Below are 115,343 nucleotides of genomic sequence, written 5' to 3'. Positions count from 1 at the left end.
CTTGCCGCCACCGGTGGGCATGAGCACAAGACAGTCGCGCCCGGCCATGACCTCATCCACGGCCTGCTGTTGCAGACCGCGGAAATCAGGAAAACCAAAGACATCGGCAAGCACGTCGCGCGGGTTGCGCGACGGCCCTGCAGGCGTTGTCATGTCATGAAGCTGGGAGTCTTCGCTCAGTGTCCACCCACTTCGATCTCGACGCGGCGGGATGCCAGCGCTCCGCTCTCGTTATTCATCGGGCCACGCGGCTGCTGGTGGATGCGGCTGGTATCCACACCATCCACCACCAGCTGACGGGCCACGACCTTGGCGCGGTCAATGGCCAGCAACTCATCGGACGACAGGTCATGGCTCGCGGATGCGTAGCCTTCAACCCGCACGTTGGCATGGCTGGACACCGCACGCTGGGCGGCCTGCGTGATAACGGTCTGGGCTGGCGTGTCGAGCTGGGTCGAGTTCTCGGTAAAGAACACGACATACTTGCCCGGATGGCCACTAGCACACCCTGTCAGCAGACCAAGACCAAGAAGAAGGGACAGGCGACGCATGATGAACTTACTCCTGTTTCAGAGATTCAAAGACGGACCGCTTGCGCTCTTCTGGTGTGTCCGACCCGATTTTCCGCTACTTCGTGCCCTGCGGGGCAGGGCACGTCAATCCTCCAGACGGACATGCCCGCCTTCTTATGCACCAATTACGGCCATCTTGCCGCCAGAAATCCGCCACGCATGATCCAGTTTTTCAACTCCGGCAAGCCGGTGGGCAATCAGGATGACAGTGCGCCCGCGTGTCACCTCGTTCAGGGTCAGCAGGAATTCCTGCTCGGTCCGTGCATCAAGCCCCGTGCCCGGTTCATCCAGAATCAGGATCGGCGCGCGCGAAAGCAGCACACGGGCCAGCGCCAGCCGCCTGCCCTGCCCGCCAGACAGGCTTGCCCCGCCTTCCCCCAGCCAGCAATCCAGCCCTTCGGGCAGATCGCGCACCACGTCGGCCACCTGCGCCTGCTCCAGTGCTGCCCACAGTTCCGCCTCATCCGCATCGGGGCGGCCAAGCAGCAGGTTGGCGCGAATCGTATCGGCAAACAGGTGCGTCGCCTGGGAAAGCCACGCCATGCGCCCACGCAGGTCATCATCACGGATGGTGGCGATATCCTGCCCCCCCAGCGTGATGCGGCCTGACTCAGGCGCCACCACCTTGAGCAGGAGCGCCGCTAGCGTGGACTTGCCCGCCCCAGAAGCCCCAAGCACCGCAATACGCTCGCCCGCCGCGATGTTCAGGCTCAGGTCATTGATGACCGGTGAGCGGTTGGCATCCCAACGAAAGGTAACATGCTCGAAACAGATATCCGTGCCCTGCGGGGCTGGCTGCGTGCCTTCCGGCGGGGCATGTTCGGGCACGCTCCCCACCGCCACCACGCGCGCGGCGGCACGGGTAATGCTGCCCGCCAGCGCCCCCGCACGGGTCAGGCCGCCCACGCTTTCAAACGCGGCAATGGTCAGGAACAGTACCGCCGCTGCGGGCAGCGGGGCAATATGGGGCAACCCCAGCCCCAGCGCTGCCGCCAGCACGGTCAGTACCGCCGCCTGCCCGCACAGGTAGGACGCAGCCCCAGCCATGGCCAGCATGCGCGCCTGCTTCATCTGCGCGCGGTACAGGGCGCCGTCACGCGCCTGGACATGATCGCGCATGCGCGCTTCCGCGCCAAACGTCGCGATCTCGCGCAGGCCGCCCACCATATCCAGCACGCCAATACGCAACTGGGCGCTGGCGTGGTTGACCGCTCCGCCCTCACGCCGCCCCAGCATGGCGGCAATAAACGGCAGGCCAAAGGCACCACAGGCAAACAGGCCACTGACGACAAACGCCAGTTCGGTATTGACCATGTTGATGGCAATGAACAGGAACGGCAGCACCAGCAGCGCGCCCGCCAGCGGGATGATGATGCGCAGGTAAAGCCCGTCCAGCGCCTCGACATCGGATACAAGGCGCGAAAGCAGGTCCCCCGCACGGCGGAAGCCGAGCCCCGCCGCAGCACCACGCGCCAGATGGCGGAAGAACCACACCCGCACATCAGCCAGCGCGCGGAACATGGCATCATGCGTGACCAGTCGCTCGGTATAGCGCAGGATAACGCGTGAGACGCCAAAGATACGCAGCGCCCCGGTGGTGACAACCAGCATGCCCACCGTCATGGCCGCCACACGCAGCCCCGCCGCGCGCATGAGCAGCAGGCCGATCAGCAGCGCCAACAGCGACAGGAGTGCTCCCGCCGTGAGCAGGGGCGCGCGACGCTGCCATATCTGCAAGATCTGCAGCACCGGTGCCAGCACGCCTTCACGCTGTGCCTGGCGCGAGAATTCCCGGTTTTCCGTGGATTTCACGATGCATGCTCCCCGCTGGTGACAATACGCCCGTGATCAAGGTCGATCCGCTGTCCGCCAAAACCGGAAGCCGCAGGCGAATGGCTGGCAAGAATGACAGTACGGTGCACGGCCAGCCGACGCAGGCTGGCGAACACGTCCGCCTCCGTTTCCGGGTCAAGGTGGGAGGTCGGTTCATCAAGCAGCAGCAGTGGTGCGTCCTTGAGAAAGGCGCGCGCAATCGCCACCCGCTGCGCCTGTCCGCCTGACAGGCCAAACCCGCCCTCGCCAATCACGGTATCAAGCCCATGGGGTAGCAGGGCCACGAAACTGTCCGCCGCCGCCGCCGTAACCGCGGCCTGCAGTTCGGCCTGCGTTGCATCGGGGCGGGCAAAGAGAATGTTTTCGCGCAGCGTTCCCGCAAACAATACCGGCTTCTGACCGATCCAAGATGTCATGGCCACGAGGGCGGCGGGATCAATCGCCGTCATGTCGGTGCCATTGAACGTGATCAGTCCACTGGCGGGCTGGATAAAGCCCAGCAGCATTTCAAGAAGAGTGGACTTGCCCGAACCCGACGGCCCCCACAACACCACTGCCTGACCTGCGGGCACACTGAAGGACACATCATCAAGCGTCGGCCCGCGGGCCGCATCCCATGCAAAGCCCACATTCTTGAACGCGATGCTGATGCCATGACCCGCATCACACAGCGCTTGGCCTTCGGCGCGGGCGGTGTCCGTATCGGGCAGTATCCGCATGGCGGCAGCCGCCCCCGATGCGTGGGCGCGATCCTGATAGGCAAGGGCGAGACTACGGAAAGGCGCAAAGAATTCCGGCACCAGCAGCACGACAAACAGCCCACGCGCCACATGCGCCGCCATGACCGTCGCGGGCACACCCTGCTCATGCATTGCCATGACCTGCGCCCCGTTGCGCACCGCCACCAGCACCAGCGCCACCACCAGCGCACAGTCGATAGAGGCGGAGGACAGGAACGCCACCCGCAGCACCTTCATGGTGCGCAGGCGCAGTTCCTCCGCACTCGCGGCAAGACGGCGGGTCTCATCCTCGGTCCGGCCGGACAGCACGATGGTGGCAATACCGCGCACCCGGTCCAGAAAGCGGGCCTGCAGTCGGGTCATGGCCAGGAACTGGTTGCGCGATGCCACCGCCGCGCCAATGCCGAACAGCGCCTGACCAAACGGCACGGCAATGCCGCATACGGCCATGATCAGCGCCGAGCCGGGCTGGACCAGAGCTGCGAGGATACCAATGACAAGCGGTGCCGCGATCCACAGCACGGAAGCTGGCAGCCAGCGGGCGAAAAAACCATCCAGCGCCTCGATCCGGTCAACGGCAAGGGCGGCGAGTTCCCCGCTATGGTGGTTACGCAGCAACCCCGGCCCGCCGCGCAGGATCGCATCGACCACGCCACCGCGCAGGCGGGCGCGTGCCTTTACCCCCGCACGGGCAGCCAGAACGTCCACACCCATCTGCAGCACAGCACGCAGCAAGGCCAGACCTGCAAGGCCGACAAGCGCCCATATCGCCACCGGCATGCCGCCGGGCACTAAAACGCAGGCCAGTACGTTGGCCACGCACCAGACCTGCGCTACCCCCACCCCGGCCACCGCCAGTCCCAGCAACACAACAGGCATGGCCAGCCTGCGCCCAAGACGCGACTGTGCCTTTGTCCACGCCTTCATCACTGTCTTGTCATCGCTCATGATCGCTCCCTATACCGAATGACACGGCACAGGGACAGCCATCATGTATCGCCCCAAACTGCCCGGATCATGACTCTGCCATGCATTTTTGCATGCAATCAGAGGACCAGTTCGTCCTCTTCGGGCTGCTTGAGTGGAAAAACAACGACATAACGTGTCCCGTTTTCCTCAAATATCTGCAGGTCACCCCCAAGCTGGCGCGCGAAACCGCGGATAAGCTGCATGCCGATCCCGCTGCGGGCTTCCTGTCCTTCCCCATGGCTGCGTGCGGCGGCCATGCCTATACCGTTATCGGCAATCCACAAGCAGGCACGCGCCCCATCGAGCGCGCGCAGCCCCACTTCCAGCGTGCCGCGCTGCTGATCGGGAAAGGCATACTTGATCGTATTGCTGACCGCTTCGGTCACAATCAGGGCCAGTGGCACGGCCTGGTCCGGCACCATGAGCAGGTCATCCACGCGGATATCGAGCGTGATCCGTCCATCGTCGGATTCACCAATGGCGTGCATGATCTGGCCGCATAGTTCGCGCACGAAACTCTGCATGTTCAGGCTGTACAGTTCACCATCGGCATAAAGGTAGCGGTGCAGAGTGGCCAGCGCACGCACCCGGTCGCGCGCTTGGGCGAACTCCTCACGCGCGGCGGGTTGGCGGATGCGGCCAGCCTGAAGGTTGAGCAGGGACGCCACGATCTGCAGGTTGTTCTTGACCCGGTGGTGCATTTCCTTGAGCAGTAGTTCCTGGCGCACCTGTGCGCGTTCCAGCCGCTTTTCATGCCGCGCCAGCCTGCGGGTCGCCTTGCTGAAGGCATGCGCAAGCTGCCTGACCTCCAGCGGCATGGCCCAGTTGGAACGCACTTCATACATGCCACCCAACTGCCACTGGTTGACTGATGCCGTAAGCCTGCGCAACGGTGTGATGACCAGCACGTCCGCGCTCTTGGACGCCCCAAGCAGGCCGACGAGCAGCAGCAGGCCGCTGCTGACCAGTGATATCGCGAACATGACCACCGCATGCCGCTCTCCGGCGTTGCGTCGCGTCATGGTCAGCACATGCACGCCTCCCAGCACACGGCCGATGGAAAACGCGCCATCGGACAGGGTGATATGCGCCTGCTCCTGCCCCTGCGCCATCATGACACGCGCCCATTGCATAATCCGCTCAGGCGGCTGGAGGCCCCAGTTACAATCCGCACAGAGCGGGGTGGCCTGGCGCGCGCCACCATCAATTACCCATATCTCGATCGGGCCATTCTGCTGCACGAGGTCCAGCCTGGGGTCACTGGACTGCAATATACCGCTGCGCCAGGACAGGGGCATGATGGCGGCAAGGTAGCCCGCGCGTACTGGGCGCCCCATATCGTCCCCGATCATGGTAGCGACGGTAATGCGGAAGGCAATGGGAACATGGGTGACGGGATCGGTGATCACCCGTATGCCGACATCACCTTGAAAGCGTGGCATGTCATCCACTGTAAGTGGCATGACATCCTTCATGCGCCCCACGGCGGTCAGGACATTGCCACGGTCATCGGTCAGAGCAATCTGGCTATAATGCTGCCCGGTCAGGGACTGGACCAGTTCAAGCATGCGGTGCTGGCTGCTTTCATCAAGCCGCATGCGCGAGACGGCCTTGAGCAGCGAACTGATATGTTCGGATTCGTGACGCAGTTCCAGGTCGATGTGCGATACCGCCATGTCCGTACGGTAGCCCGGCGATTCCAGCGTGGTATGATAGCTGTGCCATGCCTGCACCGCGCCGATTACGGCGATGGGGGTCGCGGCGAGAAGGATGATGGCCATCATCCGGCCACGCACGGCATCGAACACCCGCCCGATACGCGTGAACAGACTACGGTGGCGGGTCTGCCTGCCTTGGCCGGAAGAGGAAAACACGGACATTTATTTTGTCCGTTTCCGGTTTTCCTCAATCAAGCGCAGGAGTTCCTCGGGGACAGGTTCCTTGGTCACATCATCGAACAACTGATGCAGTCCCCGCTTCAACCATAGCTCAAACGCATCATCCGATCTGTTTGCTGACTTCTTTCCTGGTTGCCTGGGAGGACATTTGTCCTTCAGAGCCATCGCATTATCCCGAAGTAAATTCCCACCCTGCACAGCCTCCGCACATGCGGGACGCACATCCTGCCCTGCTACCCCCGCATTACAGGGAACGAATCCGACGCTACCGTATTCTGACAGAGTGACGCGGGCACATCTGTCAGTGCCATATTAACACCACAATTCAAAGTGGGAATTCATTCGGTCAGAATGGTGCCGCAACCTGTTCCCCCACACGGGCACGCAGACGCCGCACGGCACCACGCAGTTCAACGGTCGACATATCGCGCTCTTCACCATACAGCCACGTGGCAAGCTGACGGCGGGCGCGGAAGACGCGACTCTTGGCCGTGCCCACGGCACAACCCGTGGCGGCTGCCAGTTCGTCGTAGCTCATGCCCTGCATCACTACCAATACCAGCGCCTCGCGCTGGTCGGCGGGCAGGCGGTTCATGGCTTCGGCCAGTTCCTTGACCACCAGGCGTTCTTCATGTGCACCGCTACCCGCCATGGCGGAGGCGGGCACATCCTCGATATTGCCGGTCTCGCGCTTCTTGCGCAGGTCAGAAATGAAGCGGTTGCGCAGGATGCGGTGCATCCAGGCTGAAAAATTGGTACCGGGCGTAAAACTGTGCTGGGCGGCCAGTGCGTTGCATACGGCATCCTGCACCAGATCATCCGCTGCCGCGCGGTTGCGCGTGAGCGACAGGGCCTGAACGCGCAGGCGGGGCAGGATTGCAATCATCTCGTCATGAAAACTGCCGGTCATTTTCTTATCCCCTTTTGTGTCGTTCATGCAGGAGGAATGAACGGAGCGGACAAAAGGTTACATCCGGTCAGGTAACGAAAATGCGAGCATATGAAAAAGCTTGCCCTACCTCCCACCCGGGCCGCCGGGACCCATGTAGTCCACGATCTGTGCACGCGCACGCGAGACGCGAGCCTTGATGGTACCCACCGTCACACCACATACGGCCGCAGCCTCGGCGTAAGTCATTTCCTGCACGCCCACCAGCACCAGCGCCTCACGCAGGAGGGGAGAAAGCTGCCAAATCGCACCATCAAGGTCACGCAGGGCGTCCGCCTCCCCTTCCGCATTACCACTTTCCAGGTCCAGGCGGTCGGGGCATCGGGCATAGTCCGACATCACGTCGCGCTCGCGCCGCCTGTGGCGGGCCTGCTCGTAAAACAGGTTGCGGGCTATGGTGTACAGCCATGCCTTCATGCTGCTGCCCGGCGTAAACTGCTCCAGCGCACCGAGCGCGCGCAGAACCGTTTCCTGCACCAGATCATCCGCTGCCGCGGCCTGCCCGGTCAGGAAACGGGCAAATCCGCGCAGTTGCGGCAGGAGGGAGAGCATCTCTCCATGCAAGTGCGTGACCACCAGCGGATCAAATGGTATTCTGGATTCCAGTTTGTTTACTCTTCAACTCTTGCAGCACAGCCTAACGCTGTCATGATCCGGAGTGTAACAGTTTATCCGGGGAGATGAATGCCTCATGCCGCTATCACGGCGTCAAGACCTGCTTCGCGCCCTGCCCTATGCCCGGCGTTATGCCCGCGCACTGTGTGGCAGCCAGTCCAGTGGAGACCTGCTGGTGGCCGAGAGCCTGCGCGAACTCATGGCGGTGGATGATCCCTCCCTGCCGCCCAGGCTACGCCTGTACCAGTGGATCTCACGCCACCATGCACAGAACAGCGTGGAAAATACGCAAGGGAGAGGCATGCCGCCTGTGGCGCGCAAGCTGCTCCTGCTCACTGCGCTGGAGGAACTGAGCATGGCCGATGCAGCACGCGTCCTGTCCCTCAACCCCACGCAGGCTACCGCCATGCTGGAAGATGCCCATGCCCGCCTGCGCTCATGCGCGCAGACCAGCGTGCTGATCATCGAAGACGAACCCATCATTGCGATGGATATCGAGGAACTGGTGCGCCAGTGCGGCCACACCATTGCCGGCGTGGCCAGCAGCGAGGCCGAGGCCGTGCGCCTTGCACGCGAAACCCACCCCGGCCTGATTCTGGCCGACATCAACCTTGGCGACGGGGGCGATGGCATGAATGCCGTCTCCGCCATTCTCCGGCACCAGGACATTCCCATCATCTTCGTGACCGCCTACCCCGAACGCCTGCTTACGGGAGACACGATCGAACCGGCTTTCGTCATTACCAAACCGTTCGAGCCACTTACGCTGGCGGTCTCAACTTATCAGGCGGTATCGGGCGGTGTGTCACTGAACTGACACAGCCGCATGCCAGTACTGGCGCCAGCGGCATCCCCTCGCCTGGCCGTTGCATGTATGCTGCCCGCACTGGCCGTGCAGTCAGGCGGAGCGGCGCCACCATAGCGACCGCTTAATTGTATAGAGGGCAGAATGAAACGGCTGGTCATTGTCTCCAATCGCGTTCCCGTTCCCAAGGAAGGGCTGCGTCCAGGCGGTCTGGCCGTTGTGCTCAAGGACCTGCTGGCGCGCAAGGGCGGCATGTGGTTTGGCTGGAACGGCACCTGCCATCCCGACGCGGCTCACCTCCCCCCCGCGATCCAGAACGCCGAAGGCGTGCAGTATGCCACCATCGGCCTGACCCCGGCCGAGCACCGCAACTACTATACCGGTTTTTCCAATTCCACGCTGTGGCCGCTCATGCATTCCCTGCCCGAGCACATCCACTTCGAGCGGCGCGAGCTTGCCAGCTACTGGTCGGTCAACGAACGGTTCTGTGAGAACCTCCTCCCGCTCCTGCGCGCGGATGACATCATCTGGATCCACGACTATCACCTGCTGCCCCTCGCCGCCCTGCTGCGCCGCCATGGGGTGCGCCAGCCCATAGGCTTTTTCCTCCACACCCCCTTCCCCGCGCCGGACATGCTGGCCACGGCGCCTGACGGGGGCACCTTCCTGCGCGACCTGCTACGTGCCGACCTGCTGGGTTTCCAGACGGCGGATGACACGGCCAATTTCATCTTTGCCGCCACCCGCACGGCCGGCGCTATTGCCAGGACGGACGATGCCCTGGAGTTTGAGGGACATACGGTGCGAGTCGGCACCTTCCCCGTCGAAATCGACCCCACGCGCTTTGCCGCCACGGCGCGGGATGCGGCAGGTTCCAATGACCTGCGCAGGCTGTCCAACTCACTTGCGGGGCGCAGGCTGGTCTTTGGAGTGGACCGCATGGACCCCACCAAGGGTCTGGACCACCGGCTGGCTGGCTATGAACGCTTTCTGGAAACCTATCCCCAGCGCGAACGCCAGGTCACGTTCCTGCAGATCGCGGCGGAAAGTCGGACGGATGTGGCGTCTTACAAGGAACTGCGCAACAGGCTGGAGCATCAGATCGGCCAGCTAAACGCCCATCGCGGGCAGGCGGACTGGACGCCACTGCGATTCCTGACACGCGGCAGCCCGCGCCCTACGGTGGCAGGTTACATGCGGCTGGCCGATATCGGCTACATCACGCCCCTGCGCGACGGAATGAACCTCGTAGCCAAGGAGTTCATCGCAGCTCAGGACCCACAAAACCCCGGTGTCCTGATCCTCTCCCGCCTGGCCGGGGCCGCCAAGCAGCTTGAGGCCGCGATACTGGTCAATCCACTCGACCATGATGACATGGCCGATGCACTGGAACGTGCGATGGTCATGTCAGCCGATGAACGGCGTGAACGCTGGCAGGCGTGCTGGGACAGCATCGCCAGCCGCACCGCGCTGGGCTGGGGGCTGTCATTCCTGAACATACTGGAAGGTCCGGCACAGGGCTGACCCACCCCATAGCGGCCTTGCATACGGGGCCATGGAAGGGACATAAGCAGGTATGGCTTCTCCTCCCCTTCTTCTCCTTCAGGACATTACCCTTACCCTTGGGGGCGCGCCGCTGCTCAACGGGGCGGGATTTGGCGTAGGCCCCGGTGAGCGGCTGTGCCTTGTCGGTCGTAACGGCTGTGGAAAATCCACCCTGCTGCGCATTGCGGCGGGTGAGATACAGGCCGATGATGGCACCGTTTTTGTCCAGCCCGGCACCACCGTGCGCTACCTGCCGCAGGAACCCGACCTGTCCGGCTTCGCCACCACACTGGATTACGTGCGCGCGGGCATGGGACCGGGCGACCCGGAATACCGCGCCGAACTACTGCTGGGCGAACTGGGGCTGACCGGCACGGAAGATCCCGCCACGCTGTCTGGCGGTGAAGCACGGCGCTGCGCACTGGCGCGTGCCCTGGCGCCCGAACCCGACCTGCTGTTGCTGGACGAACCCACCAACCATCTGGACATGCCCACCATTGAATGGCTGGAGCGTGAACTGCTTTCGCTGTCCTCGGCCATGGTCATCATCAGCCATGACCGCCGCCTGCTCGAAACGCTGTCGCGTTCGGTCGTGTGGCTGGACCGGGGTGTCACCCGCAGGCTGGACCAGGGATTCGCGCGTTTCGAGACATGGCGCGAAGACGTGCTGGAACAGGAAGAGCGCGACAGCCACAAGCTGGACCGCCAGATCGCGCGCGAAGAAGACTGGATGCGCTACGGCGTGACTGCACGCCGCAAGCGCAACGTCCGCCGCGTGGCTGAATTGGCCGAACTGCGCAATACCCGCCGCACCGCCATAAAGCAGCCCGGTGGCCTGAAGATGGAAGCCCGCGAAAGCGACCTGTCAGGTAAACTGGTCGCGGTGGCAGAAGACATGTCACGCGCCTATGATCCCGCCCACCCGGTGGTCAGCCACCTGGACCTGCGTGTCCTACGCGGGGACCGGCTGGGGATCGTGGGGGCCAATGGCGCGGGCAAGAGTACCCTGCTGCGCCTGCTGACGGGACTGGACAAACCGGATTCCGGCACCATCAAGATCGGCAGCGCGCTCAATGTCGTGACACTGGATCAGCAGCGCCGCTCGCTAGATCCCAACACCACGCTGGCGGATACGCTGACGGGCGGCGGCGGCGACATGGTGCAGGTTGGCGATGAGAAACGTCATGTCATCGGCTACATGAAGGACTTCCTGTTCCGCCCCGAGCAGGCACGTACGCCTGTGGGCGTGCTGTCGGGGGGGGAGCGGGGACGGCTTATGCTGGCCTGCGCGCTGGCGCGGCCCTCCAACCTGCTGGTGCTGGATGAGCCGACAAACGACCTGGACCTTGAAACGCTCGACCTGCTGCAGGACATGCTGGCGGCTTATTCCGGCACGGTGCTGCTGGTCAGCCATGACCGTGACTTCCTTGACCGGGTCGCGTCCTCCATCCTGATGGCGGAAGGTAGTGGGAAATGGGTGGAATACGCTGGTGGCTACAGCGACATGCTGGCCCAGCGCCAGGATGCCACGCTGGCGGCACGCCCCCGGCAGGAACGCGCGGAAACCACACTGGCCAGAACCGACGTCGCGCCTTCTTCCTCCCCCCGCCAGCCCGCGCGCAAAATGTCCTACAAGGACAGGCACGCGCTTGAGCAGTTGCCCAAGCAGATGGCGGCGCTGGAGTCCGAGATCGGGCGGCTACGTGCCGTTCTGTCCGATGCGGGCCTATACGCCCGTGACCCGGCTGCCTTTACCGCCACCACCACCGCACTGGAAAAGGCCGAAGCCGACCTGACGGCGACCGAAGAACGCTGGCTGGAACTGGAAATGCTACGCGAGACGATTCAGTCTTCCTGAACGGGGGGAATGATCAGGCCCGATGCCTCCATCCGTGCACGGGTGGCGGCAATGCCCTGCGTTACCGCAAGGGCAGCGGCCAGCGCGCGGCGTCCCGCCGCTGCATCGACCAACACCCTTGCCCCATCAAGACACGATGCGGCAAAGGCGGCGTGTTCGGCGGCCAGTGTGTCGTGGTCGCGCCATGTCACGGCTTCGCGCCGGAAGCCGCCGGTGCCGGGCAGTGGCAGGCCCCGTTCGCGCCCGATCATGGTCAGTTCCCGCTTCATGAAATCAGCGGACAGATAGCCTTCCTGCGAAAATACGCGCATCCGCCGCTCGGTCTTGAGGGAAATGCGGCTTGCGGCGATGGTGGCCACGCACCCGTTTTCAAAGCGTACGCGGGCGTTGGCAATATCCTCGAAAGGCGAACTGACAGCCGCCCCCAGCGCGTCCACGCTCTCGATCGGGCTGTCCACGATGGCCAGCACCAGGTCAAGGTCATGGATCATGAGATCAAGGATGACCGAGACATCCGTGCCACGCGGCTTGTAAGGGGCAATACGCGTAGCCTCGATATAGAGCGGGCGGGAAATACGCCCGGTAATAGCGCGGTGCTCGGCCGAGTAGCGCAGCAAATGCCCCACCTGAAGCACCACACCGGCTGCCTGCGCTAGATGCGCCAGTTCGTCCGCCTGTTCCAGCGTTGCGGCCATGGGTTTTTCCACTAGCACATGCCGCCCGGCCGCAAGGGCCTGCCGAGCCAGGTCGAAATGGTATTCGGCGGGAGCCGCAATAATGATCGCATCCGAACATGCCAGCAGGTCGGGATAGGACAGCACCGGCACGCCACCTGTCTCCCGCGCCACCACGCGCGCACGCTCCGTATCGGGATCATGGATGCCCACAAGGGCTTCACGCGGGGAATCCAGCACCTTGAGCGCATGGAAACGGCCAAAATGCCCGGCCCCCACAATGCCGATGCGTAACTGCCGCCCCGCCATGTTGCCGCCTGCCGCCTGCGTCATGCCCCGTTCCTGCCCTGTCATGTTCCGTTCATCCCGATTAGCAGGCGACGGGGCGCGCGCACAGTCCCGCCACGCTCACAGCGGGCATGAATGGTGCGGGACATGCGGCAAAACGGCAACGTCTGCCGGGTGTGTGGCGGATCAGCGGTTGCATCATCGGGCGCGGACCGGCATGTTCCCGCCACTGAATTTCGTGCACACGAGACATTGACCATGCCGGACAAGGGAACCGGCTCAGCCGGGCGTAGGGAGCACACCATCAAGTCATGATGTATTACAGTCGGCTCAGAATGGCCTCGGTCATTGGCATATGTCTGGTCGGGCTGGCGCTGTGCCTGCCCAATGTCATAAGCCAGCCCATGGCATCCCTGCCCTGGCGCCAGATCCACCTCGGGCTTGACCTGCGGGGTGGCTCCTACCTGCTTTTGCAAGTGGACATGAACAGTGTCGCCGCCGACAGGCTGCGCGGCCTGCAGGATGAAACGCGCCAGACACTGCTCAAGAACAGCCTGGGCTACCGCAACCTGGCCACCACCGCACATGGCGTGACGTTTACGCCACGCACACCGGATGAGACGCAGCCCGACCTCAAGGCCCTGCGCGCCATGCCGATGAACGTGCCGGGCGAGTTCACGGTTGAGCCGGGCGATGGCGGTCAGATCAACCTGACCCTTTCGGCCGATGCCGCCCGCCAACGTGCCTATGACGCGGTGACCCAGTCGATCGAGATCGTGCGCCGCCGTATTGACGCCACCGGCGCGATCGACCCCGAGATCACCCGTCAGGGCGAGGACCGGATCATCGTCGAACTACCCGGCATCAGCGACCCCGAGCGGGTAAAAAACCTGCTGGGCACCACGGCGAAGATGACATTCCATCTGGTGGCCGATTCCGCCATCGGTTCCGCCGTACCCCCGCCGGGCGTGGACCTGCTGCCCATGAGCGACGGGCAGAGCAAGCTGCCGGTGTTCTCGCATGTGGATGTGGATGGCGCGGACCTGACCAACGCCAGCGCCTCGATCGACCAGCAGAGTGGCGAATGGGCGGTGAACTTCACCTTCGATTCGACCGGCGCGCAGGAATTTGGCGATGTCACGCGGGCCAATGTGGGCAAGCGCTTCGCCATCGTGCTGGATAACAAGGTGATCGAGGCCCCGGTCATCCGTACCGCCATTACCGGCGGGAGCGGGCAGATTACCGGCGGTTTCAGTGCCCAGCAGGCGACCGACATGGCGCTGCTGCTGCGCGCGGGCGCGCTGCCCGCACCGCTGAACGTGATTGAACAGCGTTCCATTGGTCCGTCGTTGGGTGCGGATTCGATCCGCGCGGGCGGCTACAGCCTTGCTGCCGGCTTTGTGCTGGTGATCGCGTTCATGGCGCTGTTCTATGGCCGCTTTGGCTGGTACGCGAATATCGCCCTGCTGGCCAACCTTGTGCTCATGACCGCCATCCTCTCGCTGTTCGAGGCAACGCTGACCCTGCCAGGTATGGCGGGCATGCTGCTGACTTTGGGCATGGCGGTGGATGCGAATATCCTGATCAACGAACGCATCCGCGAGGAAGTAGCCCGTGGCCGCAGCGCGCTGCAGGCCATGCAGGCGGGCTTCGAGCGGGCGACCGCCACGATCGTGGATAGTAACGCCACCGCATTGCTGGCGCATGTGATGCTGTTCGTTTTTGGAACCGGGCCGGTGCGTGGATTCGCACTCACGATCACGATCGGTATCGTGACGACCCTGTTCACCACCCTTCTCCTGTCCCGGATGCTGATGGTGCGCTGGTATGCCCGCACACGCCCCAGCACCCTACCGGTCTGAGGCGCGCCGCATGATGTTTGACCGTCCCCTTCTCCGGTTCGTGCCGCGTGGCACGAAAATCAACTTCATGCGTGGCCGGTTCATCGGTCTCGCCACATCGGCCGTTCTGTCCATCGCCTCGCTGATCCTGTTTTTCCACCCTGGCCTGACGCTGGGACTGGACTTCCGGGGCGGCATCGTGGTGGAAGCGCGCACGCAGGGGCCGGCGGATTTCAACACCATCCGCGCCGCTCTTGCCGCCCAGCATGTCAGTGCTGCCGGCGTGCAGTCCTTTGGCGGGCCGGATGACGTGCTGATCCGGCTTGATACGCCACCCGACAGCGAACCCGACCATGAGGCCCGCACGCAGGCCATGGTCGACTCCGTGCGCCATGCCATAGCCACCCTGCCCGGCGCGCAGGTGCTGCGCGCGGATGCGGTCGGCGCTTCGGTCTCGAGGGAACTGTTCCGCAACGGCATGCTGGCGCTGGGTATCAGCCTGCTGATGATCCTGGCCTATATTTGGTTCCGCTTTGAATGGGAGTTCGCGGTCAGCGCGGTGGTGACGCTGGTGCTGGACCTGACCAAGGCCATCGGTTTCCTTGTCATCACGCATTTCGAGTTCGATCTGGTGATGGTGGCCGCCATCCTGACCATCCTTGGCTACTCCACCAACGACAAGGTGGTTGTGTATGACCGCGTGCGTGAAAACCTACGCAAATACCGCACCTTGCCGCTGGCGGAACTGATTGACCTGTCGATCAATGAAACACTCAGCCGCACGCTGGGCACGTCGTGCACCGTATTCCTTGCGGCCCTGCCTCTGGCGCTATTTGGCGGCGCGAGCCTGTCGGGCTTTGCGTGGGTTATGCTGTTCGGGATCGTGGTGGGTACGTCTTCCTCCATCTTTATCGCAGCGCCCCTGCTGCTGCTAATGGGCGAAAAACGGCTGCGGCGTGACACCCGCCCGCCTGCCCGCAGCTAGAGCAGATCCAGTTTGAATGGACACATTCGAACTGGTGAAGATGCGCGATAAACAATGAGTTAGAGAAATTTCACTGAGCCAGAGTTCAGTGGAATTGCTCTAGGGGCCGACAGGCATGGCCACCCGCACAAATACTGTGCGGGGGCACGCGCTACTTACGGGCAGGTCCGGCCGGTTGCGGCTGCGCCTGCCCGTTTGCGTGGGGCCTGTCTGCATCGGGTATGCCTGCCGCATGCCCTGCGGCCGAAGGGAATAGCGGCGCACCAGGAAGACAGCGGGCAGGCGTGCGCCCCCCCAGCGTGGCGGGGTCGGGCTGGCTGGTACAGGCCAGCATGATTTCCACCGCCTGCCTGCCCCTGCGGCGTGCGGCAGGTGAGGGTTTTTCAAGCGCTGCCACCAGCATGCGCTTGCCGTATTTGAGCGAGATGGCCATGTCATACACCTGCTGACCCGACAGGCCCCCATCCTGCAGGCGACTGACAAGTGCACCTTCCGCCATGAAGTAGGATGTGATCAGCAGGTAATCCTGTGCCGGAGGCGGCAGGCGGCGCGCCATGTCACGCTCCGGCGCGGCGCGGCAGCCTGCAAGCAGGGCCGCAGCCGTTACCGCGAGCAGGCCCGCACGTACATGTTGTTTGAAATCAGTCATAAAGCAACCGCCCCCACATGGAATGGATATTGGGCAGTTCGGGCAGACTGCACAAGGCCGACGGGACAGCGCACATAAAAAACGGGCACCCTTTCGGGTGCCCGCCATGCAGTAGCAGCATATTCAGGGTACTTACGCCTTGGGCGTGGCGACACCCTTCTGTGCGGCGTCAGCTTTCAGCACATCAAGAATGTCCTGCAGCAGCACCTCGTTGCGCGGCGGCGCAGCGGGGGCGGCGGGCTTCTCGGCCTCTTTTTTCACCGTCAGGCGATTGATAACCTTAACCACCCAGAAGATCACGAAGCCGATGATGATGAACTGGATCACCGCATTGAGAAACAGCCCGACATTGAGCGTGACCGCCCCGGCCTTCTGTGCCTCCGCCAGCGTGGCCAGGTGCGGGCCGCGCAGGGTGACGAACAGGTTGGTGAAGTCGATGCCGCCGATCAGCAGGCCCAGGATGGGAGTAAAAATATCCTTGACCAGGCTGTTCACGATTGCGGTGAACGCAGCACCCACGATCACACCGACCGCCAGGTCCACAACATTGCCGCGCATCAGGAACGAGCGGAATTCCCCCAGCCAGCCAGGGACGTGAAGATCCTTTACGTGCAGGTCGGGCACATGGTCCGGCAGTTTTGCCATGAAGGCCAATCCTTTAATTTGACAGAAGATAACCAACCTCTAGCAACAACCCAACGCCATGACGACAACATATTACCGCCCCCCTGCCTGCTTGCCCGTCCGTGATGCAATGCGGTAACACCCTGCCCGTGGCTGGAGTGGCGGGTTTTATGGTTTGGGGTGTTGATCTTGGCAGTAATTGTCGTCTATACGCCTGCCGATACATCGCCCCCGGTCGGCATCGGTGGGCCCAGCGCGAAAGTTGTTTGAAATGAAATCCGGCATCCACCCCGACTATCACGAAATCAATGTCATCATGACAGATGGCACCGAGTACAAGACACGCTCCTGCTACGGCAAGGCTGGTGACACGCTGCGCCTGGACATCGATCCCAAGTCGCATCCGGCGTGGACCGGCGTGCAGCGCATGATGGACACCGGGGGCCAGGTCGCCAAGTTCAACAAGAAGTTCGGCGCGCTGGGACAGCGCAAAAAGGACTGATCGTCCTCCGCCCACACTTCATGAAGCCTTGACTGCCGGAAATGCCCGGTCCCTTGAACGGGGGGCCGGGCATTCCCATGTCTGGAATGCGCCGGATGCCCAAGCGGGTCCACGCGCATTACCCGGAAATGGCGGCCTGCTCGACCGAGGGGCCGCATCAATACAGACCTTGCTTCATGGAGGTTATAAAATGGCTTATGATTTCGCGCCGCTGTTCCGCAGCGCCATAGGATTCGACCGTCTGGCACAACTCGTCGATACGGCAACCCAGAACCCGGTCAGCCCATCCTACCCCCCTTACAACATAGAAAAACTGTCCGATGCCCAGTATGCCCTGACCATGGCGGTGGCGGGTTTCGGGCCTGATGACATCGAACTTACGGTACAGGACAACACGCTGATCGTATCCGGTCGTGTGGGCGACGCCCCCGCGCAGGGGCGTGAAATGCTTTATCGCGGCATTGCCACCCGCGCATTCGAGCGCCGCTTCGTGCTGGCTGACCATGTGGTGGTGGAAAGCGCGGACCTGACCAACGGCCTGCTGCGCATCGCCGTACGCCAGATCGTGCCCGAAGCCCTCAAGCCCCGGCGCATTCCCGTCTCATCCGGCCGTGCCATGGCAGGCAACGAGGCCGCTGCTACCGATCCGGCGAAAGCTGGCATGACCCACCCCGCGATGGCGGCACAGACCGCAGTACCCACGGCGCAAGTAGCCGGATGTTGTGCTGCGTAAAGGGCATACCCGATGATCTGCAGCAGGGGCGGGCCAGTGGTCCGCCCCTGTTTTTTATTAACGAGAAACATTCCGGACGCATGGATTGAAGTCTTGACCTTTGCCACCCGCAACCTTCATATCACTGCCACGAGTGTTTTCTGTTTCTGGCGCGCCAGCAGGTACGCACGGCTCCCACCAGAATATGGGGTCGTTCCGAACACCCTTTCAGGTGCCTGCGTGTGGCGCCACACGCTGTAGGACCTGATTGATAATGACTGCCCTGCCCCTGATGCCCAAGGCAACCGCCGTGTGGCTTATTGAAAAGACGGCGCTGACCTTTACCCAGATTGCTGAATTCTGTGGCATGCACCCCCTTGAAGTCCAGGCCATTGCCGATGGGGAAGTGGCACAGGGAATCGTGGGTTACGACCCGATTGCCAACCACCAGTTGACCCAGGCGGAAATTACACGCTGCGAGAAGGACCCCGAGGCGCGGCTCAAGATCCTGCCCCCGGCTAACCCGATCAACCGTCGCTCCAAGGGTGCGCGCTACACGCCGGTTGCCAAGCGCAACGACCGCCCGGATGCGATTGCCTTCGTGCTGCGCAATTTCCCGCAACTGTCCGAGCAGCAGACCAGCAAACTGCTGGGCACCACCAAGGACACGATCGAGAAAATACGCACCAAGCAGCACTGGAACAGCGCGAACATCAAGCCGCGTGACCCGGTAACACTGGGCCTATGCAGCCAGACTGACCTCAACGCCATGGTGCTGGCTGCCAATGAACGCCTCGCGCGCGAAGGTCAGGCCGTACCCCAGCCGCTGGAACTTGATGACGAGGACGACCGCGTCATCTGACCCGCGCCCGCCGCCCCGGCAAGGGGCGGCGGGGTTACGGGTTCAGCCCAGTCGGGCCAGGCGTTCGATCTCTTCCTTTACGCGCAGTTTTTCAAGTTTGAGGCGGCGTATGGTCCCCGCATCGGGCAGCGGTCTCCGATCCTCGTCAAAAAGGCGGGCATCAAGCCGGGCATGACGGCTCTTAAGGCTGTTGATACGTGCTTCGTACGACATGGATACCTCCAGCGTTTCGTGTGCAACCCGATCAGGCTAGACCAGACGCGCGAGCAAATTCCATGTTAAAATTGCAGGCCAAGGGCATCATCTCCTGCATTTCGCGTTTTACGGCGGATATGCTTAGGATAGCGACATGCCCACCTAACAGATGAGCCGCCATGCTGACAGATCGCGATACCCTCCTTCGCAAGCTGCACGAACTGCGCAGCGAACACCGTGATCTTGATACGGTCATAAGCCGCATGGCCCAGCAGGTGACGGACCAGTTGCAACTGCAAAGGCTGAAAAAGCGCAAGCTCCTGCTCAAAGATGAGATCACATGGCTGGAAAGCCGCCTGATCCCTGACAGCATTGCCTGAATATCTCACGAGAGTACGCCAGACGTGACCATTCCCTCCCCTTCACCTTCCACCACACTTTCCCCGCGCGTGGGGCTGATCATGGGTAGCCAGTCCGACTGGGAAACCATGCGCCACGCCACTGCCGTGCTGGAAGCGCTGGATATCATGCATGAGGTGCGCATCGTATCGGCCCACCGCACACCAGACCGACTGGCCAGCTATGCCAAATCGGCGCAGGCGCGCGGGCTTTCGGTCATTATTGCAGGGGCTGGGGGGGCTGCGCACCTGCCGGGCATGTGTGCGGCCTGGACCGCGCTGCCGGTGCTGGGGGTGCCTGTCGAATCGCATGCACTCAAGGGCATGGACAGCCTGCTTTCCATCGTGCAGATGCCCGGCGGCATTCCCGTGGGCACGCTGGCCATTGGCAAGGCGGGGGCGACCAATGCGGCCCTGCTGGCTGCTTCCATACTGGCGCTGACGGACCCGGAACTGGGCGACAGGCTGGCGGCATGGCGCGCACGGCAGACGGCATCCGTGGCGGATGAACCGACCCGATGAGCACGCTTTCTCCCGGTAGTGTCCTTGGCATTGTGGGCGGTGGCCAGTTGGGCCGCATGTCCGCCATTGCGGCTGCCCGTCTTGGCTATCGCGCCCATATCCTGACGGCCGAGGCCAACGGACCCGCAGCACAGGTAGCCCACGCCGTGACCCTGGGCCGGTATGACGACCATGACGCCCTGCGCCGCTTTGCCGATGCGGTGGATGTCATTACCTTCGAGTTCGAAAATATCAGCGCCGACGGGCTGGACCTGCTTTCCAGCATCCGGCCTGTGCATCCGGCGGGCGCCATCCTGCGGATCAGCCAGGACCGGATTGCCGAGAAAACCTTCATGGGGGAACACGGCATTCCCGTCGCCCCGTGGCATGCGGTGGAAAGCCGGGCCGATCTGGACCGGGCGGCGGCAGCGTTGGGCTATCCCTTCATCCTCAAGACCACGCGACTGGGCTATGATGGCAAGGGTCAGGCACGCATCCATAATGAAGCGGACCTGGACCATGCATTCGACACGCTGCGCCCCCATCCGCTGGTGGCCGAGGGCATGGTGCGCTTCGCCTGCGAGGTCAGCGTCATGGTGGCGCGCAACGCGCAGGGGGATATCAGCACGTTTGACGTAACCGAAAACCGCCACCGCAACGGCATTCTCGACATAAGTCTGGCCCCGGCCCGCATTGCTCCGGATCTTGCCGCGCAGGCGCGCGACCTTGCCCGTCGCATTGCCACGGCGCTTGGCCTGATCGGGCTGCTAGGGGTCGAGATGTTCGTTGACCATGATGGCAGCCTGCGCGTGAACGAGATCGCGCCCCGACCACACAATTCCGGCCACTGGACCATGAATGCCTGCCCGGTTGACCAGTTCGAGATGCATGTACGCGCCGTGACCGGCCTGCCACTGCCGCCCGCCACCCGCCATAATGACGCGGTGATGAAGAACCTGATCGGCCCGGATGACATGGCGTTGTGGCCCGAAATCATGGCCACACCGGGCCTGCTGGCCCATCATTACGGCAAGACCGAAGCCCGACCGGGGCGCAAGATGGGGCATGTGAACGTGCTTTTCACACATGGCGGCCTACCCGGCACGTTTGGTGTTGAGGCAGCTCTTGGCCCACTGGCAACGCCCGCAGAGGAGAACGGTTAAGGACCCCCATCGCCACCGTTGCGGGGTACGCCAGCCTTTCCCTTTCCGGGTAACCGGCGCATCACATCAGTCACTTCAGCCAAGCAGTCCCATTGCCCGAAAGCTGTGGCTACAGCCGTTGCCGACAATGATATGATCATGCACCGCAACCCCCATGAGCTTGCCGATCTGAACAATACGCATGGTCATTTCGATATCCGCGCCCGATGGTTCGGGGCGGCCGGCAGGGTGGTTATGGGCCAGCACCAGCCTTTCGGCACGCAGGTGCAGGGCACGGCGCATGATCTCACGCGGATAGACGGGGGAATGGTTAACCGTGCCGGTGCCCATCAGTTCATCTGCCAGCAGGCGGAATGTCCCATCAAGGAACAGCACGCGAAACTGCTCGATCACCTCATGGCCCATGCAGGCCTGCAGGTATGCCTCCAGCCCCGCCTGACCGGACAGTACATCCGTATGCCGCACCCTGCTACGATGAAGACGTAGCGCCATCTCCCGCACCACGGCAAGCAGGGGAGAGATGGCCGTTCCCCTGCCCGTCACCTCATCAAGCGCGCCGACAGGGGCCGACAGCATCATTCCCGCTGAACCGAAACGCGCCAGCAGTTCCGCCGCCAGCCGGTCCGGTGCGGGATGGGCCGGATCGAGCGTGCGGACAAGGCGCTGCACAAGGGCGTGGTCATCCGCCCGGCTGACCGTACCCGTAAGGGGAACAGATACCGGAGCCTGCGGCCTGTAATCGGACAAAAGGATGCGTTCCCAACAATTTCAGGACAAAAGCCGTCCTGATGGTACATTATGACAAGCAGGACAAGGAGGTTATAGACCTGCATGCATTTCAACAGATCCCATACCGTACTCTTTGATCTGGACGGAACCATCGTCCGCTCCCGCGATGGCATTGTGGAATCCATCCACGCCGTACTGCGCGACCTTGGGCACGAGCCTGACCTGTCGATAGACCTGACATGGGTGGTCGGCCCCCCGCTTGAGGAACTGATCGCCCATATCCTCGCCCATTATGGCGATGACCGGGTACAGGAGGCCATGGCACTCTACCGCAAGCATTACGAATCGGAGGGCATGCATAAAAGCCCGGTATTCGAACATGTGCGCGAGACGATCGAGACTCTTTCGGCCAAGGGCGTGCGCCTGTTTGTCGCCACATCCAAGCCGCGCCATCTGGCGCGCAAGATCCTGCACCTGCGCAACCTCGTGCAGTATTTCGATGGCCTGTCCGGTGCGCGCGATGATGACAGCGGTGCCGAAAAGCCTGAACTGATTGCCGCCGTGCTGCGTGAGCACGACATCCGGCGCGAGGACGCGCTGATGATTGGCGACCGGCGCTTCGACATCAGCGGCGCGCATGCCAACCATGTCCGCGCGCTAGGCGTGCTATGGGGGTATGGTACGCGTGAGGAACTGACCGAGGCCGGGGCCGATGCGCTGGTCACCCAGCCCTCCGAACTGCTGGGTGCCATCAGCCAGCAGTTTGCCGCAGCCGGGGCGCATCCCCATAGCTGAAAACCGTATCAGGCCCGCAGGACAGGGCGCAGGCTGACCGTCCTGCCCCCGCCACGGACAAGACAATCCTGTACATCCATCCCCATCAGGCGGGCATGGGTGTACAGCATGCGGCTCCAGTGCTGGTCTACAGCACTGCCCTGTGGCGGAGGAAGGTCCGCGCCCATATCGCGCACGGTAATAAGGGAGACGGCATGCAGTTCCAGCGCACGCGTGAGCATGGCGCGGCAGGTCGGAGCAGCTGCCCCAAGCGGTACCACTTCATCGGCCAGAAGCTGGCCCGCTGAATCCAGACAGAACAGCCGCACACCATCGGGTTCATGATTGGGCAGGCGGTCACAATAGGCCAGCAGTGCCGCCATGTCCGTAAACAGCACGCGCCCGCGCAGGTCGGCATGGGCCAGCCTGCGGGCGGCCAGCGCCGGGCAGGCCATGACCGCAACCCCACGCGGCCCCAGCCCTGCGGCCCGCAGGCGGGCGGGGGAGGCATCCAGCACCGCTGCAAGGCTGCCGAAATGGGCCAGTAGTGCCTTCGCCTGCGGCTTGGTGTCACGGCGCGGAATGGCCGCGAACAGCAGTACTTCCAGCAGTTCATAATCCGCTAGCGAGTACGCCCCTGCCATACGGATACGCTGGCGCATGCGCGCCCGGTGCCCCCCTGGCCCCGTTGCGGCTGGCTTCTTCACAGCCTCATTCTTCTCCAACCCCACTCCCCCATACCTGCCGCGTGGCACCCGCCCATGGTACCATTGTAACGGCACATCCGATAGCATTGGTGCCCCCGCGCCGGGATTGCTATAGAAGACAGCGTCATGGACAGCCTTATCCCAACCGGCCAGGTGCCGGACTACCTGAACCGACTCAATCCCGAACAGCGGGACGCGATCGAGACCACGGATGGTCCGCTGCTGGTCCTTGCTGGCGCGGGCACGGGCAAGACGCGGGTGCTGACCACACGGTTCGCACATATCCTGCTATCGGGCCGGGCACGGCCCAACCAGATCCTTGCCGTAACCTTCACCAACAAGGCCGCGCGCGAAATGCGCGAGCGTGTCAGCGCGCTGCTGGGGGAGTCGGCCGAAGGGCTATGGCTGGGCACGTTCCATGCCCTGTGCGCACGCATGCTGCGCCGCCATGCGGAATATGTGGAGCTTACCAGCAGCTTCACCATCCTTGATACCGATGACCAGTTGCGCCTGCTCAAGCAGTTGCTTGAACCCTACCACATCGACACCAAACGCTGGCCACCACAGGCGATCATGGGCGTGATCCAGCGATGGAAGGACCGCGGGCTGATGCCCGATGCCATTACGGCAGCCGAGGATACGGACTTCGCCAATGGCCGCTGCACCGAGATCTATGCCGATTACCAGCAGCGCCTGAAGCAGATCAACGCCTGCGATTTTGGCGACCTGATGCTGCACATGACCGAAATCCTGCGCAAACACCCTGATGTACTGGCGCAGTATCATCGCTTCTTCCGCTATATCCTGGTGGATGAATACCAAGATACCAACACCATCCAATACCTGTGGCTGCGGCTGCTGGCACACCGGGGCACGCAGCGTGCGAACATCTGCTGCGTGGGTGATGATGACCAGTCGATCTATTCCTGGCGCGGGGCGGAAGTGGAAAACATCCTGCGCTTTGAACGCGACTTCCCCGGTGCGAAGGTGGTCCGGCTGGAACGCAATTACCGTTCCACCCGGCAGATCCTGGGCGCTGCATCGGGCCTGATCGCGCATAACGAGGAACGCCTGGGCAAGACGCTGCACCCCGGCCGCGAGGATGCGGAAGGCGAAAAGGTGCGCGTCATTTCCGTGCAGGATTCGGATGACGAGGCCCGCATGGTCGGCACCGAGATCGAACGCCTGCGTGCCGATGGCCACCCGATGAGCGAAATTGCCATCCTTGTCCGCGCAGGGTTCCAGACCCGCGCGTTTGAAGAACGGCTGATCACCCTTGGCTTACCCTACCGTGTGGTCGGCGGCCTGCGCTTTTACGAACGCGCCGAAATCCGCGATGCCATCGCCTACATGCGGGTGGTCAGCCAGCCATCCGATGATCTGGCGTTTGAACGCATCATAAACGTGCCGCGCCGGGGCGTAGGCACCACGGGCCTGCAGAAAATGCACATGCACGCCCGCGAACGCCAGATACCCCTGACCGCTGCCGTGCTGGAAATGCTGGGGGCGGGCGACATCAAGGGCCGGGCAAAGGAACAGCTTGCCGCCCTGATGCAAAGCATCGCCACCACGCGTGAGATGCTGGGCCGCGAGGGGCATGTCGTCGCCATTGACCACCTGCTGGAGGAAAGCGGGTATATCGACATGTGGAAGGCCGACAAATCCCCTGATGCACCGGGTCGGCTTGAGAACCTGAAGGAACTGGTCCGCTCACTGGCGGATTACGAGAACCTTGGCGGGTTCCTTGAGCACGTCGCCCTCGTCATGGATGCCGAGGACCGCTCGGGGGCCGACAGCATGAGCATCATGACGCTGCATGGCGCCAAGGGGCTGGAGTTCGACACCGTGTTCCTACCGGGATGGGAGGAAGGGGTCTTCCCATCCCAGCGCACGCTGGATGAAGGCGGCCTGAAGGGATTGGAGGAAGAACGCCGCCTGGCCTATGTCGGCATTACGCGGGCACGGAAACTGGCGATCATAAGCCATGCCGCCAACCGCCTCATATACGGCAGTTGGCAGTCCGCCATTCCCAGCCGTTTTGTGGAGGAACTGCCCGCCGAGCATGTCGAGACACGCGGTGATACAGCCAACAACAGGCGCACCTTCCTTGGCCGCCCCGCCGTGTTTGGCAGCACGCCATTCCCGCTGGTGGCATCAAAGCGCGTGCATGACGTAACCCCCACCCCGGCCCGGTCGGGCATGAATGTGGGGGTGCGTGTATTCCACCAGAAATTCGGCTACGGCACGATTACCTCGGTCGAGGGAAACCGGCTGGAAGTCGCGTTTGAAAAAGCAGGCCCCAAGCGGGTGATCGATACATTTGTTGAGCAGGTATAAATGAGCCTTTCCCCCCGGCGTCACGCCACAGAACTGGAAACCATATCGGTCACGGTCCCACCTGACGCGGTCGAAGCCTATGAATCCGCCCTGTCCACCGTGTGTGCCACCATTGGTATATTCGAGGTGGATGACAGCCAGACCCTGTGGCGGGTGGAAGGTGTAAAGGACATTGGCAGCGGGGAAGACGAACTGCGCGCGGGCCTGATTATGGCGGCCCTTGCCACCGGCGTGGACGCGGAACTGGAACGCGCCCATACCGAGGCAGAGGGCTGGCTGGCCCGCACCTACGAATCCTTTCCCGAACAGCTTGCGGGGCAGCGCTTCGCCATCCGTGGCACGCACCTGGACGGTCCGCCCAACACGCAGCGCATCACCATCACGCTCGATGCGGGAGTTGCCTTCGGCTCTGGCGAGCACGGCTCCACGCGCGGCTGCCTGCGCGCGCTGGAAATGGTGGCGTATCGCAGGCCGCAGCGTATCCTCGACCTTGGCTGCGGGTCGGGCATCCTCGCCATGGCCGCTGCCGCCCTGCTGCACAAGCCCGTGCTGGCAACCGATATCGACCCGTGGTCCGTGCGCGTGACCCGGCGCAACGCCACCATGAACGGGCTGGGCAACCTTGTGTCGTGCCACCTTGGCAATGGCTGGTCCACGCCCGCCATCCGCCACCATGCCCCCTATGACCTTGTCTTCGCCAATATCCTCGCCCGCCCGCTGTGCAGCATGGCGGCCGATCTTGCGCACAACCTGCTGCCCGGTGGCACGGCCATCCTGGCGGGGCTGCTGAACACACAAGTACGCATGGTGCTGGCCGCCCACCGCCGCCACGGGCTGGTGCTCGAACGCCACTTGCGTGAAGGGGACTGGGGCACGCTGATCCTGCGCAAACCCCATGGCTGATACGCCTGGCATCGTGGTCCGCGAGGCCACGGACAAGGACATTCCGGCTATTGTTGAGATCGTCAATCATGCCATCCGCAATAGTACCTCCATGTGGGAAACGCAGGAAACCACTCTCGCCATCAGACTGGACTGGCTCCATACCAGTCAGGCCAGTGGCTTTCCCGTGCTGGTGGCACAGATGCCCGATGGCAACGTGGCGGGCTACAGCAGTTGGAAGACCTTCCGCCCCTTTTCGGGCTACCGGCATACGGTTGAACACTCGCTCTACATCGCCCCGGCCTACAAGCGCCGCGGCATAGGCAGCCTGCTGCTGCAGGCCCTGTGCGACCGGGCAAAGGCTGCCAATGTGCATGTGATGATCGCGGGCATTACCTCCACCAACATTGCATCCCGCAGGCTGCATGAGCGCTTTGGCTTCCAGCATGGTGGCCTACTACCCGAATGCGGCACGAAATATGGAAGATGGATGGACCTCCTGTTCCTCTACCGCATCATGTCTGCTGACTGATCTGCCCCCTCACAACCAAGGAACATTCCATGCCCCCAGTCCCCAACCGCCCCGATGCGCTGCGTGTGGTCCTGAACCAGATGGGCGTTGACGGTTTCATCCTGCCTCGTGGGGATGAGCACCTGGGCGAATATGTCGCCGCCTGCGCCGAACGTCTGGCATGGCTGACCGGCTTTACCGGCAGCGCGGGAATGGCGGCGGTGCTGCCGGACCGGGCAGCCGTGTTTTCCGATGGCCGCTACATCACCCAGATGGACCAGCAGGTGGACGCCACCGCATGGGAACGGCTGCATATCAGCAAGGTCCCGCCCGCCACATGGCTGGCACGGCATGGCGCAACCTGCCGGATCGGCTATGACCCGCGCCTGATCAGCGAGAGCGCGCTGCGCCCGTTCAGTGATGCGGGGCTGCAGCTTGTCGCCCTACCCGCCAACCCGGTTGACCGGATCTGGACCGATCAACCCCCTGCCCCCTGCACGCCATGCGTGCCGCAACCCGAAGAATGGGCCGGGCAGTCCAGTCAGGACAAGCGCGCGACCATAGCAAGCGCCCTGCGGGATGCGGGGGAAGCCGCACTGGTGCTGAGTGACCCGGCCTCAATCGCATGGCTGCTGAACATCCGTGGCCGCGACGTGCCGTACACACCGCTCAGCCTGTCCTTCGCCATCGTGCATGAAACCGGGCGGGTCACGCTGCTGATCGATCCGGCCAAGGTTTCCGACACGACGCGGCAATGGCTGGGAGATGCCGTGACCATCGCACCACCTGCCGCGCTGGAGGAGACCCTGCGCGCCCTGTCTGGCGCACGCGTGCAGGTCGACCCGGCCAGCAACGCCATATGGTTCATCCAGACGCTGGAGGATGCAGGGGCTACGGTCATCCGCAAGGGCGATCCGTGCCTGCTGCCCAAGGCGATCAAGAATGGAACCGAACAGGAAGGCAGCCGCCGCGCCCACCTGCTGGACGGGATTGCCATCTGCCGTTTCCTGCACTGGCTGGATGAAAATGCCCTGAGCACGGCGGAACTGCAAGCAGCGGAACAACTGGACCGCTTCCGCGCCGCCAGCCCCGATTACCGCGAGGAAAGCTTCCCTGCCATTTCCGGTTCCGGCCCCAACGGCGCGATCATCCACTACCGCGTAACACCCGAAACCGATCGTAAGCTACAGCCCAACGAAGTCTATCTGATCGACAGTGGCGGCCAGTATCCCTTTGGCACAACCGACATCACCCGCACGGTCTGGACCGGACCGGACGCGCCGGGGGCGGATGTGCGTGATGCCTTTACCCGCGTGCTGCGCGGGCATATCGCGCTGGCCCGCGCGCACTTCCCCACAGGTGTAACCGGCCATGCGCTGGATGCCCTCGCCCGGCATGCGCTGTGGGAAGGGGGACTGGATTACGACCATGGCACCGGTCATGGCATTGGCAGCTACCTGTCGGTGCATGAGGGACCGGCCACCATTTCCCCCGTTTTCCGGCCTGTAACGCTACAGGCGGGCATGATCCTGTCGAACGAGCCGGGTTATTACCGTCCCGGTGCCTTCGGCATCCGCCTGGAAAACCTGCATCTGGTCCAGCCATCCTCCACAGCGGAGGCGGGACGCAGTTTCATGCAGTTTGAAGTCCTGACCCTTGCCCCGTTCGACCGGCGCCTGATTGACGTGGCCAGCCTGCGGGAAAATGAAATTGCCTGGCTGGACGCCTATCATGCACGGGTTTTTGAAAGGGTCGCCCCACATCTGGGAAGTCAGGAGCGTACATGGCTTGGCGTTGCATGCGCACCGCTTAACGCCGGATAATGTGACTGCAAAACCACTTCCATGCTGCGGTGGCCCGATTGTCACACGGGGCTGGGGGGCCTAGGACTTTTAACCAGTTCCGACGGGGCACCCGGCAACGAACCGGGTCCGCCAAGCCGGTGCGCATGCTGAAACGCTTTTCAGTAGCAAGCACAAAGGGAGACGTTCGAGAATGTCTACAGAAAAAACAATTCCCGCCACCCTGATTCCGGGTGACGGAATCGGGCCTGAAATCGTCCAGTCCGTGACCGAGATCCTGGATACGGTCGGTGCCCCTTTCAAATGGGAAAAGGCGCTTGGCGGTGTCGCGGCACTTGACGCCACCGGCAGCCCGCTGCCCAAGGAAACGATCGAAAGCATCCGCCGCACCGGCCTTGCGCTGAAAGGCCCGCTGACGACCCCGGTCGGTGGTGGCTTCAAGTCCATCAACGTGACACTGCGTCAGGAGTTCGGCCTGTTCGCGAATGTCCGCCCCACCAAGACCATCGTGCCCGGTGGCCGGTTCGAGAACATCAACCTCGTCATCTTCCGCGAAAACCTTGAAGGGTATTACGCGGCGATGGAAAACTACATTCCCTACGGTGAGGACCCGCACGCCATCGCCACCAGCGCTGGCTACACCACGCGCAAGGAATGCAACCGCATCGTCCGCTACGCCTTTGAATACGCGGTCAAGAACAACCGTAAGCGCGTGACCCTGGTGCACAAGGCCAACATCCTGAAGCTGCTGACGGGCCTGTTCCTTGAAGAAGGCCGCAAGGTCGCCAAGGAATACGAAGGCCGCGTGGAAGTGAACGAGCGCATTGTCGATGCCTGCGCCATGCAGCTCGTAACCGATCCGTGGCAGTATGACTGCATTGTCACCACCAACCTGTTCGGTGACATTCTGTCCGACCTGACCGCCGGCCTGGTGGGTGGGCTTGGCCTGGCGCCGGGTGCGAACATTGGTGAAAAGGCTGCCGTGTTTGAAGCCGTTCATGGTTCGGCACCCGACATCGCGGGCCAGAACAAGGCCAACCCGACCTCGCTGCTGCTGGCTGCCAACATGATGCTGGCGCATGTGGGCCGCCAGGATCTGGCCACCCGCATCGACAAGGCCATCGAGAAGGTCATTACCTCGGGCGCCGTGCGCACGGGCGATCTGGGCGGCAAGGCTAGCACGACCGACCTGACCGCTGCCCTGAAGCAGGCGCTGGTCTGATCCATTTCTCCCATCATGGGGAAATAAATAAAAAAGGGGCCGTGGCGGATCAGACGCCACGGCCCCTTTTTGTCAAAGAAGTTCCAGGTTAAGAGGCTGTTTGAAAAGTCAGGCTCAATAATATCCTGAAATTATAAAAGTTTTTTGGTGAAGCTTTTTCCAAAAAGCTTCGGAAGATGCCGCCGTTTTGAAAAAAGGCGACACCCAAAAACTTTTATTCTTTTTTAATCAGCTACCCCGATAGGTCGAGAACCCATAGGGCGAGACCAGCAGTGGCACATGGTAATGACCGCCCTTTTCCCCCGGTGCCACCTGCGCCATGCCAAAGGCAATCGGTACGATATCAAGAAACGGCGGATCAGACAGTGCGACATCGCGCGCGCGGAAATACGCCGCCACGGCAAATTCCAGCCGGTAAGAACCGGCCTGCATCTCGCCTGTATGCTGGCTCAGTTCAGGGCAACGGCCATCGGCGTTGGTCACGCCACGGAACAGGCACTCCTGCCCCATCCACAGACTGATCGTCATGCCAGCGGCGGGCCTGCCCGATACAAGGTCGAGAACATGGGTGGAAAGGGTGCTCATGGTTCCTGCTCCAGCCGCGCCAGCACATCCGCCAGCCGCAGGGCGGCAATCTTGTTGATTTCACGCAAGGCAGCCTGCTGTTCGGCTTCCGGTGTATTTTCCATCCGGGTGCGCATCCCGTTCAGGATGCCGTCCTTATCCGACCGCCGCACGCAGATGATGAACGGGATACCGAATTTGGCCGCATAGGCGTCATTCAGGGCACGAAAGGTCGTGAATTCATCTGGTGTCAACCGGTCCAGTCCGGCGGAAGCCTGCTCGGTAGCGGAAGCCGATGTCAGTGTCGGGTCCACACCCATGCGTTGCGCCAGTTCGGGATGGGCGCGGATCAGGGCCATCCGTTCCCTATCCGCCGCCTGGCCCAGTTCATGCCGCATGGCCGCCAGCATGGCATCCATATCGGCAAAAGGAGCATGGGCATGCGCGCGCTGGGCAATCCAGGGGGAGTGTTCGTATATCGGGCCAAACAGTTCGACAAACTGCACGGCAGACAATGTATTGACCCGGTCCATCACGCCGCTCATGCCGGGTGCACCTTCTGCCAGTGGCGTGCGATATCAAGCCGGGTTGCCACCCATACTTTCTCGCGCGCGGCAATATAATCAAGGAAGCGCGCCACCGCCCGCGCACGCCCCGGACGGCCCGCAATACGGCAGTGCAGGCCAACCGACATCATGCGCGGCCTGTCGGCCCCTTCCTCATACAGTTCATCAAACGTGTCGCGCAGGTAGGTGAAGAACTGCTCGCCTTCGGTAAAGCCGTTCAGGGCCACAAAGCGCATGTCATTCACATCCAGCGTGTACGGCACAATCAACTGCGCACGACCATGGCTGCGGTCATAATACGGCAGGTCATCGGCATAGGAATCCGCGTCATAGACAAAGCCGCCTTCTTCCGCGATCAGGCGGGCGGTATTGGGACTGGTGCGGCCCTGATACCAGCCCAGCGGGCGCGAACCGGTCAATTTGGCATGCAGCGCAATGCATTCGTGAATATGCGCCCGCTCCACCGCTTCGGGCACATGCTGGTAATCAATCCAGCGCAATCCGTGGGAGGCAATCTCCCACCCCGCTTCCTTCATGGCGGCCACGGCCTGTGGGTTGCGCGCCATGGCGGCCGCTACGCCAAACACCGTAAGCGGCTGCCTGCGCTGGGTAAAGATACGATGCAGCCGCCAGAACCCGGCACGAGATCCGTATTCATACAGACTTTCCATCGCAATGGCGCGTGCACCGGGAATGGACTGGGCCCCCACCATTTCAGACAGGAAAGCCTCCGATCCGCGATCACCATGCAGGACCGAATTCTCGGCTCCCTCCTCGTAATTGATCACGAACTGTACCGCGATGCGCGCGCCACCGGGCCACTGCGCAGCGGGCGGGTTGCCTGCATAGCCGACAAGATCACGCGGATAGGGCGTGGATTCAGACATGAACCTGCCCCCCATCACGCGCAATAAGCCGCAAGGCCTGCATCCACGCCCGCGCCTGCGCCAAACCGGTGACCTTCGGCGCGCAGTACGGCTTCCAGCGCACCCAGCGTAAGCAGCACCTTGTGCTTTTCGGCATTGTAGCCCATGGCGCCGATGCGCCAGATTTTGCCCTGTAGCGGGCCGAAGGCGGAGCCGATCTCGATCTCGAAATCCTCACGCATGCGGGTGCGCACGCGCTCGCCATCAATGCCTTCGGGAATGTACACGCCCGTCACGTTGGTCATGCGGTGCGCATCGCTGCCAAACAGGTCCAGCCCCATGGCGCGCAGGCCCGCGCACATGGCCTTCGAAGCGCTGGCATGCCGGGCGAAGCGGGCTTCCAGCCCTTCTTCCAGCATGATGCGCGCGGCTTCACGCGCGGCGTACAGCATGCTGGTTGCCTCGGTATGGTGGTTGAGCCGCTTTTCGGACCAGTAATCCATGATCATGGCCAGATCGAGATAGTTGGACGGAATGCGCGCGCGCACCCCATCGGTCGTATCACTGCCACGGATACCGGCTTCCACATGCCGACGGGCGAAGATATGCGCCGCCGCCCGGTCGGAAATGGTGATGGGCGCGGAACCCGGCGGCCCACCCATGCATTTCTGTAGGCCACCGCTGACCACATCCACGCCCCAGCGGTCAGTCGCAACCGGCATGCCGCCCAGTGTTGCCGTGGCATCGACATAGGACAGCACATCATACTGTCGGCACAGCGCGCCCACACCATCAAGCGGCTGGGCCATGGTGGTGGAGGTATCGCCATGGATGCAGGCCAGAACCTGCGGACGGTGGGCCTTGATCGCGGCTTCGACCTGTTCCAGCGTGGCCACTTCCCCCCACGGAATGTCCAGCGTTGCGATCTCGGCCCCGATGCGGCTCGCAATTTCGGACAGCAGCAGGCCAAAGCGACCCGCACGCACGATCAACAGCTTCATGCCCGGTTCGACCAGCGAGACGAGTGCCGCCTCAATCCCCGCGCGCGCCGTACCATCGACCAGCAGGGTCCAGCGGTTTTCGGTCATGAATACCTGACGGTAGAGGTCCATCGTCTGGTTCATGTATTGCGTCATCTCGGGATCGAACTGTCCCAGCATGTCGGCTGCCATGGCGCGCAGCACGCGCGGATGGGCGTTGACCGGCCCCGGCCCCATCAGCAGCCGGGCGGGAGGGTTGATCTGGCCGTAGAAAGTCTGGGTCATCCAAAATGTCTTTCAAGAAGTCCGGTAAAGGTCGTCATGGTACGCAGGGCCGCCTCCGTATCCGCCTGCGTCACGGATTCGGCGGGGTTGTGGCTGATCCCTCCCGCGCAACGGATGAACAGCATGGAAACGGGGACCAGGTGCGCCATGATCATCGCATCATGTCCTGCCCCGCTGACCAGCAGGGGTGCGGGCATGCCGGTAACACTGCCTGCGGCCTGTTCCATGAGTGCGGTCAGCCTGGCGTCACATGGCGTGGCATCAAGGTCCTGCTTGAGGGTCATGTCGATTTCCAGCCCGCGCGCGCGGCAGATCTGGCGGGCGATATCCAGTATCTCCGCCACGGCCATATCGCGCGCGGCATTGGTACCGGCACGGACATCAAGGCTCATCACCACCTCGCCCGGCACCACATTGGCCGCCCCCGGCACCACATCGAGAGAACCGACCGTGGCCACCAGCCCGTCCGTACCCGCGCGCCCGACCCGCTCGGCGGCAAGAATGATCTCGGCCGCACCAGCCAGCGCGTCGCGCCGCAGCGCCATGGCCACCGTGCCCGCATGTCCCGCCATACCACGCAGGACAAGGCTGTAACGCTGCTGGGCCGCAATGGCGCTGACCACGCCCAGCGGGCGCTCCTCGGCCTCCAGCGCCGGGCCCTGTTCTATATGGGCTTCAACATAGGCCACGACCGGGTCGCCCTTGCGGGATGCGGCATGCATTCGCCCCACATCCAGCCCGAAGCCTTCCAGCGCGCCCGCCAGCGTTGCGGTCCCGGCCCAGTCAGGCATGGCCGGATCGGGTGCCTTCAGCACGCCTGCCACGGCGTGGGAAGTCAGCATGCCGGTCGGAAAGCGCGACCCTTCCTCATCCCCAAACCCGATGACTTCCAGCGCGAAGGGGAAGCGTTTGCCCGCGCGGGCAAAATACGCCACCGTCTCGATGCTCAGGATCACGCCCAGCATGCCATCGTAGAAGCCGCCATCACGCACGCTGTCGATATGCGAGCCCAGCAGTACCACCGGCGCATTGGGGACCAGTCCTTCATACCGGCCCACAAGGTTGCCAGCCGCATCCATGCGCGTGCTCATGCCCGCCTGCGCCATCCACTGGGATAGTTTTTCGCACGTGGCGCGGTAAGCCGGGCCGAGATAGGGCCGGAACAACCCGCCTTCCATGTCCGAATATGGCGCGCGCCCCAGTTCAGCGCAGCGGGCAATGGCGCGCTCGCCCGAAGGGATATCAAGAGTTTCCATCATGGCTACCATGCTGCCACACTTCCATCACTACGGGGATCACTCGCCCCTTCGAGCAGGCCGGACGGGTGGCGCACCAGCGCACCGGCATGCCCCATGATGGAGGAAAATGCCTCCACCCGTTCCATCTGATGACCAGCCGCCTGCATGCGGGCGATAACTTCGGGGTTGAAGCGGTCCTCGTATTTCAGGCTCACACTGGCCTCGCCCCAGGTCCGGCCCAGCAGCCAGCGCGGCGCGGTAACCGCCTGTTGCAGCGGTACGCCGTAACGGGCATAGCGGGTAAAGAGGGCCGCCTGCGTCTGTGGCTGCCCCTCACCACCCATGGTGCCGTAAACCATGGTGCGCCCGTCATCCAGTCGGGCACCGGCGGGGTTGAGGGTATGGAAGGGCTTGCGTCCTGGTTGCAGGCCGTTCCACCCCTGCGGGTCAAGGCCGAAGCTGGTGCCACGGTTCTGCCAGACCACGCCGGTGCGCGGCAGCACGATGCCCGAGCCGTATTCAAAATACAGGCTCTGGATCATGCTTACGGCCAGCCCGTCAGAATCGATCACGCCCAGCCAGACCGTATCCCCCGCCTGTGATGGCCATGGCCACGGTGCCGCCCTGTTGGGGTCGATGCTGGCTGCCATACGATCCAGCGCCTTGCGGTCATCAAGAATGTCCTGCGCCTGCACGGTCATGTAGGCGGGATCGCCCACATGGGTGTCACGATAGCGGAAGGCCTGCTTGGTTGCTTCCACCAGACCATGCAGGTAATCGAAATCATCCACCTGCCCCGCGCGCAGCCGGTCGAACAGGGCCAGGATCAGCAGTGAGGCCACGCCCTGCGTGGGGGGCGCCATGTTGTAAAGGTCTGCCCCATGAATACGGGCATGCAGTGCGGGCTGGTGGCTGGCGCGATGGGCCTGTAGATCCGCAAGCGTAAGCGGGCTGCCCAGATCGGCCAGGTCAGCGGCCAGTTCGCGCGCCACCTTGCCACGGTAGAAACTGTCCAGCCCCTGATCCGCCAACTGGCGCAGCGTGCCGGCAAGGCGGGGGTTATGCAGGATATCGCCCACCTGTGGCAGGCGGCCACCGGGCATGAACTGTGCAGCAAAACCCGGCACATCGCGCAGTTCGTCGGCTTTCCGGGCTGTCAGTTCGGCAGCACTTGCGGTTACGGGCGCACCCTGTTCGGCATAGTACAGCGCATCACGCAGCACGCGCCCCAGCGGCAGGCCCGGCGCCATGGCGTGGCTCCATGCCAGCGCCATGTTCCAGCCAGATACGGTGCCCGCCACCGTATTGGCCGCAAGCGGGCCACGCCACGGAATGGCGTCCAGCCCGGCTGCACGGTAGAACCCCGCATCGGCCCGCCCCGCCGCCGCCCCGCAGGCATCTATGGTTTCCACGCGGCCATCGGGCCACATGGTGAGCCAGAAGGCATCCCCGCCAATACCGGTCATGTGCGGATAGACCACGGCAAGGGCGGCCGCCGTTGCCACGGCGGCCTCCAGCGCGGTGCCACCGGCCTTGAGCACGTCCAGCCCAGCCTGGCTGGCCAGATGGTGGGGGGATGTGACCATCCCCCGGCATGAGCGTGGGGTATTGAGCATTCAGGCGTCCTTTCGCGCGTAACCTGCATCCAGCGGCCTGCAGGCCGCCAGTCCCGCGCGCTGGAGTTCGGCCGCTACGGCAAAAAGCCGGTCCTCGCCACCGGGGGCACCCACAAGCTGGATGCCAAGCGGCATGCCATCTACTGCAAGCGGCACCGCAAGCACAGGCAGGCCCGTCAGGCTGATCGGCTGGGTAAAAATGCCAAGGTTGGCCCGGGCCGATACGCTTTTGCCATCCAGCATGATGGTGGGCTGGTCAATACGCGGTGCGATCCCCACGGTGGTGGGGGCAATCAGCACATCGGCCTGCGCCAGTGCTTCATGCACCTGTGCGCGGAACCAGCGACGGAAGCGCTGCGCCTGCACGAAAGTGGCGGCAGGCAGAATCGCCCCGGCCATAAGTCGTGAACGGGTTGCCGGATCATACTGCATGGAACGCAAGCGCAGGCGCGGCAGGTGCAGGTTGCCCCCTTCGGCTGCACTGATCAGGAAGGCGGATGCCCGCGCGCGCGCGACTTCAGGCAGTTCGATCACCCTGCCACTGCCAAGATGCGCCATGACCCCATCCAGTCCGGCTGCCATTTCCGCACTGATGTTATGGGCAAACCAGCCGCCAAGGCGCGCAACACGCACATCCCCCACGGCAGGCAGCGTCAGGCTCCGGCCCGCCATGATGGTATAGACAGCCTGAAGATCCTGAACCGTGACCGCCATCGGGCCAACCACATCAAGGCTGGCCACGAACGGATAGACCCCCTGCAGCGGCATCTGCCCATAAGTGGGCTTGATCCCCCACACCCCGCACAGCGCGGACGGGACACGGATCGAGCCATTGGTATCCGATCCCAGCGTGAACGGCAGCATCCCCGCCGCGACCGAAGCCGCCGACCCGCCCGACGAACCGCCGACCAGGCGTGTCGGATCATGCGGGTTGCGCGTGGTGCCGGTATGCGCGTTCTCGGTGGAAAAACCGTAGGCGAACTCATCCATGTTCAGCGTGGCCACCGGCACGGCCCCTGCCGCGCGCAGGCGGGCCACCACGGTGGCATCCTGTGTTGCGGGCAGGTTGTCACGCAGCACGATGGAGCCTGCGGTCGTGACTTCACCGCACACGTCAAACAGGTCTTTCACGCCAAAGGGCACGCCCGCCAGCGGGCCAGGGTCGCGGCCTGCCGCCACGGCCCTGTCCACTTCCTCCGCCTGCGCCACAGCAGCGGGGCCAAGGATCCGGGTTACGCTGTTGAAGCGCGTGTCCCGCGCCTCGATATCCGCGATCACCCCGGTCACGACCGAGACGGCGGTGCGGCGGCCAGCCTTTACGTCGGCCGCAATGGCAAAGGCCGCACCCATGGCCTGGGTATCACCGCTCATGGCGTGTACTCATAGGCTGGTTCACACGTATCGGGCAGTACGAAACCTGCAAGCATGTCGGCATAGCCCTGCAGCAGCACGGCATTCGTTACGACATCGGGCAGGCTTGCCGCTGGAATGGACAGCCCGATCATCCGCGCCATGTCGGATACGGGTGGACCCTTACGGTCATCATGTCCGCCTGCGCCATTACCGGGCGCGGGCGGGGAAAGGCTTGCAGCACTGCTCATCTGTTCATCATCTCCCGAATGGATAAATCTATCCGGGATGCATCATGCAACAGGTGGGTCGAGACTGACCAGTTCCGGCACGTTATAGGCCAGCAAACTTTCCAGGTGCTTCTGGCCATCGGCTACATACAGGTCACGCCCCAGCCCGTGGGCCAGACGCTCCACGCCAAAGCGCATGCCACTGATCGACGCCCCCGAAAGTCCCATGCTGGGTGTGGCCGAGAAGGTAAAATTGTGAATGTTTGCCAGCATCGGCGCCAGCGGATCATCCTTGCTGCGCGGCAGGAACTGGTAATTGGCGCCAAGATAGGGATAGCTTTCCAACACCGCACTTTCAGAGCCTGCGGGTGCGGTATAATGATCTCCCCACAGCGCGACCGAGGCCGCGAACGACCTTGTTTCCGCCCGGCGTGCAAGGTCGGTTGTAAAGCCGGTGCCAACAATCACAAAGTCAAAGCGCATTTCGCCGGTGGGCGACTCCACCACAATCTCGTCACCCTCCATCCGCACCGCCGTCCACGGGCAGCCGGTACGGTAGGAGAAGCTGGCGTGCTTGCGGCAGCGCCAGAACGTATCCTGGGGCGGTGGCTGGTTCAGTTCGAATATCCGGCGCATGAAGCCCCAGCGCAGGTCATCGGACAAAGCGGGATAATAGGCGAGGAAGCCGGTATTCTCCATCCAGCGATACGGGTTGATGGACGGGATTTCCTTGCGCCGCAGGCACAGCGTAACACTGCCCACCCCTTCTTCCAGGGCGGTGGCGGCGTTATCGAAGGCGGATGCCCCGGCCCCCAGCACACCGATGCGCCTGCCCTTCAGCGCCGCAAAATCAATGGCTTCCGATGTATGGGCATAACGCGCACGCGGGAGGCTTTCACGGATGAAATCGGGCACATTCCACGCCCCACAACCTTCAATACCCGTAGCCAGCACCAGCTTGCGGGCATAATGCACATGCGTCGTGCCATCGGGGCGGGCAAAGGTCAGGCGCAGCAGGCCACCCTCCCATGTCACGCCCTGAAAATCATGATCATTGGCAACCGGCAGGTCGAGGATATCGCGATACCAGTCCAGATAGGCCTGCCATTGCCCGCGCGGGATCTTGTCCAGCTTTTCCCATGCGGGGGCACCATACTGCGCTTCGTACCACGAACGCGGCGTGAGCGAGGGCACACCCAGATCGGGGCCGGTCACGTATTTGGGCGTGCGCAGCGTGATCATGCGCGCGAATGTCACCCACGGACCTTCACCACCCCTGGATGCACGGTCAAAGATCCGCACATTGGTAATATTGTTACGCTTGAGGGCAAAGGCGGTGGCAAGCCCGCCCTGCCCCGCGCCGATAATGGCAACATCGAGCACGCGCTGGCCATCACGCTCCATGGCGGGAACCCATTCCTTGCGCGGATAGCGGATGATGTCCAGATCACGGCGCACCGCCGCATCCAATGCTGCAAGCCCGCCCTGCGCCCCGGTATCGGACTGCGTGTTGGTATCCATCTGCGGGTCCCCGTCTTTTTTTCCAGTGTTTGCTGATGCAGCCCGCATGGCGTCCCCCGACGCCATAGCGGTATTGTCCCCAACCGCACCATGTTGGGTAAATCTAATCAAACGACCGGGTGTTTCGTCCAGTATAATGATCTGACTGTTGTGTTGCCAAAAATGAAACACGAAGTCAGACCACCTTCTCGTCCCCTACCCCCTGTACGCGGCGCAATTCCTGGCGCAGTTCCTCGATCACGGTTTCAAGCAATGGCGGCAGCCAGCGGGATTCACGCACATAAGCGCCGAGGTCGGTTACCGCACGGGTATCACGCAGGGGGACATGGCACAGACGTTCCTGCCCGGGCCGGACCTCCAGCGCCAGCGGGGACTGGAAGGCAAGCCCTGCCCCCGCCTGCACCATGCGGTTGGTCAGTTCGATCGACCCGGTATGCAGCACCACCTTCAGCCGGTCCTGCCACGGGCGCAGCATCGGTTCCATCACCCGGTAGAGCGAGAGCGTGCGCGTGGGCAGGATCAGGCGGTAGGACATGCATTCCTCCACCGTGACCGTGCGCAGACCTGCAAGTGGATGGTCGGGCCGCACGATCGCACCGACGGGAAAATGCGCCACCGCCACCCGCCGCAGTTCGGGATAGAGTGCAAGCGAAAAAGCAATGCCCAGATCCACCCGCCCATCCTGCAGGGCGGAGACGATGGTCTTGGGCGCGCCTACCTCCACATGCAGTTCAACAGTGGGAAAGGCACTCAGTATCCGCTCCAGCAGGGCAGGCATCAACTGCCCCGCGATCCCCTCCACCGCCATGATGCGCAGCCGCCCGTCATGGCGACCGGACAGGGCGTTGATCTGCTCCTCCGTCCGGGCGGCATCCTGCATTACGGTCACGATATGACGGGCCATGATGGTGCCCACCTCCGTCAGCACCATGCCCTCGGGCAGGCGGTCGAACAGGGGGGCACCGATCTCGGCCTCCATCTGTGCAAGCTGCCGGGTCAGGGCGGAGGGCGTGACATTGAGCCTGCGCGCCGCCTCGCGGATGGAGCGGCATTCCCGCACGGCATTGAAATACGAAATGCCACGCGCATGCAGGCGCATCATGCGCGGGGTGCGGGAAAGCGGATCATTCATGAGCGTGTGTCATCTCCTTATCCAGTGCCTTCCGCCTGCACCGGGTGCAGGAAACGGGTCACAATTTCCGCCGCCACCAGTGCCGCGATCACGGCGGGACGCTTGTCGCGCACGCCCTGGTCGCCTATCGGGCAGACCATGGTGGCGATACGCGCCTCCGACAGGCCGATGTGGCGAAATCCAGCCTCGAACCGCCGGCGTTTGGTGGCCGAGCCGATCAGCCCGACATAACGGAAATCGCCCCGTTCAAGAATGGACGCCACGATCAGGCTATCGAGCGCATGGCTCTGGGTCAGCACCAGTGCGCCGGAGTTGGGTGGTGCACTGGCTACCAGCTGCTCCCAGTCTCCATCATCATACACCATAACGCCATGGGGAATAACGGCACCGAATTCATGCGGGCGTGAATCAGACCATGCCAGCCGCAGCGGCAGGGGGGCCAGCACATGGGCCAGCGCGCGGCCGACATGCCCCGCACCAAACAGCAAAAGCAGCGGCTGGTGGCGGCGCATGTCTTCAAGCCGGGCCAGTATCCGGTCCAGTTCATCAGCACAAGGCACATCAAGCACAAGCACGACTTCCCCCCCGCAGCACTGGCCCGAATTACCACCAAGGCTGATGCGCTGCTCCACGCGCGCGCCGCCGCCGCGCAGCAGGGCGCGGGCGTGGTGGATCGCGTTCCATTCCAGATCTCCGCCGCCAATCGTGCCCGACTGCTGGGCCTGCGTCAGCAGCATGAACGTCCCGGCCTCACGCGGGGTGGAACCACGCGCGCCGGATACGCTGATCCGTGCCACGGCCTGCCCTTCCAGCCGCCAGCGCACCAGATCCGCCCGCATCTGCATGTCCATGGTTCAGGCGGCAGGTGGCGGGCCGTGGCGCATACGTTCCACCGTGCGCAGGATCATCTCCGGCGTGGCTGGTGCGTCCAGCCGGGGGCAGGTGCGGTAGCCATCAAGGCTGGCCAGCGCATCCGATATGGCCTGCAGCACCGAGACCCCGTGAACGAAAGGCGGCTCTCCCACCGCCTTGGAGCGAAAGATGGTGTGCTCGCGGTTCGGTGCGTTTTCCAGCAGGTTCACATTGAATATGCGTGGACGGTCAGAGCAGGCAGGGATCTTGTAGGTACTGGGGGCGTGGGTGCGCAGGCGGCCGGCACTGTCCCACACCAGTTCCTCACATGTCAGCCAGCCCGCCCCCTGCACGAACCCGCCCTCGATCTGGCCGATATCGAGCACCGGGTTCAACGACTCGCCCGCATCATGCAGGATATCGACACGCTCGATCTTCATCTCGCCCGTCAGCAGGTCCACCACCACTTCCGAACACGCCGCGCCATAGGCAAAATAATAGAACGGACGCCCCTGTCCCGTATCGCCATTCCATGAGATTTTGGGAGTCTTGTAAAACCCGTTGGCGGACATGGACACACGCGCAAAATAGGCCTGCCGCGTCAGGTGGGAGAACGCGACCACCTTATGGCCCACATGCACGCCATCGGGCATGAAGCGGACTTCATCCTCCCCCACATTCCAGTGACCGGCCGCGAATTCCACCAGCCTGCGCTTGATGCGGCGCACCGCGTCCAGCACAGCCATGCCATTGAGGTCCGCCCCGCTGGAGGCGGCGGTGGCCGAGGTATTGGGCACCTTGCCCGTGGTGGTGGCGGTAATGCGCACGCGGTCGGTGCCCAGCCCCAGTTCGCGCATGACCACCTGCACCATCTTGGTATGCAGGCCCTGCCCCATTTCGGTGCCGCCGTGGTTCACCTGCACCGAACCATCGGTATAGACATGCACCAGCGCACCGGCCTGGTTGTAATGGGTGGCGGTGAACGAGATGCCGAACTTGACCGGCGTTATGGCAATGCCGCGCCGCAGGTAACGACTGCCTGCATTGAATACCCGCGTGGCGTCGCGCCGCTGTGCGTACTGGCAGCGATGGGCCAGTTGCGGCAGCAGGTCGTGGGTGATCGAGTCCTCCACCACCATGTTGTAGGGGGTTACGTTACGGTCATGCGTGCCGTACACGTTGCGCAGCCTGACTTCCAGCGGGTCGAGGCCGGTTGCAAACGCCACTTCCTCGATCACGCGTTCGGCAGCTACAATGCCCTGCGGGCCGCCAAAACCGCGATAAGCAGTATTGGACTGGGTATTGGTACGCAGCGGTTCCGAACGCAGCCGCACATCGGGATAGAAATAGGCGTTATCGGCGTGGAACAGCGCACGGTCGATCACCGGACCGGACAGGTCAGCCGACCAGCCACAGCGCGCGGCCAGCACCATGTCCACTGCAATGATCCGGCCCTCATCGGTAAAGCCGACATCGTAATCAATCACGAAGTCATGCCGCTTGCCGGTCATGGTCATGTCATCATCACGGTCAAGGCGCATCTTGGCCGCGCGCCCCGTGCGGTCGGCGACAAGGGCAGCAAGGCAGGCGCAGGCATTGGCCTGCGTTTCCTTGCCACCAAAGCCGCCGCCCATGCGCCGCACCTCGGTGGTGATGAGGTTGGCGGGCCGGTCCAGCACATGGGCGATCATATGCTGGGTCTCGGTCGGGTGCTGGGTGGAGGAGATGACATGCATCTCCCCTTCCTCACCGGGATGAGCCAGCGCAATCTGGCCTTCAAGATAGAAATGTTCCTGCCCGCCCACGGTCATGCGGCCCGACAGGCGGCGTGGTGCGTGGGCAAGACCAGCCTGTGCATCACCACGCTTCATTTCCATGGGCCGCCAGACCAGCGGGCTGCCTGCCGCGCGGGCCTGCGCCACGTTCACGATGGCGGGCAGGTCTTCATATTCCACCTTCGCCAGCAGCACTGCCCGGCGTGCGGCCCCGCGCGTGGTGGCGGCCACGACAAACAGCGGCTGGCCATAAAATTCGACCAGATCGGTCGCCAGTAGCGGCTCGTCCCCCTTGCCCACCGGGCTGATCTGGTTGTCACCGGGAATATCGGCAGCCGTATAAACCCCCACCACCCCTTCGGCCTGCCGCACGGCAGCCAGGTCCATAAACAGCACGCGGGCATGCGCGCGCGTGCTCAGGCCGGGCACAAGGTGTAGCGTGCCACGGGGTTCGGGCAGGTCATCAATATAGCTGGCACTCCCCTGCACATGCATAACGGCACTTTCATGTCGCAGACTGCACGAGGCCCCGCCGGGCACGATCGTATCCACGACTGCGGGGATTGCAGTGGTGGCAGGCATGTTTGCATCAGCCATGGGCATGTTCTCCGTGGCCCGCGTAGGTGGCCTGCACGCTGATCGGCGCGCGTGCCGCCTCCGGCCCGCAATCGGCATACAGGCGTGTGAGCAGGTTGGCGGCAACCGTGCGGCGGTACCAGTCACTTGCCCGCATGTCGGTAATGGGGCTGAAATCCTCTGCCATTGCGTTACGCGCAGCCTCCAGCGTGGTTTCATTCCACATCTGGCCCCGCATAGCCGCTTCCACCCGGTTGGCGCGGCGTGGGGTAGCCGCCATGCCGCCAAAGGCGATGCGGATATCAGCAATGCTGCCATCAGCCGCCAGCGTGAGCGAGAATGCCCCCAGAATGGCCGAAATATCCTGATCGAACCGCTTGGACACCTTCCATGCCCGGATGACCGTATCCGGTCCCGGCACGGGAATGGTCACTCCTTCCACAAACTCGCCCGGCGCGCGGTCCTGCCTGCCGTAATCGATGAAGAAATCCTCCAGCGCCATGCTGCGCCGCACGTCGCCACACCGCAGATGCAGCCGGGCATTGGCTGCGATCAGCACCGGCGGCCCGTCACCAATGGGCGAGCCGTTGGCAATGTTGCCGCACACCGTGCCCGCATTACGCACCTGCACTGAACCGATGCGGCGGAACACTTCCCCATTGGGCTGGGGCAACACGGCGGCCAGCGCCGAACGGGCTTCCTGCCATGTCACGGCAGCGCCGACATACAGCCCATCCGGCCCGCGTTCGATGCGCCGCAGTTCCGGGATCTGACCAATGGAGACGACATGCGGCAACACACGTAGACCCTTGGTTACCCACAGCCCCACATCCGTCGCCCCCGCCACGATGCGGGCATCGGGATGCGCCTGCATGGTCGCCGCCAGTCCGTCCACGCCCGCGGGAATGCTCAGGCTACCCGCGGGTCCGCTGACCTCTACAGTGGCCCCGTCACGCAAGCCCATCAGGCGGTCCGCCATATCCTGCGCCATGGCATCAAAATGGTCGGGGCCGGCTTCCATGGCATGGCGCATGGCGCGTACGATGGGCGCATAACCCGTGCAGCGGCACAGGTTGCCCGCCAGCATGTCATCAATGCCACGCTCATCCTGCGCCAGCCCCGCCGCCTTGCGGCCTGCGACCATGGACATGACGAAACCCGGCGTGCAGAAGCCGCATTGCGATCCATGATGGTCCACCATGGCCTGCTGCACCGGATGAAGTGTACCATCGGGGGCGCGGATATCCTCGATGGTCAGCACCTGCGCGCCATCAAGCATGCACACGAACTGAATGCATGCATTGACCGCGCGCCAGACCAGGCGGTCCCCTTCCAGTCGCACCACCAGCACGGTGCAGGCACCGCAATCGCCTTCGTTACAGCCTTCCTTGGTGCCGGTACGGCCCTTCTCCTCACGTAGCCAGTCCAGCAGCGTGCGGGTAGGCGGAATATCCGCCAGCGTATGGCATTCGTTCCCGACATAGAAACGAACGGCGTGTCTGATCCCCGTCAATTCTGTTCCCTTAAACATAGTAGGCCACAGGACCGCCCCACCCCCCTCAAGGCAGACAGCCGGAACAGCCATTCATTTTACACATGCATCATAATATGGAGACAGGCCGGGTTTTGTCACCTCACCAAAAAAGGCAATGACCCCATCGCAGAATGAGCGCGCCGACAGCCCCCTGGCGCAGCGCCCCTAACGCAGCGACAGACGTGCCGCGTGGCGCAGGCGCGTCGACAGGCCGGGGCTGAAGGCCGGGCACGGCAAATATGCCCCAAAGCCACCATCATCATAAAGACGGTTGTCTTTCCATACCGTTACCCCGCCACGGATCACGTGAACCGCGCGGCCGCCCAGCGCAATGCCGCCATAGAGGGTATCGGGGCCGTGGGGGCAGGTTTCCTGTGCGTCAGGGTCCCACAGCACCAGGTCGGCATCCGCACCGATCATGATGGCACCCTTGCGCGGGTAGATGTTGAAGGCGCGGGCGGCGGCCTGCGTGGTGACAGCCACAAATTCCTCCGCCCCCAGCAGGCCCGCCTGCACGCCATGGCGCCAGACCACGCGCATGCGCTCCGCCAGACCTGCGGGCAACCCGTTGCCCGGCTGCCCCATGGGACGGAAACCACTGGCCACCATGCCAACGGCACCCGAAGCCAACGCCCCCCACAATGCCCGGCGATGCGTGCCATCACGAAACGGCGGCAGCGTCATGCAGGCAGTCTGTGCGCCATCAGGATCATGGACGGCTTCATCCACCACCAGATGCGGGGCCAGCACATGCCCCTCCACGCGCTGGCCGTTCAGGCGGGCAGTGGCAAGGCTGGCTACAGCCCCGGATGTAGAGACCGGGCCGACATGCACCGCCCCCCCCTTCAGCCCGGCCAGCATAAGCGCACGGCCCACAGCCTCGACCTCGACCGGCGGCGGCGCGCCAAGCAGGCTGGCCTCGCTGCCGGTAATACCCACCTGCGCCAGTTCTTCGCGCAGGCAGGCGATGGCCTGCGCGTTCTGCGCCTCAATCCGGCACAGCGCGCCATATCCGATAGCATGACCAGCCAGTTGCAGGATGGCACGGTCGGACAACCCCTCCGCCATGGACAGGTGGAAGGTGTTGACGCCGCGCTGCGTCACCAGCCCTTCCATGTCGTGCACTATGGCGGGGGTGGCGGCGGGCAGCGCCATGTGCACCCCCACATCCACCCGTGAACGCCCTGCCGCCTGCCTCCATGCGCGCCATGCCCCGTCCAGCGTGCCGCCATAGGGGTGCAGGGTGTCCAGTATGGTGGTGGTGCCACCGGCAAGGGCCTCATTCGTGCGCTCAAAACCGGCTTCATCCGCACCGATGGCAGTATGGGGGTCAACGCCACCGGGCATAACCAGCAGCCCCCCGGCCTCAACCACCGTACAGCCGGTCGGTCTTTCCAGATCCGGCCCGGTGGCCAGGATCTCCCCCACCCCGCCGCACAACACATCGACCCTTAGCGATGCCTGCCCCGTTACCACCGTGCCGCCACGCACCAGCAGCAGGTCACGTACGCTCCCGTGCCGCGCGCCCATCAGTGGTCGCGGATCTTGACAGGCAACCCCAGCGCCGCCCCCAGCCGTTCAAGCCTGCGGCGCACGCTCTCGCCCTGCACCACGTCCCGCCCCGGTGCAAAATGCAGCGATAAAACCCCGCCCTCACGCTCTACCCGCGTGCCATCAAGCAGGGCCTCGGTCCCGCCGCTTACGCTATAGGCCAGCCGCAGGGCCTGCCCCAGCGCCACGGCCCGGCTGAAGCCCGCCTGGTCCAGCAGCAGCCGCGAGGGTTCGAGATACTCCATGGACAGGTCCGCCCCATAACGCACCGCCAGCGTAAGCGACAGGAAAGCCCGCGCCGGATGGGTAAAGCCCACGCCCTGCAGCCGCAGGATACGCAGGTATGTCTGTTCCGCACGGTATTCGGGGTGATCATGCGCGCCCACATCCGACAGCCCACAGGCCACACGGCGTAAACGCCGGTCTTCTTCCCCTTCATCGGGAAAGAGCGGTGCGGTCCAGTCCGCCAGCCGCTCGGGCAGGTTCATGCTGCGGCCAAGCATGCGACACATTTCATGCGCCACGGCATCCTGCGGGTCATTGGCCACGACGGAGGCGGCGACATTGCGCATGTACCACCCCTCGCGCAGGCCATCGACACAGAACACGACCCCGCGTGACTGCGTGCGCCGCATGAGCCGCCGCAGTACGGTTGCAGCATAGGGCGCATCCTCCAGCCGCTTGCGCGGCACACCGGGCAGGCGTTCAAGCGAGCGTTTGTTCGCCCCCATGATCCACTCCGCCATCTCGCGCGCGGTTTCGGGCGGCAGGCTGTACAGATGGACGATATTGAGCGGATAACCCGTGCGCGCGATCTGCAGGCGCGCCAGCGCGCGAAAGGCGCCGCCCACCAGGTAGATGTCCTGCCCCTGCACTTCATCGAGCCAGTCAACACGCGCAAGGTCCTCATCAACCAGCGCGCGGGCACGGGACAGGTCGCCTTCGGCCCGGTCATTAAGCCGGATCACCCCCAGCGGCAGCGTACAGGCATTGCGCTTGCGCCCGTTTTCCAGCCGGATCAGTTCCAGCGAACCGCCGCCAATATCGGCCACAAGGCCATTGGCGTCCGGTATGCCGCATAGCACGCCGGTGGCGGAGTAATCGGCCTCCTCCTCCCCGCTCAGGATGCGGATCGGTACGCCCGGCAGGCGCTCGCGCAGGCCCGCCACGAATTCCGGCCCGTTGGTGGCATCACGCACGGCGGCGGTGGCCAGAACCTCGAAGGGGCTGGCTTCCATCCCGCGCGCAATGGCGTTGAAACGGGCCATGACCTCCATGGCCAGCGGCACGGCTTCCTCGTTCAGCCGCCCCGTGGCGTTCAGCCCCCTTCCCAAGCGCAGGACCACCTTTTCGTTGAAGATGGGGGCCGGGTTGCGCGAAATCCCGTCAAACACCACAAGACGGACGGAATTCGACCCAAGATCTATGACCGCCGAACGGTGGAAGCCGCCATTATCCGTCACATCCGGCCCCATATGCTGCCTGCCTGCCCCACCATGCGCGCATTCCCCATACCGTAACCCTCAGTCCTCAATATTCTGTTCCGTATGCCATGGCTGGGAAGCACTGACCCGGATGGGCGTATCCCCCGCCCCCTTGCCACGCCCTGCCTGGCCCGGATGCTCCATAAAATACTCGTGCGACGAAAACGGCCTGCGGCCCGGCTCCAGCCTGCGCCACACGCCATTACGCTGCAGAACCCATGACTGCAGGTTGTCCTTCAGGTCAATCGCCATGATCTGGTCCAGCACGCGGGCATGGATCTGCGGGTCCAGCATGGGCACCATGCTTTCCACCCGCCAGTCCATGTTGCGCTGCATCCAGTCGGCCGATGAAATGTAGAGCTTCGCATGCCGCGACGGCAGGCGGTGCCCGTCGCCAAAGGCATAGATACGGGCATGTTCCAGGAAACGGCCGACGATCGACTTGATCTTGATATTCTCTGAAAGTCCCGGAACACCGGGCCGCAGGCAGCAGATGCCCCGCACCACCGCCACAATGCGCACCCCGGCGCACGACGCGGCGTACAGCCGGTCGATCAGGTCGGGATCAACCAGCGAGTTCATCTTGAGCCAGATATAGGCTGGCCTGCCCGCCTGCGCGTGCGCGATCTCACCTGCGATCAGATCTTCCAGCGTGCGGCGAATTGTCACAGGGGAAAACGCGATCGCTTCCATCTTCGTCGGCACGGCATAGCCGGTCATGTAATTGAATAGCCGTGCCGAGTCGCGCACCAGTTCAGGATTGCAGGTGAAATACGACAGGTCGGTATAGATCCGCGCCGTGATGGGGTGGTAGTTACCCGTACCAAAATGGGCGTAAGAACGCAGTGTGCTCCCCTCACGCCTTACCACAAGACTGAGCTTGGCATGGGTCTTGAGGTCTGAAAAACCGAAGACCACCTGCACGCCGGCGGCTTCCAGCGCGCGGGAAAGGCGGATGTTCGCCTCCTCGTCAAAGCGCGCGCGCAGTTCCACCATGGCGGTCACAGCCTTGCCTGCCTCCGCCGCCTCGATCAGTGCCTTCACGATCGGGCTGTCACGCGATGTACGGTACAGCGTCTGCTTGATTGCCACCACGGCGGGGTCAAGGGCCGCCTGCCGCAGGAACTGCACCACCACGTCAAAACTCTCGAACGGGTGGTGCACGATCATGTCGCGTGCGCGGATGGCGGCAAAGCAGTCCCCCCCGCAATCGATAATCCGCTCGGGAAAGCGCGGGGTATAGGGCGGGAACAGCAGGTCCGGCCGGTCATCGACGATCAACTGCTTCAGATCGCCCACGCCGATCAGCCCGGACTGGACGAATACCTCATCGGGCGGGGGGGCAAGCCCTTCGGCCATGGAGCAGGCCAGGTCCTCGGGCATGCGGGATTCGATATCGAGATGGATCACCACGCCGCGCCTGCGGCGCTTGAGCGCACTTTCATACGAGCGGACCAGGTCCTCGGCCTCGTCCTCGAACTCAACATCCGTATCGCGCACGATGCGCATGACCCCCCAGTCCCCCGCCACAAGACCAGGGAACAGACGGTCAATGCACATGACGATCAGGCGCTCGAGCAGGATAAAGCGCGTTACGCCGGGCGGTGACAGGCTTGTCGGCAGCCGGATGAAGCGCTCGATGCGCGCGGGCAGCAGGATCAACGCCTCCATCACGAACTGCCCGGTTTCGGCATTGAGCAGCCGCAGCGCCTGGGCAATGCCCATGTTGGGGATGAAGGGCAGCGGGTGGGCGGGGTCTATGGCCAGCGGAGTCAGGACGGGAAAGACCCGCTCCATGAAGCAGGTATCCAGCCAGGCCTGTTCCTCTGCGGTGAATGAGACCTCATCGCACACCACAATGCCCGCTCCCTCCAGTTCGCGCTGCAGGTCGCGCCAGATGCGCTGCTGTTCGTACAGAAGGCGGCCGGTACGCTCGCGCACGGCGGCAAGCTGCTGCTGGGGGGTCAGGCCATCAGGCGAGGTCTTGACCAGCCCCTCGCGCACCTGCCCCACCAGTCCGGCCACGCGCACGGAGTAGAACTCATCAAGGTTGCTGGCACTGATCGAGAGGAAACGCACCCGCTCCAGCAGGGGGTTGCGGGGGTTGTCGGCCTCATCAACCACACGCTGGTTGAAGTCCAGCCATGACAGTTCACGGTTGATGAAGCGCTGGGGCGATGTGGCATCGGGTAGCGGTTCGACCGGTTCATGCACCACCATCTGCCGCCCCGTGCTGGCGGCCTTGCGGCTGCGCGTACGGGCACGCGGGGCCGATGCGGGCCGGGACGGGGTCTTGCGTGGTGGTCTGGTCAATGGTTTCTGGCTCCCGTTCAGCGGTGGCGTTCTGTATTGTTGCAATCGACCCTAAACAGCCATCCGTGCCTTGGCCAGAGACCGAACGCCCGCAAAGTCCTCAAGGATCAGGCACGAAGGCGTGGGATTCGCTCCCGGCCAGCATGTCGGACAGCACATGGGCCGCAAGTGCGCGGGTTACGGGGCGGCCCGTGGCCAGTGCCGCATGGTCCAGCCGCCTGACGGCCGCCTGCATGGCGCGCGCGGTACGCGGCAGGCGGCGCAGCAACCATTCCACCACCGGCTGGGCCACCACGATCTGCCGCTCCGCCAGCAGGCGCAGCAGCAGCACGCGCAGCAATCCATCCCCCGGCTGGCCCATGGCCACGGCCATGGTCGCGCGCAACCTGCTGGCCAGGTCGGGCAGGCCCACCGGCCAGCGCGCAGGTGGCGTGCGCGCGCCCAGCAGCAGGGCCATGCCGTGCTCGCGCGCCGTATTGATCAGGTGCAGCAGTGCGCGCTCATCACCACACTGGTCGGCCCCGTCCAGCGCAATAGCCATGACGGGCACGGGGGCCGCAAACAGCCCGGCCACATGGGCATGCGACAGGCTTGCACCGTGCAGCAGCAGGGCCTCATGCATGCGAACCCAGATATCGAGCATATGGGTCTTGCCGGTACCTGCGGGGCCCCATAACGCCAGCCTGCGCTCGGGCCATGGTGTAGGGCCGAGCAGCCAGCTGCGGGCGGCGGCGTTGGATGGGGAAAAAACAAAGTCATCAGCCGCGAAACGTGGCGTGTGGGTAAACGGCAACACCAGCTGCCCGATCGCGTCGGCAACCGCATTTTCATCCGTTTTCAGCTTCGTGCGCCCATCCACTGCTTTGTGCGTAGCCTCACCATGACGTAAAGAGTGCCGGAAGCCCGTTTGGCCCCGGTTCCATATGGCGGTTTTCATAGCCTGCCCGCGGGAGTCCGGGAAAGTGATAGTTTGATTACGAAAAAAGGCCTGCCGCATGACGTCTGCCCCCCGCCCGCCCGCTGCCTCCGCCAATACCACGCCCGCCACCTACCGCGATGCCGGGGTGGACATTGCCGCCGGTGATGCACTTGTCGAAGTGATCAAACCCGCAGCCAAGGCTACCGACCGCCCCGGCACCATGGGGGGGCTGGGCGGTTTTGGCGCGCTGTTCGACCTGAAGGCCGCCGGTTTTTCCGACCCCATCCTGGTCTCCTGCACCGATGGGGTGGGCACCAAGCTCATGATCGCCATCGAAAGCGGGCTGCACGAGACGGTAGGCATCGACCTTGTCGCCATGTGCGTAAACGACCTTGTGGTACAGGGTGCGACACCGCTGTTCTTCCTGGACTATTTCGCCACCGGCAGGCTTGCGATCGAGGATGCGGCCAAGGTGGTGCGTGGCATTGCAAAGGGCTGCGCCGATTCGGGCTGCGCGCTGGTAGGTGGTGAGACGGCGGAAATGCCGGGCATGTATGCACCCGGTCATTACGACCTTGCCGGTTTCTCGGTGGGGGCTGCCGAGCGCACGGCGCTGCTGCCCGGCACCATCCAGCCCGGCGATACACTGATCGGCCTGCCCTCGGCTGGCGTGCATTCCAACGGCTTCTCGCTGGTGCGCAACATTGTCGAACGGAGCGGACTGGCATGGGACGCGCCCTGTCCGTTTGCCGATGGCCAGACGTTGGGTGAAGCGCTGATGACGCCCACCACGCTGTATGTCCATCCCGTTCTGGACCTGCACCGTGCCGGCCTGCTGGTGGGGGCGGCCCACATTACGGGTGGCGGCCTGCCGGGCAATCTGCCGCGCGTGCTGCCAAAAGGCGTGCGCGCCATGGTGGATGGCACAAGCTGGCCCATCCCCCCCGTGTTCAGCTGGCTGGCCAGCACCGGCAATGTCACGACCGAGGAAATGCTGCGTGTGTTCAACTGCGGCGTGGGCATGGTGCTGGTGGTGCGTGACAGTAATGCTGCCCTCGCCCATCTGGCTGAACGCGGGCAGCAGGCCTTCGTGATCGGAACGATTATTGCGGGCGAAAGCGCTGACAGTCCGGCCACGCTGGCGTTTGACGAACTGCCCGAACTGCGCGACTGAGCCAGCCCGTGACCGACAAGACACCCATCGCCATCCTGATCAGCGGGCGCGGCAGCAATATGCGCGCGCTGATCGAATCGTGCGCCCGCCCCGATTACCCGGCCCGCATTGCCCTCGTGCTTAGCAACAACCCCGATGCACCAGGGCTGGAAGTTGCGCGGGCTGCGGGCCTGAACGCACAGGCCATCGACCACCGTCCCTATAAAAAGGACCGCGTGGCCCATGAGCAGGCCCTTGATGCGGCACTGCGCGCGGCAGGCGTGGGCTATGTCTGCCTTGCAGGCTACATGCGCCTACTCACCCCGTTCCTGACGACTGCATGGGCGGGCAGGATGCTCAACATCCATCCCAGCCTGCTGCCTGCCTTCCCCGGCCTGCACACACATGAGCGCGCGCTGGAAAGCAGAGCACGCATTCATGGCTGCACCGTCCACTGGGTAACCGAAGGCATGGATGAAGGCCCCATCATCGGGCAAGCAGCGGTGCCCGTTCTGGCCGGTGACACGCCCGATATGCTGGGCGCGCGCGTGTTACGGCAGGAACACCGCCTGTATCCCGCCGCCCTGAAGCGCGTACTGGTGCCCGACGCGGCACCGGCCGCCACTGCGGCAGACTGCCTGCTGTCGGTATGATGACTGAATAAATAAGAACAGAAGTTTTTGGGTGCCGCCTTTTTTAAAAGGGGGCACCTTTCTAAGGTTTTTGCAAAAAGCTTTAGCCAAAAACTTCTTGTCGGCTTTTTACAGACGGACCCCGAACATGAAAAAAGCCGGCCCGAAGGCCGGCTTTTCCATTGGCGGGGACAAACGCCCCGCCACCATGACCCATAAGGATCAGGGCAGGATCTCGGTGCCGGCGAAGAAGAAGGAAATTTCGTTCTTCGCGTTCTCAAGGCTGTCGGAACCGTGGACGGAGTTTGCTTCGATGCTTTCGGCAAACTGCGCACGAATGGTGTGGGCTTCGGCCTTCTTGGGGTCGGTCGCGCCCATCACTTCGCGATTCTTCAGCACGGCGCCTTCACCTTCAAGCACCTGCACCACGACCGGGCCGGAGATCATGAAGGACACGAGGTCGTTGTAGAACGGACGCTCCTTATGCACTTCATAGAACGCGCCAGCGGTCGCCTTGGTCAGCTGGATGCGCTTCTGGGCAACGATACGCAGGCCATTGCCTTCGAACACGGCATTGATCTTGCCGGTCAGGTTACGGCGGGTCGCATCGGGCTTGATGATCGAGAGGGTACGTTCAACTGCCATGGGACAGCTCCTTTCAAACGGGTTCTGAAATATACGAGGCGGCATTGGACATAAGCCGACATCACCTTACAAGCGCCATCTAGAGCATATCGCCGCAGACTGGTAGGTACAACCCGCACGAAACCAGCCATGTCCCCCCTATTGCCGGAGTTTTCCGCCCGTGAGCCTGCTCGTCATATCCGACCTGACCCTGCGCATTGCCGGACGTACCCTGCTTGATGGTGCCAGCCTGAGCATTGATCCGGGCCGCAAGATCGGCCTTGTCGGCCGCAACGGGGCGGGAAAATCAACGCTTCTGGCCGCAATCGCGGGGGATATCGCCCCCGATGGCGGCACGATCCACATATCAGCACGCGCACGCATGGCGCGGATCAGACAGGAAGCGCCCACGGGTCTTGGCTCGCTGCTTGATACGGTGCTGGCGGGCGATACGGAACGGACAGACCTGCTGCGCGAATCCGAAACCACGACCGATCCCGCCCGCATTGCCGATATCCATGAACGCCTGCTGGCGATCAACGCCCACAGCGCACCGGCACGGGCCGCCGCCATCCTGTCCGGCCTGGGGTTCGATGCGCAGGCACAGACCCGCCCGGTCTCGGACTTTTCGGGCGGGTGGCGCATGCGCGTGGCCCTTGCCACGGCACTGTTCCTGAACCCCGACCTGCTTTTGCTCGATGAGCCGACCAACCACCTCGACCTTGAGGCCACGATCTGGCTGGAAAACTGGCTGGCGCGGTTTTCGGGCGCGGCCCTGATCGTCAGTCACGACCGGGGCTTGCTGGACCGCGCGGTGGATGCCATCGCCCATCTGGACCACGGCAAGCTGACACTGACGCCAGGCGGGTATGAGGAGTTCGTGCGCATCCGCACCGAACAGGCGCTGCAGCAGGCCCGCATGGCCGAACGCATCAATACCAAGCGCGCGCACATGCAGTCCTTCGTGGACCGCTTCCGCGCCAAGGCCACCAAGGCGAAGCAGGCGCAGGCCCGAATCAAGGCGCTGGAAAAACTGCCGCAGATCGACAGCGTGGTGGAAGATACACCAAGCCACTTCTCCTTCCCCGAACCTTCGCCGTTGCCGCCACCCATGCTGGTGATGGATCGGGTTTCCGCCGGTTATGGGAACCACACCATCCTGTCCAACCTGTCACTACGCATCGACATGGAAGACCGGATCGCCCTACTGGGTGCCAATGGCAACGGCAAATCCACCTTCGCCAAACTGGTGGCGGGGCGACTGGAGCCCCAGTCCGGCACGATCCAGCACAGCCCGAAGCTGAAGGTCGGCTATTTTGCCCAGCACCAGGCCGAGGAACTGCGCCCCGATGAGACCCCGGTGGACCACATGGCCCGCGCCCTGCCCGGTGCCACGCCGCCTGCCGTGCGGGCACAACTGGCCCGTTTCGGGCTGGATGCGGAACGCGCGGAAACGCCCACCCGCGACCTTTCGGGTGGCGAGAAGGCACGCCTTCTGCTGGCATTGGCCACGCGCGATGCGCCGCACCTGCTAATCCTTGATGAACCGACCAACCACCTTGATCTTGACGCGCGTGATGCGCTGATCCGTGCACTGGCGGAATTTGAAGGGGCCGTACTGCTGATCAGCCATGACCCGCATCTGGTAGAACTGGTGGCCGACCGGCTGTGGCTGGTGGGCGATGGCACGGTACGCCCGTTTGATGGCGATATGGCGGAATACCGCACATGGCTGACCGAACGTGCCCGCGCGGTATCCAACAACGATCCCGCGCGCCCGGCTACCGCCCCCAAACGCGACGACCGCCGCGAACGTGCCGAAGCCCGCAAGGCCACCGCCCCCCTGCGCAAGCGCATCCGTGACGCCGAGCAGCTTATGGCCAAACTGGTGGCCGAACGCACGAAACTGGAAGTCCGCCTAGCGGACCCGAAGCTGTATGAAAGCGGCAACGCCGAGGACGTGACAGCACTCAATACCCGCCTTGCCGCCATTGCGCGTGAACATGACCGGGCGGAGGAAGACTGGCTGGAAGCGGAGACGGAACTGGAATCTACCAGCATGGAGTAAAAAACGCTAAAAGTTCTGGGGGCCGCCTTTTTTGAAAAAGCTTCACCAAAAACTTCTTTACGTTTTCTGTCAGGCCGGCATGCGCCGCAACCCGAAGCGCTGGACCAATATGCCCAGGCCAAATACCGCAAGCCCCATGGCCGACAGGCAGGCTGCCGCCCACCCGACGAACTGCATGTTGTAACCCGCCGCAATCACCGCCCCACCCAGCCACGCCCCGAAGGCATTGGCGATATTGACGGCGGAATGGTTCAGGGCGGCGGCCAGCACCTGCGCATCCGCCGCCACATCCATAAGCCGAGCCTGCAACGCGGGCAGCAGCCCGATAATGCCCCCCATCAGGCTGATCACCAGCAGGATCGCCACCATGTTGCCCGCGCACAGCGCAAACAGACAGGCCATGAGCGTGCTGCCCAACAGGATCACCACAATCGCCCGAACGGGGCTCACGTCAACAAGCCGACTGCCCGCAATGTTGCCCACCACCATACCCACCCCCCATAACGACTGCGCCAGCGGCACCACCACAGCGGGAACATGCGTGACCGTAAGCAGCACCCCGGTCATGTAGGTGCCGATACAGAACATGCCGCCAAAGCCGATTGCGCCTGTTGCCAGCGTGAACCAGACCTGCCCGCGCCGCAGCACCCCCAGTTCGCGCAGGGGGGAACTGGCGGGAACGGCCGCAACCTCCGGCACGCTGCGCGCCAGCAGGCCAAGGGCGAGCACGCCCATGAGCGTGATCACGCCATACATCATGCGCCAGCCCAGCACCTGCCCACCCCATGTCGTCAGCGGCACACCGACCACATGCGCCACCGTAAGCCCCACGAACACACCGGCCACGGCCCGCCCCCGGCGCGCGGGGTCCGTCATGGCGGCCATGACCAGAGCAGCCACGCCATAAAAGGCCCCGTGCGGCAGACCGGTCATAAACCGGGCGTAAACCAGTGACCGGTATCCCGGTGCGAGTACTGAGGCCGCATTCCCCATAATGAACAGCACTTGCAGCACCAGCAGCAGCCTGCGCCGCGACAGGCCGGCCGCGAAAACGGTAATGAGTGGCGCCCCCACCACCACGCCCAGTGCGTAGGCGCTTATGACGTGCCCCGCCACCGGCACCGATACGCCAAGCGTGCGCGCCATGTCCGGCAACACGGCCATGAGCGCGAATTCACCGGTGCCAATGACAAAGGTGGCCACGGCCAGCGCCCATTCGGCGCGGCCCACCATCGGGCGGCTGTATGCGGATACGGGAGGCATGTCGAAGTTGCTCACATCTCCGCCCTTTCGCGGCAGGAAAGATTGGCTTACGGCTTGCAGGCCAGTGCGGTCCCGGCCCTGCCATTGCGTAATGGGGCGGCATCTTCCGGCACGATGCGACCTCCGCACCGTGCCATACGTTATCATGGTTCCATCTGCGCCAGCATTCACGCGCAACACAACCTGTTTCATGCCCACTATATGGACATTTAGATGACATTCCCTTCCCCCGAAGTCCCTCCCCCCGCACCGGAGCCCGGACACACACGGCAAAAAGACCACGCCGAGGATCCTCGCGCCATCCAGCTTGCCCGCATCTATACCCTGCTGCGGCTTACCCTGATCATTACCATCGTGGTCATGTTGATCTGGGTGGTGGGTGACGTGCTGATGGTCATTTTTGCCGCAACCCTTGTGGCGGTTATCCTGCATAACCTTGCTGGTATTGTAGAACACCGCACGCGCATGCCCTACTGGCTGGCACTGAGCACCGTGGTGGTGGTGCTGATCGCGGCCCTGACCGGCCTGATCTGGAGCAGCGGCCCCGAAATATCGGAACAGGCGGTCAAGCTGCGCACCGCCCTGAGCGAACAGGCCCACAGCCTGCGCGACAGCATGGGCCATTCCACCACCGGCCGCATGATCCTGGACAACCTGCCCACAACGCTGGGTGGTAACGAAGCCGCATCGGGCACAAGCGGGTTCGGTTCGCTGGCGGGATCCATGACCGGCTTTGTCTCTTCCGCCTTCGGTGCTGCGGGCACGCTAGCGGTCATCCTGATCGCAGGGCTGTATTTCGCCATTTCGCCCGAGCTTTACGTCAACGGCATGCTGCGCATGATCCCACATCCCTACCGCATGACAGCGCGCGAACTGCTGCTTACAGCAGGGCGCACCCTGTGGGCCTGGACGGCGGGACAGGCGCTGGACATGACGGTGGTGGGCCTGCTGTCCTTTATCGGACTGTGGTGCATTGGCGTGCCGCTGGCGCTGGCGTTGGGGGTGGTGGCCGGACTTGCCAACTTTATCCCCTATATCGGTGCCTTCGTGGGCGCCGTGCCCGCTGTGCTGATCGCATTGTCGCAGGGCACGCGGGAGGGATTCATGGTAATGGGGCTTTACGCCGCCATCCAGTTCTTTGAAGGCAATGTCATGGCGCCCCTGATCCAGCGCCACGCCGTGCAGATGCCGCCGGGACTGACCATCCTGTCACAGACGATCTTCGGCACCATCCTTGGCATTCCGGGACTGATCCTGGCCTCGCCGCTGACCGCAGCCCTGCTGGCCATGGCAGACCGCGCGACCCCTGAACTGAACGAAGATGAGCGGGTGTAAGAAAACTGATAGGGAATGAAAGCTTTTGGGCGCCGCCTTATTTTCAAAAAGGCGGCGTTCTTTAAAGCTTTTTGAAAAAAGCTTCACCAAAAATTTCTTTACGTTCCCAAGGCTTTTCTCTCAGCCCAGTAGCGTATTCACATCGATATGCTTCATGCCCGCACGGGTGGCGGCCATCATGCCTTCACGACTGTCCTCGAACACCAGGCAGGCATGGGGCTCAAGGGTCAGCCGACCCGCCGCCATCAGGAACATGTCGGGCGCGGGCTTGGGATTCTGCACATCATCTATGGTGATGATGGCATCAAACAACCGCTCCAGCCCAAGATGGCGCAGGCAGGCAGAAACGATCTGCCGCGACCCGTTGGACGCCACCGCCATGGGCAGGCGGCCATGGTACTGGCGGGCAATGTCCGCCACCACCGTGATCTCACGTAGTACATGCAACTGCTGGAGCATGCCGGTTCGTGCCTGGTTTATGATCCCTTCCCGATCTACGCCACGGCCCAGCTTTTCCTCTATGATGTCGAGCACCATATGCTCCGACATGCCGCCATGGCCATGGAACCATTCCAGCGGCACGTTCTGGCGCAGGCTGTCCTCAAGGGCTGTGATCCAGCCCTCGCGGTACATGGGCAGGCTGTCGACCAGCGTGCCGTCACAGTCAAAGATCAGCCCCGCCGTATTTTGTGGCACAAGGCTCATGGAAAAGCGGACCGGGGATAGTCATACTGGTTGACCAGGTCACGCAGCACGTTGAAGTCCTTGTCCTTGTAGTGGTGGAAACGGATGACGGCACCCGGCTTTTCCTCCACGAACACGGTGTTGTTCCAGTCGGCGGCACTGATACCGGTCCACAGCGTAATGCGATAGGGAGCCGACTGCGCCCCTGCGGGCTGCTGGCCTGTTGGGGGAGCCACCTGCATTTCCAGCACGGCATCCCCGCTGGAAGGCGGGGTCTGGCCCAGTGGACCCCAGCCCTTGGTGTGATCCTTCATCCAGTTATTGAGCGCCTGGACCTGGGCCTGCGTCAGCGCGCGCTCCGCGCGCATCGGACCGATGGAAATGGTGCCGCTTGCCATGGTGGGAAAGCTCATCGGGCGGAAATTGGGCATGGCCATGTACCACAGCCCCGCCGCCGTACCGATTGTAATGAACAGGAACCCGATCAGCAGTGCTGTCTCGCGTCTCATTGGTGTATGGTCTCCCTCAGGCTTTACGCACGGCCGCAATGACCCGACCCACGTCATTGTCCGACAGTTCCGGGTGCAGCGGCAGCGCCATGATGCGACGTGACAGGTCCTCAGCCACAGGCAGGGGTGCCCCGTCATGGCTGGCACGGTAGGCGGGCTGAAGATGGAGCGGACGCGGATAGTAGATGGCCGAAGCGATATCATGCCCCTTGAGCCGCTCCTGCAGCGCCGTGCGCGCGGCCTCACCCTCAGTCAGCACAGAATAGACGGACCACGACCCGTTGCTGTGCGGCACGCGGGCGGGCGGTATGACATGGCCCGCAAGGCCCCTGTCGTAGGCTGCGGCAATTTCGCGCCGACGCTCAAGTTCGATGTCGAACACACCAAGCTTGGCCAGCAGGATGGCGGCCTGGATCGTATCCAGCCGCGCATTCATCCCCGTACGCAGCACTTCGTAGCGGGTCTTGCCTTCGCCATGCGTGCGCAGCGAGCGATAGAGTTCGGCGCGCTCGGGATCATCAGTCAGGATACCGCCCGCATCGCCATAGGCGCCCAGCGGCTTGGAGGGAAAGAAAGATAGCGTGGTGGCCACAGCCTCACGCCCCAGCTTGCGCCCATCGAGCGTGGCACCAAAGGCCTGCGCGCAATCGGCCATGAGGAACAGCTTCTCCTCTGCGGCAATGGCGCGCAATTCCGCCCACGGCGCAGGCTGGCCGAACAGGTCCACCCCGATTACCGCGCGCGGGCGCAGCTTGCCCGCCTTGCGCACATCGGCAATGCGGGTACGCAGGCTGGCGGGGTCGATCTGGAAGGTCGCGGGGTCCACATCCACGAAAACCGGTGTCGCACCCAGCACCAGCGGCACCTCCGCCGTGGCAGTATAGGTGAAGGCGGGCAGGAACACGGCATCACCCGCACCAATTCCCTCAGCCATCAACACGATCTGTATGGCGTCCGTACCCGATGATACGCCCACACACTGCCCGGCACCACTATAAGTGGCCAGCCGCCCTTCAAGTTCGGCCACTTCCGGCCCCATGACAAAGCGGCAATGCTGCATGACCGCATCGACGCGCTGCCTGATTTCGTTGGCAATCAGGCTCTGCTGCTGGGGCAGGTCCAGAAAACCTATGGGTGTTTCCACCGGAGCATTCATGATGCATTCCTTTCCACATCGATCTGCCCCGCCGGGCCGGGCATGTCCATGCCATGCAGGTTATGGGCAAATTCGGGTACCAGCCTCCGGACCAGTTCCAGCGCACGCGCGCCATCACCATCCCGGCATGCCACTGTAAGTGCATCCATGATATTGGCGACCTGCGCAAGGTCCACCGTACGCGGCGTTGCCATCCGCAAGCCGGGACAGCCGGTGGGTTGCAGGATTTCCTTCTTGTAAAACAGCTCTTCCGTCAGCTTCTCGCCCGGCCGCAGGCCGGTAAAGCGAATGGCCACATCACGCCCCGGTCGCAGCCCCGCCAGCACGATCATCTGGCGTGCCAGGTCCACGATCCGCACCGGCATACCCATATCCAGTACGAATATACCCCCCTGGCGCAGCAGGGCGGCAAGACCTGTTCCCTGCGCCCCCACGGCACAGGCAGTGGCCTGTAGGACAAGGCCCACTGCCTCGGACACGGTCATGAAATACCGTTCCATGCGCGGGTCGGTCACTGTAAGGGGGCCACCACGCTCAAGCTGATGGCGAAACAGCGGAATGACCGAACCGGTCGAACCCATGACATTGCCAAACCGCACGCTTACGCAGCGCATGCCATCCCCGCCCGGCAGGTGACGGGCCTGCACGTCCAGAGCCTGACAGTACATTTCCGCCACCCGCTTGGACACGCCCATGACCGAAGCGGGATTGACCGCCTTGTCCGTCGAGACCAGCACCATGGCCCGTACCCCATGCCGGGCCGCAATATCAGCCACGATGCGGGTGCCGGTTACATTGGTCAGCAGGCCCTCGCACGGGTTTTCCTCGACCATTGGTACGTGTTTTAGGGCGGCTGCATGAAAGACCAGTTCCGGCCTGAAGCGGGCAAAAACCCGCTCCATACGCGCGGGATCACGTATATCGGCCAGCACCATGTGGCGCTTTATGTCCGGCGCCTGGTCCCCCAGGTCCCTGTCCACCTGCCATAGCGCGAACTCCCCCACATCCAGCAGCACCAGCATGGCCGGGTTGTAGCGGGCAATCTGGCGGGTCAGTTCGCTGCCAATCGTGCCGCCCGCCCCGGTAATCAGTATACGCCTGCCCCCCAGCAGGTCCGCCAGGCCCTGCGCATCGGGCTGAAGCGCCGGGCGGTTGAGCAGGTCCTCCAGTCTGACCGGATGCAGGGGGCCTGCATGTGTCGCCGCAATACACGACAGGTCGGGCATGCAGCGCACGCGCGCACCGGTATCATGCACCATGCGCAGCACGGCAGAGAGCCGTTCCCCCCGAAAGCTCCCATCCGTCACCACCACAACAACATCGCCCCCCCGCGCCACAGCGGGAACAATACGCGGCAGGTCCGCCACCAGTCCCAAAACCGGCACGCCGCGCACCCGTCGCCCCGGTCTGCGCTGCGGACTTTCCACCACCATGCCCACGACACGCTCCGCCATGGCGGGCATGAGCTTGAGGAAGCGCGTGGTATCCGCTCCACTTCCCAGCACGATCACGGGACAGGCTGCCCGACCCGGTCGGGAACCGGCCTGCCGCCAGTGCTGGTAGGCTGCCCGCATGGCCGCCATGCATACGAAGGCCATCATGCCATAACCCGCGCACCACGGCAGGACGGACCGCACCGGACCGCCCGCTACCACCAGTACCGCCATGGCCAGCACGGCGGCCAGCATGCACGCGCAGCCCAGCTGCCAGAAATCGGACCGCCCGGCAAAACGCCAGTGCTGCACGAAAATGCGCAGCGGCATCCCCCCCGCCGCAATGCACGCCATACCCAGCACCGCTACCCGCCATAGCGGCCACGCGGCGGGTATGTACCCGCACAGGCCAACCGCCCCCATGGCCGCCAGAGCCCCCATGATCACATCAAGGGTGCAGTTGAGCGCTATGGTCCGCATCAGGCGCAGACATGTGGCAAGAGAACGGCTGCCGGAGGATTGCGTCACCATTACTCTCTCCCTATAGCCGAGCAGGCACTGGGCAAGAAGGAAAGATCATGTACGGCACGGCGCTTTCATGACTCTTGTGCATTTCCCACAGGGTACGCTCCTGACTGCGGCCCTGCTGCTTGCCGCCGCCACTGGCTCGGCGCTGCTGTCGCGGCGGGTCATCGGGTTGCATGTCATGGATTATCCGGGCAGTCGCAGCGCACATGCAGCCCCCGTGCCCAAAGGTGGCGGGCTTGCGATCCTGATTGTGTTCGTAACGGGCGTGCCACTGCTGCAACGCGTGTTCCATCATCATCCCGATGCGGCGGACATCACGCTGCTGGCGGCAACCGTCTGGCTGGGCCTGTTCTGCTGGCGTGATGACATGCGCCCCATGCCGCCTTTGTGGAAGCTGGGGGCACAGGGGGCGGCTGCCGTACTGGTGGCGTGGGGGGGCATGGTGGCAGCCGGACATGGCGTGAACGCGCCGGGACTGGTCTGGCGCACGCTGTGGCTGGTCATGGTGTGCAATACGCTCAATTTCATGGACGGGCTGAACGGCCTGGCCAGCGGCTGCACGCTGATTGCCGCCCTTGCCACGGCGGGCATATGCCTTGCCGCGCAGGGCAGCGTGCAGGTATGGGGCACGGCACTGATGCTGGCGACAGCCATTGCCGGCTTCCTGCCCTTCAACTTTCCCCGTGCGCGGCTGTTCATGGGAGATGTGGGTAGCCAGTGCTGCGGGCTGGTACTGGGTGCGCTGGGGCTGTACATGGCGCAGTTGCCCCAACTGGCCCACGGGGGCTGGCTCATGCCGCTCATGCTGTGCGGCCTGCTGGCGGATGTTGTCCTGACCCTGCTGCGCCGAGCGTGGCTGCGCCGTTCCCTTATGCAGGCCCATCGTGAACATATCTACCAGATGGCGCATCGCGCGGGTATGCAGGACACCCATATCACATGGCATGCCTGGGCGGGCACGCTATGTGGCAGCCTTGCCGCGATGGCGGTGGGCCTGCATGGCGCAAGCCCGGTTGTGGCACTTGTTGTGCCGGGGAGCATGCAACTGGCCTGGATGGCAGGGGTCAGCCTGCTGGTACGACGTAAGAGCGGGCTGCGCTGGTAGCAAAAAAAGAGGGGAACAGCCTGCTGGCCATTCCCCCCATTCATGCAGCCGACAGTGGATTAGGTTTATTTGGTAAATGTGATCTTCATACCCTGCGCCGCAGCCGCCAGACGACCACCGGAACTGGATGTATCAAGCCGTATGCGCACGCCCGCAGGATTATTGAGCAGCACGGCACCAATACCGGTTCCCGCTGTCACGTCACCATTGACGGCGGCGTAACTACCCTCGAAATCCTTGACCTTATTCAGGTTATAGACCGTGCCATGCCCCTTGATGTTGGCATAGCCCACGGCGGCGAGCGACCCGCCTTCGATCTTAAAACGGTAGGTATGATGCTGGAACACCAGCTTGCCGGTACCCCAAGTGTGACCTACGCCGATATCAAGCGACTTGAACTTCATGCTCACCTCGCCTGATGGCGTGCCAAGCGAGGACTCCTCGGCCATGGCAGCACAGGGCAGCCCCACAAGCGGAGCCAGGGCGAGAGCGATAACAGACAGACGGCGTGACATAAGCATTGGGGGCAGACCTTTTTTCATCTTTAGGTATGGTTAAAGACCCACAGATAACTCAGCCAGCGCGGCGCCGTTCCTCGAGATTACGCACACGCTGAACCTTTGGGCGCACTGTGGCTTCCTTTTCCTGGATCGCGGCCGTCTTGTCGGTCATGATCGCGGACAGTTCAGACATATACGTCTTGCCCTTGGACGTGTTGTTGATCAGCACGGAGCGACGGTCCTGCAGATCCTGCGCGCGCTTGACAAGCTTGAGATCTTCCAGACGGTCCAGCGCGCGGGTGATGGCGGGCTTGGAGACGTTCAGCTTCTCGGCAAGACCGCGCACGGTCTGGTCACCGTTGCTCAGGCCACAGGTCAGGAACACCGCGAGTTGGCGAGCCGACAGGTCGGGGCTGTCACGCCGGACCATCTCGACAATGGTGTCGCGAAGGATCTGGATCGTCTCGCTGTTGCCAGCCTGTTTACTGGCGGCGTGCTTGTTACTTGCCTGTGAGGCCCTGGTCATCGATTGCAATCCTCTGTCGAATGTCCGGCCTGCCCCTGCGCGCATGTGGGAATCGGGCAGGCCAAGAATGGTGTCGTTTGCTACTGCCTATATAATTGGCATTTACGGCATATATAAGTCGCAACAAACAAATTAGTTCGCATCCGGCATTGTTTCTTTAGTGGTGCATTACGTCCTGAATATTAAATATTTTTAATGTTGCTTCGTAAGCTGCTCTTAAACCAAGGCTTTCTCCGCCTTCCGGTCGGCCGGGCCGTGCAGAATCATTCCATCCATAGGTATCGATATGAACCCAGCGCACATCAGTTTTGACAAAATTCTGCAGAAAAAGAGCCGCCGTAATCGCTCCGGCCATTGGTTTAGATGAAATATTGTTCAGATCTGCCACCGGACTGCGCAGCCATTTACGGTAACCAGGCCACAGGGGCAGTTGCCACAGCGGGTCTCCACAGGACAGGCCAGCCGCAACAAAAGCAGCACCCGTTTCCGCATTGTTGCTGAACAGCGCAGGCACATCCGGGCCAAGTGCTACACGCGCCGCCCCGGTCAGGGTAGCCGCATCGACCAGCAGGTCGGGCTGGCGGGCACAAGCTGCATGCAGCAGGTCGCACAGCACGAGTCTGCCTTCCGCATCAGTATTGCCGATCTCCACCGTCAGCCCCGCGCGGGTCCGCACCACGTCCGACGGGCGCATGGCATGACCAGACACACTGTTCTCCACACAGCCCAGACGCAGTTCCAGCCGGACCGGCAGGTCACGCAGCATGATCAACCGCGCAAGGGCAAGCATGATGGCAGCCCCTCCCATATCCTTCTTCATTCGCAGCATGGAAGAAGGCGGCTTGAGGTCATAACCACCCGTATCAAAGCACACGCCCTTACCCACCAGCGAGATCAGGGGGGCTGCATCCGTGGCGGTGCTACCCTGCCAGCTTGCCTCCACCACGCAGGGTGCGCGCTCCGAACCCATGCCAACATGCAGCACGGTCGGGAAATCATGCGCCAGACGGTCTCCACGCAGGATTGAGACCTCCGCTCCCGCTGGCAGCAGGGCGGCCTGTGCGGCCGCAGCCAGTTCATCCGGCCCCATCAGGTTGGGGGGCGTGTTGATCAGCGAGCGGGCCATGTTCATGCACGCCGCCATCTGGCTGGCAACCACTCCCTCAGGCCCTACGACCAGCCGTGCACCGGGTGCGGCGGGAGTTGCCTCACGCCCAAAGGCCGGCATGCGATAGGCGCCAAGGCAGAAACCCAGCGCGATATCCGCCGCCGCCACATCCTCCGGGGCGCTGACCCGCCACAGCCCGGCGGGAAGCGAGTCGGGCAGCGCACCGAAAACAAACGGGTCACACCCTTCCGCTTCCTCCGCAATGCCCAGCAGGGCGGTGGCAATGCTACCATCGGCTCCCGGCAGCAACTGGACCTGGCCATGGCGGGCAGCAAACCCTGCCTGCCCTGCAAAGCGGGCTGCGGCTTCCCCTACCAGTTCGCCCAGGCCATCACGCATGCCGGGGCGGATGGCATGGATCACACCCACGGGCGCATCGCCCACACCATCAGCCGCAACCAGACTGTCATGTGTCTGCAACATGTTCATTGAACGTCCCTTCATGCATGGCTTCGTATCCGGCAGGGTGCGTCCAGCCCCGCGCCAACGCAACACCCCGATGGGCGCGCATGTGGTTTTGCTTGCATTTGCGGCCACTTGGCCGGAGCATGGCGGTATGACGGGTGTACCCAAGGGCACTGGTGGCCCCTATCGCGCAGTGGCCGGGCAGGGTTCCGGCCCCCATTCCGACAGGATGGTGCGGGCCGTGCTCGGCCCGACCAATACCGGCAAAACCCATCTGGCCATAGAACGGCTGCTATCACATGGCTCCGGCATTATCGGTTTCCCACTGCGGCTGCTCGCGCGGGAGAATTATGACCGCATGGTAGCCCGCAAGGGCGCACAGGCCGTAGCCCTGATAACGGGCGAGGAAAAGATCGTGCCGCCCAATGCGCGATGGTTTTCGTGCACGGTGGAGGCCATGCCGCTGGACAGACGGGTGGAATTCGTGGCGGTGGATGAGATCCAGCTCTGCGCCGACCCGGATCGGGGGCATATCTTTACCGATCGCCTGCTCCATGCCCGTGGCACGGCAGAGACCATGTTCCTGGGGGCTGACACCATCCGTAACCTGATCCGCAGGCTGGTGCCGGGCATCGAGATCGAACACCGTCCCCGCCTGTCGCAACTGACCCATGCGGGGGGCTGCAAGCTGACACGCCTGCCGCCGCGTTCGGCCATTGTCGCCTTTTCCGCCAGTGAGGTTTACGCCATTGCCGAACTGCTGCGCCGCAGGCGTGGCGGGTGCGCCATTGTGATGGGTCAGCTTTCCCCGCGCACACGCAACGCACAGGTTGCCCTGTATCAGGAAAAGGAAGTCGATTACCTGGTCGCAACCGACGCAATCGGCATGGGGCTGAACATGGATGTAAACCATGTAGCCTTCGCCAGCCTGTCCAAATTCGATGGTGCGCGGGTGCGCCCGCTCAACGCGGGGGAAATCGCGCAGGTGGCAGGCCGGGCCGGGCGCGGTCTGCGCGACGGCACATTTGGCACCACCGGCACCTGCCCGCCGCTTCATGAAGAACTGGCCGAAGCAGTAGAGGAACACCGCTTCGACCCGCTGACCCGCCTGGCATGGCGCAACAGCACGCTTGATTTCTCATCCGCGCCCGCACTGCTGGCAAGCCTCAACCGTGCTTCCCCCCGACCGGAACTGGTGGCGGGGCATGAGGCAAGCGACGTGCTGGCCCTGTCGGTACTGGCGGCCAATGCCGAGATCCGCCCGCTGGTCCACTCCCGCGCCGCGACACGGCTGTTATGGGAAAGCTGCCAGATACCCGATTTCCGCAAGCTGGGCGATGACAGCCATATCCGCCTGTGTGGCCGTATCTTTACCCACCTCATTACCGATGGCCGCATTCCGGCTGCGTGGATGGAAAACCAGATTACCCATTTCTTCCAGACGGAAGGCACCATAGACAGCCTGATGCAGCGGCTGGCAGGCATACGGGTATGCAGCTACATCGCCGCGCGCAACGGCTGGATTACCAATGCCGCGCACTGGCAGGCCCGCACGCGGGAGGCGGAGGACCGGCTTTCCGACGTGCTGCACGAACAGCTGACCGCCCGTTTTGTCGATCGCCGCGCCACCACGCTGATCCGCAGGCTGGATGAGGGCGGGCATGACAGCCTGCTCTCTGCCGTAACCGCACAGGGCAACGTGGTGGTGGAGGGGCACGAAGTCGGCCGCATTGCCGGGCTGGACCTGATTGCGGGTGAGCACACGGACGCGGAGGATGGCCGCCTGCTCATGCGCGCGGCCCGCCGGGCGGTGCGCAGCGAAATCCCGCGCCGTGTCGCCCTGCTGGTGGGAGATGATGACCAGCAGTTCGCATTTTCTGCCGATGGCATGCATATCATATGGCAGGATATGCCGATTGCCCGCATGTTACCGGGGAGCACCATTCTTTCTCCTCGCCCGCAGGTTCTCGACAACCCGCTGCTGGACAACGCCCAGCGCGAGCGCATCCGGGGCCGGCTCCAGTCATGGGTAGGACAGGTGGTGCGCGAACATCTGGCCCCGCTCTTTGCCGTACAGGCCGCCGTGGCGAGTACGCCCGAACTGCGCGGGATCGTCCATCGCCTGCTGGAAGGAGCGGGTATTGCCCCCCTACCCCATGGCGAGCGACCCCGCCCCGATATGCTTCACCGCCTGCGCCGCCTGGGGATCCGGGTCGGGCGCTACAGCCTGTTCATGCCCGCGATCCTGAAGGAACGCCCGCTGCAACTGCGTGGATGGCTGGTCGCGATCAGCCTGAACTTGCCTTGTCCACCCCTGCCCGCCATGAGCCGCATCACTCTTGCCCCCGATGCCCTGCCACCCGCCTTTATGGACCAGATGGGCTGGCTGGAGGCTGGGCCGGTGCGTATCCGGCTGGATATCGCGGAAAAAATCGTTCTTGAACTGGCCCGCATGAGCCGCCGCGCGCCCGTGCCTCTGCCGCCATTGCTGGCCTCCCGGCTTGGGGTGCGACGCGAGATGCTGCCCGCGCTGCTGAAAGGACTGGACATGCGGGTCTATCATCCCCGCCCCATGGCGACCGACAGCTATGGGCCACCGGCACCGCTCATGATCCGCTTCCAGCCAAAAGGCGAGGACGGCAGAAGGCAAAAAATGCCCCGCAACCAGCCGCGCCAGAAGAAAAAGCGCGTAGCGCCCACACCCGGCCCCCGTCGCCCCGACAGCCCCTTTGCCGCCCTCACCATCCTTCTCAACCGCAGTTGAACTCCATGAAACAGCCCGCTCCCGCCCCCGTTGCTGCCCAGAGACTGGATTTATGGCTGCTCCACGCCCGTTTTGGCCGCAGCCGCACAGCCTGCGCGCAGTTGGCAACAGCGGGACAGGTGCGCATAAACCGCCAGCGTGTGACCAAGGCCCACGCTCAGGTACATATCAACGATATCCTGACCCTGCCCTCTCCAGACAAAAAAACGGTGATCGTGATCCGTGTTCGGGCCTGTGCGGAACGTCGGCAATCGGCGCCACTTGCACAACTTCTGTATGAAATTGTTCCAGAAACTACCTGAATATTGTGGCACTGCCGCCAATGCTGGCACTGATTGTGCATAACCTGCCGTCTTGGGCTTGCCACGGCCCGAAAACACTCTCATATCTTCCGCCATTCCCGATGAGGTCATGCCCCATGTGGCGCCTCATCTCTTTCAATGGCCGGGCCTATTGCCGCAGGCCGAACAAATAATGATCGGAGATAGGCGATGACCTATGTGGTCACCGAAAACTGCATTCGCTGCAAATTCACGGATTGTGTCGAAGTCTGTCCGGTTGACTGCTTCTACGCGGGTGAGAATTTTCTCGTAATCAATCCGGATGAATGCATCGACTGCGGTGTGTGCGAACCGGAATGCCCGGCTGAGGCCATCTTCCCCGATAGCGACGACCGCGCCACCCCTTGGGCCGAGCTGAACGCCAAATATGCCGCCGTATGGCCCAATATCACGCGCAAGCTCGATGCCCCGGCCGATGCCGAGGAGTGGAAAGACAAGCCCAACAAGAAGGACCTGCTCTCCCCCGAACCCCAGAAGGACTGATCCCGGCCTTCTGCTGCGAAAGCAGGCTTCCTTATAAAAAAGACCGGCACGGTTTCCCGTGCCGGTCTTTTTTTATGATGTCCGGCCCGGGAGCAGTCACCTGCCCCCGAACCCCGACACGATACCGCTTAGCGCGACATCATGTTGATGGACGTGTCATGCATGATGAACATCGTGCCGGCCACAAGGACCAGAACCGACAGCACCGTGAAGACAAATGCCATGACATTCCAGCGCTGCTCGGACGAACCGTTCATGTGCAGGAAGTAGATCAGGTGAACAACGATCTGGACAACCGCCAGCAGAGCAATCGCCCCACCCGTGGCGGAGGGGGACATCGCATGCGACATCACCAGACCAAATGCTGCAACCGTAAGGATAACAGCAAGTACGAACCCGGTAAGGTAAGACCCTACGCTCCCGTGGCTCTCTCCCGAGGAAGAAATATGGTCTCCCATCAGATCACACTCATCAGATAGACAAAGGTGAAGACACAGATCCAGACGATGTCCAGAAAGTGCCAGAACAGGCTGAGGCAAGTCAGCTTGCCGATCATGCGCTCGTTCAGCTCAGTCTTGCCAGCCGTCTGGAACAGCAGAACCGCCATCCACAGCAGGCCGCAGGTGACATGCAGACCATGCGTGCCAACCAGCGTGAAGAAGGACGACAGGAACGCGCTGCGATCCGGGCCGTTGCCTTCGGCAATCATGTGCGAGAACTCGCGGATTTCCATGAACAGGAAGCCCAGGCCCAGCAGGAAGGTCACCCCAAGCCAGGTCCGCATGGTGCTGACCTTGTTCTCGTGGGCGGCGATCATGCCGAAACCGTAGGTGATGGAGCTGAACAGCAGGATAGCCGTTTCAATGCCAACACCCGACAGTTCGAACACTTCGTGGCCGGTCGGACCGCCGGCAAACTGGTCACGCAGCACCGCGAACACTGCAAACAGTGTACCGAAGATGATGCAGTCCGTCATCAGATACAGCCAGAACCCGAACACCACAGGAGATTCGTGGTGTTCATCATGGGCATGGCCTGCATCAGCAGTCATGTTTTGCGCCATTATTCCGCTGCCTGTGCTGCCATAAGTTTATGGGTGTGCTCCTGCTCAATGCGAACCACCTCGGACACCGGCACATAGTAATCGACGTCGTTGTCGGACGAACGGGCAATCACCGTAGCGATGACACCAATCAGACCAACAGCAGCCAGCCACCAGATGTACCAGATCGCACCGAAGCCAAGCACGAAGCTGAAGGCACCGATCAGGAAACCGCATGCTGTATTCTTGGGCATGTGGATCGGCTGGTAGTTACCACCGGCCTGACGGGTGTCGATACCAGCTTCCTTGTCGTGAGCAAAAGCATCAAGCTCATGCACTTCCGGCAGGATCGCAAAGTTATAGAACGGCGGGGGCGAAGACGTGGACCATTCCAGCGTACGAGCGTTCCAGGGATCGCCCGTCAGGTCCATGTTTTCGGCCAGATTGCGGTCACGGATCGAGACATACAGCTGAGTCAGCTGGCACACGATACCGCCAGCAATCATGACAGCGCCGACTTCAGCCAGCAGCAGCCACGGGTGCCATTCGGGGTTGTCGTAATGGTTCATACGACGGGTCATGCCCTCGAAACCAAGGACATACAGCGGAACGAAGGCGAAGTAGAAGCCAACGAACCACAGCCAGAACGCGCGCTTGCCCCAGGCTTCGTTCAGCTTGAAGCCGAAAGCCTTCGGGAACCAGAAGTTCATGGCCGCAACGTAACCGAAGTACACGCCACCAATGATCACGTTATGGAAGTGAGCAATCACGAACAGCGAGTTGTGAAGGACGAAGTCAGAGGCCGGGATGGCCAGCATGACGCCCGTCATACCACCGATCGAGAAGGTGATCATGAAGCCGATCACCCAGTACATGGTCGCATGGAATTCAATGCGGCCCTTGTACATCGTGAACAGCCAGTTGAAGATCTTCACCCCGGTCGGAACCGCGATGATCATCGTCATGATACCGAAGAACGCATTAACGTTCGGACCGGCACCCATAGTGAAGAAGTGGTGAACCCACACCACCAGCGACAGGACCATGATGGAAGCGGTCGCATAGACCATGGTCTTGTAGCCGAACAGCGGCTTGCGGGAGAAGGTCTGCGTGATTTCGGAGAAAGCACCGAAGGCAGGCAGAACCAGGATGTACACTTCCGGATGGCCCCAGCCCCAGATCACGCTCAGATAGAGCATCTGGTTGCCGCCGCCGTCATTGGTAAAGAAGTGCATGCCCAGGTAACGGTCCAGACCAAGCAGGCCCATGGCCACGGTCAGGATCGGGAAGGCAACCATGATCAGCACGGTCGTGCAGAAGATGGTCCAGGTGAACACCGGCATGCGCATATAGGTCATACCCGGCGCACGCATCTTAACGATGGTGGCGAAGAAGTTCACACCTGTCAGCAGCGTGCCGACACCGGACAGCTGAACCGCCCAGATGTAGTAGTCAACACCAACACCAGGGCTGAACTGCTGCTCGGACAGGGGCGGGTAAGCCAGCCAGCCGCACTGCGAGAACTCACCGATGAACAGCGAGACGTTGACCAGCAGGAAGCTGATGGTCGTCATCCAGAAGCTCAGCGTGTTCACGAAGGGGAAGGCCACGTCGCGTGCACCGATCTGCAGCGGCACCACAATGTTCATCAGACCCTGCATGAACGCCATGGCCATGAAGAAGATCATGATGGTGCCGTGGGCGGAGAAGATCTGGTCATAGTGGTGCGGCGGCAGGTAGCCGGGGTTACCGGCATAGGCCAGCGCAAGCTGGGAGCGCATCATGATCGCGTCCGCAAAACCACGGAACAGCGCCACGAGGGCCACAACGATATACATGACACCAATGCGCTTGTGGTCAACCGAAGTCAGCCATTCACGCCAAAGGTAGCCCCATTTACCGTAATAGGTGATGAGACCGACAACGGCGAGACCAGCAATGGCCGCACCGATGAACGTCCCAACAAGAATCGGCACATCATAAGGAATGGCCGACAAAGTCAATTTGCCAAACATATGTCCTATTCCTTCATGTTCATGTCGGACATCGCGGACTGCTGCACATGCAGCATTTTGCCGGTGCTCTTATCCATGACCATACCGTTATTGTACTTGGCAACGATATCATCAAAGAGACCAGCATCGACATGCGAGAAGTATTCAACCGGATTGGCCTCGCTCGGCGCGGCCAGCTTCGGATAGCTTGCGCTGTCCAGCTGTTCGGAAGAAGCCTTAACCTTCTCTACCCACGCGCTGTACTGGTCCGCAGGCATTGCCAGCGCACGGAAACGCATGTCGGAGAAACCACGGCCACTGAAGTTGGAGGATTCACCCTGGAAATCACCAGCTTCATTCGCGATCAGGTGCAGCTGTGTCTGCATCCCGGCCATGGCGTAGATCATCGTACCGAGCTGCGGGATGAAGAAGGAGTTCATCACGGAGTCAGAAGTGATCCGGAAATCAACCGGCGTATTCACCGGCATGGCCATCTGGTTGACGGTGGCGATCCCCTCATCCGGGTAGATGAAGAGCCACTTCCAGTCCAGTGCCACAACATCGACATGAATGGGCTTGACGTTGGCATCAGCCTCGATGGGCTTGTACGGGTCAAGCGAATGACATGTCTGATAGGTCAGCACAGCCAGGAACAGGATGATCAGGCTGGGAACAGCCCAGATAATCACCTCAATCTTATTGGAATGCGACCATTTCGGCAGGTATTCCGCCGAAGTGTTGGACTGACGGTACTGCCATGCGAACAGCAGTGTCAGGATACATACCGGTATGACAACCAGCAGCATCGCGTAGGTCGAGGTCAGGATCAGGCTTTTTTCCTGAGCACCGATCATGCCTTTGGGGTCGAGTGTATCCCATGTGCAGCCTGCTAACAGCGCTGCTGAAGATAGACTCATCAGCTTCGTTAATCTTGGCAAGATTTTTTTCTTCATCTCACGCCTCGTTGGTTTCGACATCACCCTGTTTTGCTCACATCCTCGCTTCATCCACGGGCTTAGACAACAACGGCCACGTTATACGCTTGGCAGGGAAAATGCATCCGGCTTTCCCCCCGGCATCCAGCGACATCGCGCCTAAGTCGACTCCCGAAATCGAAAAACATTCTCTTTCGGTTTGCATCCGTCATGAGTTAGTTGCCGACCGGCTGACCATGATCTTGATCAATACGGCCCGCCAGACCTTACGTAATCATTACTGTCAGGGCAGATCGGACCATAAATCGCGATGCCGTCCTGTGTGCTGAAGCGCATGTTCTGTGCCGCATACCCTTTCATATGGTTTTTCTATTCAAGGGTTATCCGACCGGAACGGCCTTGGAAGCAAGCCTTCACATAATATTTCAATAGATTTCATTGCTGAAAATTTATCAAAATAAACCTTTGTTTTACAAAGGGTTATCTGAGTGTCATGAAGCTCACACTCTTGTCATTTAATATTTTCTATATATGAATAAGTCTTATCTTTTTTAACAGTTCCCTTCTTGGGAAGGTCATTTCACACAAAAAGGGCCGCCACTTGCGTGGCAGCCCCTTGATTTCCTTCATATCAGTCCACAATGCCTGGACCGGTCAGGACTCCTGTCTCAGTCATTGCTGTTGCTACGCACACCCATGAACTGCAGCAGGAACTGGAAGAGATTGATGAAGTTCAGATACAGGTTGAGCGCATCATAAACGGAACGCTTGGCTGCCTGGTCCGCCCCTTCGTAATAGGCAAACTGCTGGTAGGTCGCCTTGATGCGCTGGGTATCGAACATGGTCAGGCCAACGAACAGGAGTACGCCAACCGCGCTGTAGACAAAATACAGCCCCGGGCTACGCAGGAACATGTTCACCAGCCCGGCAATGACCAGACCGAACAGTCCCATCATCAGGAACGAACCAAAGCGGCTGAGATCCGTACGAGTCGTATAGCCCCAGATCGACATGGCGCAGAACGTCGCGGCGGTAATGAAGAAGACACGAGTGACCGATACGCCCGTGAACACCATGAAGATGTTGGACAGGCTGGCACCCATCACCCCACAGAACAGCCAGAAGAGGGTCTGGACCGCCTGTGTGGAGAGCCGGTTGACGCCAAACGACATGACCAGCACAAAGCCAAGCGGCGCGATCATGGCCAGCATGGACAGCGCGGTCGGTCTAAGCGCCACCCCACCCGTAGGCAGCGGCACATGCTGATAGAACAGCGCCTGCAGCCCGGTATTGGCGATCAGATAGGCGACGAGCCCGGTCAGCACCAGTCCCGACGCCATCCAGTTATAGACTCGCAGCATATAGGCCCGCAGGCCCATATCGACAGAGTCCGCGGCGCTATCAGCGGTAGGGCGGATAAAACTCCGCGAATCAGGGCCAAAAGCCATTGTGTTTCCTTCCTCCACGTCCTGAACCAACGTGGCTCTCCCAGCATGTGGGAGCATGGTAGAACAGGTTCAAGGACATCAGCGTGTCCAACACATTACAATGCAGCAACATGCGGCATGTCCACGTCATACTATATATACTGTACACATGTCAGTCCGACATATGCTGTCTCTCCCTTCTACCGGTAGGATCGTCATGCGTCTTTTCGTTGGTCTGGAACTCCCGCCTTCCATCACGCAGGCACTGGATACATTGCGCGGCAGCCTACCTGGTGCGGCATGGATCGAACCTGAATCGTGGCACCTTACGCTGCATTTCATCGGTGATGTTACCCAGCCTCATCTGCTGGAGGAAATCCATCATTCCCTTGCGGCTGTCCACGCCGCGCGCCCCACGCTGGAACTGACGGTGCCCGGCCTGTCCGAAACCCATGGCCGCCCCGCCGGGGACAGACTGTGGGTGGGATGTGCGCCCACCCCTGCCCTGCTACACCTGCATAATAGGATACGTGCGGTCATCAACCGCGCCCTACCCACACTGTCACCAACCAGCAGACGTTTTATGCCGCATATCACGATCGGATCCGTGCAGAATCCCGACCCGGCACTACGACAGCGGTGGTTGACGATCCCCCTCTCCCGACCGGATGCGGAAACGCTAACGCACTTCACTCTATTCCGTTCCATCCGCCATGCCGGGGACACCTTTTACGAAGCACTGGAACACTACCCCCTGCAATCCTGATTCTCTGCTGCACCGGGACAAACCTGCCGTCCGATAGGAGGGAGAGAGGAAGGCGGCACGATACGGAATTGATACTATTTATAAATAATAAAAATCTATTTCTGATGAATAATTGTGAACCACCTCCATCAGGCAGGCAAACACACATTGTTATTTTCATAGATATATCAACAGATTTTCGGAAAATTTCCGCAATGGCCAGTTATCCGTATCATTGCTTATAGGACAACATATTCACGTTTACGTGATCGTGAACACTAAAATGTCAGGAGACGGGCGTGCTAGCCTCAGTATGTTCGGATGAAACGGACTACCTGCTTTTCTAAGCTGCCTTAAAGCCGGTTTCCTGTCTGGTCGGAAAAGAAGCGTTCCGCGCTTTTTTGCCGGATACATTCAGAAAGCCTGCCTTGGCGGAAAGTTGCAGCGGCGGGCGTCCTGAATTCGAAACCGTTAGTTTTCTGAGGACATCACATATGATTTCTGCCGTTTTCGGAAAAAGACGTTCTCTGAGCAGAACGCTTACAGCCGGAACGATATGTGCGGCTCTCATCTCCGGTCATGCCGTCATGGCATCCGCGGATGACGGGCAGGGCGCCACGGGGGAAGCGATCATCCACGCCGATGATCACCCCGGTAACTGGATGACCTACGGCCGCACCTATTCTGAACAGCGCTACAGCCCGCTGGACCAGATCAACCGTTCCAATGTTGGTAACCTCAAGCTGGCCTGGTATCTGGACCTCGATACCAACCGTGGCCAGGAAGGCACGCCGCTGGTTGTTGATGGCGTTATGTACGCCACCACCAACTGGAGCATGATGAAGGCCGTTGATGCCGCGACCGGCAAGCTGCTGTGGTCCTATGACCCGCGCGTGCCCGGCAACATTGCCGACAAGGGCTGCTGCGACACGGTCAACCGTGGTGCTGCCTACTGGAATGGCAAGGTCTATTTTGGCACGTTCGATGGCCGCCTGATCGCACTTGACGCCAAGACCGGCAAGCTGGTCTGGAGTGTTAACACCATTCCGCCCGAAGCCCAGTTGGGCAAGCAGCGTTCCTACACGGTTGATGGCGCACCGCGCATTGCCAAGGGTCGCGTGATCATTGGTAATGGTGGTTCCGAATTCGGTGCCCGTGGCTTTGTCACGGCTTTCGATGCGGAAACCGGCAAGGTTGACTGGCGCTTCTTCACGGTTCCGAACCCCAAGAACGAACCGGATCACGCTGCATCCGACAGCGTGCTGATGAACAAGGCCTACCAGACCTGGAGCCCGACCGGCGCCTGGACCCGTCAGGGTGGCGGCGGCACGGTGTGGGATTCCATCGTGTACGACCCCGTGACCGATCTGGTCTATCTGGGTGTGGGCAACGGTTCTCCGTGGAACTACAAGTACCGCTCCGAAGGCAAGGGCGACAACCTGTTCCTGGGCAGCATCGTCGCACTGAAGCCGGAAACCGGCGAATACGTCTGGCATTTCCAAGAAACACCGATGGACCAGTGGGACTTTACCTCGGTCCAGCAGATCATGACGCTTGATCTGCCGATCAACGGTGAAACCCGCCACGTCATCGTTCACGCACCGAAGAACGGCTTCTTCTACATCATTGATGCGAAGACCGGCGAGTTCATTTCGGGCAAGAACTACGTCTACGTGAACTGGGCCAGCGGCCTTGACCCCAAGACCGGCCGTCCGATCTACAACCCCGATTCGCTCTATACGCTTACGGGCAAGGACTGGTACGGTATTCCGGGTGACCTTGGCGGCCATAACTTCGCAGCCATGGCGTTCAGCCCCAAGACCGGACTGGTCTATATCCCGGCACAGCAGGTTCCCTTCCTGTATACCAACCAGGTCGGCGGGTTTACCCCGCACCCGGATAGCTGGAACCTTGGTCTGGACATGAACAAGGTCGGTGTTCCCGACTCCCCCGAAGCCAAGCAGGCCTTCGTTAAGGATCTGAAGGGTTACATCCTGGCATGGGATCCGCAGAAGCAGCAGGAAGCCTGGCGCGTGGACCACAAGGGTCCGTGGAACGGCGGTATCCTGGCGACTGGCGGCGACCTGCTGTTCCAGGGTCTGGCAAACGGCGAATTCCATGCATATGACGCGACGAACGGTTCCGACCTGTTCCACTTCGCGGCAGACAGCGGCATCATCGCACCGCCTGTAACCTACCTTGCCAACGGCAAGCAGTATGTTGCGGTTGAAGTGGGCTGGGGCGGCATCTATCCGTTCTTCCTTGGTGGCTTGGCCCGTACCAGTGGCTGGACCGTCAACCACTCGCGCATCATTGCTTTCTCGCTCGATGGCAAGTCCAATCCGCTGCCCAAGCAGAACAACCAGGGCTTCCTGCCCGTCAAGCCTCCGGCTGAATTCGACAGCAAGCGCACGGATAACGGTTACTTCCAGTTCCAGACCTATTGCGCCGCCTGTCATGGTGACAATGCCGAAGGTGGTGGTGTGCTGCCTGACCTGCGCTGGTCCGGGTCCATCCGTCATGAGGATGCGTTCTACAATGTTGTCGGCCGCGGCGCGCTTACCGCCTACGGTATGGACCGTTTTGACAGCAACATGAACCCCACCGAGATTGAGGACATTCGTCAGTTCCTGATCAAGCGTGCGAACGAGACCTATCAGAGGGAAGTTGATGCCCGGAAGAACACTGCTGGTGTCCCCGAGCAGCTGCCGTAATCTCCCGGTTTTGACAATTTTTCGCATCGACGCGACGCATGATGGTGAACATAATGATCAACAGGCTTAAGGTGACTTTCAGCGCGGCAGCGTTTAGTCTGCTGGCAGGGACGGCATTGGCTCAGACGCCCAGTGCCGACTCCGCGCTAGTCGAAAAGGGGGCGTATGTCGCGCGGTTGGGTGACTGCGTAGCGTGTCATACCGCCCTCCACGGTCAGGCTTATGCGGGTGGGCTTGAAATCAAGAGTCCCATCGGCATAATCTATTCCACGAACATCACACCGGACCCCACCTATGGTATCGGTCGCTATACGTTCGAGGAATTTGACGAAGCCGTCCGCCACGGCATCCGCAAGGACGGCTCCACCCTATATCCGGCCATGCCGTATCCCTCCTTCTCGCGTATGACGAAGGAAGACATGCAGGCGCTGTATGCGTACTTCATGCATGGGGTGAATCCGGTCGCGCAGCCTGACAAGCAGCCGGAAATTTCCTGGCCGCTGTCCATGCGCTGGCCGCTGGGTATCTGGCGCATGATGTTCTCGCCGGCTCCGGCAGACTATACGCCTGCTCCAGGCACGGATGCCGATGTGGCACGTGGCGAATACCTGGTAACGGGTCCTGGCCATTGCGGTGCCTGTCATACCCCGCGTGGCTTCGCCATGCAGGAAAAGGCACTGGACGCCAAGGGCGGGCCTGACTTCCTGTCCGGTGGCGCACCGATCGATAACTGGGTTGCACCGAGCCTGCGCAACGACCCGGTCGTGGGTCTGGGTCGCTGGTCCGAGGATGACATCTACACCTTCCTCAAATCCGGCCGTATCGACCACTCCGCCGTGTTCGGTGGCATGGGCGATGTGGTGGCATGGAGCACCCAGTACTTCACCGATGCAGATCTGCATGCCGTGGCGAAGTACCTGAAGAGCCTGCCGCCGGTGCCGCCTTCACAGGGCAACTACACCTACGATGCATCCACCGCGACCATGCTGGCATCGGGTAACACCGCCAGCGTCCCGGGTGCTGATACGTATGTGAAGGAATGCGCTATCTGTCACCGTAATGACGGTGGTGGCGTGGCCCGCATGTTCCCGCCGCTGGCTGGCAACCCGGTTGTCGTGACCGAGAACCCGACCTCGCTGGTGAACGTGGTTGCCCATGGTGGCGTGCTGCCGCCGAGCAACTGGGCACCGTCCGCAGTGGCTATGCCGGGTTACAGCAAGTCGCTGTCGGCCCAGCAGATTGCCGATGTGGTCAACTTCATCCGCACCAGCTGGGGCAACAAGGCACCCGGCACCGTTACGGCGGCGGATGTGACCAAGCTGCGTGACACGGGCGCACCGGTCTCCAGCTCCGGCTGGAACAGCACGAGCAGCGGCTGGTCGGTCTTCCTGCCGCAGCCTTATGGCTCGGGCTGGACGTTTGCACCGCAGACCCACACCGGTCAGGACGCCGCGCAGTAATGCGGCATGGTGGCTCCCCTGGAGCCACCTTTTCCTGAACGCTGACTATGTAAAACCGTCATGGGTTCCACCCATGGCGGTTTTCTTATGTACGACATGCTTCCACACTAGGCTGCACGACCAGCACAGGGAGACTCCAGCATGCAGCACATCGTGGTACTAACTGGCGCAGGGATAAGTCAGGAATCCGGGCTACAGACTTTCCGCGGTGCGGACGGATTATGGAACCACGAACGGATCGAGGATATCTGTACCCCCGAAGGCTTCCGGCGTGACCCGTTAAGGGTGGACTGTTTCTATAACGGCCTACGCGCGCAACTGCCCGGTGTGCAGCCCAATGCCGCCCACCATGCCCTGGCCAGACTGGAGCAGGCGGCACGCCAGGGCCAGTGGCTGGGTGAGATCACCATCATCACCCAGAACATAGATGACCTGCATGAACGCGCGGGCAGCCACAATGTCATCCACATGCATGGCGAACTGCTGCGCCTGCTATGTACCCATTGCCGGGCAACCCCGCACTGGCACACCGACTGCTATCCTGACACGCCCTGCCCCCATTGCGGCCAGCCCGCGCTGCGACCCGATATCGTCTGGTTTGGAGAAATGCCCTATCATATGGACACCATTGCCCGGCATCTGGCGGCATGCGACCTGTTTGTCGCCATTGGCACCTCCGGGATCGTGTATCCGGCAGCGGGGTTTGTAGAGAGTGTGACCGACCACGCGGATACGATGCTATTCAACCTGGAAGTGCCACAGGAGCCTTCTGCATTCGAGCAGATCATTCTGGGTCCAGCCACCCGCACCATACCGAACTGGACACGCGCGGTGCTGGCGGCGTAAGGCTGGGTCATGGCTGAAACCCTACAGGAACTGCTTGATGCCATCCGCGCCTGCCAGATTTGTGCCGCTCACCTGCCATTGGGACCGCGCCCGGTTCTGCATGTGTCGCGCACGGCACGACTGCTGATTGCAAGTCAGGCCCCCGGTACGCGGGTGCATGAAACCGGGCAGTCCTTCAATGATGCCTCGGGCGACCGGTTGCGCAACTGGATGGGGATAGATCGGGCTACATTCTACGATTCAAGCCGCATTGCGCTGGTGCCCATGGGGCTATGCTATCCCGGCCGCCTGCCACAGGGCGGTGACTGCCCACCGCGACCGGAATGCGCGCCGCAATGGCGTGAGCGCATCATGGCGCAGATGCCTGATATTAGGCTGACCCTTGTCGTGGGTTCATATGCCCAGCAGCATATTTTGGGCAAGGGACGGGTGAGTGAGCGCTGCCTTGACTTCCGTCGCTATCTGCCACGCTATTTCCCGCTACCGCATCCTTCGTGGCGCACAGGCGCATGGGAGCGGCGTACGCCCTGTTTTGGCAACGATGTACTCCCTGCCCTGCGTGCCTGCGTGCAGGCCGTTCTGGCGGACCAGCCACTCCCCGTGATAGCGCCTGCCCCTGCACAGGCTGAAACGTAATGCCTGCCTAGTATCCTGATTCTGAAGCTTTATTGATTTTAGTAGTATGGAGGCAGAAGCGCCTGACGCCTTGCAGCATCTCATTGGCGGATTTTGCCCATTTGAAGAGCCTGGGCTGTTCGTTATGGACAGCGATGAATGCGCTGATGTCGACCGCCAGAGCTTCGGTCGAATAGTGGATGCGCGCCTGATCTGCTTTTCAGTGACGAGAGCTAAAAATCGCTCAACCTGATTGATCCATAAGGCCCCAGTCAGCGTGAAATGAACGTGCCAGCGATTCCAGTTCCTGATGCTCCGGTGTCGTCAGTTCGATCGCAATTGCCTTACGTCCCATTCGATTACCCCCACCATCAGGATAATCGTATGAAATTCTCGATCAGGACACTAACCGACCATCAGCAACACGGCATGCGCGCTGGATAGGATTACGCCCTGCACGCCGGTAATCAGGATCTGTACCCCAATCGAGAGCAGGATCAGCGCCGCCAGGCGAGAGACAATGCGCGTGCCGGTCGTGCCCAGCAGGCACAGCAACTGGTCAGCATAGGTATAAGCGGCCCACACAATAGCCGCCACCAGCAGGCCCGCAAGCGACAGCACGCCATAGAATACGAAGTGATTGCCCCCTGGCGGCCCTTCGGACCCCAGAGCAATAGCCACCGCGATCGTGCCGGGGCCAACGGTAAAGGGCATGGTCAGGGGAAAGAACGCCTGCCCCATTATGTTGGGGCTGGCCTGCACCGTACTACCCTGAGCCTGCTTGCGGGCCTCCTCCGTTTCGGGTGCCTGTAGCAGGGACCATGCCCGCACGGCCACGACCAGGCCGCCAGCGATACGCAGCGCATCAATGGTGATGCCGAAAAACGAGAGGACCAGCCCCCCCATCCAGATCGACGCCAGCATAAGTACGGCGGAATAGAACGCAACCTGCCGCGCCAGCGCCATGCAGTCACGCCGCGACTGCCCTGCCGTGACCTGTGCAAAGATCAGTGCGGCCCCCAGCGGATTGACGATGGAGAATAATGCCGGAAACGCCATCAGGAACGCAACCGGCAGGCTGGGCAGTCCCACCACGGTAGAAAAATGGGTTAGCAATCCTTCATGGACCATCATGGCCGCCCGCTGCTGTTGTGATGATCATGACGCATGCTCCCTAGCATCCATCCTGCTCCGTAGGCACGAAAGACCTGCGCATGAGAGCCCTGACCATGTTCAGGTCATCAGCCGCAGCGCACAAAAAACAGGGATGACTCAAATCCCCTTCCTCCGTCAGCGGCCAGGGCACCAGCCCCAGTTCGTTATAGACCGGCAGCAGGCATACCCCCGCACGCCAGAATACTGGCTGGCAACCTTCCTGCACCGCAAGGTCGCGCAGCCACCATATGGCGGAAATACAGTCATCCATGCTGCCCGCCGGATCACCCAGCCCGATCAGATACGGCCCCAGCCGCACGAAAGGCAGCATGGCCTGCCTGCGCGCCCCCGGTATCAGTCCCGCAGGCGGCGGCGTGACCTGCCCGATCCCTTCCAGCGCATGATCCAGCGCACCATAGCGCGCGCGCATGGCCTCATCCCATGGCAGTACATGAATCCGCCCTGGCCGCACCAGCCGCACAATCATGGCCAGCCCCAACATGACCGCCAGCCCCAGTGTCCATTGCGCGATGCCGGGACGGGTGGCGAACAGCATGATCTCCCACCAGCTTCCCCCCGCCGAATCATGCGGCCCCGCCAGCACCAGCACCACGATGGAACTGATCAGCAGCACAAGCGAGACGATGGTGTGGGACGAAAGCGGCTCGCTCATGATCCGGGCATGACGGTAATAGGAACTGCGGAAGGGTGCGATCAGCATGCAGACCAGCAGCAGTAAGCCCGGTACCGACATGGGCGAGCCCCGCAGCAGGGTCAGCGCACAAGCACCAGACAACAGAACCAGCGTAGCCTTCCATGCCAGCGTAACGCGTTGCGACAGCCCGATCCCCAACCCGATCAATGCCACACCGGCCAGTGAGAGCAGATAATCCCCCACCATGGCGAAAACCGGCTGAAGGCGCCCGGCATTGAGCCAGTTCTCAGGATCAAGCAAGGTCAGCGCCAGCAGCAGTCCGCCACATAGCGAGACAGCACCCGTGGCCACTGCCACGGAAAAATCGGCCTCACTTTCCCGGATAACCTGACTGGCCCGGCCCGTGCGGGGACCGCGCAGCGGACTGCGGGCATCGGCCTTACGCGCAAGGGCTGCATCCCCGCGCAGGAACAGTTCGTGGGAAGCGAACATGATCCCCGCCACGAACAGCGGCACAATATAGTAAAACAGCCTGAAGATCAGGATGGCGGTCACGATGCGGGTCGCGGGCACGTAAGGCCCCAGCGCCAGCATCATCGCGCCATCAAACACCCCAAGCCCACCGGGCACACTTGCCACAAGTCCCGCCGTATAGGCGGCGATGTAGATGGCCAGGAACGTGCCATAGTCCAGCCCCGGCGCTGCGGGGAGGAAAGTATAGGCAATGGCGGCGGTGGCGGCCACTTCCAGTGTTGCCACCACCGTCTGCATGATTGCCATGGCGGATGAGGGGAAGGTGATCTGCCAGCGCCAGACCTTTACCTCGTTCACATAATGGCCCGTGATCACATAAGCCACGACCCCGCCCCACAACACCATGCCCACCAGGCGCATGACCATGGCGGGCAGCGTATTGCCGACAAAGGGCACCGTACCCGGCTCCAGCAGCAGTACGGCGCCAATCAGTACGGCGGCTCCCAGCAGATAGGTGGCCGAACAGAAAGCTATGATCTGGGCAACCTGGAACGGCCTGAGCCCCCAGTTACCATAAAGCCTGAAACGCACCGCCGCACCGGAAATAGCCGAAAAACCAAGGTTGTGCGACAGGACATACGAACAGAAAGCTGCAAAGGCCGTGCGCCGAAAGGCCAGCCTGCAGCCCACCTGTCGCACGGCCAGCCAGTCATAGAAGGACAGGACAAGGTATGACAGCAGCGTAAAGCCGGCCCCCGCCCACAGCGTGCCCACGGGAATGGCCGCCAGCGCAAGGCTTATGTCATGCCAGTGCAGACTGCGCACCTCACGCTGGACCACAACCACCGCACCCACCAGCAGCAGCAGCCCGATGCCATGGGGCAGATGGCGGATCAGCGCGCTTCTGCGTCGCGCGGATGACGGGCCGGGAGCGGCCTGCCCTGCATCATCGGGCAGGGTGCCGCCCGTCTGCGGTGGACGTTCAGCCATGGCTGGCCCTCAGGCCACCGTTCCTTCGTTACGGGTCAGGGCGGCCTCGATCAGGGCTACGGTCTCCGCAATCCCGTAAAGTGCGACAAAAATCCCGAAACGCGGGCCTTCCTTCTGGCCCAGCAGCACTTCATACAGGCAGCCAAACCATGCCCGCAGCGGCTCGAAGCCGTGGGTCTTGCCAATCTCGAACACAAGGTTCTGGCAGGCATCGGGCGTTACCTCCGTGCCTTCCAGCCCGCGCAGGGCTTCGGCCAGATCGGCCAGCGCGCGGCGCTCATGCGCGTCGGGCGCGCGGTAGTGCTTCGTGGGGCGCACGAAATCAGCGTAATAGACAATGGCATGTTCGACCAGTCGCGCCAGCATGGGGCAACTCTCAGGCGTGGCCTGCCCATCGTAGCGCTGAATGAACTTCCATAGTACGTCCGGCGTCTCGGCATTGGCCACGCTGGCAAGGTTGAGCAGCATGCCAAACGTGACGGGGCTGCCCGCATCCGCCGGGATCGTGCCCTTATGGATGAACCACGCCGGGTTGGTCAGAAGTGTCGCATCGTCCGCCGCCAGTGCCTTCGCCTTGCCCACATGGGCCAGATATTCGTCCGTCGCCTTGGGAATCACGTCAAAAAACAGGCGCTTGGCGCGCTGCGGGGCATTGAACATGTACTGGCCAAGACTTTCCGCCGGGGCGTAGCGCAGCCACTCCTCGACCGAAATGCCGTTACCCTTGGACTTGGAAATCTTCTGCCCGTTCTGATCCAGGAACAGCTCGTATGTCAGGCCCGCGGGCGGCTGACCGCCAAGGATACGGCAGATCTTGCCCGACAGACGCACGCTATCGATCAGGTCCTTGCCCGACATCTCATAATCAACGCCCAGCGCATACCAGCGCATGGCCCAGTCGGCCTTCCACTGCATCTTGGCATGGCCACCGGTAACGGGGGTCTCGAACGTCTCGCCGTCCTCATCGGTCCAGCGCACAGTGCCCGCCACGGGATCGATGGCATCCATCTTCACCTGCATCACCTGACCGGTGCGCGGGTGGATGGGCAGGACAGGGGAGTAGGTTGCACGCCGTTCCTCGCCCAGTGTGGGCGCAATCACCGCCACGATCTGGTCATGCACTTCCAACACGCGCTTCAGGGCGGCATCAAACCGGCCACCTTCATAATACTGGGTGGAGGATGCGAATTCATACTCGAACCCGAACCCGTCAAGGAAGGCACGCAGTCGGGCATTGTTGTGGGCGGCAAAGGAATCGTGCGTACCGAATGGATCGGGCACGCGTGAGAGTGGCTTGCCGATGAACTGGCGCAGCATGTCCTGATTGGGCACGTTCTCGGGCACCTTGCGCAGGGCGTCCATATCATCGGAGAACGCCAGCAGGCGCGTGGGCAGGCCGGTCAGCCTGGTGAAGGCCTGGCGCACCCATGACGTACGCGCCACCTCCCCAAACGTGCCGATATGGGGCAGGCCAGACGGGCCGTAGCCGGTCTCCAGCAGGGCGGGGCGTGCCGCACTCACCTCGCGCCCGCCCATGTGGGCCGCGAGTTTCGCGGCCTCCTCGAACGGCCAGGACTTGGGAAGGGGCGTGATAAGGGAAGGATGCTGTTCTGACATGGACCGGCAAGCTATGGGCAGGAAGGGCGCGGGTCAATTATCCTATTCCACACCCTCAGGTACAGCAATGAGAATGACATGACACACGACGGGCGACAGACGCCCGCGCGTGCCCTATATCATGGAGCAGCATGCCAGACACCCCGCCCCTGCCGGACAGCGCACCGGCACTCCTGCCACGCAATGGCGCCTGGTCGGTCCTGACCCCGGATGGGGAACTGCTGGTCATGACGGCAGCAGACATAAAACGCGAACTGCCGCACTGGTCCGCCCCCATTGTCATACACGCACCCGCCATGGCCCGCAGGCTGGACCTGCCGCCCCCGCCCCGCCCCAGCCCTTGGCTGGACCTGCTGGAACTGTTCGCCTTTACCCTGCCCGCCCGCAGCGTACCGCCCACGGCACGCGGTCTGGGACTGGCGCTGGGCATTGATGAACGTAGGCTGGACACGCCCGAGGCCGACCTGCTGCCCGACCTCGCCTTTGCCCTGCTGCACCGCCTGGCGCAAAGCCGCAATACGCCAGAAGCCCCGGTCAGGACCGCGCTGGCCTGGCGCATGCGCCAGGCTGGCTGGCCATGGGGGGCAGCCGCATGCGCGGCGCTGGGGCTTGGCCCGCGTGACAGGCCGCCCGCTGGCGCCATCCAGCCCAATGACGCGCTGAAAGTCTGGACCCGCCTGCCCAAATGGGAGGAAACGGCCCCGCTGCCCGCCCCTGGCGCGTACCCGGTCACGGGGGAAGAAGCGCGTGCCCGTCTGCGCGCCATACTGGGCGAAGGAGCGGAGCAGCGACCGGCACAGGACGCCTTTACCCACATTGCCGCCAGCGCCTTCGCCCCACGCACGACACAGGGCGACCCGCACATGGTGCTGGCCGAAGCAGGGACCGGCACCGGCAAGACGCTGGGCTATGTCGCCCCCGCCAGTATCTGGGCACAGCGCAATGGCGGCACCGTGTGGGTCAGTACCTATACTCGCCATCTGCAGCGCCAGATCGAATCGGAACTGATCCGCCTGTACCCCGACCCGGCCGAACGCATGACCCATGTGGTGGTGCGCAAGGGACGAGAGAACTACCTGTGCCTGCTCAACATGGAGGAAAGCGTAAACATCGCGCTTTCGCGCGGGCAGGCGGGCGATGGGGCGGTGATCGGGCTGGCACTGGTAGCGCTGTGGGCTGCCCACACGCTCGATGGTGACCTGTTTGGCGGCGACCTGCCCGGCTGGTTTGCCGACCTGTTCGGCCGCGGGCTGCTAGTCGGCATTGCCGATCGCCGCGGCGAGTGCATCCACGGTGCCTGCCCGCATTACCAGAGCTGCATGGTAGAACATTCCATCCGTCGCGCCCGCACGGCGGACCTTGTCATCGCCAACCATGCGCTGGTCATGTCGCAGGCCGCCTGGCACGCGCTGGACGGCTCGGACACCAGTAACGAGGACCATACCCCCACCCGCTACATCATGGATGAAGGGCATCATGTTGCCGATGCAGCCGACAGTGCCTTCGCCCTTGAACTGTCCGGGCTGGAGGCAGCCGAACTGCGGCGGTGGCTGCTGGGAGCCGAAGGGACACGATCACGCGCACGCGGCCTGCGGCGCAGGCTGGAAGACCTGCTGGTGCATATCCCACGCCTGGAAACCCCGCTCGATACCGTCCTGCTGGCCGCCCGCGCGCTGCCCGCACCGGGATGGTCGGCACGCCTTGCGGCACTGGATCCCGTGCACCGCGCCGCCGCTGTTCCCGTCGAGACCGGGACGGGAGAAGAGCCGACACTGTCCAACCCCACCGAGATGCTGCTGCACGCGTTACGCCAGCAGGTGCTGGCACGCACGCAGGGCAGCCCCGAAGGTGGCCCCCGGCGCAGCGACAGCGAATGCGATCTCTACCCCATGCCCGATACGCTGCACATGGCGGCACAGGCCATGGAACGCGCGCTGCGGCGACTGGCGGAACCGCTGCGCACGCTTGTCGCCCGGCTGGATGAAGCACTGGAAACCGAAGCCGACTGGCTGGACACCCCGATGCGTGAACGCATTGCCGCCGCCATCCGCTCCATCCGTCGCCGCGCCCTTGCACGCGTAGATGGGTGGTGCGCCATGCTGGGCAGCATGCAGGCGGAAAAACCGCAGCAGGATGGCGAAACCCCACAATATATCGACTATATCCGCATGGACCGGCGCGAAGGCCAGAACCCCGGTGAGCGGGATGTCGGACTGTACCGCCACTGGCTGGACCCGACCATCCCCTTTGCCAGCGTGCTGGCGGCTCCTGCCCATGGTGTGCTGGTCACCTCCGCCACCCTGCGCGACGAAACGGGGGGCGACGTGCATGATGACAGCGCTGACCGCGCGTGGGATGCGGCCGAAGCCCGCGCGGGCGCGATCCATCTACCCTCCCCCGCCATCCGGGCCTCCTTTCCCAGCCCGTTTGATTACGCCCACCAGAGCCGGGCCTTCATCATTACCGACGTGGCGCATGATGACCCTGCGGCGCTGGCAGGCGCCTACCGCACGCTATTCATGGCATCGAACGGCGGTGCGCTGGGACTGTTCACCGCCATATCACGGCTGAAGGAAGTCTACCGCCGCATCGTGACCCCGCTGGAGGCCGCAGGCCTGCCGCTCTATGCCCAGCATGTGGACCCGATGGATAATGCAACGCTGGTGGACATACTGCGCAGCGAGCGCAATGCCAGCCTGCTGGGTACGGACGCCATGCGTGATGGGGTGGACGTGCCGGGCGAAGCGCTGCGTCTGGTTGCATTCGAGCGCGTACCGTGGCCTCGGCCTGATATCCTGCACCGCGAGCGGCGCATCCACCTCTCTGGTGGAGAGCCGGGCCGGTATGATGACAGGATTGCCCGCCTGCGCCTGCGGCAGGCCTTCGGGCGGCTGATCCGCAGCCGCCAGGACAGGGGCGTGTTTGTCCTGCTGGACAGGCGCACCCCTTCGCGCCTGCTATCGGCCTTTCCCGCCGGGGTAACGGTGCGCCGCCTGGGCCTGAGTGCCGCAGCGGCGGAGATCAAGGCGTTCCTGCATGCACAGGACAGCACCGCCGACCAGCTTCACTGACCGTTCTGCTACACCGCCCCCCTTTGCGGGAGAAGCGTCAGAGCGCCTTGAGGTTGGTCGCGGCAGCCTTACCGCGTTCCATGGCGATGTCGTAGCTGACAGCCTGATCCTCGTTCAGGCCACGCAGGCCTGCTGCCTGTACGGCGGTGATATGCACAAACACGTCCTTGCCGCCATCATCGGGCATGATGAAGCCAAAACCCTTGGTTGCGTTGAACCATTTTACTTTTCCGGTAGCCATAGCCAGTCTCTTCTCCAGCGCCATCCTTGCCGGTCCTAATACCGGCAATCCGGGCGCGTGCCTTACGGCCATGAAAAAAACGGGGCATCCGGAAAACACCCTGCAGCTTTCACGTCGTTCGTGCACCATAGGGGCAGCATGAAAAGGGCTACCCTGTCAAATCATGAGACACGCTGGCGGCCCAGATTGGAAGATAATCAATCAAAAAAATGTGACTGCCCGCCCGCTACCTCTGCCGGCAAAGCAGGCCCTACCCGCACGGCCTGCCTTCCCGGCAGGCGGGTCATGCATTAATATTGATTCCGTAATCAAATGTTCCCACAGGACCGCCCGCCCCATTTATGACCTGCAGGACTTCTTCCATGGCTACTGCCATCTCCCCCGCTCACGCGAAGGGCTGGATACCGCCGCGGAATGGTTCGCCCCGCCATGCAGGCCCGGCTACCGCCATTATTGGCCAGTACGTGCATCGTGGGCCTTGACTGCGGGTTTGGCTGGTTCTGCCACTGGACCACCACACATCATGCCCTTTCCGTTCCGGGCTTAGACCTGTCGGAAAACGTGCTGGCCCGTGCATGCGAACTCGGTCACGACCCCATCATCACCTATGCCCGGCAGGATATGGAAACACTGGACCTGCCCGCAGGTGCGTTCGACCTGACCTACAGTTCGCTGGTGTTGCACTATACCCGCGATCTTGGCACGCGGCTCGCAATCCTTCATGCCAGTCTGGTGCCGGGAGGTTATTTCGTATTCTCCACCGGACACCCAATCTACACCGCCCCTTCGCACCCCGACTGGATACAGGGCAGGAAAGGCACCCGTGTCTGGCCACTCAATGACTACCAGCTGGAAGACCCCCGCACCACAGACTGGCCGGCGTTCGGCGTAATCAAGCAGCACCGCACGCTAGGCAACCTGCCAAACCTGCTGATCGGCACGGGCTTTGCCATCACGCATGTAGCGGAATGGAGTCCGCGCGACCAGGGCCTTGCAGCCCATCCTGACTGGGCGCTGCCCGCAGGCAGGCTATGCCCGCCCCATAAAAAAACGGGTGTGACCAAAGTCACACCCGTTTTTCCGAAAAGTCTGCAAGGGGTGGAGAAAGCGGGCGAACCCGCCATCCCCGGACACCCGGCATGGCCTGAGGCTATGCTCAGAAGTCCATGCCACCCATGCCGCCCATTCCGCCCATGCCACCTTCCGGCATAGCAGGGGCCTTCTTCTCGGGACGCTCGGCCACCATCGCTTCGGTAGTGATCAGCAGGCCCGCGACCGATGCAGCATCCTGCAGCGCCGTGCGCACGACCTTCATCGGGTCGATGATGCCGGCAGCCACCAGATCCTTGTAATCGCCGATCTGGGCATCAAAACCGAAGGTGTAGGTGTCGTTTTCCAGAACCTTGCCGGCGATGACCGCACCGTCTTCACCCGCGTTGTGGGCAATCTGGCGCAGCGGAGCCTGCAGGGCCTTGCGGATGATGTCCGCACCGACGCGCTGGTCGTCGTTATGGAAGTGCAGGCCACCCAGCTTGGTCGATGCACGGGCAAGCGCCGTGCCGCCACCGGGGACAATGCCTTCCTCAACCGCCGCACGGGTCGCGTGCAGGGCGTCATCAACGCGGTCCTTGCGCTCTTTCACCTCGATCTCGGTGGAACCACCGACGCGGATCACGGCAACGCCGCCAGCCAGCTTCGCCAGGCGTTCCTGCAGCTTCTCGCGGTCGTAGTCAGAGGTGGTTTCCTCGATCTGCGCACGGATCTGGCTGCAACGGCCCTTGATGCCTTCGCTGTTGCCAGCGCCTTCGACAATGGTGGTGTTTTCCTTGTCGATGTGCACCTTCTTCGCGGTGCCCAGCATATCCAGCGTCACGCTTTCAAGCTTGATGCCGAGGTCTTCGCTGATGACCTGACCACCGGTCAGGATCGCGATATCTTCCAGCATGGCCTTGCGACGGTCACCGAAGCCCGGCGCCTTGACGGCAGCGATCTTCAGGCCACCACGCAGCTTGTTGACAACCAGGGTCGCCAGCGCTTCACCATCAACGTCTTCCGCAATGATCAGCAGCGGGCGGCCGGACTGCACGACGGCTTCAAGCAGCGGCAGGATCGGCTGCAGCGAGGACAGCTTCTTTTCGTGGATCAGGATGTACGGGCTATCCAGATCAACGGTCATCTTTTCCGCATTCGTCACGAAATACGGGGAGATGTAGCCACGGTCGAACTGCATGCCCTCGACCACGTCCAACTCGGTATGCAGGCCCTTGGCCTCTTCCACCGTGATGACGCCCTCGGAGCCAACCTTCTGCATGGCCTTGGAGATCATTTCACCGATCTCGGCCTCGCCATTGGCGGAAATCGTGCCAACCTGCGCCGTTTCGGCCGGGGTCGTGATCTTCTTGGCGTTCTTCTTCAGCTCTTCAACAACAACGCCAACCGCCTTGTCGATGCCGCGCTTGAGGTCCATCGGGTTCATGCCAGCGGCAACGGCCTTGGCACCTTCACGCACGATGGCCTGCGCCAGCACGGTTGCGGTGGTGGTGCCGTCACCCGCGATGTCGTTGGTCTTGGATGCGACCTCACGGACCATCTGTGCGCCCATGTTCTCGAACTTGTCAGCCAGTTCGATTTCCTTGGCGACGGAAACACCGTCCTTCGTGATGCGCGGCGCGCCGAAGCTCTTGTCCAGGACAACATTGCGACCCTTCGGGCCCAGCGTCACCTTTACTGCGTCTGCAAGAATATCCACGCCACGCAGCATGCGCTGGCGGGCTTCACCGCCGAACTTTACGTCCTTGGCTGCCATTTTCTTATTCTCCGGTATGGAAAGTTTTTAAAAGGTTACTCGGTGCGGAAAGCGCGGGTGGGTCAGCCGACCACGCCCATGATGTCGCTTTCCTTCATGATCAGCAGTTCTTCACCGTTGATCGTCACTTCCGTGCCCGACCACTTGCCGAACAGGACGCGGTCACCCGCCTTCACGTCCAGGGCAACAAGCTGGCCCTGCTCGTTACGGGCACCGGCACCCACCGAGATTACCTCGCCTTCCATCGGCTTTTCCTTGGCGGTCTCAGGAATGATGATACCACCTGCGGTTTTTTCCTCGCTCTTGAGGCGACGGACGACCACACGGTCATGCAGGGGACGAAATTTCGTCATGAGATGGATCGCTCCATAATGTCTAAAGGTAACGCCCTTGAATCAAGCAACGCCACCGGTTGGCGCGCGCGCCAGGCCGCATCGCGTTAGCACTCCCCTCGTGAGAGTGCTAATACCCAGATAGGTAGCCCCCCCACGGGTGTCAAGAATACTAGCCGGGTCAGGGACGTATAATTCGTGATGTCTTGGTTAAAACCTGTCCATTCATTATTTTTTATATTAAAATCAATGAATTAAACAAAAACCTTCTTCCACTCCAAAAGGGCGGGACAGCGCTGGCCCCAGCGCATGGCACGCCGTGGCCGCCGATTCCGCGCTGCTCACCCGGCATGGGCGGAAAATGCTGAAATCCACGATCACGCGGGTTTCATATTGACGCAGGCGTGCCCGGCATCATTGTGTGCCTGATTACGAAGGAAAGAATGGAGCGAAAGCCATGGGCGCAATCATGACCGTAACCGCAGCGGACGGGCATACGTTTTCCGCCTATCGGGCCGGGCGGCCGGACGCCGCGCGCTGCGTTGTGGTGGTGCAGGAAATCTTTGGCGTCACGCCCTATATCCGCGCGGTGTGCGATTCCTTCGCAGCACAGGGTTATCAGGCAATCGCCCCCGCCCTGTTCGACCGCGCGCAACGCGACGCCATCCTGCCCTATGACAGCACCGGCATAAACGAAGGGCTGAAACTGCGCAGCCAGATTGCCCAGGCCGACACACTGAAGGACCTGGTAGCTGCGGCAGGGACCCTATCGGGGGAAAAGAAGGGCATTGTCGGCTTCTGCTGGGGCGGCAAACTGGCATGGGAGACTGCCTGCCACACCAAGGCGTTCGCGGCAGCGGTGGCCTGGTATGGGGGGGGCATTGCCCAGACCCGCAACCAGTTACCCAACTGCCCCGTGCAACTGCATTTTGGCGCGGAAGACGCGCATATCCCCGCCGATGAGGTGGACGCCATCCGTGCCGCGCATGAGGATATCGAGATCTTCACGTATGAAGATGCGGATCATGGCTTTGGCTGCACCGACCGCCCTTCCTACCACTACAGTTGCATTTTGTGTTGAGTTCTGAATCTATGGGTAACCATGATTCAGGATATGATGAGTGGCGGTACGTCTGTTGAAGAGACGCTGGAATTATGGGCGCGCTCGCTTCGGTCCGCCAAGGATCGGATGGCGCCGCTGTTCACGCAAAAACGTGTCGTAGATTCGGCCTGTGCTTTTCTTGATGTTTTGATTGGCAATGAACCACGCAAGACGGGATGGATGCGAGCGGAAGCCGCAGGAGATCCTGGTCCATGGCGGCAGCAGGCGCTTCTGGGACGCGGGCACTGGGATGCCGATGCCCTTCGTGACGTCGTCAGGGATTATGTGATTGAGCATCTGGGCACTGAAGAGGGCGTGCTGGTCATTGATGAGACCGGTTTTCTGAAGAAGGGTCAGGCGTCCTGCGGTGTGGGGCGGCAGTATACGGGATCTGCCGGCAAGATCACGAACTGCCAGATTGGTGTGTTTGGCGCTTATGTTTCGGAACGGGGGCATGCCTTTATTGACCGCGCCCTGTATCTCCCGAAAGACTGGACATCAAAGCCTGAGCGTCTGAAGCGGGCCCACGTTCCCGATGACGTGGTGTTTGCAACCAAACCGGCGTTAGCCTCGATGATGATTGAGCGAAGTATTGAGGCCGGTGTGCCGTTCCGCTGGGTTGCAGCAGACAGCGTGTATGGCGTGGGCGACGTAGAACGCACGCTTCGCCGGGCAGGAATTGGATATGTGCTTGGGGTCAAGGGCAATCACTGGTTCGGATCATGGGCAACGGAACCGCTGATTGCCGGAGAGGCGAAAGATATTGCAGCAGGACTGCCAGACCAGGCCTGGCGTCGTCTGTCAGCGGGGCACGGCACAAAAGGTGAGCGACTTTATGACTGGGCGTATCTTCCGCTTGCTGATCTGGATGCTGAAGAATTTGACTGCCCTATAGCCGGACCATGGACACGTGGCCTGTTGATCCGCCGAAACATCGCTGACGGGGACCTTGCCTATTTTACGACCTGGAGCCCGAAAGGGACAACCACGCAGGAACTGGTGAACGTTGAAGGGACGCGCTGGAGGATCGAAGAAGGGTTCGAGACGGCCAAAAACGAATTTGGTCTTGATCATAACGAGACCCGCTCCTGGCATGGTTGGCATCGGCACGTCTCTCTGGTCATGCTGGCCTATGCCGTCATGGCCAGTGTCCGTTACCAGGCAAACTCACTGAAACCGAAAAAAACACAACTCAGAACACGACAGTCCTTGTCCGCTGGTCCATTCAGGAGATCAGGCGCCTCGTCGTAAAACTTGCACAACGCAGACTACCCGTCTCTCACATCCTCAGATGGTCCGTCTTTCGACGAACGCATCAGGCCAGTGCTATCCGCGCTCACTCACGACACAAAATGCAACTGTAGTGCTACAACGAAGCTGCCGCAACTCTGGCCATGCAGCGTACGCTGAGCTTTTTCGAGCACTGGCTGTAATCGCGGACCGCATAAAAAACCCCCGTGCCCTTGCGGCATGCCCTCCCTGAAACGAACAAGAGTTTTGGTGAAGCTTTTTCCAGACAGCTTCAGGGAATGCCGCCTTTTGAAATAAAGACGGCACCCAGAAACCTTGATTGTTTCAGCCCCGGTTCAGCACACGGCCAGCGACCGCATCCAGCTTTGCCAGCAGGGCCGGGTCACGGCTGTCGGGTGCCGTGATGATGGCGTGTTCCAGTGCCCGGTCACAACCTGCGTAACAGGGACCACGCCTGACACCAAGTTTGGGAATGACCGCACGGACAAGGGCGCGCGCACGACTGGCGTTTTCCTGCATCACCTTGACCACGGCCTCCACCGTCACGCTGTCATGATCGTCGTGCCAGCAGTCGTAATCGGTCACCATGGCGACGGTGGCGTAGCAGATCTCGGCTTCGCGGGCGAGCTTGGCCTCGGGCATGTTGGTCATGCCCACCACGGAGCAGCCCCACGAACGATAGAGATTGCTTTCGGCACGGGTTGAAAACTGCGGGCCTTCCATAACCAGATACGTGCCGCCACGGGTCACATCCAGCCCCAGTTCGCGGCACTGGCCTTCCAGCACGTCGCCAATGCGCGGGCAGAGCGGGTCGGCCATGCCAACATGGGCCACGCAGCCGGTATCGAAAAAGCTCTTCTCGCGCGCAAACGAACGATCAATGAACTGGTCGATCACAACGAAATGGCCCGGCGGCAGTTCTTCCTTCAGCGAACCGACAGCCGAGAGCGACACGATATCGGTCACACCCGAACGCTTCAGCGCGTCGATATTAGCGCGGTAGTTCAGGCGCGAAGGCGGCAGCGGATGGCCACGACCATGACGCGGCAGGAACACGCAGCGCACGCCATCAAGCCTGCCGAACAGGAGTTGATCGGACGGCTTGCCCCAAGGGGTCTCAACCGTGCGCCACTCCTTGTCTTCAAGGCCTTCGATATCATACAGGCCGGAACCACCGATCAGGCCGATAACCGGCTCGATCTGCCCGTTGCTGGCAGGGTTAGGGGACATTGGACCACGTTCTCCGTTTCAGACAGATGGAAAGAATAAGCAGGACCAGCAGGAACACGACCGCCCCCACCCCCGCGCGGTGCCGCGCGGTCAGGTGGGGACTGGCCACCCACGCCAGGAAAGTCGTGACATCGCGCGCCTGCTGCGCAACGGTTGCAGGTGTGCCATCGGGATAGGTGACACCGCCATCATGCAGCGGCGGCGGCATGGCGGTCTGCCGATCAGCCGCATAGGGGTTGTAGAACAGGCCGGGTGGCACGGTGGTACCCGGTGGCGGTGTTTCGCCATAGCCTGCAAGATAGGCATAGATACGGTCCACCCCGCCGGGATGGACCACCGCCAGCCGCGACTGGTCGGGCGGCATCACACCATGGTTGGCCGCCGCCGCCGCGCGCGCATCGGGATAAGGGGAGAGCAGATGGTCATCCATGTTGGCCGGGCGCATGACCGGGTGCCCGCCACCATCCACCCCGGCAGGCACATGGTGGGCTGCGGCGAGGGCCTGGACATCCGCCGCCTTCAGCCCCATCCCGGCCAGGTCGCCATAGGTCACGGATTTCATGCCATGGCAGGCGGAACAGACCTGTGCGTACACCGCATAGCCACGCTGGACGGCAGCCATGTCGAAATGCCCCAGCGGGCCTTTGAAGCTCCATGTCTGCGGCGGGGGCGTGCGATAAGACGGCGATGCCGCTGCCGCCGCAAGCGGCATGCCAAGGGCAGCCAGCATCAGGCTGCGGCTCAGCCTGCTCCATGCACGCGCGGCATGGCCGTGCCGATGACCCTGTTCACGCATGTCCGCTCCGTTCTACCCCGGTTGTCCGTTCCTGCCTTTTGCGCCAGCCGCCAAAGGCAGGCTCCTTCCTAGCGGCTGGAAGCGTGCTCTTGCAATCGTCCGTCTTGCAATGGGCGAAGCAAACGGGCACCCGTAATAGCCATTGCGAACGACCAGAACGGGCAGAATGATACAGCCATGACAACATCCCGCACTCCTGTCGCCCACGATGCACTCAAGGAGACGGCCCGCGCCTGGTTTGAAAGCCTGCGCGACCGGATCTGCAGCGCCTTTGAACAGATAGAGGACGAAGCTGCCACGGCGGGCAGCCCTACCCTGCCGGGCAAGGAAGTCCCCGGCCGCTTTGAGCGCACGCCGTGGCAGCGCACTAATGATGACGGCACGCCGGGCGGTGGCGGCGTGATCAGCCTTATGCGTGGGCGCGTATTTGAAAAGGTGGGAGTGAATGTCTCCACCGTAAGCGGGGAGTTCAGTCCCGGTTTTCGCGATTCGATACCGGGTGCCGCACAGGACCCACGCTTCTTTGCCACCGGCATCAGCCTTGTGGCCCATATGTGCAGCCCGCTGGTGCCCGCGGCCCATTTCAACACCCGCATGATCATCACCACGCAGGGCTGGTTCGGCGGCGGGGGTGACATTACCCCCATGTTCCCCGAAAGCGCGGAGGCAATCCGTGATGCCGCCCGTTTTCATGACGGCTTCCGTGCCGCCTGCGAAAAGCATGACCCGCAGTACTATCCCCGCTTCAAGGAATGGTGCGACCGGTATTTCTACCTCCCTCACCGTAACGAGGCACGCGGGCTTGGCGGCATTTTCTATGACCGGCTCAATACCGGTGATCTTGATGCCGACTTCGCCTTCACCCGCGACGTGGGGCTGGGTTTTCTGGAGACCTACCCCGACATCGTGCGCTCGCGGATGATGGAACCGTGGACAGAGGCCCAGCGCAAAGCGCAGCTGGTCCGGCGCGGGCGGTATGTGGAGTTCAACCTGCTGCACGACCGGGGAACAATTTTTGGCCTTAAAACGGGTGGAAATACCGAAGCCATCCTCATGAGCCTTCCCCCGGAAGTCCACTGGCCATAAGAATAGCCCATGCCCGCCTTACCCTCCCGGCCCAACCCGCACCCTGCCGCGTCCTGCCTGCCCCGCCGGGGCCGTGTGGCACCCCGCCCGCGCCTGCGCGCGCCACGACCATGATTGCACGCCGGACTCTGCTGGGCATGCTAATGGCGGGGGCAGCCGTGGGGCGGGTCCGGGCATCCGAACTGCCACGGGAACGACTGTCCATGCCGACGAATTCGGCAGGTAGCCCCGGCCTGCTCATTGCGGGAGACCACAGCCCCATGGCTGACCGATGGATCCCTGTCCTACCTGCGGCCCTGGCGCAGGGGTTTGGCCTGCCCGCCCCGCTGCCGGTGCGCAATACCGTGGGGCAGGACGGGGTAACCGGCGCCAACCTGTTCGATTCCCAGTTTGCATCCGATGGCATGATGGCGCTGGCAGCCCCTGGTTCGGCTCTTGTCTCCTCGCTATGCGGTGATCTGCGCATCCATTTTGACTACAGCCGCTGGCTACCCCTGCTTCTGAGTCTGACGGTGCCGGTCGTAATCGGTCGGGCGCAACTGCACCGCAGTCTTGGCAACTTCATGCGCGACCGACCGGTGCGCATTGCGGTATCGACCCTGACCGGCATAGAACTGCCCACCGTACTGGCCATGAGCCTGTTCGGCTTACGTCCCATCCCTGTAACCGGCCTGGCCACACCGCAGGCCGCCGCCGCCGCCCTGCATGACAATCAGGTCGATGCCATACAGATCACCGACCCGATGGGCACGCCAGAGACGATGGCGCACGTCCAGTCCCTGACCCAGGCGGGTTTTGCGCCCCTGTTCACACTGTCCACCCGCGACATACCCTTCAGCATACAGGGACAGGCGGTAATGGGCATGGAAGCGCGCCTGCGTCAGGATGCCCGTTCCGCGCTGGGCAGCCTGCTTTATGCCGCATGGAAACCACTGGCAGGTGCCGCATCTGTTGATCTTGCCCTTGTCCTGCCCATGCTCACCCAGGCCGCAACCCTGGCACGATGGCGCGCGGCCACGAACACGGCGGTGCACGATAGCGCCATACAGGCCATGGACCACGATGCGGGCCGCACATTACTGACAGGCACGGATGCAACCGAGGCACTGCGCCAGATCTCGGGCGATACCTCGACCATCATGGCGCTACGCCGCTGGCTGGCGGGTAAGCTGCCTACATGGCGTCTGAACTAAGCGGCCACTTAACAGACTGAAACATAAAATTTCTTGGAAAAGCTCTTTCCAAAAAGGCAGCACCCAGAAACTTTCGTTTTTTATCAGCAGACTGTTTTCAGACAGTCTCTGAAGTAGTCGATTCAACCCTGGCGCGATAGTCGGCCCGGCCTGCGCAGCAGCACCCGCACTGCGCCCTGATTGGCGGAATGGGGATGCACGACCGCCAGGATCAGCCGCCCCAGATCGCCACGCCCCAGCCAGAACGGCAGTTCACGACGCAGGATACCGCCATTATGGCCGCTACCCAGCCCGGTAATGATCTCGATACACCGCACATTGTCCGCATGCGCCTGGAGTACGAAGGCATGCAGGCGGTGGAACGCCGTCTGGACCACCTGCCCGTGCAGGTCCAGCCTGCGCGCGGGTCGCAGCTTGCCACTGACCAGCCCGCGCCAACTCGTGTCATCCAGCCCCGGCCTGCGCACGCCAATCTCGAACGCCCCGCCCTTCCCCTTCTGCACCGCTACGGCATGGGTGGCAGTTGCGTGCACCGTATGCATTGCCCCTGCTGTTATCCGCGCCATGATATCGGCCCGGCTCATGCCGGGGGCGGGTAAGGGTTCCGGCGGCAGGGTCCGGGCGGTGGAAGGGGCAGGAACGGCGGGCTGGACTGGGCGGGTTGTCCGCAGTGGCGCGATACCCTGGGCGAAGGCTGACCACAGGGCCTGTTCCTCCTCATTCAGTCTGCGCTGCCTCACGGTATGCTTCCCCTTTTCCCGGCACATGCCCTGCTCCGTTTCCCAGCGTGATGGCGTGCGGGCCATAGACTCTCATACCCGCCGTGGCAGGTCCATGTTTTCAGGCATGGACCATAACGCAAAAAACCCTGCCGCCTATGCGACAGGGCCTTGCCTGCGGGCCTGATCAGGCGATCAGGGTGCGGTGTTATGCAGTATCTCGCCCTGATAGCGCCCGGTCAGGGTGTTGAGGAATGCCACGATATCAGCCACGTCCTGATCGGAAATGCTGTGGTCTGGCGTCTGGTAGCGCGCCATTTTGCGCACGGCATCCTCCAGCGTCTTCACGCTACCATCATGGAAATACGGCGCGGTCAGCGCAATGTTGCGCAGGTTGGGCACCTTGAAGCGTTCCATGTCCGCCGCGTTATGCGTAACCGTAAAGCGTCCCTTGTCCGCATCGGTCAGGGCACCGCCGCGGGCGGCGAAGTAATTGGCTTCCAGCCCCATCGGCTCGAAGGCCTGCCCACCCATGGAGACGCCTGTGTGGCAGCCGGAGCAACCAATCTCCTTGAACAGTCTGTAGCCCTGCTTTTCCTGTGTGTTCAGGGCGGCATCGTCACCCTTGAGGTACTGGTCAAAGCGGCTGTCAGGCGTGATCAGGGTCTTTTCATATTCCGCGATCGCCTCGGTAATGGTGGCCTGGTCGATCGTGTCGCTGCCAAAGGCTGCCTGGAAATCCGTGACATAGGACGGATCTTCACGCAGGTGAGCTGCCACATCCGACCAGTCATGCGACCCCATTTCCACCGGATTCATGACCGGGCCTGCCGCCTGATCAGCCAGTGTTGCGGCGCGTCCGTTCCAGAACTGGCTCTTGTTGAATACCGCATCAAACACGGTCGGCACATTGATCGGGCCCTTCTGGCCATAAATGCCTGTTGCCGTGACAAGACCATCCACACCACCGTGCTGCAGGCTGTGGCAGCTTGCGCAGTTGGACTGCCCATCGCCCGAAAGGTGCCGGTCAAAGAACAGGCGCTGACCCAGCGCAACCTTGGCTGCATCGACCGGCACGGATTCGGGTATGGGCTGTACCGGTTCGGCCGCAAAGCGGTCGGCAACGCCCGATGTTGCGTAATGCTGGCGACGCACCTGGGCAATCCACGCCAGCATGCTCCCACGCTGGGCAGCCGACAGGTGGGCGTGCCAGTGCATGAGCAGGTACAGCGTGGGCGGCATACGATTCTGGTTGATCACTTCCTCGATGCGGGCCAGTGGCTCCTCATCGGGCACGCTACCGTTCTGTAACGCGGTAATGACCGGTTCCACACGGAAGTGCTTCAGCCCTTCCGCCCGGTCGCGGTTCATGAGCGTATTAGCCACCGGCAGGCTGAAATAGAAGGGCAGGCTGACATTGGCCGCATGGCAGTAATCGCAGCGCGCCTCCCGCACCACGTTCAGCGCATTGGCGGAGACCGCATCCACCCCAGCCCCCGCGGGGGCTGGCGCCGTGGCATGATCGAAATGCGTGAGATAGGCAACCGTGCCTCCATACGCCACGCCGCCTGCGGCTATTATCCCCAGAACTGCCTTCCTGACCGACATGAAAAATCCCCTCCCCTTGACTGGAAGTGGTTTTGGCCGATTTGGAGATTATTTGTCAAAATAATCGTTTAAATGAAAACGATCAGATATTTCGATCATCTATTCCGGCGCCAGCCTCGACCTGCGCCGCCATGGCCTGCCGGACCCGCTCACGCGCCACATTGACGTATATGGTATCAAGATCGATCCCGATCCCCTGGCCACCTTCACGCACGGCGGCGACCAGCGTGGTGCCGGTGCCCATGAAGGGGTCCAGCACCACGGGGGCCACCTTGCCATGCAGGCGGATGCACATCTGTGGCAGCCGCACGGGAAACGTACCGGGATGGTGGAATTTCTGCGCCCTGCCCTGCACGGTCTCGTAGGGGATGAACCATGTATCCCCCCGGCAGCGGCGGTCCTGACGGTGCCCACGGCGCACGATGTTGGACTTGTCCTTGTAGGGCACGCCAATATCAAGTCGCTGTAGCCCGACATCGCCCTTCAGCGTCAGGTGGAACAGGTGTTCATGGTTGCGATTGAGGTAACGCGAGCTGTTAACCGGTTTGAAATGCCCATGCGTATCCATCCCCACCGAGATCGACTTGACCCATGAGATATGGTTCTGCAGCACGAACAGTTCGCGCAGCCGGACCATAAGTTCAAACGGCAGCCAGGGTTGGGCGGAAGACCCCGCAACATTGAGGAAGAACGACCCGTCGGGCCGCATGACACGACGGACCTCGGCCGCCACCTGCACCATCCAGTCCAGATAGCCCTCTTCCGCCAGCCGGTCGCGGTAGGTGCGGTATTTCAGCCCGATATTGTATGGAGGCGAGGTCACGACCACATCAACACTGCCCGCCTCCATACGGCGCATGGCGCGTACGCAGTCGCCACGGACCAGCAGGTGAGGGCCTTCGGTGTAGCGGACCGTCCGCGGCGGGCGGGGTATCGGTACGGAAGCCTGCGCCGCGCGGGGTCGCCCTGTCATATTATGCCTGTGCCCTTCATTCCGCTGCGGGCGGATCTGATGTGACCTGGGCGGGTTTTTGCTTCGGCCTGTTACGGGGCACCAGTACAACCATCTGCCCGCCTGAATGCAGGTTGCCGGCTGCCTGTGCTGCTTCTGGTCCCCATCCCATGTACAGGTCGGCCCGATCTGGCCCCTTGATGTCGGTACCCAGGTCCTGTGCAAAATCAAGCCGGTCCCATGTTGTGGGGTGACCGTCCACCTGCACCTGCGCATGCACCCAGACCGGGCTGCCCAGCGGAATGTATGCCCGGTCCACCGCAAGCGAGCGCCCCGGCACCAATGGCACGCCCAGCGCGCCGGGGGCCCCGGCCTGCGCATCCCCTCCCTTCAGTTCACGGAAGAAGACGTAATTGGGATTCTGCTCCATCATCTCCCGCGCCCGGTCGGGATTGGCTTCCAGCCAACCCCGAATGGAGGCCATGTTCACATTGTCAGCCGTCAGCAGCCCCTGTGCAACCATGACACGGCCAAGCGGCACATAAGGCTGGCCATTCAGGCCATCGAAACCCACCCGGATAACCTTGTCATCGGGCAGACGCACACGCCCCGACCCCTGGATCTGCAGAAAGAACAGGTCAACCGGGTCGGCCAGCCACAACATCTCAAGCTTCTGGTGTGCAAGTCTGCCCTGGTCGATCTCGGCCCGGGTCCAGTAGGGCACGATCCGCCCGTCCTGCCTGCGGCCTGTCACGATATTGCCCTGCGCGTCACGTTCACGCACCAAGTCGGGCGGTCGGCGGTAGACCGGGGTCTGGTATATGCCGCCACGGCGCAGGGACCCTCTGATCTCGGGTTCGTAATAACCAGTAAAGAGCATGCCCCCCGCACGCGTGCCCGCAGGCAGGGTATAGGGGCGGAACCACTGTTCAAAGAATTCCCGCGCGGCCGCACGATTGCCCATAGGTACGTCACGCGCAGCCTGGCATGCCGCCTGCCAGTCGCCTACCACGCGACCGGGGTGGGATGTGGCCGCCCCCCCCAGGCTGCTATCGGCAGGCAGGCTCGTGATCTTGTGGCAATCCGCCAGGAATACGGACAGGGCCTTCTCCTGTGCGTCATCCTTCCAGCCCGGCAGGGTGTGGAACGGAACATGGCGCACAGCCGGGTGAGGGGAATGTTGCTGGGCTGCCCCGGTATCAGGAAATTCCATATGGCAGCCACACAGGGCAATAACGGCGCACAGGGGCGCAATAGGCTTGAGTACTTTCATGCACGCAGACAGATCATCAATTTATCAGGAAATTATGGCACGATGGCCTATGCGCTGCGGCTGGCGCCCAGACGCCAGACCGTACCGGGCGCATTGACGCCCAGCAGGCGCTCGAAAGTCCACAGATCAGAAAATTCGGTCATCGCATCCACCCCGGACACAGGCTGGCCGCTGCTGTCCACCGTCAGGCTGACCTGATCCGATACGATCCGCACCTCGATGCGGGCCAGGGGGCTGGGGCCGGTCGTCTCGTCCACTTCCGCACCGATCAGGGCGATGTCGGTAATGTCACGGATTTCGCTGCGCAGCACCTCGCCCGCCTGCTGACGGGACTGGATCGCGGCCTGGAACGCCTCGAAGGTGGCGGCGGTCAGTCGCTCACGCAATACGTCCAGATCACCCGCCGCATAGGCCCCCACGATCTGGCGGAAAGCCGTCTCGGTCCCCTTGGCGAATTCCTGTGGCGTGAAGCCGGGCTGCAGTGCCGCGATCCGGGCCAGCACACCGCCCACACGGGTATCGGGGGTAGGAATTTCGTAGGTAATGGTGGGCGGCAGGGGTTCGGCAGGCTTGTCCGCCACAGGCTGGGCCACGACTGGGGGCGCCATGGGCCGCACGACCGGTTCAGCCCCGACCCTGCGGCCAAGGACGCTGCGCAAGCGCAGAACAAGGAATACAGCCACCAGCCCCAGAACAACAAGATCCAGCGGGAAATGACCAGAGATAAAATTCATGCCGCGCGTCCATAACGGCAGGTGGGCGCCCTGCCAGAAATTACCCTAAGCACAACATAAGCAACGGCCCATGACAGCACAATGCACAAGCGCGGTTAAAATTCCGCCACGCGGTATGGCATCGCCCGCGGAGCCATGCTAGGGCCAGATAATACGGTATTCTCTCCTTATTTCACATACCTCCGGGAAATACAGACAAGCATGTCAGACACGACTCAGCCGACCTCCCCCGAAAACGGTCAGAGCGCGCCCCCTCCTCTCCCGCTGGCAATCAACCTGCAATATATCAAGGACCTGTCGTTCGAGGTGCCTGCCGGGGCAGAAATTTTTGCCACCTTGCGCACCAACCCGAACATTTCGGTCAACATTGACGTGCAAGCCAACCGCATCGAGCAGGAACAGCCGGTGTTCGAGGTCATGCTGACCGTGAAGGCTGAAGCCACTGAAGTCCCGCAGGGCGAAGGCAGCCCCGCGGGCCGACCGGTCTTCATTGCCGAACTGTCCTATGCCGCGATCGCAACCCTGACCAACCCGCCCGCCGAGCTGATCGAGCCGATCCTGCTGGTTGAGGTGCCGCGCCTGATCTTCCCCTATGTGCGCAACATCCTGAGCGAAGTCACACGCGATGGCGGCTTCCCGCCCGTGGTGTTGCAGCCGATCGACTTCGTGGCACTGTGGCAGGCCAAGCGCAACTCGTTCGACCAGACGCCAGGCCACGCCTGATCCACCTGGATACAAAGGCCAGACGCAACAGGGCCGGGGGCACATGCTCCCGGCCTTTTTTCATGGCTGGAGCAGGATGTTTCAGTCCATGATGGCAGGCAGGCAGGCCAGCATGGCTTCCTGATCGGCCCGGGCGGCAATATGGATGCGCCGCCAGCACGGCCCCGCACCAAGGGCGTCGGCCACCCCACCGGACATGGCAATGGCCGCCACCTCCGCCAGCAGGGGTACAACCGCAGGCGGCATGGCCGCCATGAAGGCTGACGCCGTGCGGGTGGAATAGAACATGGCCGCCGCCACCCGCCCCGCCAGCAGGGCTGCAAGCGCATCAGATGGCAGGACTGGCGCCGCGCGCACACCATAAACGCACCGCCGCCACACCCGGTAGCCATACCCGCGCAATGCCACCGCCATCTCCTGCCCGTATCCCTGCCCCACCGCCAGCAACAACCGGGCCGGGGGTGGCAGGACCGCCCGCACCAGCGCGGTCAGGTCATCCGCCGTGCCGGATGCGGCAAAGACATTGATAAATCCTGCCGCACGGGCACGCCGTGCGGTAGCAGACCCCACTACATAGCAAGGGACATCATGCAACCGGGACACCTTGAGGCTGGCAATGGCCTGGCCGCTGGTCATCATGATGGCGTCAGGACGAACTGTCCCGATGGAAAGGGCGCGCTGGCTGACATGCAGCATGGGGGCGGCAATGGGTCGCCACCCTGCCCCCGCCACTGCCGCCATGGTGGGGGCCAGGCCGGGCGGGGGGCGGGTCACGATCACCCCGTCACGCATGGGCGCAACGGAGGTGACTATTTTTCTTCAACAAAAATATCGGCCGGGCTGTCGGCACGCAGGCTGCGGCCAAGGTCACGCCCGAGGCGCGCCGCATCCGCAGGTGAACCGCTGATGGAGCGCTTGAGCAGGAACGACCCGTCCTCACGCGCGACAAGGCCAGTCAGGTGCAGTTCCGGCGCGCCACCGGCCACCACCGGGATCAGGCGCGCATAGCCACCAATGGGGGTGCGACACGATCCGTCCAGTTCCGCCAGCAGCGCGCGTTCGGCCGTAGCGACGGCGCGGGCCTCGTAATCCTCGATGGCGGAAAGCAGTTCGCGCAGTTCTACATCGCTCTCACGCACGGTCACGCCCACAATGCCCTGGCCGGCGGCCGGCACCATGATTGTGGGATCAAGGATCACGTCGGCGCGGTCTTCCATGCCCAGACGGCGCAGACCGGCATAGGCCAGCAGCGTCGCATCGCACTGGCGCGCGGCCAGCTTGTCCAGTCGGGTCTGCACATTGCCGCGCAGCAGGCCGAATTTCAGGTCTGGACGCACATGCAGCATCTGCGCCTGGCGGCGAACGGACGCACACCCGACCAGCGCGCCCTGCGGCAGTACCGCGTACGGGTCCATCGGGTCGGGCTCCCCGCAACCGGGGCCAAGAATGAGCACATCGCGCGCATCCTCGCGCTTGAGCGTGCAGGCCAGCACTAGCCCCGGTGGCAGCGTGGTTTCCAGATCCTTCAGGCTGTGCACCGCGAAGTCGATCCGCCCATCGAGCAGCGCTTCATGGATTTCCTTGGCAAACAGACCCTTGCCACCGATTTCCGCCAGCTTGCGGTTGAGCACCTGGTCGCCCGTGGTGCTGATCTGGTGTTCCTGGAACGCCCCCATGTCACGCAGGACGGGGCAGAAACGGGTCAGCACGGTAAGGAATGCCCGTGTCTGTACCAGCGCCAGCGGAGAGGCACGCGTTCCGACCTTAAGCGGCAACTGCCGACGGTGGGGTTCGGGATGTGTGGCTTCCTTTCGCTGGCGGGCAGCAGCCTCGGCCGCGACTTTCTGTAGCGCGGACGACGGAAACGGGGCGGATGGCTTTGCGGACTCCATATCGCGTGTCTATTACCGCACCGCGATAAAGGAAAGATGACATTCGCCACACCCGCATTGTAAATTACGCCATGCCCGATACCGAACCGACAGGCCCCGATCTGCCAACTCCCGTTATGGCCATTGAATCTTCGTGCGATGACACCGCCTGCGCCATCGTGCATGCGGATGGCCAGATCATGGCAGAAACGACATTATCGCAATCCGGCCATGTGCCATTTGGCGGGGTCGTGCCCGAAATCGCGGCCCGCGCCCACCTTGCCGCCCTGCCCGACCTTGTGCGTGACACATTGGACCGGGCGGGCATGCAACCGCGTGACCTCGGCGCCATTGCAGCAAGCTGCGGGCCGGGGCTGATCGGTGGCCTGATCGTAGGCGCCGACATGGGCAAGGGCATGGCCATTGCGCTGAACCGGCCTTTCATTGCCGTCAACCACATCGAAGCCCATGCCCTGAGCCCCCGCCTGCCCGGCGTTGCCAGCAATGGTGCGCCGTTTCCCTACCTGCTGCTGCTGGTCTCGGGCGGGCACTGCCAGTGCATTGCGGTGGAAGGCGTGGGCCATTACCGCAAGCTGGGCGGCACGATTGATGATGCGGCGGGCGAGGCATTCGACAAGGTGGCCAAGATGCTGGGCCTGGGCTGGCCGGGCGGCCCGGCGGTGGAACATCTGGCGCTTGAAGGCAACCCGCATGCCATTGCCCTGCCCCGTCCGCTCATGGGGCGGGCCGGATGCGATTTTTCCTTCTCCGGGCTTAAAACCGCCGTGGCACAGAAACTGCCTGCTGAAGTCCGTACCGCCCTGTCCCACCCGCTTGCCGCCGATATTGCTGCAAGCTTCCAGCAGGCGGTCAGTGACATCGTGATCGACCGCCTTGGCCACGCGCTGGGCATGATGGAACGCCCCACCACGCTGGTGGTGGCGGGCGGTGTGGCCGCCAATGGCATGCTGCGCGCCCGGTTGCAGGAATTCGCACAGACGCATGGCCTGCCCTTTGCCGCTCCGCCGCTACGCCTGTGCACGGATAATGCGGTCATGGTGGCATGGGCCGCGATCGAAACCATGCGCGCGCGCCGTGAAGCGGGCCTGCCCATACCCGATGACATTGCCATGCGTCCCCGCCCGCGCTGGCCACTGGCGGAAATGGCGCACCGCATGACAGCGGACGCTGATATTTCCGCCTGACACCACGTAGCCGGCACAGGGCGCCAAAAGCGACTCTGACCCTTGCACGGCAACCTTGACAGGCGCATTGCGATTAAGGGAACAACGATTGCCAGATATGGCACATGACCGTCAGGGGAACGAACGGATGGCCCATACTGCACGCATTGCCGTAATTGGCGCAGGCGCATGGGGCACCGCACTTGCCCTGCAGGCTGCGCGCGCGGGGGCGGAGGTGAGCCTGTGGGCGCGTGATCCCACCACCATGTCCGCCGGCCGGGTCATGCCGCGCCTGCCGGGCTACGCACTGCCACAAGCCATTACGGTTACCAGCACGCTGCCACACCAGGCCGACCTGATCCTACTAGCCTGCCCCACCCAGCATCTGCGCGAAACCGCACGCACCGTTCCACCCTGTGCGCCCCTGATCGCGTGCTGCAAGGGCATTGAGCAGGCAACCGGCCTCATGCCGCTGCAGGTGCTGGCCGAACTATTCCCCCACAGTGTTCTGGGCGTGCTGTCCGGCCCCAATTTCGCGCATGAAGTCGCTGCTGGCCTGCCCGCCGCCGCCGTCCTGGCCAGCACGGAGCGTACGCAGGCCCGCAGGCTGGCGGACCTGCTGACCACACCCGCCTTCCGCCTTTATGCCAGCGATGACCCGACTGGCGTACAGATCGGGGGGGCTGCCAAGAACGTGGTGGCCATAGCCGCGGGTGCCGCCATGGGCGCCAAGCTGGGGGAGAACGCGCGCGCGGCCCTGATCACCCGCAGCATTGCCGAACTGGGCCGCCTGTCCCATGCCGTGGGTGGCCGGCCGGAAACGCTGTCCGGCCTTGCGGGAATCGGGGATCTGCTGCTGACCTGCACCGGCCTTGCCTCACGCAATTACCGACTGGGGCTGGCCATTGGCAAAGGCAGCCCGGCGCAGGAAGCCGCCAACACGCTGGAAGGTGTGGCCGAAGGCATGGCCACCGCCCCCGCCCTGCACCAACTGGCGCTGCGCCATGGGGTCAACGCGCCGGTCATCGCCACTGTATCGCACCTTCTGGCGGGCACGATCACCATGACCGATGCCAGCAGGCAGTTGCAGGCCCGCCCGGTGGGGCATGAATTTGCCTGATTACACCGTCCTTACATCCCACATCTGCAAACAGGCGGCTTGACCCCCGGCACCGCAGCCTGCAATCCGGTCTTTCCGGCGCGTATACGAGACCGAGCATTCCGATGACCACAATCTATGATTTCATTCTGCCTGCCCTCAATGGTCCCGACATTGACATGTCCAGACTGCGGGGCAAGCCGATCCTTATTGTCAACACAGCCTCCAAATGCGGGTTCACGCCGCAATACGAGGGACTACAGAGCCTGTGGACCACATGGCGCGGCCATGACCTGATGGTCATTGGCGTGCCATCGAATGATTTTGGCGCGCAGGAACCGGGCACAGCCGAGCAGATCGGCACGTTCTGCCAGCGCAATTACAACGTGACCTTCCCGCTGACCGCCAGGAGCCACGTCAAAGGCCCGCAGGCGATCCCGCTGTTCCGCTGGCTGGCGCGGGAAGGCGGGTTCCTGTCACTGCCGCGCTGGAACTTCTACAAATACCTGATCGGGCGCGACGGGCAACTGGCCAACTGGTTTACCTCCATCACCTCGCCCGAATCACGGCGGGTGCGCATGGCGGTCGAACGCGCGGTGATGGACCACTGATGCCAAGCCGCCCCCGCGCGCCATGCTGAAAGGCTTCCTGACCGTAAGCGGCTGGACCATGATCAGCCGCCTGCTGGGTCTGGTACGCGACCAGCTTCTGGCAGCCCTTCTGGGCACGGGTGTGGCGCAGGATGCGTACCAGATCGCCTTCCGCCTGCCCAACATGTTCCGCCGCCTGTTTGGCGAGGGCGCGCTCAATGCCGCCTTCGTGCCGCTGTTTTCCTCCCTGCTGGAACGCGAGGGCCGCGATACCGCCCAGCGCTTCGCCAGTGAGACGATGAGCGTGCTGCTGTCATGGCTGCTGCTGCTGACCGTTCTGGGCGAGATCTTCATGCCCGGCGTGCTGCGCCTGATCGCACCGGGCTTCACCCACGGGGATGTACGCGATTCGCTGGCCATATCGCTCAGCCGCGTCACATTCCCCTACCTGCTCATGATCTGCGGGGCGGCGCTGGTTTCGGGCGTGCTGAACGGGATGCACCATTTTGGCGTGGCGGCGGCGGCTTATGTCAGCTTCAACGTGGTGGGGATCGCGGCCATTCTCTTCCTGCCACCCCTTACCGGCGATGTGGCGCACGCGGCCGCGTGGGGGGTCAGTGCCTCGGGCGTGATCCAGTTCGGCATCCTGCTTTACGCCGCCCGGCGAGCCGGCATGCGCCTGCGGCTGGTCGTACCATGGATCACGCCACAGATCCGCACCCTGCTGGCACGCATGGGCGTGGGACTGGTGGGCAGCGGCATTACCCAGATCAACTTTCTGGTCGATACCATCATCGCCACCCTGTTGCCCGAAGGCAGCGTGTCGCTCATGTATTTTGCCGACCGGGTAAACCAGTTGCCACTGGGCGTACTGGGGGCGGCGGCAGGCACGACGCTGCTGCCCGTACTGACCCGCCACCTGGCGGCAGGCGACACCACCAGTGCCCACACCACGCAGAACAGGGCCATATCCTATGCCCTGATCCTGACACTGCCGGCAGCGGCGGGACTTTTGGTGGTGGCGGCCCCGGTTATGATGGCGCTGTTCGGGCATGGGCAATTCACGGCGCATGACGCCGTTCTGGCGGCCCAGTCGCTACGGGCTTATGCGGTGGGACTGCCCGCTTTCGTGCTGGTCAAGGTGCTCTCGCCCGGCTTCTTCGCACGCGGCGATACCCGCACGCCGGTGCTGGTGGGCATGGGCACGCTCGTGCTCAATTTCGTGCTCAACATCAGCTTTATGCACTGGCTTGCGCATATCGGGCCGCCACTGGCCAGCAGCCTTGCCGCCATGGTCAATGCGGGCGTGCTGGCGTGGCTACTCATACGGCGCGGCGCCTTGTTGCCCGACCCGCGCCTGATCCGCCAGCTTGCGGGCATGGCAGCCTGCGCGGGCCTGATGGCCGCCGGGCTGTGGCTGCTGGGCTATACCGCGCTGGGAGACGCCATGCAGGCCAGTGCGATCATGCGGGTAGTGGATGTGGGCGCGCTTATCACGCTGGGCATCGGGCTTTACCTAGGTGCGCTGCACCTGCTGGGCGTTGCCGATGTGGGGCAGGCCGTGGGTGCGGTCAGGCGGCGGCTGGGCCGGGGCCGCTCCGGCTAGGCCCCGTGCCAAATCCAGACTGGCGAATCCTCCACCCCATCGCTAGACAACGGGGATGACATTCCCATCCCCCGAAGGCGCCACCCCCGCCATGGCGCAGTGGTTTGCGCTCAAAGCCGAACATCCCGATGCCCTGCTGTTCTTCAGGATGGGGGATTTCTACGAGCTCTTCTTCAATGATGCCGAGGCTGCGGCCGCAGCACTCGACATATCGCTGACCGCACGCGGCACCCATGGGGGGGAACCCATTGCCATGTGCGGCGTACCGGTACATGCGGCGCAGGCCTATCTGGCGCGACTGATCCGGCGCGGCTTCCGGGTGGCGGTGGCCGAACAGACCGAGCAGCCGCGCAAGGGACGCCCTGCCTCCAAGGGGCCACTGCGGCGCGCGGTCGTGCGCCTGATCACGCCGGGCACCCTGACCGAGGACGAACTGCTCGAAGCCGGGCGGCAGAACCTGCTGGCCGCCATCATCTACCCGGGCGGACGTGACGGCGGCGCGCCGGGGCTGGCCTGGATCGACATCTCAACCGGACTATTCGAGACCACAACCGTGCCGACAGGCAGCCTGCACGACCAGCTTGGTCGGCTTGACCCGGCGGAAATCCTGTGCGCGGACAATGTTGAACTGGGGGATTTCGCCCCACGCCGCACCCCTGTCGTTCACCCCGCCAGCGCGGATGCGGCACGCGCGCGCATGGCGGAGGCTTTCGGGGTGGCCAGCCTTGATGCCTTTGGCACCTTCAGCGATACGGAGGCGCTGGCCGCGGCAACCGCCATCGACTACATCCGCCGCAGCCAGGCGGGCCAGTTGCCCCGCCTGTCGCACCCCCGCCCCAGCGACAGCCAGGACGTGCTGGGCCTTGACCCCGCAACCCGCGCCAGCCTGGACCTGCTGCGCACGCGTGATGGCACGACGGAACACACCCTGTTCACTGCCGTAAGCCGGACCGTGACCGCAGCAGGCAGCCGCATGCTTGCGGACTGGATTGCTGCGCCGCTGACCGACCCCGCCCGCATCGCGCACCGGCAGGCAGGCTGGACGTGGCTGCTGGACAAACCCGGCATACGCGACGACGTGCGTACGGCACTACGCGCCGCCCCGGACATGGCGCGCGCGCTGGGCCGCCTCTCGCTGGGGCGCGGGCAGCCACGTGATGCCGTGGCCATAAGGCTGGCGCTGGAAGTAGCGCGCGCGATCCGGCGCATACTGGGCGCACAGCCGGAACTGCCCCCCATCATGGCCGGGGTCATGGGCCATCTGGATCGTGCGCATGAACTCGAAGCCCTGCTGGGCCGCGCACTGAGCGAAAACCCGCCTGCCCGCATGGATGATGGCGGCACCATCGCCAGCGGTTTTGACAGCGAACTTGATGCCCAGCGCGAACTGCGCGATGGCAGCCGGCGGGTAATTGCGGGCTTGCAGCAGGAATATGCCGAAAGCCTCGGTATCCCCAACCTCAAGATCCGCCACCATGCCCAGCTTGGCTACGTGATCGAGGTGCCAGCCGTCGCCGCCAGCCGCCTGCGCGGGCGTGATGACCTGATCATGCGCCAGGGCACCGCCAGCGCCAGTCGCTTTTCTACCGAACGGCTGATTGCACTGGACCAGCAGATTGCCCAGGCGGCCGAGAACGCGGCCCTGCGTGAGCGGCACCTGTTCACGCAGGTTGTCTGTCAGATACTGGACGAAACAGCGCTGCCTGAAATCGCCTCGGCACTGGCGTGCATCGACATCTTGCAGTCCTGCGCGCTGCTGGCGGGGGGCGGCACATGGTGCTGCCCCACCGTAGTGGATGACACGTCCTTCACCATCCGTGCGGGCCGCCACCCGGTGGTCGAGGCGGCCCTGCCGCGCAACGCCCGCTTTACCCCCAATGACTGCGACCTTGAGCCCGACCACCGCATCATGCTGCTGACGGGGCCGAACATGGCGGGCAAGTCCACCTTCCTGCGTCAGACGGCGCTGGCCGTCATTCTGGCGCAGGCCGGGCTGCCGGTGGCGGCTGCATCCATGCGTATCGGGGTGGTGGACCGGCTTTTCTCACGCGTCGGGGCGGCGGATGACCTGGCGCGCGGGCGCTCAACCTTCATGGTGGAAATGACCGAGACGGCAGCCATCCTTAACCAGGCCGGGCCACGTTCGCTGGTGGTGGTGGACGAGATCGGGCGCGGCACCTCCACGCTCGACGGACTGGCCATTGCCTGGGCGGTGCTGGAGACGCTGCATTCCACCCTGCGCTGCCGAGCCATCTTTGCCACACATTTCCACGAACTGGCCGAACTGTCGGACAGCATGCCCCGCCTGACCCCCCACACCATGAGCGTGCGGGAATGGAAGGGACAGGTCATTTTCCAGCACGAGGTCGTACCCGGCTCTGCCCGACGCAGTTGGGGCGTGCATGTTGCCCGCCTGGCGGGCGTGCCCGAACCGGTGGTACGGCGCGCGGGCCGGCTTTTGTCCATGCTGGAAAAGGAACGTGGCCGGCAGGCGCCTCCCCTGCCGCTGTTCGAACAGCACGCGCCCGCACCGGAAGCGGAACCGCCCGCCCCTGCCGTGCCCCCCGCGGCGCAGGCCCTGCTGGAAGAACTGGACCCTGATGCACTCAGTCCACGCACGGCACTGGAAATGCTCTATAAACTCAAAAAACTGCTGAAACCCTGATACGGCTCTGGACCTGAACCCACCAAGGGCTGCACAGTGTTTTTTTCGTCGCCACCTATCAGGACGCCATCTGGCCACAATGCCCAACGCAGCCCCCCCTTCCGCCTCCCCAGTCGATGTGATGACAGACGCCCTGCATGCGGCCCTGTTCCCTCCCGGCAGCAGTGGAGACGAACCCGCCCTGCCGCGTGAGGAAGCCATCGGCCTGGTCCGCCGCCACCTGTCGCGCTACCAGGCCCATGTGCGTGAGGAATTCGAGCATCACAGGCTGGGTGGGGCTGAAGCGGGCAAGCTGCTGGCAGCCTATACGGACGGAATGATCCGCGTGCTCGCCGCCTTCGCCATGCGGCAGACAGGAATCGACTCGCATC

Annotated in this window: 103 protein-coding genes (2 of these 103 cut by a window edge); 43 read left to right on the top strand and 60 right to left on the bottom strand. The window is 62.7% G+C overall.

What is annotated here, in order from left to right; genetic code table 11:
• The 8 genes from recQ to GLX_RS14050 all read right to left on the bottom strand — a co-directional run.
• Window positions 1–153: the 5' portion of a DNA helicase RecQ gene (gene recQ / locus GLX_RS14085; RefSeq protein ID WP_014106635.1), read on the bottom strand. The gene continues 1,683 nt to the left of window position 1, outside the view; 153 of the gene's 1,836 nt are visible here — the first part of the coding sequence; its start codon is at window positions 151–153; its stop codon lies off the left edge, out of view.
• Window positions 154–176: 23 nt separating this feature from the next.
• A complete protein-coding gene (locus GLX_RS14080; protein WP_014106634.1) occupies window positions 177–551 on the bottom strand; it encodes an OmpA family protein in 375 nt (124 codons plus the stop codon).
• A 135-nt stretch (window positions 552–686) separates the two neighbouring features.
• Entirely contained in the window at window positions 687–2,384 is a 1,698-nt protein-coding gene (gene cydC / locus GLX_RS14075) for a thiol reductant ABC exporter subunit CydC (RefSeq protein ID WP_014106633.1), read from the bottom strand.
• A complete protein-coding gene (cydD, locus tag GLX_RS14070; RefSeq protein WP_014106632.1) occupies window positions 2,381–4,093 on the bottom strand; it encodes a thiol reductant ABC exporter subunit CydD in 1,713 nt (570 codons plus the stop codon). The genes cydC and cydD overlap by 4 nt, the downstream gene beginning before the upstream one ends.
• A gap of 98 nt (window positions 4,094–4,191) precedes the next feature.
• On the bottom strand, window positions 4,192–5,994 hold the full coding sequence (locus tag GLX_RS14065) for a sensor histidine kinase (RefSeq protein WP_014106631.1): 1,803 nt from the start codon (window positions 5,992–5,994) through the stop codon (window positions 4,192–4,194).
• The gene (locus GLX_RS19040) at window positions 5,995–6,177 is read right to left on the bottom strand and encodes a hypothetical protein (protein ID WP_041247460.1); all 183 of its coding nucleotides are present in this window, start codon (window positions 6,175–6,177) and stop codon (window positions 5,995–5,997) included.
• Window positions 6,178–6,358: 181 nt separating this feature from the next.
• Window positions 6,359–6,922: a sigma-70 family RNA polymerase sigma factor gene (locus GLX_RS14055; protein WP_041247459.1), complete on the bottom strand. Its 564-nt coding sequence runs from the start codon at window positions 6,920–6,922 to the stop codon at window positions 6,359–6,361.
• A gap of 105 nt (window positions 6,923–7,027) precedes the next feature.
• Complete coding sequence (locus tag GLX_RS14050) at window positions 7,028–7,513, bottom strand: sigma-70 family RNA polymerase sigma factor (protein ID WP_014106629.1); 486 nt, start codon at window positions 7,511–7,513, stop codon at window positions 7,028–7,030.
• Window positions 7,514–7,652: 139 nt separating this feature from the next.
• On the opposite strand from GLX_RS14050, the gene GLX_RS14045 reads away from it, so the two are divergent.
• The 3 genes from GLX_RS14045 (at window position 7,653) to GLX_RS14035 (ending at window position 11,784) form a co-directional block, all read left to right on the top strand.
• Window positions 7,653–8,393 carry a response regulator gene (locus GLX_RS14045; RefSeq protein WP_014106628.1) on the top strand — a complete coding sequence of 247 codons (741 nt, stop codon included), beginning with the start codon at window positions 7,653–7,655 and terminating at the stop codon, window positions 8,391–8,393.
• A 132-nt stretch (window positions 8,394–8,525) separates the two neighbouring features.
• The gene (locus tag GLX_RS14040) at window positions 8,526–9,905 is read left to right on the top strand and encodes an alpha,alpha-trehalose-phosphate synthase (UDP-forming) (RefSeq protein WP_014106627.1); all 1,380 of its coding nucleotides are present in this window, start codon (window positions 8,526–8,528) and stop codon (window positions 9,903–9,905) included.
• Window positions 9,906–9,957: 52 nt separating this feature from the next.
• Window positions 9,958–11,784: an ABC-F family ATP-binding cassette domain-containing protein gene (locus GLX_RS14035; protein WP_014106626.1), complete on the top strand. Its 1,827-nt coding sequence runs from the start codon at window positions 9,958–9,960 to the stop codon at window positions 11,782–11,784.
• On the opposite strand, the gene GLX_RS14030 is transcribed toward GLX_RS14035, so the two are convergent.
• A complete protein-coding gene (locus tag GLX_RS14030; protein WP_014106625.1) occupies window positions 11,772–12,812 on the bottom strand; it encodes a Gfo/Idh/MocA family protein in 1,041 nt (346 codons plus the stop codon). The genes GLX_RS14035 and GLX_RS14030 overlap by 13 nt on opposite strands.
• Before the next feature lie 245 nt (window positions 12,813–13,057).
• On the opposite strand from GLX_RS14030, the gene secD reads away from it, so the two are divergent.
• Both secD and secF read left to right on the top strand, forming a co-directional pair.
• Window positions 13,058–14,608 carry a protein translocase subunit SecD gene (secD, locus tag GLX_RS14025; protein WP_014106624.1) on the top strand — a complete coding sequence of 517 codons (1,551 nt, stop codon included), beginning with the start codon at window positions 13,058–13,060 and terminating at the stop codon, window positions 14,606–14,608.
• Between the two features lie 13 nt (window positions 14,609–14,621).
• The gene (secF, locus tag GLX_RS14020; RefSeq protein ID WP_014106623.1) at window positions 14,622–15,572 is read left to right on the top strand and encodes a protein translocase subunit SecF; all 951 of its coding nucleotides are present in this window, start codon (window positions 14,622–14,624) and stop codon (window positions 15,570–15,572) included.
• Between the two features lie 151 nt (window positions 15,573–15,723).
• On the opposite strand, the gene GLX_RS14015 is transcribed toward secF, so the two are convergent.
• Together GLX_RS14015 and mscL are read right to left on the bottom strand one after the other, a co-directional pair.
• A complete protein-coding gene (locus GLX_RS14015) occupies window positions 15,724–16,221 on the bottom strand; it encodes a hypothetical protein (RefSeq protein WP_041247458.1) in 498 nt (165 codons plus the stop codon).
• A gap of 132 nt (window positions 16,222–16,353) precedes the next feature.
• Entirely contained in the window at window positions 16,354–16,866 is a 513-nt protein-coding gene (gene mscL / locus GLX_RS14010; RefSeq protein WP_014106621.1) for a large conductance mechanosensitive channel protein MscL, read from the bottom strand.
• 250 nt (window positions 16,867–17,116) lie between these two features.
• On the opposite strand from mscL, the gene rpmE reads away from it, so the two are divergent.
• From rpmE to GLX_RS13995, 3 genes are all read left to right on the top strand, one after another.
• On the top strand, window positions 17,117–17,347 hold the full coding sequence (rpmE, locus tag GLX_RS14005) for a 50S ribosomal protein L31 (RefSeq protein ID WP_014106620.1): 231 nt from the start codon (window positions 17,117–17,119) through the stop codon (window positions 17,345–17,347).
• A gap of 190 nt (window positions 17,348–17,537) precedes the next feature.
• Window positions 17,538–18,080, top strand: coding sequence for an Hsp20 family protein (locus GLX_RS14000; RefSeq protein ID WP_014106619.1), 543 nt, complete (start codon window positions 17,538–17,540; stop codon window positions 18,078–18,080).
• Window positions 18,081–18,333: 253 nt separating this feature from the next.
• Entirely contained in the window at window positions 18,334–18,921 is a 588-nt protein-coding gene (locus GLX_RS13995) for a DUF1013 domain-containing protein (RefSeq protein WP_014106618.1), read from the top strand.
• A 42-nt stretch (window positions 18,922–18,963) separates the two neighbouring features.
• On the opposite strand, the gene GLX_RS16750 is transcribed toward GLX_RS13995, so the two are convergent.
• Window positions 18,964–19,134, bottom strand: a complete 171-nt coding sequence (locus GLX_RS16750; protein WP_014106617.1) for a YdcH family protein — start codon at window positions 19,132–19,134, stop codon at window positions 18,964–18,966.
• Window positions 19,135–19,295: 161 nt separating this feature from the next.
• On the opposite strand from GLX_RS16750, the gene GLX_RS13990 reads away from it, so the two are divergent.
• From GLX_RS13990 to GLX_RS13980, 3 genes are read left to right on the top strand one after another with little or no spacing between them, the layout of a single operon-like run.
• Window positions 19,296–19,496 (top strand): YdcH family protein, encoded by a 201-nt coding sequence (locus GLX_RS13990; RefSeq protein ID WP_014106616.1) that lies wholly within the window; start codon window positions 19,296–19,298, stop codon window positions 19,494–19,496.
• A gap of 24 nt (window positions 19,497–19,520) precedes the next feature.
• Window positions 19,521–20,036, top strand: a complete 516-nt coding sequence (gene purE / locus GLX_RS13985; RefSeq protein ID WP_014106615.1) for a 5-(carboxyamino)imidazole ribonucleotide mutase — start codon at window positions 19,521–19,523, stop codon at window positions 20,034–20,036.
• The gene (locus tag GLX_RS13980; protein WP_014106614.1) at window positions 20,033–21,178 is read left to right on the top strand and encodes a 5-(carboxyamino)imidazole ribonucleotide synthase; all 1,146 of its coding nucleotides are present in this window, start codon (window positions 20,033–20,035) and stop codon (window positions 21,176–21,178) included. Before purE ends, GLX_RS13980 begins: the two co-directional genes overlap by 4 nt.
• A 75-nt stretch (window positions 21,179–21,253) precedes the next feature.
• On the opposite strand, the gene GLX_RS13975 is transcribed toward GLX_RS13980, so the two are convergent.
• Window positions 21,254–21,925, bottom strand: coding sequence for a JAB domain-containing protein (locus tag GLX_RS13975; protein ID WP_014106613.1), 672 nt, complete (start codon window positions 21,923–21,925; stop codon window positions 21,254–21,256).
• Window positions 21,926–22,009: 84 nt separating this feature from the next.
• Between GLX_RS13975 and GLX_RS13970 the strand changes: the two genes are divergently transcribed.
• Window positions 22,010–22,702, top strand: a complete 693-nt coding sequence (locus tag GLX_RS13970; protein WP_014106612.1) for an HAD hydrolase-like protein — start codon at window positions 22,010–22,012, stop codon at window positions 22,700–22,702.
• A gap of 8 nt (window positions 22,703–22,710) precedes the next feature.
• On the opposite strand, the gene GLX_RS13965 is transcribed toward GLX_RS13970, so the two are convergent.
• The gene (locus tag GLX_RS13965) at window positions 22,711–23,388 is read right to left on the bottom strand and encodes a JAB domain-containing protein (protein ID WP_228391294.1); all 678 of its coding nucleotides are present in this window, start codon (window positions 23,386–23,388) and stop codon (window positions 22,711–22,713) included.
• A 126-nt stretch (window positions 23,389–23,514) separates the two neighbouring features.
• On the opposite strand from GLX_RS13965, the gene GLX_RS13960 reads away from it, so the two are divergent.
• The 5 genes from GLX_RS13960 to GLX_RS13940 all read left to right on the top strand — a co-directional run bounded on the left by GLX_RS13960 (window position 23,515) and on the right by GLX_RS13940 (window position 30,142).
• Window positions 23,515–25,725, top strand: coding sequence for an ATP-dependent helicase (locus tag GLX_RS13960; protein ID WP_014106610.1), 2,211 nt, complete (start codon window positions 23,515–23,517; stop codon window positions 25,723–25,725).
• A complete protein-coding gene (locus GLX_RS13955) occupies window positions 25,726–26,628 on the top strand; it encodes a 50S ribosomal protein L11 methyltransferase (protein ID WP_014106609.1) in 903 nt (300 codons plus the stop codon).
• Window positions 26,621–27,139, top strand: a complete 519-nt coding sequence (locus GLX_RS13950) for a GNAT family N-acetyltransferase (RefSeq protein ID WP_014106608.1) — start codon at window positions 26,621–26,623, stop codon at window positions 27,137–27,139. Before GLX_RS13955 ends, GLX_RS13950 begins: the two co-directional genes overlap by 8 nt.
• A gap of 29 nt (window positions 27,140–27,168) precedes the next feature.
• Window positions 27,169–28,941 carry an aminopeptidase P family protein gene (locus tag GLX_RS13945; RefSeq protein ID WP_014106607.1) on the top strand — a complete coding sequence of 591 codons (1,773 nt, stop codon included), beginning with the start codon at window positions 27,169–27,171 and terminating at the stop codon, window positions 28,939–28,941.
• 172 nt (window positions 28,942–29,113) lie between these two features.
• Window positions 29,114–30,142: an isocitrate/isopropylmalate dehydrogenase family protein gene (locus tag GLX_RS13940; RefSeq protein ID WP_014106606.1), complete on the top strand. Its 1,029-nt coding sequence runs from the start codon at window positions 29,114–29,116 to the stop codon at window positions 30,140–30,142.
• A 228-nt stretch (window positions 30,143–30,370) separates the two neighbouring features.
• On the opposite strand, the gene uraH is transcribed toward GLX_RS13940, so the two are convergent.
• The 17 genes from uraH to GLX_RS13855 all read right to left on the bottom strand — a co-directional run bounded on the left by uraH (window position 30,371) and on the right by GLX_RS13855 (window position 51,512).
• Complete coding sequence (gene uraH / locus GLX_RS13935; protein WP_014106605.1) at window positions 30,371–30,727, bottom strand: hydroxyisourate hydrolase; 357 nt, start codon at window positions 30,725–30,727, stop codon at window positions 30,371–30,373.
• On the bottom strand, window positions 30,724–31,239 hold the full coding sequence (gene uraD / locus GLX_RS13930) for a 2-oxo-4-hydroxy-4-carboxy-5-ureidoimidazoline decarboxylase (RefSeq protein ID WP_041247456.1): 516 nt from the start codon (window positions 31,237–31,239) through the stop codon (window positions 30,724–30,726). The genes uraH and uraD overlap by 4 nt, the downstream gene beginning before the upstream one ends.
• Before the next feature lie 8 nt (window positions 31,240–31,247).
• Complete coding sequence (gene puuE / locus GLX_RS13925; RefSeq protein WP_014106603.1) at window positions 31,248–32,159, bottom strand: allantoinase PuuE; 912 nt, start codon at window positions 32,157–32,159, stop codon at window positions 31,248–31,250.
• Between the two features lie 14 nt (window positions 32,160–32,173).
• On the bottom strand, window positions 32,174–33,403 hold the full coding sequence (locus tag GLX_RS13920) for a pyridoxal-phosphate-dependent aminotransferase family protein (protein ID WP_014106602.1): 1,230 nt from the start codon (window positions 33,401–33,403) through the stop codon (window positions 32,174–32,176).
• Window positions 33,400–34,662, bottom strand: a complete 1,263-nt coding sequence (locus tag GLX_RS13915; protein WP_014106601.1) for an allantoate amidohydrolase — start codon at window positions 34,660–34,662, stop codon at window positions 33,400–33,402. Before GLX_RS13915 ends, GLX_RS13920 begins: the two co-directional genes overlap by 4 nt.
• Before the next feature lie 2 nt (window positions 34,663–34,664).
• Window positions 34,665–36,257 carry a gamma-glutamyltransferase family protein gene (locus tag GLX_RS13910; protein WP_014106600.1) on the bottom strand — a complete coding sequence of 531 codons (1,593 nt, stop codon included), beginning with the start codon at window positions 36,255–36,257 and terminating at the stop codon, window positions 34,665–34,667.
• Entirely contained in the window at window positions 36,258–37,628 is a 1,371-nt protein-coding gene (locus GLX_RS13905; RefSeq protein WP_014106599.1) for an AtzE family amidohydrolase, read from the bottom strand.
• On the bottom strand, window positions 37,625–37,858 hold the full coding sequence (locus GLX_RS13900) for a DUF4089 domain-containing protein (RefSeq protein WP_014106598.1): 234 nt from the start codon (window positions 37,856–37,858) through the stop codon (window positions 37,625–37,627). Before GLX_RS13900 ends, GLX_RS13905 begins: the two co-directional genes overlap by 4 nt.
• A 42-nt stretch (window positions 37,859–37,900) precedes the next feature.
• The gene (locus tag GLX_RS13895) at window positions 37,901–39,358 is read right to left on the bottom strand and encodes an NAD(P)-binding domain-containing protein (protein WP_041247454.1); all 1,458 of its coding nucleotides are present in this window, start codon (window positions 39,356–39,358) and stop codon (window positions 37,901–37,903) included.
• A gap of 175 nt (window positions 39,359–39,533) precedes the next feature.
• Window positions 39,534–40,490, bottom strand: coding sequence for a LysR family transcriptional regulator (locus tag GLX_RS13890; protein ID WP_014106596.1), 957 nt, complete (start codon window positions 40,488–40,490; stop codon window positions 39,534–39,536).
• Between the two features lie 17 nt (window positions 40,491–40,507).
• Window positions 40,508–41,341 carry a xanthine dehydrogenase accessory protein XdhC gene (gene xdhC / locus GLX_RS13885; RefSeq protein WP_014106595.1) on the bottom strand — a complete coding sequence of 278 codons (834 nt, stop codon included), beginning with the start codon at window positions 41,339–41,341 and terminating at the stop codon, window positions 40,508–40,510.
• Window positions 41,342–41,344: 3 nt separating this feature from the next.
• A complete protein-coding gene (xdhB, locus tag GLX_RS13880; protein ID WP_050856176.1) occupies window positions 41,345–43,714 on the bottom strand; it encodes a xanthine dehydrogenase molybdopterin binding subunit in 2,370 nt (789 codons plus the stop codon).
• On the bottom strand, window positions 43,707–45,224 hold the full coding sequence (xdhA, locus tag GLX_RS13875) for a xanthine dehydrogenase small subunit (RefSeq protein WP_041247453.1): 1,518 nt from the start codon (window positions 45,222–45,224) through the stop codon (window positions 43,707–43,709). Before xdhA ends, xdhB begins: the two co-directional genes overlap by 8 nt.
• 168 nt (window positions 45,225–45,392) lie before the next feature.
• Window positions 45,393–46,757 carry an amidohydrolase family protein gene (locus GLX_RS13870; RefSeq protein WP_014106592.1) on the bottom strand — a complete coding sequence of 455 codons (1,365 nt, stop codon included), beginning with the start codon at window positions 46,755–46,757 and terminating at the stop codon, window positions 45,393–45,395.
• Window positions 46,757–48,253 carry a Ppx/GppA family phosphatase gene (locus tag GLX_RS13865; RefSeq protein ID WP_014106591.1) on the bottom strand — a complete coding sequence of 499 codons (1,497 nt, stop codon included), beginning with the start codon at window positions 48,251–48,253 and terminating at the stop codon, window positions 46,757–46,759. The genes GLX_RS13870 and GLX_RS13865 overlap by 1 nt, the downstream gene beginning before the upstream one ends.
• A gap of 48 nt (window positions 48,254–48,301) precedes the next feature.
• The gene (locus GLX_RS13860) at window positions 48,302–50,482 is read right to left on the bottom strand and encodes an RNA degradosome polyphosphate kinase (protein WP_193360692.1); all 2,181 of its coding nucleotides are present in this window, start codon (window positions 50,480–50,482) and stop codon (window positions 48,302–48,304) included.
• A 193-nt stretch (window positions 50,483–50,675) separates the two neighbouring features.
• Complete coding sequence (locus GLX_RS13855) at window positions 50,676–51,512, bottom strand: HdaA/DnaA family protein (RefSeq protein WP_014106589.1); 837 nt, start codon at window positions 51,510–51,512, stop codon at window positions 50,676–50,678.
• 58 nt (window positions 51,513–51,570) lie between these two features.
• On the opposite strand from GLX_RS13855, the gene purM reads away from it, so the two are divergent.
• Both purM and purN read left to right on the top strand, forming a co-directional pair.
• The gene (purM, locus tag GLX_RS13850; RefSeq protein ID WP_014106588.1) at window positions 51,571–52,668 is read left to right on the top strand and encodes a phosphoribosylformylglycinamidine cyclo-ligase; all 1,098 of its coding nucleotides are present in this window, start codon (window positions 51,571–51,573) and stop codon (window positions 52,666–52,668) included.
• An 8-nt stretch (window positions 52,669–52,676) separates the two neighbouring features.
• Window positions 52,677–53,300, top strand: a complete 624-nt coding sequence (purN, locus tag GLX_RS13845) for a phosphoribosylglycinamide formyltransferase (RefSeq protein ID WP_014106587.1) — start codon at window positions 52,677–52,679, stop codon at window positions 53,298–53,300.
• 201 nt (window positions 53,301–53,501) lie between these two features.
• Here the strand turns inward: purN and ndk are convergent, their stop codons facing one another.
• Window positions 53,502–53,924 carry a nucleoside-diphosphate kinase gene (gene ndk, locus GLX_RS13840; RefSeq protein WP_014106586.1) on the bottom strand — a complete coding sequence of 141 codons (423 nt, stop codon included), beginning with the start codon at window positions 53,922–53,924 and terminating at the stop codon, window positions 53,502–53,504.
• A gap of 160 nt (window positions 53,925–54,084) precedes the next feature.
• On the opposite strand from ndk, the gene GLX_RS13835 reads away from it, so the two are divergent.
• Entirely contained in the window at window positions 54,085–55,971 is a 1,887-nt protein-coding gene (locus tag GLX_RS13835; protein ID WP_014106585.1) for an ABC-F family ATP-binding cassette domain-containing protein, read from the top strand.
• 69 nt (window positions 55,972–56,040) lie between these two features.
• On the opposite strand, the gene GLX_RS13830 is transcribed toward GLX_RS13835, so the two are convergent.
• Window positions 56,041–57,249, bottom strand: a complete 1,209-nt coding sequence (locus tag GLX_RS13830) for an MFS transporter (protein WP_231850348.1) — start codon at window positions 57,247–57,249, stop codon at window positions 56,041–56,043.
• Window positions 57,250–57,447: 198 nt separating this feature from the next.
• On the opposite strand from GLX_RS13830, the gene GLX_RS13825 reads away from it, so the two are divergent.
• On the top strand, window positions 57,448–58,569 hold the full coding sequence (locus tag GLX_RS13825) for an AI-2E family transporter (protein WP_014106583.1): 1,122 nt from the start codon (window positions 57,448–57,450) through the stop codon (window positions 58,567–58,569).
• A 120-nt stretch (window positions 58,570–58,689) separates the two neighbouring features.
• On the opposite strand, the gene GLX_RS13820 is transcribed toward GLX_RS13825, so the two are convergent.
• From GLX_RS13820 to GLX_RS13805, 4 genes are read right to left on the bottom strand one after another with little or no spacing between them, the layout of a single operon-like run.
• The gene (locus tag GLX_RS13820) at window positions 58,690–59,274 is read right to left on the bottom strand and encodes an HAD family hydrolase (protein ID WP_014106582.1); all 585 of its coding nucleotides are present in this window, start codon (window positions 59,272–59,274) and stop codon (window positions 58,690–58,692) included.
• Complete coding sequence (locus GLX_RS13815) at window positions 59,271–59,762, bottom strand: hypothetical protein (RefSeq protein ID WP_014106581.1); 492 nt, start codon at window positions 59,760–59,762, stop codon at window positions 59,271–59,273. Before GLX_RS13815 ends, GLX_RS13820 begins: the two co-directional genes overlap by 4 nt.
• 16 nt (window positions 59,763–59,778) lie before the next feature.
• Window positions 59,779–60,918: a DegT/DnrJ/EryC1/StrS family aminotransferase gene (locus tag GLX_RS13810; RefSeq protein WP_014106580.1), complete on the bottom strand. Its 1,140-nt coding sequence runs from the start codon at window positions 60,916–60,918 to the stop codon at window positions 59,779–59,781.
• Window positions 60,915–62,882, bottom strand: a complete 1,968-nt coding sequence (locus GLX_RS13805) for a polysaccharide biosynthesis protein (protein WP_014106579.1) — start codon at window positions 62,880–62,882, stop codon at window positions 60,915–60,917. The genes GLX_RS13810 and GLX_RS13805 overlap by 4 nt, the downstream gene beginning before the upstream one ends.
• A gap of 67 nt (window positions 62,883–62,949) precedes the next feature.
• Between GLX_RS13805 and GLX_RS13800 the strand changes: the two genes are divergently transcribed.
• Window positions 62,950–63,984 (top strand): glycosyltransferase family 4 protein, encoded by a 1,035-nt coding sequence (locus GLX_RS13800; RefSeq protein ID WP_014106578.1) that lies wholly within the window; start codon window positions 62,950–62,952, stop codon window positions 63,982–63,984.
• A gap of 65 nt (window positions 63,985–64,049) precedes the next feature.
• On the opposite strand, the gene GLX_RS13795 is transcribed toward GLX_RS13800, so the two are convergent.
• The 3 genes from GLX_RS13795 to GLX_RS13785 all read right to left on the bottom strand — a co-directional run bounded on the left by GLX_RS13795 (window position 64,050) and on the right by GLX_RS13785 (window position 66,607).
• Window positions 64,050–64,505, bottom strand: a complete 456-nt coding sequence (locus tag GLX_RS13795) for a hypothetical protein (RefSeq protein ID WP_041247450.1) — start codon at window positions 64,503–64,505, stop codon at window positions 64,050–64,052.
• Window positions 64,506–64,557: 52 nt separating this feature from the next.
• Window positions 64,558–65,010 (bottom strand): MarR family transcriptional regulator, encoded by a 453-nt coding sequence (locus GLX_RS13790; RefSeq protein WP_050856136.1) that lies wholly within the window; start codon window positions 65,008–65,010, stop codon window positions 64,558–64,560.
• 157 nt (window positions 65,011–65,167) lie between these two features.
• The gene (locus GLX_RS13785; RefSeq protein WP_041247449.1) at window positions 65,168–66,607 is read right to left on the bottom strand and encodes a leucyl aminopeptidase family protein; all 1,440 of its coding nucleotides are present in this window, start codon (window positions 66,605–66,607) and stop codon (window positions 65,168–65,170) included.
• A 127-nt stretch (window positions 66,608–66,734) separates the two neighbouring features.
• Here GLX_RS13785 and GLX_RS13780 point away from each other — a divergent pair, with 127 nt between their 5' ends.
• The 3 genes from GLX_RS13780 to fdxA all read left to right on the top strand — a co-directional run bounded on the left by GLX_RS13780 (window position 66,735) and on the right by fdxA (window position 70,171).
• On the top strand, window positions 66,735–69,347 hold the full coding sequence (locus GLX_RS13780; protein ID WP_014106574.1) for a helicase-related protein: 2,613 nt from the start codon (window positions 66,735–66,737) through the stop codon (window positions 69,345–69,347).
• A 5-nt stretch (window positions 69,348–69,352) separates the two neighbouring features.
• A complete protein-coding gene (locus tag GLX_RS17545; protein ID WP_014106573.1) occupies window positions 69,353–69,649 on the top strand; it encodes an RNA-binding S4 domain-containing protein in 297 nt (98 codons plus the stop codon).
• A gap of 189 nt (window positions 69,650–69,838) precedes the next feature.
• On the top strand, window positions 69,839–70,171 hold the full coding sequence (gene fdxA / locus GLX_RS13775; protein ID WP_014106572.1) for a ferredoxin FdxA: 333 nt from the start codon (window positions 69,839–69,841) through the stop codon (window positions 70,169–70,171).
• Between the two features lie 128 nt (window positions 70,172–70,299).
• Here the strand turns inward: fdxA and cyoD are convergent, their stop codons facing one another.
• From cyoD to GLX_RS13750, 5 genes are all read right to left on the bottom strand, one after another.
• Window positions 70,300–70,629, bottom strand: a complete 330-nt coding sequence (cyoD, locus tag GLX_RS13770; RefSeq protein ID WP_014106571.1) for a cytochrome o ubiquinol oxidase subunit IV — start codon at window positions 70,627–70,629, stop codon at window positions 70,300–70,302.
• Window positions 70,629–71,234, bottom strand: coding sequence for a cytochrome o ubiquinol oxidase subunit III (gene cyoC, locus GLX_RS13765; protein WP_014106570.1), 606 nt, complete (start codon window positions 71,232–71,234; stop codon window positions 70,629–70,631). The genes cyoD and cyoC overlap by 1 nt, the downstream gene beginning before the upstream one ends.
• On the bottom strand, window positions 71,234–73,228 hold the full coding sequence (cyoB, locus tag GLX_RS13760) for a cytochrome o ubiquinol oxidase subunit I (RefSeq protein ID WP_014106569.1): 1,995 nt from the start codon (window positions 73,226–73,228) through the stop codon (window positions 71,234–71,236). The genes cyoC and cyoB overlap by 1 nt, the downstream gene beginning before the upstream one ends.
• A 5-nt stretch (window positions 73,229–73,233) precedes the next feature.
• On the bottom strand, window positions 73,234–74,160 hold the full coding sequence (gene cyoA / locus GLX_RS13755) for a ubiquinol oxidase subunit II (protein ID WP_167537202.1): 927 nt from the start codon (window positions 74,158–74,160) through the stop codon (window positions 73,234–73,236).
• Between the two features lie 650 nt (window positions 74,161–74,810).
• On the bottom strand, window positions 74,811–75,590 hold the full coding sequence (locus GLX_RS13750) for a Bax inhibitor-1/YccA family protein (RefSeq protein ID WP_041247447.1): 780 nt from the start codon (window positions 75,588–75,590) through the stop codon (window positions 74,811–74,813).
• Window positions 75,591–75,786: 196 nt separating this feature from the next.
• Between GLX_RS13750 and thpR the strand changes: the two genes are divergently transcribed.
• From thpR to GLX_RS13725, 5 genes are all read left to right on the top strand, one after another.
• Complete coding sequence (gene thpR, locus GLX_RS13745) at window positions 75,787–76,335, top strand: RNA 2',3'-cyclic phosphodiesterase (RefSeq protein ID WP_014106566.1); 549 nt, start codon at window positions 75,787–75,789, stop codon at window positions 76,333–76,335.
• 473 nt (window positions 76,336–76,808) lie between these two features.
• A complete protein-coding gene (locus GLX_RS13740) occupies window positions 76,809–79,028 on the top strand; it encodes a PQQ-dependent dehydrogenase, methanol/ethanol family (protein WP_014106565.1) in 2,220 nt (739 codons plus the stop codon).
• Between the two features lie 53 nt (window positions 79,029–79,081).
• Window positions 79,082–80,488 (top strand): c-type cytochrome, encoded by a 1,407-nt coding sequence (locus GLX_RS13735; protein ID WP_228391301.1) that lies wholly within the window; start codon window positions 79,082–79,084, stop codon window positions 80,486–80,488.
• Window positions 80,489–80,629: 141 nt separating this feature from the next.
• The gene (locus GLX_RS13730; RefSeq protein ID WP_014106563.1) at window positions 80,630–81,334 is read left to right on the top strand and encodes an NAD-dependent deacylase; all 705 of its coding nucleotides are present in this window, start codon (window positions 80,630–80,632) and stop codon (window positions 81,332–81,334) included.
• A 9-nt stretch (window positions 81,335–81,343) separates the two neighbouring features.
• Window positions 81,344–81,970 (top strand): uracil-DNA glycosylase family protein, encoded by a 627-nt coding sequence (locus GLX_RS13725; RefSeq protein ID WP_014106562.1) that lies wholly within the window; start codon window positions 81,344–81,346, stop codon window positions 81,968–81,970.
• A gap of 384 nt (window positions 81,971–82,354) precedes the next feature.
• Here the strand turns inward: GLX_RS13725 and GLX_RS13720 are convergent, their stop codons facing one another.
• From GLX_RS13720 to GLX_RS13710, 3 genes are read right to left on the bottom strand one after another with little or no spacing between them, the layout of a single operon-like run.
• The gene (locus GLX_RS13720; protein ID WP_014106561.1) at window positions 82,355–83,083 is read right to left on the bottom strand and encodes a MarC family protein; all 729 of its coding nucleotides are present in this window, start codon (window positions 83,081–83,083) and stop codon (window positions 82,355–82,357) included.
• 40 nt (window positions 83,084–83,123) lie between these two features.
• Entirely contained in the window at window positions 83,124–85,223 is a 2,100-nt protein-coding gene (locus tag GLX_RS13715; RefSeq protein WP_014106560.1) for a lysylphosphatidylglycerol synthase domain-containing protein, read from the bottom strand.
• A 9-nt stretch (window positions 85,224–85,232) separates the two neighbouring features.
• Window positions 85,233–86,840: a lysine--tRNA ligase gene (locus GLX_RS13710; RefSeq protein ID WP_014106559.1), complete on the bottom strand. Its 1,608-nt coding sequence runs from the start codon at window positions 86,838–86,840 to the stop codon at window positions 85,233–85,235.
• 131 nt (window positions 86,841–86,971) lie between these two features.
• Here GLX_RS13710 and GLX_RS13705 point away from each other — a divergent pair, with 131 nt between their 5' ends.
• Window positions 86,972–89,911, top strand: a complete 2,940-nt coding sequence (locus GLX_RS13705; RefSeq protein WP_014106558.1) for an ATP-dependent DNA helicase — start codon at window positions 86,972–86,974, stop codon at window positions 89,909–89,911.
• Between the two features lie 37 nt (window positions 89,912–89,948).
• Here GLX_RS13705 and GLX_RS13700 read toward each other — a convergent pair whose 3' ends face one another.
• The gene (locus GLX_RS13700) at window positions 89,949–90,152 is read right to left on the bottom strand and encodes a cold-shock protein (RefSeq protein WP_010507660.1); all 204 of its coding nucleotides are present in this window, start codon (window positions 90,150–90,152) and stop codon (window positions 89,949–89,951) included.
• 414 nt (window positions 90,153–90,566) lie between these two features.
• On the opposite strand from GLX_RS13700, the gene GLX_RS13695 reads away from it, so the two are divergent.
• Window positions 90,567–91,364 (top strand): class I SAM-dependent methyltransferase, encoded by a 798-nt coding sequence (locus tag GLX_RS13695; RefSeq protein WP_014106557.1) that lies wholly within the window; start codon window positions 90,567–90,569, stop codon window positions 91,362–91,364.
• Here GLX_RS13695 and groL read toward each other — a convergent pair.
• Complete coding sequence (gene groL / locus GLX_RS13690) at window positions 91,309–92,958, bottom strand: chaperonin GroEL (protein WP_014106556.1); 1,650 nt, start codon at window positions 92,956–92,958, stop codon at window positions 91,309–91,311. The genes GLX_RS13695 and groL overlap by 56 nt on opposite strands.
• Window positions 92,959–93,020: 62 nt before the next feature.
• Window positions 93,021–93,311, bottom strand: a complete 291-nt coding sequence (groES, locus tag GLX_RS13685; RefSeq protein ID WP_014106555.1) for a co-chaperone GroES — start codon at window positions 93,309–93,311, stop codon at window positions 93,021–93,023.
• A 436-nt stretch (window positions 93,312–93,747) separates the two neighbouring features.
• Between groES and GLX_RS13680 the strand changes: the two genes are divergently transcribed.
• Together GLX_RS13680 and GLX_RS13675 are read left to right on the top strand one after the other, a co-directional pair.
• On the top strand, window positions 93,748–94,371 hold the full coding sequence (locus GLX_RS13680; protein ID WP_014106554.1) for a dienelactone hydrolase family protein: 624 nt from the start codon (window positions 93,748–93,750) through the stop codon (window positions 94,369–94,371).
• Between the two features lie 21 nt (window positions 94,372–94,392).
• Window positions 94,393–95,643 (top strand): IS701-like element IS1452 family transposase, encoded by a 1,251-nt coding sequence (locus tag GLX_RS13675; protein WP_012812328.1) that lies wholly within the window; start codon window positions 94,393–94,395, stop codon window positions 95,641–95,643.
• Between the two features lie 324 nt (window positions 95,644–95,967).
• Here GLX_RS13675 and GLX_RS13670 read toward each other — a convergent pair whose 3' ends face one another.
• Together GLX_RS13670 and GLX_RS13665 are read right to left on the bottom strand one after the other, a co-directional pair.
• Window positions 95,968–96,873, bottom strand: a complete 906-nt coding sequence (locus GLX_RS13670; RefSeq protein ID WP_014106553.1) for an S-methyl-5'-thioadenosine phosphorylase — start codon at window positions 96,871–96,873, stop codon at window positions 95,968–95,970.
• Window positions 96,863–97,669: a cytochrome c1 gene (locus tag GLX_RS13665; protein WP_014106552.1), complete on the bottom strand. Its 807-nt coding sequence runs from the start codon at window positions 97,667–97,669 to the stop codon at window positions 96,863–96,865. Before GLX_RS13665 ends, GLX_RS13670 begins: the two co-directional genes overlap by 11 nt.
• 177 nt (window positions 97,670–97,846) lie before the next feature.
• On the opposite strand from GLX_RS13665, the gene hemF reads away from it, so the two are divergent.
• Window positions 97,847–98,755, top strand: coding sequence for an oxygen-dependent coproporphyrinogen oxidase (gene hemF, locus GLX_RS13660; RefSeq protein WP_014106551.1), 909 nt, complete (start codon window positions 97,847–97,849; stop codon window positions 98,753–98,755).
• Window positions 98,756–98,865: 110 nt separating this feature from the next.
• Window positions 98,866–99,948, top strand: a complete 1,083-nt coding sequence (locus GLX_RS13655; protein WP_014106550.1) for a hypothetical protein — start codon at window positions 98,866–98,868, stop codon at window positions 99,946–99,948.
• 122 nt (window positions 99,949–100,070) lie between these two features.
• Here the strand turns inward: GLX_RS13655 and GLX_RS13650 are convergent, their stop codons facing one another.
• The 5 genes from GLX_RS13650 to GLX_RS13630 all read right to left on the bottom strand — a co-directional run bounded on the left by GLX_RS13650 (window position 100,071) and on the right by GLX_RS13630 (window position 105,234).
• Window positions 100,071–100,688, bottom strand: coding sequence for a Smr/MutS family protein (locus tag GLX_RS13650; protein ID WP_041247896.1), 618 nt, complete (start codon window positions 100,686–100,688; stop codon window positions 100,071–100,073).
• 174 nt (window positions 100,689–100,862) lie between these two features.
• Window positions 100,863–102,275, bottom strand: coding sequence for a cytochrome-c peroxidase (locus GLX_RS13645; RefSeq protein WP_014106548.1), 1,413 nt, complete (start codon window positions 102,273–102,275; stop codon window positions 100,863–100,865).
• 82 nt (window positions 102,276–102,357) lie between these two features.
• Window positions 102,358–103,248, bottom strand: coding sequence for a DNA-methyltransferase (locus tag GLX_RS13640; protein WP_014106547.1), 891 nt, complete (start codon window positions 103,246–103,248; stop codon window positions 102,358–102,360).
• A 16-nt stretch (window positions 103,249–103,264) separates the two neighbouring features.
• Window positions 103,265–104,500, bottom strand: coding sequence for a murein transglycosylase A (gene mltA / locus GLX_RS13635; protein WP_014106546.1), 1,236 nt, complete (start codon window positions 104,498–104,500; stop codon window positions 103,265–103,267).
• A gap of 47 nt (window positions 104,501–104,547) precedes the next feature.
• The gene (locus tag GLX_RS13630; RefSeq protein ID WP_014106545.1) at window positions 104,548–105,234 is read right to left on the bottom strand and encodes a Tim44/TimA family putative adaptor protein; all 687 of its coding nucleotides are present in this window, start codon (window positions 105,232–105,234) and stop codon (window positions 104,548–104,550) included.
• Window positions 105,235–105,435: 201 nt separating this feature from the next.
• On the opposite strand from GLX_RS13630, the gene secB reads away from it, so the two are divergent.
• On the top strand, window positions 105,436–105,957 hold the full coding sequence (secB, locus tag GLX_RS13625) for a protein-export chaperone SecB (RefSeq protein WP_041247446.1): 522 nt from the start codon (window positions 105,436–105,438) through the stop codon (window positions 105,955–105,957).
• Window positions 105,958–106,038: 81 nt separating this feature from the next.
• On the opposite strand, the gene GLX_RS13620 is transcribed toward secB, so the two are convergent.
• Window positions 106,039–106,731 carry a uroporphyrinogen-III synthase gene (locus GLX_RS13620; protein WP_231850346.1) on the bottom strand — a complete coding sequence of 231 codons (693 nt, stop codon included), beginning with the start codon at window positions 106,729–106,731 and terminating at the stop codon, window positions 106,039–106,041.
• Window positions 106,732–106,766: 35 nt separating this feature from the next.
• Window positions 106,767–107,849 carry a hydroxymethylbilane synthase gene (gene hemC / locus GLX_RS13615; RefSeq protein WP_014106542.1) on the bottom strand — a complete coding sequence of 361 codons (1,083 nt, stop codon included), beginning with the start codon at window positions 107,847–107,849 and terminating at the stop codon, window positions 106,767–106,769.
• 71 nt (window positions 107,850–107,920) lie between these two features.
• Between hemC and tsaD the strand changes: the two genes are divergently transcribed.
• From tsaD to GLX_RS13585, 6 genes are all read left to right on the top strand, one after another.
• A complete protein-coding gene (tsaD, locus tag GLX_RS13610) occupies window positions 107,921–109,033 on the top strand; it encodes a tRNA (adenosine(37)-N6)-threonylcarbamoyltransferase complex transferase subunit TsaD (RefSeq protein WP_014106541.1) in 1,113 nt (370 codons plus the stop codon).
• 127 nt (window positions 109,034–109,160) lie between these two features.
• Window positions 109,161–110,132, top strand: coding sequence for an NAD(P)H-dependent glycerol-3-phosphate dehydrogenase (locus tag GLX_RS13605; RefSeq protein ID WP_041247893.1), 972 nt, complete (start codon window positions 109,161–109,163; stop codon window positions 110,130–110,132).
• Window positions 110,133–110,236: 104 nt separating this feature from the next.
• On the top strand, window positions 110,237–110,722 hold the full coding sequence (locus GLX_RS13600; RefSeq protein ID WP_014106539.1) for a glutathione peroxidase: 486 nt from the start codon (window positions 110,237–110,239) through the stop codon (window positions 110,720–110,722).
• A 22-nt stretch (window positions 110,723–110,744) separates the two neighbouring features.
• The gene (gene murJ, locus GLX_RS13595; protein ID WP_014106538.1) at window positions 110,745–112,307 is read left to right on the top strand and encodes a murein biosynthesis integral membrane protein MurJ; all 1,563 of its coding nucleotides are present in this window, start codon (window positions 110,745–110,747) and stop codon (window positions 112,305–112,307) included.
• 55 nt (window positions 112,308–112,362) lie between these two features.
• The gene (mutS, locus tag GLX_RS13590) at window positions 112,363–114,972 is read left to right on the top strand and encodes a DNA mismatch repair protein MutS (RefSeq protein WP_014106537.1); all 2,610 of its coding nucleotides are present in this window, start codon (window positions 112,363–112,365) and stop codon (window positions 114,970–114,972) included.
• A 79-nt stretch (window positions 114,973–115,051) separates the two neighbouring features.
• Window positions 115,052–115,343 carry the 5' portion of a [protein-PII] uridylyltransferase gene (locus GLX_RS13585; protein WP_014106536.1) on the top strand. Its footprint extends 2,606 nt past the window's final position, so 292 of the gene's 2,898 nt are visible here — the first part of the coding sequence; its start codon is at window positions 115,052–115,054; the stop codon falls past the right edge of the window.

The sequence above is a fragment of the Komagataeibacter medellinensis NBRC 3288 genome (assembly GCF_000182745.2).
GTDB lineage: Bacteria > Pseudomonadota > Alphaproteobacteria > Acetobacterales > Acetobacteraceae > Komagataeibacter > Komagataeibacter medellinensis.
Note: the sequence above shows the minus strand (reverse complement) of the source record. Positions and strands in the feature narration are given on the sequence as shown.

Excerpts from the sequence above, each read along its gene's own strand:
- GLX_RS14080 (WP_014106634.1), bottom strand. The coding sequence starts at position 551 with ATGCGTCGCCTGTCCCTTCTTCTTGGTCTTGGTCTGCTGACAGGGTGT.
- cydD (WP_014106632.1), bottom strand. The coding sequence starts at position 4,093 with ATGAGCGATGACAAGACAGTGATGAAGGCGTGGACAAAGGCACAGTCG.
- GLX_RS14065 (WP_014106631.1), bottom strand. The coding sequence starts at position 5,994 with ATGTCCGTGTTTTCCTCTTCCGGCCAAGGCAGGCAGACCCGCCACCGT.
- GLX_RS19040 (WP_041247460.1), bottom strand. The coding sequence starts at position 6,177 with ATGGCTCTGAAGGACAAATGTCCTCCCAGGCAACCAGGAAAGAAGTCA.
- GLX_RS14055 (WP_041247459.1), bottom strand. The coding sequence starts at position 6,922 with ATGACCGGCAGTTTTCATGACGAGATGATTGCAATCCTGCCCCGCCTG.
- GLX_RS14050 (WP_014106629.1), bottom strand. The coding sequence starts at position 7,513 with ATGCTCTCCCTCCTGCCGCAACTGCGCGGATTTGCCCGTTTCCTGACC.
- GLX_RS14045 (WP_014106628.1), top strand. The coding sequence starts at position 7,653 with ATGCCGCTATCACGGCGTCAAGACCTGCTTCGCGCCCTGCCCTATGCC.
- GLX_RS14040 (WP_014106627.1), top strand. The coding sequence starts at position 8,526 with ATGAAACGGCTGGTCATTGTCTCCAATCGCGTTCCCGTTCCCAAGGAA.
- GLX_RS14035 (WP_014106626.1), top strand. The coding sequence starts at position 9,958 with ATGGCTTCTCCTCCCCTTCTTCTCCTTCAGGACATTACCCTTACCCTT.
- GLX_RS14030 (WP_014106625.1), bottom strand. The coding sequence starts at position 12,812 with ATGACAGGGCAGGAACGGGGCATGACGCAGGCGGCAGGCGGCAACATG.
- secD (WP_014106624.1), top strand. The coding sequence starts at position 13,058 with ATGATGTATTACAGTCGGCTCAGAATGGCCTCGGTCATTGGCATATGT.
- secF (WP_014106623.1), top strand. The coding sequence starts at position 14,622 with ATGTTTGACCGTCCCCTTCTCCGGTTCGTGCCGCGTGGCACGAAAATC.
- GLX_RS14015 (WP_041247458.1), bottom strand. The coding sequence starts at position 16,221 with ATGACTGATTTCAAACAACATGTACGTGCGGGCCTGCTCGCGGTAACG.
- mscL (WP_014106621.1), bottom strand. The coding sequence starts at position 16,866 with ATGGCAAAACTGCCGGACCATGTGCCCGACCTGCACGTAAAGGATCTT.
- rpmE (WP_014106620.1), top strand. The coding sequence starts at position 17,117 with ATGAAATCCGGCATCCACCCCGACTATCACGAAATCAATGTCATCATG.
- GLX_RS14000 (WP_014106619.1), top strand. The coding sequence starts at position 17,538 with ATGGCTTATGATTTCGCGCCGCTGTTCCGCAGCGCCATAGGATTCGAC.
- GLX_RS13995 (WP_014106618.1), top strand. The coding sequence starts at position 18,334 with ATGACTGCCCTGCCCCTGATGCCCAAGGCAACCGCCGTGTGGCTTATT.
- GLX_RS16750 (WP_014106617.1), bottom strand. The coding sequence starts at position 19,134 with ATGTCGTACGAAGCACGTATCAACAGCCTTAAGAGCCGTCATGCCCGG.
- GLX_RS13990 (WP_014106616.1), top strand. The coding sequence starts at position 19,296 with ATGCTGACAGATCGCGATACCCTCCTTCGCAAGCTGCACGAACTGCGC.
- GLX_RS13980 (WP_014106614.1), top strand. The coding sequence starts at position 20,033 with ATGAGCACGCTTTCTCCCGGTAGTGTCCTTGGCATTGTGGGCGGTGGC.
- GLX_RS13970 (WP_014106612.1), top strand. The coding sequence starts at position 22,010 with ATGCATTTCAACAGATCCCATACCGTACTCTTTGATCTGGACGGAACC.
- GLX_RS13960 (WP_014106610.1), top strand. The coding sequence starts at position 23,515 with ATGGACAGCCTTATCCCAACCGGCCAGGTGCCGGACTACCTGAACCGA.
- GLX_RS13955 (WP_014106609.1), top strand. The coding sequence starts at position 25,726 with ATGAGCCTTTCCCCCCGGCGTCACGCCACAGAACTGGAAACCATATCG.
- GLX_RS13950 (WP_014106608.1), top strand. The coding sequence starts at position 26,621 with ATGGCTGATACGCCTGGCATCGTGGTCCGCGAGGCCACGGACAAGGAC.
- GLX_RS13945 (WP_014106607.1), top strand. The coding sequence starts at position 27,169 with ATGCCCCCAGTCCCCAACCGCCCCGATGCGCTGCGTGTGGTCCTGAAC.
- GLX_RS13940 (WP_014106606.1), top strand. The coding sequence starts at position 29,114 with ATGTCTACAGAAAAAACAATTCCCGCCACCCTGATTCCGGGTGACGGA.
- uraH (WP_014106605.1), bottom strand. The coding sequence starts at position 30,727 with ATGAGCACCCTTTCCACCCATGTTCTCGACCTTGTATCGGGCAGGCCC.
- uraD (WP_041247456.1), bottom strand. The coding sequence starts at position 31,239 with ATGGACCGGGTCAATACATTGTCTGCCGTGCAGTTTGTCGAACTGTTT.
- puuE (WP_014106603.1), bottom strand. The coding sequence starts at position 32,159 with ATGTCTGAATCCACGCCCTATCCGCGTGATCTTGTCGGCTATGCAGGC.
- GLX_RS13920 (WP_014106602.1), bottom strand. The coding sequence starts at position 33,403 with ATGACCCAGACTTTCTACGGCCAGATCAACCCTCCCGCCCGGCTGCTG.
- GLX_RS13915 (WP_014106601.1), bottom strand. The coding sequence starts at position 34,662 with ATGATGGAAACTCTTGATATCCCTTCGGGCGAGCGCGCCATTGCCCGC.
- GLX_RS13910 (WP_014106600.1), bottom strand. The coding sequence starts at position 36,257 with ATGCTCAATACCCCACGCTCATGCCGGGGGATGGTCACATCCCCCCAC.
- GLX_RS13905 (WP_014106599.1), bottom strand. The coding sequence starts at position 37,628 with ATGAGCGGTGATACCCAGGCCATGGGTGCGGCCTTTGCCATTGCGGCC.
- GLX_RS13900 (WP_014106598.1), bottom strand. The coding sequence starts at position 37,858 with ATGAGCAGTGCTGCAAGCCTTTCCCCGCCCGCGCCCGGTAATGGCGCA.
- GLX_RS13895 (WP_041247454.1), bottom strand. The coding sequence starts at position 39,358 with ATGGATACCAACACGCAGTCCGATACCGGGGCGCAGGGCGGGCTTGCA.
- GLX_RS13890 (WP_014106596.1), bottom strand. The coding sequence starts at position 40,490 with ATGAATGATCCGCTTTCCCGCACCCCGCGCATGATGCGCCTGCATGCG.
- xdhC (WP_014106595.1), bottom strand. The coding sequence starts at position 41,341 with ATGGACATGCAGATGCGGGCGGATCTGGTGCGCTGGCGGCTGGAAGGG.
- xdhB (WP_050856176.1), bottom strand. The coding sequence starts at position 43,714 with ATGGCTGATGCAAACATGCCTGCCACCACTGCAATCCCCGCAGTCGTG.
- xdhA (WP_041247453.1), bottom strand. The coding sequence starts at position 45,224 with ATGTTTAAGGGAACAGAATTGACGGGGATCAGACACGCCGTTCGTTTC.
- GLX_RS13870 (WP_014106592.1), bottom strand. The coding sequence starts at position 46,757 with ATGGGCGCGCGGCACGGGAGCGTACGTGACCTGCTGCTGGTGCGTGGC.
- GLX_RS13865 (WP_014106591.1), bottom strand. The coding sequence starts at position 48,253 with ATGGGGCCGGATGTGACGGATAATGGCGGCTTCCACCGTTCGGCGGTC.
- GLX_RS13860 (WP_193360692.1), bottom strand. The coding sequence starts at position 50,482 with ATGGTGGTGCATGAACCGGTCGAACCGCTACCCGATGCCACATCGCCC.
- GLX_RS13855 (WP_014106589.1), bottom strand. The coding sequence starts at position 51,512 with ATGAAAACCGCCATATGGAACCGGGGCCAAACGGGCTTCCGGCACTCT.
- purM (WP_014106588.1), top strand. The coding sequence starts at position 51,571 with ATGACGTCTGCCCCCCGCCCGCCCGCTGCCTCCGCCAATACCACGCCC.
- ndk (WP_014106586.1), bottom strand. The coding sequence starts at position 53,924 with ATGGCAGTTGAACGTACCCTCTCGATCATCAAGCCCGATGCGACCCGC.
- GLX_RS13825 (WP_014106583.1), top strand. The coding sequence starts at position 57,448 with ATGACATTCCCTTCCCCCGAAGTCCCTCCCCCCGCACCGGAGCCCGGA.
- GLX_RS13820 (WP_014106582.1), bottom strand. The coding sequence starts at position 59,274 with ATGAGCCTTGTGCCACAAAATACGGCGGGGCTGATCTTTGACTGTGAC.
- GLX_RS13815 (WP_014106581.1), bottom strand. The coding sequence starts at position 59,762 with ATGAGACGCGAGACAGCACTGCTGATCGGGTTCCTGTTCATTACAATC.
- GLX_RS13810 (WP_014106580.1), bottom strand. The coding sequence starts at position 60,918 with ATGAATGCTCCGGTGGAAACACCCATAGGTTTTCTGGACCTGCCCCAG.
- GLX_RS13805 (WP_014106579.1), bottom strand. The coding sequence starts at position 62,882 with ATGGTGACGCAATCCTCCGGCAGCCGTTCTCTTGCCACATGTCTGCGC.
- GLX_RS13800 (WP_014106578.1), top strand. The coding sequence starts at position 62,950 with ATGACTCTTGTGCATTTCCCACAGGGTACGCTCCTGACTGCGGCCCTG.
- GLX_RS13795 (WP_041247450.1), bottom strand. The coding sequence starts at position 64,505 with ATGCTTATGTCACGCCGTCTGTCTGTTATCGCTCTCGCCCTGGCTCCG.
- GLX_RS13790 (WP_050856136.1), bottom strand. The coding sequence starts at position 65,010 with ATGACCAGGGCCTCACAGGCAAGTAACAAGCACGCCGCCAGTAAACAG.
- GLX_RS13785 (WP_041247449.1), bottom strand. The coding sequence starts at position 66,607 with ATGAACATGTTGCAGACACATGACAGTCTGGTTGCGGCTGATGGTGTG.
- GLX_RS13780 (WP_014106574.1), top strand. The coding sequence starts at position 66,735 with ATGACGGGTGTACCCAAGGGCACTGGTGGCCCCTATCGCGCAGTGGCC.
- GLX_RS17545 (WP_014106573.1), top strand. The coding sequence starts at position 69,353 with ATGAAACAGCCCGCTCCCGCCCCCGTTGCTGCCCAGAGACTGGATTTA.
- fdxA (WP_014106572.1), top strand. The coding sequence starts at position 69,839 with ATGACCTATGTGGTCACCGAAAACTGCATTCGCTGCAAATTCACGGAT.
- cyoD (WP_014106571.1), bottom strand. The coding sequence starts at position 70,629 with ATGGGAGACCATATTTCTTCCTCGGGAGAGAGCCACGGGAGCGTAGGG.
- cyoC (WP_014106570.1), bottom strand. The coding sequence starts at position 71,234 with ATGGCGCAAAACATGACTGCTGATGCAGGCCATGCCCATGATGAACAC.
- cyoB (WP_014106569.1), bottom strand. The coding sequence starts at position 73,228 with ATGTTTGGCAAATTGACTTTGTCGGCCATTCCTTATGATGTGCCGATT.
- cyoA (WP_167537202.1), bottom strand. The coding sequence starts at position 74,160 with ATGAAGAAAAAAATCTTGCCAAGATTAACGAAGCTGATGAGTCTATCT.
- GLX_RS13750 (WP_041247447.1), bottom strand. The coding sequence starts at position 75,590 with ATGGCTTTTGGCCCTGATTCGCGGAGTTTTATCCGCCCTACCGCTGAT.
- thpR (WP_014106566.1), top strand. The coding sequence starts at position 75,787 with ATGCGTCTTTTCGTTGGTCTGGAACTCCCGCCTTCCATCACGCAGGCA.
- GLX_RS13740 (WP_014106565.1), top strand. The coding sequence starts at position 76,809 with ATGATTTCTGCCGTTTTCGGAAAAAGACGTTCTCTGAGCAGAACGCTT.
- GLX_RS13735 (WP_228391301.1), top strand. The coding sequence starts at position 79,082 with ATGATCAACAGGCTTAAGGTGACTTTCAGCGCGGCAGCGTTTAGTCTG.
- GLX_RS13730 (WP_014106563.1), top strand. The coding sequence starts at position 80,630 with ATGCAGCACATCGTGGTACTAACTGGCGCAGGGATAAGTCAGGAATCC.
- GLX_RS13725 (WP_014106562.1), top strand. The coding sequence starts at position 81,344 with ATGGCTGAAACCCTACAGGAACTGCTTGATGCCATCCGCGCCTGCCAG.
- GLX_RS13720 (WP_014106561.1), bottom strand. The coding sequence starts at position 83,083 with ATGATGGTCCATGAAGGATTGCTAACCCATTTTTCTACCGTGGTGGGA.
- GLX_RS13715 (WP_014106560.1), bottom strand. The coding sequence starts at position 85,223 with ATGGCTGAACGTCCACCGCAGACGGGCGGCACCCTGCCCGATGATGCA.
- GLX_RS13710 (WP_014106559.1), bottom strand. The coding sequence starts at position 86,840 with ATGTCAGAACAGCATCCTTCCCTTATCACGCCCCTTCCCAAGTCCTGG.
- GLX_RS13705 (WP_014106558.1), top strand. The coding sequence starts at position 86,972 with ATGCCAGACACCCCGCCCCTGCCGGACAGCGCACCGGCACTCCTGCCA.
- GLX_RS13700 (WP_010507660.1), bottom strand. The coding sequence starts at position 90,152 with ATGGCTACCGGAAAAGTAAAATGGTTCAACGCAACCAAGGGTTTTGGC.
- GLX_RS13695 (WP_014106557.1), top strand. The coding sequence starts at position 90,567 with ATGGTTCGCCCCGCCATGCAGGCCCGGCTACCGCCATTATTGGCCAGT.
- groL (WP_014106556.1), bottom strand. The coding sequence starts at position 92,958 with ATGGCAGCCAAGGACGTAAAGTTCGGCGGTGAAGCCCGCCAGCGCATG.
- groES (WP_014106555.1), bottom strand. The coding sequence starts at position 93,311 with ATGACGAAATTTCGTCCCCTGCATGACCGTGTGGTCGTCCGTCGCCTC.
- GLX_RS13680 (WP_014106554.1), top strand. The coding sequence starts at position 93,748 with ATGGGCGCAATCATGACCGTAACCGCAGCGGACGGGCATACGTTTTCC.
- GLX_RS13675 (WP_012812328.1), top strand. The coding sequence starts at position 94,393 with ATGATTCAGGATATGATGAGTGGCGGTACGTCTGTTGAAGAGACGCTG.
- GLX_RS13670 (WP_014106553.1), bottom strand. The coding sequence starts at position 96,873 with ATGTCCCCTAACCCTGCCAGCAACGGGCAGATCGAGCCGGTTATCGGC.
- GLX_RS13665 (WP_014106552.1), bottom strand. The coding sequence starts at position 97,669 with ATGCGTGAACAGGGTCATCGGCACGGCCATGCCGCGCGTGCATGGAGC.
- hemF (WP_014106551.1), top strand. The coding sequence starts at position 97,847 with ATGACAACATCCCGCACTCCTGTCGCCCACGATGCACTCAAGGAGACG.
- GLX_RS13655 (WP_014106550.1), top strand. The coding sequence starts at position 98,866 with ATGATTGCACGCCGGACTCTGCTGGGCATGCTAATGGCGGGGGCAGCC.
- GLX_RS13645 (WP_014106548.1), bottom strand. The coding sequence starts at position 102,275 with ATGTCGGTCAGGAAGGCAGTTCTGGGGATAATAGCCGCAGGCGGCGTG.
- GLX_RS13640 (WP_014106547.1), bottom strand. The coding sequence starts at position 103,248 with ATGACAGGGCGACCCCGCGCGGCGCAGGCTTCCGTACCGATACCCCGC.
- mltA (WP_014106546.1), bottom strand. The coding sequence starts at position 104,500 with ATGAAAGTACTCAAGCCTATTGCGCCCCTGTGCGCCGTTATTGCCCTG.
- GLX_RS13630 (WP_014106545.1), bottom strand. The coding sequence starts at position 105,234 with ATGAATTTTATCTCTGGTCATTTCCCGCTGGATCTTGTTGTTCTGGGG.
- secB (WP_041247446.1), top strand. The coding sequence starts at position 105,436 with ATGTCAGACACGACTCAGCCGACCTCCCCCGAAAACGGTCAGAGCGCG.
- hemC (WP_014106542.1), bottom strand. The coding sequence starts at position 107,849 with ATGGAGTCCGCAAAGCCATCCGCCCCGTTTCCGTCGTCCGCGCTACAG.
- tsaD (WP_014106541.1), top strand. The coding sequence starts at position 107,921 with ATGCCCGATACCGAACCGACAGGCCCCGATCTGCCAACTCCCGTTATG.
- GLX_RS13605 (WP_041247893.1), top strand. The coding sequence starts at position 109,161 with ATGGCCCATACTGCACGCATTGCCGTAATTGGCGCAGGCGCATGGGGC.
- GLX_RS13600 (WP_014106539.1), top strand. The coding sequence starts at position 110,237 with ATGACCACAATCTATGATTTCATTCTGCCTGCCCTCAATGGTCCCGAC.
- murJ (WP_014106538.1), top strand. The coding sequence starts at position 110,745 with ATGCTGAAAGGCTTCCTGACCGTAAGCGGCTGGACCATGATCAGCCGC.
- mutS (WP_014106537.1), top strand. The coding sequence starts at position 112,363 with ATGACATTCCCATCCCCCGAAGGCGCCACCCCCGCCATGGCGCAGTGG.